Raw genomic sequence first — 115343 nt, forward strand, 5'->3', positions numbered from 1 at the left:
GATTCGTGAATTTCCTCCTGTGTCCATTCTCGGACACGAAACTCACACAAACACTGGACTTCTACACGGGGACCCAACCAAACCCTCAGCTGTAAGGCTGAGAAAAAACCCATCCTCGTCGTATCCTGCGGGACCCATGACGCCGAACTCTCCGATAGCTATGCGGTAGAGCCTTTCCCATACGTGCTCGGGAGTTATGTGGCCACCGGCCACCGCCTCATCCCAGTCGCCGCGGGTATATATGCCAGTCGGGTTGTCATGTGTCTGGCACCAGTAGGGGTTTCCAGGATGTTTGCTCATTGTCCTAGTCTGCCAGTCACCCACAGACCTTCCTCGGTCTGCAAATACCGGACGTGTCAAACCCTAAAAAGCCCGAAGCCACCCAGCTCAGAAACCGAGCAGATCATCAACCTGAGGGGGATTCAGTGCCCCGTCTCCGATGCATAAGCACGAGTGCGGGTGCGTGTCCGGGACCTTCCTTCAACTTCCGGAGCCTACGATCCAAACGTTCAGCTTTTATTTGTTCCTGATGAAGTTCTTCCTGAAGGGTGCTGATTGCCCGGGCCAGTAGTTCGGTGAGCCCCCTCCATTCGTCGGCATCCTGCCTCGTCCTAGCTTGAAGGTCAAGTAGTCGGCCGGTTTCTGCCTTGGCTCGGCTCAAGGCGGACTGAAGCTCAAGCTCCTTTGGAGTAGGTTCACCTGCTTTGTCGCGAAGGTACTCGAAGCGGTTCCGAAGATCAGCAAGACCGGTGTAGAGGTGGTGTCGCCCTACTTGTGCTTCCAGCGCCAGATGACTAACGGAGTTGTCACCAGAAAAAACGTGCTTGGGATGCCGGAGAAGTATCCGTTGAATCGCTGCTAGAACAGCTCTGCGGGTTGCGTCCTTCTCGGATTGGATCTCGACATTGCTAGGTATCCCTGTTCTCGACCCGGCGTCGTCGGCCGGCCCCAAATCATCACTCACTCGGTTTGCCCTGAAGCTCCTCGTGCGCGACTGTGGAAGGCTGCTCCCTCGCGTCTGACAGCAGTATCCGGCTGGCGCCGAATGAAGCAACTATCCGTTCATTTCGATCTGCCTGCGCAAGCATAGATTGCGCCATAGGCAGCGGCGCCAATTTCGCCTCAGCCCGCAGCTTATCCATTTGATGTGTAATGCTGGCGATGTGATCGTCAGTACGTGCAATGTTTGAGCAACTGTCGACACAAGTAAGCAGGTCCGGCCGAGTGTCTTTACCACCCTCTTCGAGCTTTCGGCAGAGAGCTTTTGACTCGTCAAAGATACACAAGGCGATGGCCGCAGGGTTCTCATACACTCGAAGGGTCTTATCTTTTCCAAGCCGGCGATAATCCCCCGGCGTGAGATTTCTCGGCAGTCGGCGGGTCGCCTCCAATGCCCTCCCCGCTGCTGGACCTCCAAGACCCTCTCCTCCGGAGAGCTGAAAATCCAGGTGCCGAATCGTAGCTGCGCGATGGGCCCAGTCTTCTTCCAGTAGTAGATCCGGCATGCCAGATGCTTTCGTTCCTGCATAACCTTCTCCAACAGCAAGACCTAGGTGTTGATACTGTATGGCGGTCGTTACGCTCCCATTGGGTCGATGTCTCAGGAACCAAGCTAGGGTGCGACGGAAGCGGCTTAGCGTTATCGCCCCGTCGGGGTCCGGAGGAATATTGAAACCAACCGGCGATGCGGAATGCGGTGCTAATCGCAAGCTAACGAACTCTTGGAAGGTCTCTAGCCAAGTGTTAGCTGTACGAGCGTGAACAGGGAGTAGCTTGTGCGTTGTGAACAAGAGAGCATCGTCGTCTCTTTCGTCCCCCAGGATGCTCTCCAACACATGAACTGCTTGAGCAGCCACCGGAATGGTTGCCCAAACGGCTGGGCGTCGCTCACGCAAGGACCCGTTGTCCAAGCGAGATTTTCCTTTGAACACGCTCCCGTGGATTAGATAAAGACGTGACCCGCCCGGGCGAGTAATCGGATCTGGAGCACAACCCGCTCTGAGATTTAGAACCTCCTCCGGTCGCATACCCGTCAATGCCGTTATGACGATAAGGCAAGCGGTCCGAAGATGGCCTACCATAGGACCCACCCCATCGGTGGTACCTCGCCGGGCATTAACGCTCACGTCGTAGACGCTGATAAATGGAATCCACTGCCTGCGATGGAATTCGCCAGTGATGGGCACTTCGAGAGCCGATTCTAGGTCGTCAAAAGTCACATTTTGGAGCGACTTCACTCCATCCCTGTACGTGTTAATGAAGGTATGAGCTGCAATCTTGTGGCGATACTCCATGACGTTCCACGAGACTCGCACGTCAGTCGCGTCCGTCTCAGTGGATTTCGCGGGTAGAGGCTGGCCAGCAGCTGCATATCGGAGAAGACATTCTCTGGCATCCCGTTTGGATTTCGAGATGTCTGCAGATAATTTGGTGCGACCTCGATAATGATGGTGTGCGGCGAAGATGTCGGAGCTAAAAGTTGTAACAAAGGCGACTGCCCACTCCAGCATCGGAGCAAATGCTGCCTGGTCTATGGGCAGTGTCTTATTTTCCTCATAGCGCCGTTTCGGCCGCCAATTACTATGACGCCAAACCGGTTCGGGCCACTGGCCGGTTTCAGGGAGCCAGGGGTTAAGATGCCAAACGCGGATGATGTCCGATAAATACGCGGCCCGTTCGCCTGCGCTTACCTGACGTTGCTCCACCCACCCTTTCAAGTCGTCTAGGTGGCGCTGGTCTAGGTCGCTAGGCTGGGTCACCGGAGTCGAGCTGTGCCGCTCGCTCCACTCAATTGTCAGCCAGAGTACTTGCCTCCGAAGCCGGTGAAGAATGTTATAGATAGTTCCGGTGGCTGGCCATCGAACGGCCGGGTTGCCATTGCGCTGCTCCATGAAGGACTCGGGGTTGCCATGATTGATCAGGACATATGCCACGTGGCGTGCGAAATCCTGGAACCCGACTGGCCAGTCAGCGAACCTGAGTGTGTGGGTCCATCGGTCTGCACTGTTTAGAGCGGCCATTGGCCACGAGTCTGCGTTGAACGGCTCGATAGTTGCGTGGGGGTTGTGAACCCGATACTGCGCGATACTAGGCGTCGCATCCGTAGGCAAAATGAGTTCGCCTCGGCGAACAGGCGGCAGGTAGTCGAATTTGGCGGCAGTCAATTTGGTACCTCATGTCTTAGTGCTGCAACGATGTTGGGAACGTGCGTACTGACTTCGGACGCAGCTGCCTCCCGTTCTGTTGGTGTGTGGCGTTCGATCACTGCTACCAAGGCGTAGTAGTGGCGCGCGAATCTGCGCTCCCACGCTTCGCCCATGCTGTCGCGAAGCTCCTCGAGTACATGCTGTGCAGCCAATTGTCTTGGTAGCAATCGTGGAACCGTGGCGGCATTCGGACACTCCAGGCAGTCGAGGAAGGAGTAGAAGCCAGTCGTACACGCCTTCTCAGTGTCAGGGCGGCGGCTCGGATCCGAACAATTGACCAGGAGGGCATCAGACTTCGCATCCGCCTGGCTGTCCGCGAGCACACGGACTGCCAGACCAGCACGGGTATGATCCATCAGCTTTTGGACCCCGAGCGCCGCCTCTTCGCGTTGTTGATTCAGGGACTCTGGATCGTTTCGCACGTAACTCAGATAGGTGTCAGGGCTATGGTTAGTTGGCTCTTTTGTCACTCCCGCGCCCGGCACGCTGATCCGTATCCTTCGAAAGTCGATGCTTACTCCTTGCGGAATCCAAGAAGCCTCCTTTCTGGATTTGTATCGGGGCAGCCCGACTCGCACCCCCACCGGTCCAGCACAATAGACAAGCAACCGTGGTGTGCTTTCACCACGAGATGCTAAGTAGGCCCTAGCAGGCTCTGTGGCCTCGGCGATAAGTCGAATCGTTGTGGCTGCCTTCGAGACGATTTGGCCATCGTTAGAACCTTCAGAATCATCAACCAAGATTTCCGGCCAGAAACGCGCGTATGGTCCGCGTCTAGGTTTGTCCAAATTCAACTGCATAATCCCCGGCTCGTGCTCCACCGGCAAGGGCGCCGTGACGACAGGTGAAAGGTTCAGACCTCTCTCGCATGCTATAAGAACCGCAGCGGCTAATACTTCAGATCCATCCAAAAACAGCCAGCGCCGCACAGCCAAATCCCCTCCGGCAGCGGCTACACTCGCTTTGCTGACACCAAGAGAGAGAAGGCCCTCCACTGACTGTGGCTTTCCTCGCACGAGCACCTCGTAAAGCGCTTTAGCACGAATCGGTTGCGGGCAAGTGGGAAGATCGTGCTGCTGCGCCAACAAGTACGCCCCGTCTATCCGGTTATGAGCAGCCAGCACCGTACGGCGCGCGGCACTACGGATCGCGGCGAACTCCTCTGCGGTGTATCGCCGTATTGGTTCCAATAGAGGCAACTGCCGTCCTCTGCGTCCTTTGGCCCACATCCGGGTCTCGACAGGCACTACCGGTGAGTGCCTGACCATTGACAACAGAACACCGTAGTAGTTCGCGGCGGTATGCGGCCGGTACTTGCTTGCCAAGTAGTCGTCGTACATTCTGAGATGAAAAACTGTTAGCTCCGACAAACTTTCTATCTGCATTCCCTCGCCCTTCTTTAGCCGACCGATGATCACAACCCATCGAAGGAACGCTGACACCACTCGCAGGTTCGATTTCGCAGTGCTGACTCGCCGCACACCACCTGCATTAGTTGACCGATTCCAGATAGCGGTTAGTAATTGCGCCCGAACAAGTGAGGGGCCGACCATACGAGACAGATCGATTCGATATGCGGGATCGTCCTCGAGCCTGAGGACGACAACAAGAGCATTCAGCGGTTCTACCTCTTGGCGTCCGTAGGGCAATGATGCCCTCCGTCCCCGGCTCACGACTCACCGCCGAAGCCAACCAGCGAGCTCGCCGCAGCGAGTGCCGCCCAGACTTCTTCGATACTTGTTCCACGGAAGACCGAAGACCTCCTTAAACTTTTCACAGGCTCGAGGTAGGTACGCACAGTCAGATTGACACTGGCATGGCCCAGTAAATCCCTTACCTCTTCGAAAACGTGCATATAGTTCCCGATCAAGAAAGGATCTACGGGGCCGAAGCCTAATTGCTCGTCAGTGGCACGCACCCCCGCGACAAGTACCATCAAAGCGAAAGTGAACCTGAGTGAATGCGGCGTAACGTGTACCCACGGGGAACGGACGCCCAATTCCTCGCGGGTTACAGAAGCGCGGGAATTGGCGGCGTTGAAAACAGCATTCCAACTAGTGTGAGGCATCGAATCCCCCGCCTCGGTCAGCCACAGCGCCGCAGGCTCCAGTCCTCCTGTCCCCTCAATCAGCAGTCGACGACGTTCTCGGCTTGTCATCATCGAGACGTCCGCGACTCGGCCATCACAAAGTCGAATTTTCTGCCCCTGCCGACCACCAGGCAGGACTTCACTTATCCGTATAGACAGCTGTAATCTCTTGTATCGGTTCTTTCGTTGGGCGCGCCGGATAATTTCGCGTCTTTCCCCCTCAAGATAGGCGTGCACAGAGACCAAGCCCATGCGGTTGAGGACTTCGTAGTGTCTGAATACATGACCTTTGCCAAAAATTGGAGCTTTATCGCCCACGGCCGATGGAACCTCAATCGTTAAGATATTCCCTATCTCCTCCGCTCGCAATCCGGTACAAAGAATGTAGTCGACGAAGGCCACGTTTCTAGCAATATTGCGGCCGCGAAACATATCCTTCTGCAGGCCTGCAGTAACTCTGCCCTCGTTTACCACTGCCCCATAACCTCGAAACCCAACATCGCGCCACATCGCGTATTCGGCAGGAGTTATCCACCGATCTCTTGAAGCACGGGCATTCTTTTCCCGATAGCCGCTGGCCGAGAAGGGATTACGCAATGAATCCTGCGTACCTACCGGGTCGCTGTCCATCCAGCCTTCTCGATGGGCCCAGGCGTAAAAGTGCCTCAGGGCGGCATAACCCTTATTCCAGGTCGACGGCGTGACTCTTTCGGCATTGTTTTCGTCATAGACCCTCCAAGTCTGAAACGCACGGACATCTTCCCTCCTTGCCTCGTCCCAATCGACGTCACGAATTTGGAGGAAATTCATCCATAGCCGTAGTTCCTTGGCATATGTCCTCGCTGTAGACATTCGGTCCCTGGGGAAGCCGTGCCGAAAGTACACATTTAACCGATCGTCTATTTTTGTCGCGGACACCAATACCGGCATTCCCGCCGGAATGCCCAGCGCCCGTTCCCTCTGTGCGATGTCTTGAAACTCTGCGGCCAAGGGGTGAAAAATGGACGCCACATTCGGTAGCGCACCAGTCTCAGTCAAAATCAATCTGGCTGCATCGTCCACTTGTGTCCACCCGTTACCGTCGTCATCCTGCGCCCTGCTATTCACCAAAATTACTCCGAACCTACTGCGGATTCTTGCGTACGAATACCAACGATCATGCGGTCACTGTGAGTGATAATCGACGAAATTGAACGGCGTGTCGAAAATATTTTAGGAATATTACGCACAGCAATCAAAAACAGTTTTTGAAATACCTACACACTGGTAAAAACTGTTTTTGATATAGATGAAGAAACATAGGCTTTCGACGGCGCAAATACGCGACCTTTTGAAGCTCTGGCTGGTTGATACGACTTGACTGTCAATGGGCGATACACCCGGGCCAGATCAGGCGCAACATTATGATCCACGGCGCACCTTTGATTGCACGACACCAAGCGCTTCGTGTGGACCACCAGCATCAGCGCCGCTCGCTAGATAAACAAAAGGCCCAAAACAGTGAAGCTTTACAGAGAACATGAGGGCACATCTCCCCGCTCGGGCGGATCATCGTCTGCGTTGTTCACCGTTCCCACCATCCGGGTGAACGCAAACACCAGGTGCAGGTGAAAAGCTAACAGGATCCGGTACATCATTCGCTTCAGTTTCACTTTTTCCTCTTCCGTCGACGCTGCTGGGTGGGTTACAGGCCAAGACTGATAAGGGCGATGCCTGGGTACACGGCAAAAAGGACCGTCAGGGGAAGCACCCCGAAAACCAGGGGGACCATCATGGCGATCTCCTTCTTTCCCGCTGCTTCCATCAACTCGCGTTTGGATACGTCGCGGACGTCCTGCGCCTGCGCCCGGAGAACATCGGCCAGCGGAGTTCCCCGCTGCACCGCGACAGTAATGCCATCCACGAACCGCACCAGGGGGGTCAACCGGGTGCGGTTGGAGAATTCCTGGAGAGCAGTCATTAGCGGCGACCCCGCTCGGGTTTCCGCGAGGACTCGCTCAAACTCCCGGGAAAGCTCTCCGTTGGATGTTCGACAGATCCGTTCGAGGGCACCTGTCGCGCTCTCGCCGGCGCTAACCGCGAGGGCCATCAACTCGGCCAGGCTCGGGAACTCGGCCAGCATTCTGGTTTCCCGTCTCCGAATCTGAACCGACAGAAAGTAGTCCCGCAACACGTAACACCCCACCGTGCACCCGCCAACGATGGCTACTGCAGGAAGCGGATCGATGCTGCCCGAGAGTGCCAGGAAGACCATCAGGAGCGTGGACGCGCCCAGACCGATAGCCGCCCACAGTATCTGCTCGGCCCGAAAATCGGCCACCTGCCGTTCCTGACCCGCCTGAGATAGGCGTCTCGCGAGCGCTGCGGATCCCGGGTTGAACCGGCCCAGCCAGCGGACGACGTCGTTCAGTACCGGCCGCGCAATGCGCTCGATTGGCCCAAAAGGGCTCAGCGTTGACGGCGGTCCATCCAGGAGCCGGGAACGAACACCCACTGATTTCAGCTGAGGTGCCACCCGGTCGACGAATCGTGGCGGCCGAAAGAAAGGGACCCGCACCAGCAGGAGCCAAAGACCGACGCCGAGAGAGGCGCCGATCAGGGTGGCCAGTGCCTGCTGGTCCATCATCGCAATACCCGCTCATCCTGGGGCAAGGCACCGATCCGGAGCATCACCCGGTAGCAGACCACCGAAACCACGAGACCACCAATCAACACTCCAGCACCCGTGGCGGTGTTGTAAGCCCTTACCGCCTCAGGACGGGTAGCGAGCAACATCAGCACGATCCATGGCGCGGCAACCGCGAGCCGCGCAGCGTTGATGGTCCAGGACTGGCGGGCTTCCAGTTCACTTCGTGTGCGGGCGCTATCCCGAAGAAATTCCGCGAGCGTGCCCAGCAGCCGTCCGAGGTCGGAGCCGCCGACGTCCCGGGTCATTCTCAGCGCCTCAATAATACGATCGGCGACCGGATCAGCGAGCCTGACTTTCAGTCGTCCCAGGGCATCATCGAACCTTGCGCCCGCCCGGTAATCGTCGCTGAACGCGGTGAAGGCATGACGCAGCTCTTGAGGTCCCTTCTCGCCCAGTTGGCTGATGGCTTCCGGCAGGGACAGCCCTGCGCGGATGGCTGATCGTAAATGATCGACGACGTCGGGCCAGAGTTCCCTCAGGGAAGCCGCCCGACGACGTGCGCGCCAACGGACGACGCCCACGGGTAGCAGCGAACCAAACAGACCGAAGCACGCAGCGATCGGAGGTGATCCGGTGAGGACCAGAACCGTCAGGAAGACCACACCTCCGATGCCCAGCGACGTGGCAATCAGGCCTCCCGCTGAGACAGCTTCGATACCAGCGCGCAGCAGCAGGTCGTCAACCCGGCGGGTGCGGCGGGTGGTCTGCTGACTTTTGCGAGGTTCGACCCAGCAGGACCACCAGATCATGAAAAGGCCCGCCCCGAGTCCTGCCCCGATGACCGTAGTCATGCCGTTGGCTCCAGGATGCGGGCGATCTGGAAACCTGCACTGGCGAATTTCTTTTCGGCGGGCATGGCGGACGCCGTGACGGCGAGGTCACCGTCGACCCTTTGAAACACGGTCGAAGTCTCGATAATGCCGTTCTCCACCCGACTACCGAGAGACAGAATTTCGGTGACCCTCCTGCGGCCGTCCCGAAAGCGTTCGCAGTGAACCACGAGATCGATGCATGACGCCACCGTAGGCACTACAAAAGCGCTCGAGATGTTGTTCCCAGCCAGCAAGGGAAGGGTGCAGATCTTGGTCACTGCGTCATGGGCGCTATTGGCATGGACGCTACACATCCCGGGCAGCCCAGAATTAAGGGCGATCAGCATGTCAAGGCTTTCCGCCTCCCGAACCTCGCCCACGACCAACCGGTCGGGGCGCATCCGAAGTGCTTCCTTGACCAGTCTCCGGAGCGGGATCTCCCCCTGCCCTTCCAGATTGGGTGGTCGGCATTGCATCCCCACCACGTCTCGCAGCGGAAGCTTGAGTTCAAAGATCTCCTCGACCGTCACCACCCGCTCCCGGGAACCGATACTCGAACCGAGACAGTTCAACAGGGTTGTCTTACCGGCCTGAGTGGCACCCGACACCAGGATGTTCAACCCGCTCACTACCGCTGCGTCCAGAAAACGGGCAGCTTGCGGCGACAGTGTGCCCAACCCGACCAGATGTTCCAACCGGGTCGCCTTGGCAATGAACTTTCGAATATTGACTGACCAGTGACGGCGCGTCACATCCGGGATCACCACATGGAGCCGAGATCCATCAGGCAGGGCCGCATCCACGAACGGCGAGGATAGGTCGAGCCGTCTGCCCGATGACTTGAGCATACGTTCGACCAGGTCGTGGATTTGCTGCTCGCTCAGAACCAACGAGGTTAGCTCTGATTCACCGGACCGCGCCACGAAAATCTCGGTGGGGGAATTGATCCAGACCTCCTCGACCGTCGGATCATCAAAGAACGGCTGCAAGGCGCCAAAGCCAGCGACGGCGTCGAACACAAACTTTTGCGCCACGTCGCGCTGCCCAAGTTGTGGGAGTGTACCGAGCATGGTGCGCTCGTCGTAATCGTCGACGGCGGCCTGCACCAGCCGGAACACCTCCTCACCCTGCCGTGCCGGGTCCAGTCCACGACGGCGGATGAGCTCACGAACCTCGTCCTCGATAATACGTACGGCGTCCATAGGAGTCCCTTGAATCAGGGCAGCCCGAGCCCTGAGGCCGGATGCCCGAGACCGTGGGTGTAACCGGTGAATGCACTACAGGATAGGGGAAACGGGTGACTTCGCCCACCCCCCAGTCCAGGCGCTGGGGATAACGAACACCGTTGCCGTAACAGCTGTCTCTGTAGTCACATGAGTCACATTGGGCTAGTCTCAAGGGGACGACGCCCCCTCTCGCCTCGGGCTCGCATTACTCGGAGACTTTTCTGTGAACCACTCTCGCGCCTCTACTGTCCTTGCCGCCGCATTCTTGACCGCAGCCTTGGCTGCTGGATCAGTGCCAGCGACCGCCGCGCCGCAGCCCATCCCCTCAGAGCCGACCGTTTCGACGCCGGCTGACGCTGTGCCATCCGAAGTGGCACCTGCTGCGCCTCTCGATGCCACGACAGCACCGACTCCTGCCGACCCGGCGACCGTCGACCCTGAGATCGTTGTTCCAACGTCTGAGACTCCAGCGCCCGCCGAAGCATCGGACCCCGCCGAGGTGGCACCTGAAGAGGTTCCGGCTGAAGAGGTTCCGGCTGAAGAGAAGGCGCCTGAAGAGCTCACTGCTGCCGAATTGGCTGCGGATCCTGAGGCCCTCGCCCAGCTGATCGGACCGCATGGGGCAAGTCTTGGCCAGGGTGTGGAACGCATCATCGAATCCGGCGACCCGCAGGTCCCCACCACCAGGGAACTGCAGAACCGGTCAGCACTCAGTGACGCACCGGCCGCCGTCACCCCGTCAGTGAACACCTGGCGCCCCCAGGGCATCGTCGGCGTGGACGTCAGCTCCCACCAGGGAAATGTCAACTGGTCCGCCGTCTGGAACCAGGGATCCCGCTTCGCCTACACCAAGGCCACCGAAGCACTGAGCTACAAGAACCCCAACTTCAACCAGCAGTACACTGGTTCGGCAAACATCGGAATGGTCCGTGGCGCCTACCACTTCGCCATCCCCAGCATCTCCTCGGGAGCGGCGCAGGCGAACTACTTCATCAACAACGGCGGCAACTGGACCTCGGACGGTAAAACCCTTCCCCCTCTGCTCGACGTCGAATACAACCCGTACCCGTCACTCGGGAACTCCTGCTACAACATGAGCCCCTCCCAGATGGTGAACTGGATCAGGGACTTCTCGAACACGATGCTCAACCGCACCGGTCGCGTGCCCATGATCTACACCACCACCGACTGGTGGAACAGGTGCACCGGAAACTCAACAGCCTTCACCAACCACCCGCTGCATATTGCCGCCTACAACAACTCTGGCGCGGGCACCCTCCCCTCCGGGTGGAACAAGTACAGCCTCTGGCAGTACACCAGCGAAGGCCCGGTGGTCGGCGACTGGAACGTCTGGAACGGTACCGCCGCTGCCCTGACCGCCTTCACCCGCAACTCCGGCCCGCCCGCCGCGCCCAAACCTGCCGGACCGTCGATCAAATCGTTGGCCGATCTAGTCTCTGTCGACTCAGCAGGGCAGCTATGGAACTACCCGTCAACAGCGCGTGGGGGTTTCGGCGCCAAACAGCGCATGGGGCAGGGCTGGTCGGGAGCGAAATCGCTCCATGTAGTCGATTGGAACAACGATGGGGTGCTGGATCTCATCGCCCAGTGGCGCTCAGGTGGACTGGGGGTCTACCTTGGGCGGGCCAAGGGCGGTTTCGACAACCAGCGAGTTCTTGCCTCGTCAGGGTGGGCTGGTATGACTCTGACATCGGGGCAATGGACCAGAGGTGCCCGCCCAGCTGTGGCTGGTATCCGATCCAATGGAACACTTCTGGTCTGGAATCAGAACTCGTCCGGATCGCTCGCCAGCCCTGCGCAGATCGGCGTCGGCTTCCACAACATGTCAATCGTGATGACTGATTTCGACAAGGATGGCAACCAGGACATGATTGCTCGCAACCAGTCCTCGCAACTGGTGCTATTCCGTGGCAAAGGCGGAGGGAACTTCGCGAACGGCGCCCGCCCGGTGATTGGCGCTGGCTGGGGTTCGATGGTTACCCTGACCGCCACCTCAGGGTTTACCGGGTCTGGTAGCCGCGGCGTGCTAGCGAAACGTAACGATGGAACTCTTCAATACTTTCCGATCGCCAATGGGAGCCGGTGGGGATCCGCCACCCAGGTGGGCCACGGCTGGTACCACTTCACGGTCGCAGGCTCACAGCTGAAGTAGAACGTTAACCACCAAAAGCGATGCCGTGCCGGAGTTCCGGCACGGCATCGCTTTTTGTGGTCTGGATCACTACAGCTAGGCAGTGGGTGCGATCGCTCGCACGGCTGCCAGCCATGGCTGTACTGCCCTCTCCGAGGACAGCGCTTCGGCTGCATTGTGGCTGTTCTGCTTGTATTTAGCGACATGCTCTGCTGTCAGGGACTGGATGACCTCGCGGAGGCTCTCCGCCGAGAAGTCATCAGACACCACCCCCAGATCGTGCTCATTGACAATGCGGGCCATTTCCGGGGATGGCCCGATGATGATCCCCAGCCGCGCCTGGACGTACTCGAATAGCTTATTCGGCAAGGCCATCTTGTTATTGAAACTCGTTGGAGCCAGCAGGTGCATGCCCAGGTCGTAGTCGTTGAGAGTGGTGACCAGATCCGCGTACCCGACTGGTTCACGGAACGTGACGTTGGGCATTCCGGCCGCATACTCTTTAAGGGTTTCAATGATGTTGTCACCGTAGGAAACCAGCATCAGTTCCAGGGTGGCGTTGTCCACGCCACGCATGGCGTCGATCATCACATCAATCCGACGGGCCTTACTCGCACCCCCGCTGTGGATGATCCGCAGCGGCGTCGTTGTCTCGGTGGGTGATAGATCGGCGTAGTCAGCAGCGTTGGTGACCACACCAGCGCGCACCCCGTAGGTGTCCGAGTAGGCATCTGCGATTCCCTGAGCCACGGTGGTTGCCGATGATGCTCGCTTGAGCTGGCGGAGCTGCCACTGGATGTACGGGTGATTGATGAAGAACCAGACAGGCCCTGACCCCGGCACGCGCGGCTCCCACTCATGGAGATCCGCGTGGAAACCTTTAGTGGGTCGCAGCATGGACGCCAGCGGCACCGTGTTCAGGTCATTGGCGATAATGACATCAAAGTGGCCCTGTGGAACCAACTCCAGGGCGGCTTTGACGCGTGGCTCATTGCGGTAGAACCGGGCGAACTGCCGAGTCAGGACGTAGGCACCTGCCATCGCCAGTTCAACCGGCCACCAGCCCTTGCTGGAATCCGGAATTTCATAGTGCTCCACGACGTCGTCCGGTGCGGGCCCAAAACCGCAGGTGGAAACGTCGTAGTCGTCGCGTAGAACCTTCAATTGTCTGAGCACCCGGGGGTCGCGTCTGAGGGGCGAAAAACACAGGAGAAGCAAACGGGGTTTCATGGATTCAGCCTAACAGCGAGCACAGTTGACCCCGGCGCGTAGCCAACCGGGAAGGCCCCCGCTCTCACGTATTCTTAGCACTGTATGAAAAACTTACTTCAGATCCTGCGTCCACTACTGGCCACCCTGCCCTCAGGAAGCAGACGATTCCTTCTGGCCTACGGGATCGCCAGCGCTTGTCTGGCGGTCCTCGATCTGGTGGCGCTGGGGACCATTGCCCTCTTGCTCCCGTCACTAGTTGCGGGGTCCGACGTCGTCATTCCCGTTTTCGGCGACGTCACGGGCTACATCCTTCCGATCCTCATCTTCGTCTGCGTCCTCATTGTCCTGAAGGGCGCGCTCAGCGTGCTTCTGCTCAGGATCGCCACGAGGAGGTTCGCCACCCATGAAGTGGCGATCGGGGACCGGCTGTTCGCATCCTATTTGGCCTCGTCCTGGGAAGACCGGCTAAAGAAGAACTCAAGCGAGCTCATCCGGATGGTCGACGTGGGGGTCGGCATTACCGTGTCGGGCGTCCTTATCCCAGCTATGACGCTTTTCGCCGAGATCGGTACCCTTCTGGCAGTGGTCATTATCCTGTTCGTCTCTGAACCGATCATTGCGGTGGTGACTCTCGCCTATCTGGGACTTGTCGCTTTCATTCTCGCTCGTGTCATATCGCCACGCTCGGTGGCCGCAGGCCAGGAGAACCGAAAGTGGTCAAGCAAGACGGTCAAGATTCTGACTGAGGCAATGAACGCGCTGAAGGAACTGACCCTTGCCGGGCGCACTGCGGATGTTCAGGATAGTGCCCGGGAAACCCGGACCCATAGCTCTCGTGCGCGTGCGCAGTCCATCTTCCTTGCTCAGGTGCCCCGCTACGTCCTAGAGGCGGCGCTGGTTGTTGGATTTGCCCTGGTGGGAGGTGTAGGCCTCCTGACCGGCGGTCCCACCGGCGCTATCAGCGCCGTGGGTCTCTTCGCCGTCGCTGGCTTCCGCCTGGTTCCTTCGCTCACCCGTCTGCAGGCGGTTCAGTCACAGGCAAACTCCAGCGCTCCGTTCGCGCATCAGGTCATGCGGGATATCAAGACCGGTGACGAGCTACTTGCTACCAAGGCCACCCAGCGTCCCCAGCATGAGCTGGGCGACGGCCGGACCGATATCATCCTGCGCAACGTGGCCTTCAATTACCCTGACGCTGACCGCCCAGCCGTGGACAACGTGAACATCACTATTCCAGCGGGTTCTCACGTTGCGTTTGTTGGTGCTTCGGGGGCTGGGAAATCCACCTTGATCGACATTCTGCTGGGTCTCCTGGAGCCGACCACTGGACACGTCGAAGTGGCGGGAGAACGCATGGACTTCGTCCTCGACGCGTGGCGAAAGCGGATCGGTTATGTGCCCCAGGAGGTGTCCCTCTTCGATGCAACTGTTGGACAGAATGTCGCGCTCACCTGGGATCCTGCCAAGGTGGACCGCGAGAAGGTCAATGTTGCCTTACGACGCGCGCAACTGTTGGATACGATCCAGGACCGCGAAGGGGGCATTGACGCACTCATCGCGGAACGAGGCCTGGCACTCTCTGGCGGACAACGTCAGCGCCTCGGGATCGCCCGAGCCCTCTACAACCGGCCAAGTGTGCTCGTCATGGATGAGGCGACCAGCGCGCTGGATACCAGCACCGAATCTGCCGTAACAACCGCAATTCGCGAGTTGCATGGCGAGGTTACCGTGATCACTGTGGCTCACCGGCTAGCGACGATTCGCGGCGCTGACATTGTGTTCTTCATGAAAGCCGGCAGGATCGAGGCACAGGGCTCCTTCCAGGAAGTCATCGCCCAGGTTCCTGATTTCGCCAGGCAGGCCGCTCTCGCGGGATTGAACTAATGCAGGCGGACACTGTGGTCAGGGGACGCCCTCACCTGCTTTACGTCGCGTGGGGGTTCCCGCCATCCCGCGGCGCCGGGGTGTACCGCGCCCTTGCCACCGCCAACATGTTCGCCGCCGAAGGCTGGGATGTCACGGTCCTGACAGCGTCCCGGGAGGTATTCGAGTACCAGACCGGCACGGACCCGGAGCTGGAGTCCCGAATAGACCCCCGCATCACTGTCGTGCGGGTGCCTTTCAACTGGGATCGAGGCCAACCTGACCTCGCGAAATGGTCAAGGACGCGGGTCGCCTCCAACCTGCTCTGGACGTACACCCGATCCCAGCGCGACCGGGTGGCATTCCCCGAGGCCGGGTACGGGAGCTGGCGGAGAAGCCTCGTCGCCGCGACTGAACGGGTCCACCGAGAAAAGCCGGTGAACCTGGTGATCGGGACAGCGAACCCGAATGTGGACTTCACCCCGGGATGGCACCTCAACCGGAACCACAAGATCCCCTATGTCATGGATTACCGTGACACGTGGCACCTGGATGTATACCGCGACAAGCGCATCGGATCACCTCGCAGCCGTTCGGCCCGGATGGAACGCCGGTTGTTGGGGAACGCTGCTGAAGCGTGGTTCGTGAACGCACCAATCCGTGACTGGCATGCTGCGAACTATCCGGAGCGCGCAGAGGTCTTCCACGTGGTTGCCAACGGATTCGATCAGGAGTTCGCGCGCCAATTCGTGGATCACCAACCTCAGACGAACGCGGAGGCGACAGGTCTGACTTTCGGGTACCTGGGCACCATGTACGGGCCGATGCCCTTACGTGAGTCTCTTGAAGGGTGGCGTCTCGCGCGCTCCACCTCGGCGTTGATGGCCAAGTCCAGGTTGGTGATCAGGGGGCGACTGGGGCACTACGCGGAGCCGGACCCAGCGCTTCTTGGGCTCTTGGAGGAGTACAGGCACGACGGCGTGAGCTACGAGGGTGCCGTCAGCAAGACACAGGTCGCTGAGGTGTACAGGACCTTCGATGTCCTCCTCCTCATTCTGGGCAGGAGCAAGTACGTGACCAGCGGCAAGGTCTTCGAATACGCGGCCACAGGCCTTCCCATTGTGTCTCTGCATCATCCGGACACTGCCTCGACGGGGATTCTGGAGGGTCATCCAGACTGGTTCCCTGCCGAGGTACTTTCCGGAACCCACATCGCGCGGTTGTTGACCCGGGCTGGGGAAAGCGCTGTGGCGGCCAGCCCCGAAAAGCAGCGTCTCGCCCGAGCATGGGCGGATCACCTGTCACGGGAGAATCAGCTCCTCCCCAGGATTCGTGACCTGCGGGCGCTCGTCGGAGGATTCCAGTGACTACCACCCCGCTGCGTATCGGCGTGCTCGTCGGATCCACAACACCCCCGGATCAGGTAATCCGCTCGACGCTGGGCGCCCAGTCGTTGGAGAGTGCTCTCGAGGAATGGACCGGGCAACCAGTCGAGGTGACCCTGGTTTCCTGGCTAGCCCCCACTACTCTCGGGGGCCAACAACGGCGGGCTGTGGCCGATCTCCGTCCTGGTCGATTGGACCGGTTGCTTCAAAAACTGGGAGCCGGATCGCTATATCAATTCCTCAGTCGCACGCCGCCGGGCCGGCTGTTGAACTCCCTGGGCCCTCTTGACCAGTCACGGGTCTTTTGGCGGGCGATCAGCTCTGACTCCCCCTACGTGGAAGCACTCGAGGCCACCGACCTATTGATTGCAGTGGATCTTCCGGCCGTCCGCACCGCTTGGGCGGTGCTTCGCCGCGGAAAAGTTTCGGGCGCGTTCTATGGCCTCGGAGGTACACGACGGGCTTTCAAAGACCGGTACCAGCACTAGCGGGTCGGGGATGTCAGTCCTTCGAGCCACCGGGGCGCGGTACCTCGTCGAGTGCGACCCTTCGGGCGAGCTTCGTGACAGATGATTCAAGTTGTCTGAATCGTTGATATGTCGTCGCCATAAACACCAGGAAGCTCACGATCAGGGCATAAAGCACCAGGTCGGTCCCGCGGCCGATGCCCAGGAATTGTGCCACTGAGGTGAGGACGGCAGGGAAGAAGATGCTGAGTGCCGCTGAGATGGCGAAAGCCACCAGCAGGATTCGGCGAACGGCAAGGTGACGGGCGTTTGCTCCCCCGCGCATGAGCACGAGGGACCCAAAAATGACCGCGAGTACCAGGACAATCTGAATAAGAATCAGCAAAACATCACCTAAAGAGAAGATCCGCGAGAATATTGACCGAGTTCAGCAGCGACTGGCCTTTGGCCTTCGAGTAGTCGGTGTAGACAATCTGCACAGGATGCTCGACCCACTGGGGCTGCAACTCCGCAATCTGGTGAATGAGCTCCGAGGCGTGAGCCATCCGGTTCTGTTTGAGGTGAATACCCCGCGCGACACTCGGGCTGATCGCTCTGAGTCCGTTGTGGGCATCCGTCAGGTTGAGTCCAGTGGACAGGCGGAACTGCAAAGCAGCCGTGCGCAGCACCAATCTCTTGAGCCAGCCCACCTGGCTACGATCATCAAGGAAACGGGATCCGAGGACAAGCTCGGTTTCCCCTGAGAGGATGCGGTTCGACATGTCAACCGCATCTTCTACCCGGTGCTGGCCATCTGCATCGAACGTGATGATGCAGTCCAGCTCCGGGTCCTGCAGGGCATACTCGAGGCCGGTTTGAAGCGACGCCCCCTGGCCTAGGTTGATCGGGTGCTTCACGACAACCGCGCCAGCTGCAGCAGCTACTGCTGCGGAGCTGTCGGTGCTGCCATCATCGATGCACACAACGTTCGGGAACTGGTGGAGCAGGCCCCTGACAACGTCGCCAACTACGGTGGCTTCGTTATACATCGGTATAACAATCCAGGAGCGGCTCACTGGTTTAGTATCCCATATCGCACACGATCACCGTGCCACATCAGTGTAATGGTCGGCCAACTCGGTGCTACTGCGCTGCAGGCTGCGATGCTCGACAACGAAATCCCTCGCCCGGCGATTCATCGAATCCTTGTCCCCCACCGGCATCGTCAACAGCTCTGATAAGGCCGAGGTCAACTCGTTGACGTGCCCTTCGGATATCAACTGGCCGGTCTCGTCGCTCACCATTTCAGAGATCCCTCCGCTGTCATAGGCGACGACAGGAGTGGCGCAGGCCTGGGCCTCAAGTAGGACGAGCCCGGCCGCTTCCCGGGTACCTGCAACCTGTTGACTCGGCGCCACCAGACAGTGCGCCAGCTGCATTTCACGGCGAACTCCCGCTCGACCCAGGGGGCTAAGAAACGTCACATGGGGCGAGTTGTCGGCGAGGGCGCGGAGTTCGGATTCCAACGGCCCTTGACCGACCAATCGCACCTGGTGTTCTTGGGTTTTGATGAGTTCCAGGGACGCCTTGAGCAGATCGCGCGCGCCCTTCTGCTCGTTCAGCGCCCCGACAAAGAGTAGAACAGGAGCTTCCCGATCTCTGTCGTCGCGCGCCTGCGGGACGAAATAGTCGGTGTCGATTCCCTGGTAGTGCACAACGATCTTTGATGCGTCCATCCCCGCCGAGACCGCCCTGTCCGCGAGGTACCCGCTGACCGCCAGGAGGCGGGAACTTGTCTGGTTGGCGGAGCGCACGTTGAGATGATGCCACCGCTGTTGCGCGGTTGCCGCCGGCTTGCTGAACACCATGACATCAGCGCCATGCAAAGTCGTCAGGAGGGGGGTGCCAGCACCGCGCGATGCACGAACCGCAGGGAGGGACCAGGTAGCGAAGTGCTGGTGAATGACATCCGGGTGATAGTTCCGGATTGCCCTGGTCATCAGGGGCATGAACGCCGGCATGATCAGTTCCCTTGGACGGAATCCCAATTGTGGAAAGGGCACGGCCTGGCGGATCATCTGACGCACTGAAGGATCCCTCACGTCAGCCACCAGGGTGAAGGCCTCGAAGTCGAATCTCTCACTAAGCAGCTCTGCGTGGGCCGTAGCAAAGTAGGTGGGAGGAATCCGCAAGGTGCTCTTGGTGATCGCAATTCTCACGGGGACTCCTCCTACGCTCACGGGTCCGATACCCGCCAATCGATGTCATCGGCGACCACTGTCACATCGCCGAATCGCTGTGAGGCCAGTTAGGCTGGTTCGATGACCACAGCAGTAGGCGGGCATGTCTAAATCCATGCAACCACAGATACTCTGCATTTCCTTCTCCGACATTGATTCGGATTCGCGGGTGCTGCGGCAGCTAAGGCTGCTACGGGAGGCAGGTGAGGTCACAACCGTCGGTTATGGCTCCGCTCCAGCTGGAGTCAAGGAACACCTGGAAATCGATTCCTCCCGCCCCTCGCTGCCACAGACCGTACCGGGGGTTCTCAAACTTGCGCTCCGTTTGCATAAAGCTGTCGAGTTACGCTCACCGGCCGAGCAGGATGCCCTGAAGCTCTTGGCCGGGCGGCAGTTTGATCTGATCGTTGCCAACGAGGCGCGCGCGCTCCCGTTGGCTCATGCAGTCGCGGCAGGAGCACCCGTGTGGGGCGACATGCATGAGTGGGCGCCCGAGGAGCGCACCCAGGTGCTCTCCTGGCGGGTCCTTGTCGCTCCCTATATGACTCATGTCTGCCGCCAGTATCTTCCAACTGTCAGCGCCGTGACGACCGTCAACCACTCGATCGCTGACCTCTATAAGGATCGGTTCGGAGTGCCCGTTGACGTAGTACGCAACTCCCTGCCCTTCACCCAGCTCGAGCCGTCACCCATGGAACCCGGCACCATCCGGTTGGTACACAGCGGCGGCGCTGTCCCCGGACGCAACCTGGAGAGCCTGATCAGCGCCGTCGCTCAACTCGATGACCGGTTCACTCTCGACTTTTACCTCGTGGAAGCGCGCGACGGCGGCAAGTACCTCCGCGCGCTGAAAAGCCTGGCTGGCGGTGACAGCAGGATCCGATTCCATCCTCCGGTGAAGCCCGAAGAACTGGCCCGCACCCTCAATGCCTACGACGTCGGCGTCTACCAGCTGCCCCCAGCCACCACCAACCAGCGTCTCGCTTTGCCCAACAAATTCTTCGACTTTGTCCAGGCACGCCTGGCCCTGGTTTTCGGTCCGTCCATCGAGATTTCCCAGCTGATCCGGGGACACGACCTCGGTTGGGTGACTGATGATTTCGATACCGAATCCCTGGTCAAAACTCTGAGAGAGCTCACTCCCGAGGACGTGCAGCGGTATAAACGCAACGCTCACGCCGCGGCGGCAATGCTTAGCTCTACCGAGGACGAAAAAACTTCCCGAACCATTATTGATCGCCTGCTGACAGCCACTAGCTAGTCCGCCGGTGGACTCGGACTCTCTCAGCCTTCTGAAGTATGGTGGCTACTGTTCCAAAATCGATGACCCAGGAGAATAAATGACGTGGTGGCAAGCTGCTCCCACAATCCTCAGTGCCCTGGCACTGATGTTTATCCCCGGTTACCTTATTGCCCGCTCCTGCGGCAGTAGGGGAATCACCGCAGGGGCACTGGCGTCCCCACTCACCATCAGCGTCATCGCACTGGGAGCAATCGCAGCGGACCTCGCCGGAGTGACGTGGAGTCTCTGGGTGTTGATCGCGCCCGTCCTCCTTCTCAGCGTGGGCGGAATATCCATCCGCCTCCTGTGGCGCCGCACTCATCCGACGACTCATTCCTCCCGCTCTGGAGCGCAGCACTCGGTCCAGCGATCCATCGCATTTGGCTCGGCACTTGCCCTCGCGGCCGTATTGATCGGGTGGCGGTTGATCGAAATCATCGCAGCTCCGGACAATGTCTCGCAGACGTACGACGCCGGATTCCACCTCAACGCACTGCAGTTCATCAGCGACACCGGCTCGGCTTCGTCCCTCACCTTGGGTGGTCTGACAACCAACGGCGCTGACCCTTATTTTTACCCGGCCGCCTGGCACGGCTTCGTCTCGCTGCTCATCCAACTGACGCAGGCGAGCATACCGGTGGCTGTGACAGCCTCGACCCTGGTGATATCGGCAGTGGTCTGGCCGCTGGGCTGCATGTTTCTGTGTACCCGGATCACCGGCAACCGTCCCATCCCGCTGCTGGTGACCGGTGCGCTCTCTGCAGCGTTCGGAGCATTCCCCTATCTGATGCTCGATTTTGGCGTTCTCTACCCGAATCTGCTGTCGATAGCGCTGCTCCCGACCTCGATTGGTCTCGCAGCCATGGTCCTGCGCTTGAGCGCCGACAACCATGAAAAATGGGCCGTGAGCCTGCTGGGGTTCTTCGGCACACTTCCTGGGCTCGCCTTGGCGCACCCGAGCACTTTGATGGCGCTTCTCGCCCTCATGCTGCCGATGGGCGCCGTCGCCCTGGTCCGGCATTGGCGGCACCTCCACCACACCCAGTCGAAGGCGTGGAGGTATCTCCCCTCGGTTGCCTCACTGATCGTTTACGCCGTGGCCGTGTATTTGTTATGGCTGCGACTTCGGCCCGGGGAGGCTGCCTCCGATTGGAAGCCATTCCAGACCCCGGCGCAGGCGTTCGGCGAGGTGCTCGCCTCCGCTCCTCAAGGTCGACCCATCGCCCTCATGCTGACCATCCTCGTCCTGGCTGGGATTCTCCATGTCCTCCAACGGAAGGGTGGCTGGTGGGGACTGTGCCTATTCATCGTGACCGGCTACCTGTTCGTGGTGGCGACAGCCTTCCCCCAGGACGACTACCGGGCGCTGCTGACGGGTGTCTGGTACAACGACAGCTTCCGCCTTGCGGCTCTGCTCCCGGTGACCACGATCGTTATTGCTGTGATCGGTGGGTCTTGGCTTGTCACAGCTTTCGTGGCGCGGATTCAGGCCTCGGCAGCGGGCGCCCACCGATCCGGCTACCGAGCGTCACTGCCAGCGGTTGTTGCGTTAGTGATCGCCATAGCTGTCATCACGGTCGGCTCGCAGGGCAAGCAGATGCGGGAAACAGTCACCACGGCTCAGGAGAGCTACGAGCTCACCGAAGATTCCGATTTCCTGTCCATCGATGAACGAACACTCATCGAGCGGTTGCCGGGCCAGCTACCCGACGACGCGGTCATCGCCGGCAATCCTTGGACGGGCACCGTCTACGCGTACGCACTGGCGGGCATACCAACGCTGACACCTCACGTTGGCTCGACCGGAGGCGACGAGAATTTGAAAATCCTGACCCGTCTTGACCAGGCTGGCTTCGACCCGGAAATCTGCCAGCTGGTCGAAACATTGAACAGCTACTACGTGCTCGATTTTGCGGGGCCGGAATTACACCTGGGCGACCACAACTACCCCGGTGTCGAGGACCTGGCAACCAAACCTGGTTTCCAGCTACTGGATTCTGAGGGCGATGCCACCCTCTACGAAGTAACCGCCTGTTAGGCCCTGGCTCCCCCGGTAGCCGCTAAATCGAGCCACCGCGTAGGTGGGCAACGGCGTCGTGGACTTCACCGTCGAAGACAATCTTCCCGTGTTCAAGGATGACTCCCCGCTCGCAGACCTGGGCAACGAGGTCCAGGTCATGACTGACGACGACCAGTGTCTTCCCTGCGGCAGCCAGTTCCATGATCTTGGCGATGCACTTCCGCTGGAACGGCTCGTCACCGACCGCGAGGATCTCATCAACGAGAAACACTTCAGGGTTGGTGTGGACGGCCACGGAGAAGGCAAGCCGCAAATACATGCCGGAGGAGTAAAACTTCACCTCCGTATCGATGAACTGACCGATTTCCGAGAACTCCACAATCGATTCAAAGAGGTCATCGATCTGTTGCTCCGTCATGCCCAGGATTGCGCCGTTCAGATAGACGTTGTCCCGGCCGCTCAGGTCCGGGTGGAAACCTGCCCCGACCTCGATCAGCCCGGCAACTCTCCCCCTGGTCCGCACGGTGCCGTCATCCGGCAGCATGACGCCCGAGATGTGCTTGAGCAGGGTCGATTTGCCTGAGCCGTTAAGCCCCAACAGAGCCACCGACTCGCCCTGGCGAACCTCTAGCGAAACGTTGTCGAGGGCATGAAACTTCTGGGACAGGTCGCCCTTCCGTCCTTTGACGAGCCAGACGAACGCTTCCTTGATGGAACGGGTGTGACGCAACACGAACTGTTTGGATATGCCATGTACTTCAATTGCAGTTGTCATTGTCACAGCTCCTGGGCGAAGCGGCCCTCGAGCCGCCGGAAGGTCCATTGGCCCAGAATGGTCACGAGAAGGGCCGTCGCCAGTCCAATCGGGAGCCACATGTCGAGCAGGTTCGGTGGCGCAGCGATCAACGGATCGGTGATCTCCGATGTGGTGGGAAGCCAGAAGGCAAAGTGAAACAGTTCAACTGCAATAGTCAACGGATTAGCCTGATAGATCACTAGCAGCACCGACGCCGTTCCCGCCGAGAATGCCGTTGCCAAGCCATCCCGCACCATGGTCCAGGTGTACAGCACCGGGGAAGCCCAGGTCGCGATCATCAGGAGCATATCGACGAAGTTCTCACTGTCCCTGAAATACACATTGGCGGCGCCGAAGAACAATCCCAGACCGGTGGCCAGCAACGCGACAATAGCGAAACCCACCACCGCAGCAAAAAGCTGGAAGAAGCCGGGTGTCCAGCCAGCGAACAGGCAGGCAACCAGCAGCACCAGCAGTTGTGGAAGGAAGTGCACCGCCGACACCCACACCGACGCCACCGGGAACAGTTCTCGGGGAAGATAGATCTTTTTGATCAACCCACCATTGCCCACCACCGAGCGTGAGGCGTTACCCAGCGCCTCATTGAAGAAGTTGATCAGCACAATGCCAGAGAACAGGTAAATGGCATAGTTCTCGGTGTTGCGGTTCATCCCCAGGAAAACCCCAAGCGCAAACCAGAACACCAGGAACTGCACTCCTGGCTTGACGTACGACCAGAGGATCCCCAGTACCGAGCCACGGTATCTGACCTTCAATTCCTTCGCGACCAGAAGCTTCAAAAGGAAGCGGGACCGTAGGACGTCGCGGAGACCAGCACCCAGACCGGGTGTGGTGAGTTCGCTGGTACTCAACCGCTATCCGCTCTTCTCGGAGTTTTCTTCGAAGGTCTTTTTCCAGGACTCGAAGGAGGTGATCTCTTCGGCAGCCGCCTTGTATCTGGCGCTCAACTGGGGCCAGTTCCGAAGGATTTCAGCGTTCAGCCGACCCGCTTCAGTGAGCATGGCACGCAGCTTTTTGGGATCCCTCTGGTACCAAGACGCTCCACTGCCTTCGGCGTTGGAGACAACTGCGCTGTCGTACTGCGACATCCGCCACCACTTGTTGTCCTGGTGCGCCACAAAGGCTTGCGGCCGTTCCCGGCTCGAGTCCTGCACCGGCTTGCTCAGCTGGCGTACGATCGTCTTTGCCGCCCACGGCACCAGCGTGGCATAGGAGGGAGCTTGGAAGCCCTGCCCCTGCCGCGGTGGTTTGTCCATCCGTGCCCCCGGGAAGGCATCAGGGTCAGTCTTGAACTGGGAATCAGGGAAGTCCTTGGACATTGCCCGGATGTCGGTGAGCTTGGTCGGGAGCACCTCATGGAGCTGCTCCGGACCCTTCAGGATGTCCTGGAGAGCCATGATCCTGCCCCGCGCCGTGTAGTACTGCATCGAAATCAGGTGCTTGATGTCCATGTACCCGGATTCACGAACCACACGTCCACCATGCTCGTAAGGGCTGTGGATCAGGGCGGCGATCATTCGGTTACGGGTGTGGAAGTAGGCCTGCCAGCCCACCAGGTCGTCCTTGTCGATCCAGGAGACGTGCCACACCGCCGAGCCTGGCATGGATACGGTCGGGTAGCCCGCGGCTTTGGCGCGCAGCCCGTATTCGGCGTCGTCCCACTTGATGAACACGGGTAGCGACAAGCCAATGTCGCGAATAACTGTTGTGGGGATCAGGCACATCCACCAGCCGTTGTAGTCCACATCGACCCGGCGGTGTAGCCAGGGCGTGTGGCGAAGGTTGGAGCGGACAAAGTCATGGCCCAGCACCTGACCGGCCACTGGCTGGTCCGGCTGGAAGCGCCACGGGTTCACTGTCTCACCAAAGGTGTGGAGAACGGTTCGGTTGTACAGGTCGAACATGTGCCCGCCGACGATGGTCGGAGTTTTGCAGTGATCCGCGAAGGTCAACAGCCTGGCGATGCTCTCTGGCTCGATCACAACGTCGTCGTCGAGCAGCAGAGCGTAGTCGCTGCCGTTCTCCACCGCCTCGTACATGCCGCGGGCAAAACCGCCTGAACCGCCCAGGTTGGCCTGGTTGATGATCCGCAGTTTCCCCTGGAGTGCTGCTTCCACTTCGGCGAAGCCGGGCTGGTCTGCGACCTTTTGGGTGCCCTGATCGACAACCAGGATTTCCTTCAGGGGTGTCAGCGCCTCGGGGTGGTCTGCCAGGATCGAGAGGTTGTTGAGGCAGAAATCAGGTTTGTTCAGGGTGGTGATCTCAAGGGTGATCGACCCCTGGGCCGCGACTGAATGCGGCGCCTGCCACTCGGCTTCGTCCAGGACCAAGCTGCCGGACCCGGCCACGAGGTCGAACCAGTACCAGCCACCGTCCCCGAACGGGGCAAGGGACAGATCGAAGGTCGTCACTGACGAGTCAGTGACCCGCTTGGTTTCCACGTGTTGCAGGGAACCACGCGCGTTGGATTTGTAGACGCTGATTCCGCCGTCGCCCGTGGTGGCAACACTGAGTCGTACCGACTGGATTGTGGTCCAGCGGCGCCAGTAGCTGGCAGGGAACGCGTTGAAGTAGGTGCCGAAGGAGACACGCTCGCCAGACCTCACCAAGGTTGAGCGGCGGGACTTGAAGTCCTCGGCATGAATTTCCTTCGCATCGCCGCTGCGCGCCGACCCGACACCCTGGGGGGAAACGCTGCCGTCCATGGTGTTCAGCTGCACACTGAGTGCACTTCCCGTGTCCATGTAGAGCGGCGCCGTGTCGAGGTCACTCTGATTGGGCAGGACGACGCGCTGGAGAGTCTGCCAGGCTGATCCGCTGCCACTATCGGTAGTCGTCGTGTTTGCGTCGCTCATGCGTCTACCCCTCCGCTTTCGAGCTTGGTGCCGCCGGTGAAGTGCGGCTTGAGTTTGTTGTCGTACATGGACAGCGCTGAGCCGATTGCCATGTGCATGTCAAGGTATTTGTAGGTACCCAGCCGGCCACCGAACAGCACCGATTTCTCACCTTTGGCGAGGTCGCGGTACGCGCTCAGCTTGGCACGGTCATCGCTGGTGTTCACCGGGTAGTACGGCTCGTCGTCTTTCTGCGCAAACCGGGAGAACTCGCGCATAATGACGGTTGCGTCCTTGGTGTAATCCCGTTCGGGGTGGAAATGACGGAACTCGTGGATCCGTGTGTAGGCCACATCCTCATCCGGGTAGTTCATCACTGAGCAGCCCTGGAAATCCTCCACTGGGAGAACCTCTTCTTCCAAGTCAATGGTTCGCCATGACAGGTCGCCTTCGGCGTAGTCGAAGTAACGGTCGACCGGTCCGGTATAGATCACGGGAACCTGGCCCAGAGTCGCTGCCCGGGAGAACTCGTGATTGTCATCGAAGAAGTCGGTGTTGAGCTGTACCTGGATGTTGGGGTGGTCTGCCATCCGTTCGATCCACGCCGTATACCCGTCTACGGGCAGACCCTCGTACTTGTCGTTGAAGTACCGGTTGTCGTACGTGTAGCGGACCGGGAGGCGGGAGATGATCTCCGCGGGTAGGTCCCGGGGATCGGTCTGCCACTGTTTGCCTGTGTAATGTTTGATGAACGCCTCGTAGAGCGGCCGACCAATGAGCTGGATCCCCTTGTCGTTGAGGTTCTGCGGGTCGGTCCCCGCCAGTTCCCCGGCCTGCTCCTGAATGAGCGCCCGCGCCTCGGCAGGCCCGTAGGAGGACCTGAAGAATTGGTTGATCGTGCCCAGGTTGATGGGCATGGGGTAGACCTCGCCCTGATGGCTTGAGTACACCTTGTGCACATAGTTGGTGAACTCGGTGAACCGGCTCACATACTCCCAGACCCGTTCGTTGGAGGTGTGGAACAGGTGCGCCCCGTACCGGTGGACCTCGATGCCGGTTTGCGCTTCCTTCTCGCTGTAGGCATTACCACCAATGTGGTGACGACGGTCAATGACCGCTACCTTCAGGCCGAGCTCGGTGGCCGCCCGTTCAGCAATGGTCAGGCCGAAAAAACCCGACCCTACGACAACGAGGTCAACGTTCACAAACACTCCTGAATTGTTGGGGGCAGCGCTGACTACTCAGCGCTCTGCCTGCACAAGATTACCGGAGAATCGTGTTGCGCCTTGTATTTGGGCCACTGGGCAACCGCTAAAGTGGAACCCATGCGTATCCTTAGCGTCGTTGGCGCACGCCCACAGTTCGTCAAGCTCGCCCCCATCGCCGCAGCAATGAAGGGCCAGGTTGAGCACATCATCGTTCATACTGGCCAGCACTACGACTCCCTGATGTCGGATGTGTTTTTTCAGGACCTAGCCATTCCCGCCCCGGACTACAACCTGGGTGTGGGATCGGGCAAGCATGGCAAGCAGACCGGGGCGATGCTCACCGGACTTGAGGAGATTTTCGAGCAGGAACGCCCTGACATGGTGCTCGTCTACGGAGACACCAACTCAACTCTCGCAGCAGCCCTCGCGGCTGTAAAACTCCACATTCCGGTGGCGCATCTCGAGGCGGGTCTCCGCTCGTTTAACCGCAGGATGCCTGAGGAGCACAACCGGGTACTGACTGACCACGCCTCCGACCTCCTGTTGGCACCCACGGAAACAGCGATGGCCCATCTTGCCACTGAGGGATTGGCGCCGAAGAGCGTGCTCGTTGGCGATGTGATGACCGATGTCCTGTTCAAGACCCGTGATTCACTGGTGTCGCAGAACGAGCCGCTACCGACCGGGATGGTCAGTGGCGGCTACTACGTGAGCACCATTCATCGACCGGACAATACAGACGATCTGGGCCGACTCCAGCAGATCGTCACTTCGCTGTCTGAACTCGACAAGCCGGTACTGCTGCTGGCTCACCCACGCCTGGTGGATCTCGCGGCACGCCATGGCATCGAGCTGGAAACCGGTTCCATCCGCGTGGGCCAGCCGTTGGCTTACCCCGGACTGATTAATGCCGTGATGAACAGTGCTGGCGTCATTACCGACTCGGGCGGCCTGCAAAAGGAAGCCTTCCTGCTGCGGGTGCCGTGCACCACTATCCGCCCAGAGACTGAGTGGGTGGAGACGGTCGAGCTGGGCTGGAACGTCCTGGTGTCCGAGGATCTGAGCGTCCTGGCAGAGACGGTGCAGCGCCCACAGCCATCCCCTACCGCTGCCGCGCCTTACGGCGAGGGCGACGCAGCCCTTGAGGTAGTGCGCGCCCTACTGGTCAGGTAACGGAGCGCAGGACCACTGCCGCTGCGCGTTGACCTGTCAGGCGCAGCGAGGCATGATCCTCGACCCACGCCGAGCGCGCTGCCCGTCCCTCATCGCTCTGACGAAGCATAAGGGTCATTTTCTCGGCGACTGCTTCAGCAGAGAACTCGACTGCGAGCCCGAGTCCATTGTCAGCGACCATGCGTGCGCAGTCACCCCCACCGGCGTAGATCACGGGAGTTCCGCAGGCTGCCGCCGCATAGATCTTGGTAGGTTTGGCGAAGTCATATCCCTGGTCCGGCACGATACTAACCACTGCGGCCGTCGCTCCTCGGATCCATCGCGCTGCTACCGCGGGCTGAACCACTCCACCGAAGGTAACCCTGCTGGGCGCCACGTCGTCCGCTAGCTGGCGCAGTTCGGTCTCTGCAGAGCCCTGACCAAAGAAATGGAGCTGAACTTCCGGAAATTCCTTGGCGACCAGCGCGATCGCCTCAATAAAGATGCCAGCGCCCTGCCACTCCGACATCGTTCCGGTGTAGACGAAGTATGGATAGTCAGCCGGGGCTGACTCACCGTCACGGGTGAATACTATCGTATCTACCCCGTTGTTGACCACTGTCAGACGCTGCGGATCCACATCGAAGGCAGCAATCTGGTCGGCTACTCCGTCGGAGATGGCGATCACGGTGCTGGCTTTCCGCAGGGCGTGCCCCTCCAGGAAGCGCATGCAACCAATCACCCACCGGGGCGCCTGGATGGCGACGAGGGCATCCGTCCAGACATCGGCCGCGTAATAAACATAAGGCCGACGGCGCAGGATCGAGCTAAGCGCTACCATCACTCCTGTGGTGGGAGGCGGCTCCGAGACGACGACGTCGGCCCTCGACAGCAGGAGCCTGAAGAACAGGGGAACGTCGAAGGACATGTATTGCACATAGCCCCTGACATTGCCGCCAGCGTCGCGTAGCACCGGCCACCGTGAGACGTCAGGACGCCGTGCGGTAGCGGGTGTCTCTTTAGGCGGCTGGGTCGTCAGCACCCGGACCGATGCTCCGGCCTCACGCAGACCGCTCACCAGTGCCTCAAGACGAAAGGCTGCGGCGCCTACCTCGGGGGGAAACAGGCGAGTGGCGACCAAAACCCTGAGCTTCACGCAGAGAGGCTTATCATCGACATTGTTGTGGCCGATTCGATGATCGCCTCTGCTACCCGGAGGGTGTTGAGTCCTTCGCGCATGGTGACGATGTTGTTGGAGGTGCCTAGCACGGCATCCCTGAAGGCCTCGTGTTCGGACCTGAGGGGTTCGCGTTTGGTCAGGGCAAGGCGGGTGATGTTGCCTTCGGAGACTCCCCTGAAGTTGGAGACGGCTTCCCACTCGGTGTTGATGGTGCCGTTTTCGAAGAACGTCAGGTCAGCGGTGAGGGTATCAGCGACGAACGCGCCCTTCTCCCCCGTCACCACGGTGAGGCGTTCTTTCATCGGGGAGAGCCAGTTCACCAGGTGAGAGGTGATCACGCCGTTCTCCAGCTGGCACGACGCGGTGACCATATCCTCGTGTGGGCGCCCGGACCGGGTGCTGGTCAGCGCGGAGACTGATGCAAAGGGTGATTGCGCGAGCCAAGCGGTCAGATCAATGTCGTGGGTGCCGAGGTCCTTCACGACGCCGACGTCGGCGATGCGGGACGGGAACGGGCCCTGACGGCGGGTGGCGATCTGGTAGACCTCCCCGAGGTCCCCGTTCTCAATCCTGGCCCGCAGTGACTGCAACGCAGGGTTGAACCGCTCGATGTGACCGACCGCTCCGACCAGGTTGCGCTCTTCAAAGGCGTCCACGAGGCGTTGCCCGCCGTCGATGGTCGAAGCGATGGGCTTCTCGACCATGGTGTGGATTCCTGCGGCCGCCAACGCCAGCCCGACTTCCTCATGGAGCCCGGTCGGGACAGCGCACACAGCCATGTCGATGCCCTGGTCGATGAGCTCCTCGACCGAACCGCAGACCGGCAGAGACCCGGCGACACCGTGCGGGTCGCCGAACGCGTCGGCGACAGCGATGAGTTCGAGGCCTTCAACTTCCCGGATCACCCGGGCGTGATGGCGTCCCATCATGCCGAGCCCGATCAAACCGACTTTCAGAGCGGCCATGCTCAGGCTCCTGCCGTGGTCAACGCGTTGACCGCTTCGACGATACGTTCCAGGTCTTCCTGGTCCAGCGACGGGTGCACCGGCAGGGAGAGCACTTCCTGGGCTGCGATCTCCGTGTTGGGCAGGTCCTCTTCTCGCATGAAGGACGGCAGACGGTGGTTCGGGATCGGGTAATACACTCCCGAACCAATCTGGTAGTCCTCCTTCAACGCTGAAGCAAGCTTGTCCCGGGCAGCAGCGCCACCATCGACCCGCACCGTGTACTGGTGGTAGACATGCTCTGCTCCGGCAGCCACGACAGGGGTGCCGACACCGGTGAGATTCGCATCCAGGAACGCAGCATTGGCTTTGCGCTGGGCCGTCCACCCCATCACCTTGGTCAACTGGACCCGCCCGATCGCAGCATGCAGGTTGGTCATCCGAGCGTTGAAGCCCACCAGCTCGTTCTCATACTGGCGTTCCATCCCCTGGTTGCGGAGCAACCTCAGGTTTCGTTCAACGGTCGCGTCGCCGGTGGAGACCATGCCGCCCTCACCCGAGGTCATGTTCTTCGTCGGATACAGCGAGAACATGGCGAAGTCCCCGAACGTGCCCACCTTCCGGCCGTCCAGGCCCGCACCGTGAGCCTGCGCCGCGTCTTCGAACAAACCAATCGAGTGCTTATCGGCCAGGGCCCGGAACGCAACGATGTTCGCGGGGTGCCCGTACAGGTGCACCGGCATGATGCCCTTGGTACGGTCGGTAATCAACGACTCCACGTGGGCAATGTCCAGGCAGTAATGATCCAGCTCAATATCAGCGAAGACCGGTGTCGCACCAGTCAGTGCCACCGAGTTGGCCGTCGCGGCGAACGTGAAGGACGGCACAATCACCTCATCCCCCGGGCCCACCCCCGCAGCCAACAATCCCAGGTGCAGCCCGGACGTCCCGGAATTCACTGCCACAGCCGCCCGACCATCCAACAGGACGTCGGAGAACTCGGTCTCGAAAGACGCCACCTCGGCGCCCTGCGCGAGCATCCCCGAAAGCAGTACCGCATCCACCGCTGCCCGCTCGTCGTCCCCAACAATCGGCTTCGCTGCCGGAATGAACCCTTTACTCATGCCTCTACCCCTACTGGTTTCAGTATTGAACTCGCTGTTAAATCCGCTGCTGTTGAACCCGCTGCGGGTGTCGTTTCCTCGTACTGTTCCCCGGTGGCCGGGCACACCCAGGTACCCGCCTCGTAGCGCAGCGGGTGGCCGGCCTTACCGACCCAACCGACCCGTTTCGCCGGCACCCCCACCATCAGGGCGTACGCCGGAACATCCTTGGTCACGACGGCGCCCGCCGCCACAGTGGCCCACTCACCGATCGTCACCGGTGCCACACAGACGGCCCGGGCACCAATCGACGCGCCGTCGCCGATGGTGACGCCGACCGGGGTCCAGTCGTGGGCGCTCTTGAGTTCACCATCCGGTGACACAGACCGCGGGTACGTGTCATTGGTCAACACCACCGCCGGGCCGATAAACACCCCACGACCCAACGACGCCGGCTCATAGACCAGCGCGTAGTTCTGGATTTTCGTATTGGCGCCAATCTGAACGCCGGTCCCGATATACGCCCCCCGGCCCACGATGCAGTTCTCGCCCAGGACCGCGTCCTCACGCACCTGAGCCAGATGCCACACCTTGGTCCCCTCACCCAAGGTGGCCTGGGCGGACACGTCAGCGCCGTCAGCTATGTAACTCATCGAGTCCTTCTTCCGTTGTGAAGCGCGTGCCGCAAAAAGATCAGGCCTTGCCGATGACCCGGTAAAGCACGCCGTCCCAGTGCTCAGCGGAACTCACCCGACGCCCATCGATGAACGCCTTCACCCCGGGAAGATCAGCCGGACCCAACGACGCATACGACTTGTGGTTGGCCTGCACCACGGCAGCATCGATCGGCTCACCCAGGTGGTACGCCTCGAAACCCAGACGCTGTAGTTCCTCATCCGTGTACATCGGATCATGCACCAACGCGGTAGCACCACGGGCCTTGAGCGCATCAACGGCAGCGAACACCCCGGAAAAGGCCGTCTCCTTCACCTCACCGCGATACGCGGCGCCAAGCACCACCACCCGTGCACCCTGCAAGTCGCCATACGCACCCTCAAGGAGCCCGATCGTGTAGTCCGGCATACCAGCGTTAGCCTCACGCGCGGCACGGACCACCGTCGCATCAGGGTCATTCCACAGGTACAACCGCGGATACACCGGAATGCAGTGACCGCCCACCGCGATACCCGGCTGATGGATGTGGCTATACGGCTGCGAGTTCGACGCATCGATCACCTGATAAATATCAATCCCGGTCGTCGCCGCGAACCGGGCAAACTGGTTAGCCAACCCAATATTCACATCCCGGTACGTCGTCTCAGCCAACTTCGACAGCTCCGACGCCTCAGCGGAACCCAAATCCCAGACACCATTGCCCCGGACCAGATTGGGGCGGTCATCGAAGTCCAGGACAGCCTCATAAAACTCAACAGCAGTCGCCGCGCCGGCCGGGGACAACCCACCCACCAGCTTCGGGTACTTCCTCAAATCTTCGAACACCCGGCCAGTCAGCACCCGCTCAGGGGAGAACACCAAATGGAAATCCTCACCCTCGACCAGACCTGAACCGGCCTCAAGCATCGGCTTCCACCGCGTCCGGGTCGTACCCACCGGAAGCGTCGTCTCAAATGACACCAACGTGCCAGGCGTCAAATGCTTCGCCAGCTCAGTCGTTGCCGCATCCATCCACCCGAAATCAGGCTTGGCATCCTCATCAACGAACAATGGAACCACCAACACCACAGCATCAGCGCCAGGCACCGCATCCGAGTAATCAGTGGTGGCCCGCAGCTTTCCCGCCGGAACCAGTTCCGTCAGCTTCTCCTGCAAATGGGCTTCACCCGGGAACGGCTCAACTGCCTGGTTCACCAACTCCACCACCTGTGCGTTCACATCCACGCCGACCACCTCGTGGCCCTTGGACGCGAACTGCACGGCGAGCGGAAGCCCGATTTTCCCAAGCGCAATAACAGCAATCTTCACGAAACAATGACCTTCTCTAGTGGCAGGTAACGAACATGTCCAGCCGGACCCAGTAGTCAAGCCTATAGGCACACAGGGAAAAATGCCTGATCTGAGCTTGTCCACTTTCCGCCTCGTCAGGCTGCCCGACCTGCCACCTGCCGATAGCGTCGGTGACAGAAAACGTCGGATCCCCGTCGAAGGTCTGCGCTCATGCTGCTTCACCTCACACTTGTTTGGGCACCCTGTCCTTCGGCGCCGCCACAGGGCGGGAGGGTTGAGCTGGTCGTTGACACCTCGTTGGTCAAGTCGGCCCTGGCGCTCAGAGATGCTTTGTGTGCTGACTACAACACGGGGGCATGCAGCGTCGCGGGTCAGCCTCTCGAGGAACTGATCCTCGGCATGGCGCCCTTGGTAAGTGGTGCAGTGCTGGTGGCAGGTGGTAGCGCCCCTTGCCCGGACCGGCCCCGGGGTGGACCGGCACCGTCACACCTGGTCTTTGTTGTTTGTTCCGGTCCGGATGCTGGCCAGCTGATCGGGCTCACCCGCGGTACCTACTCGGTCGGACGCAAGGGAACTGACATTGTCCTGGACGATCCTGAGGTATCGCGGGTCCACGCGCTGCTGACCGTCGAACTCAATCGTGTCCTGCTGCGGGACGTCTCCTCAGACAACGGGACCTGGGTTGATGATTCGCCGATAGATGAAGTGACCGTCTCGGTCACATCCAGGATCAGACTAGGGGGTAGCCGGTGCCGTCTCTCACTGGCCGATCAGCCCCCGCCGGGCGAACCGGTTCCCCAGCTTGCAGAGCCCCTTGAAGTAGCGCGCCCGCACTCGGTCACCGCAAATCCCGCGATGCTGGCTGCCGCCCTGCTGCCGCTCGCTCTGGGCGTAGGTCTAGCTGTGACCACCGGGATGTGGCTTTTTCTGGGCTTCAGCGTGCTGTCGGCCGGGGTCGGCTTGGCTCCACTGGTGGCCCGCCGCCGTGCACGCCGTATTTTCGCCGCCGCCCTGGCCCAGGCAGCCGAGGTAGACCGCGATCGACGACGGGCCGTGTCCGACGTCGGGTGGTTGGCTCTGCAGGCCATCGCGTCGCCCGAAACCGATCAGGAAGCACACCGTACGACGGACGGAGTCCCGGTCTATGTGCGGTTTGGGGAGGGGCTTCAGCAGGCGAATTTGGTGGTCAAGCCGGCAGGCTCAGTTTACGCCCCGCCATTGTTGACTGATGCTCCGGTCGTCGTTGAGCTAGCCTCCAGCGGAGCATCATGTCCTGTGCCCGAGATCAGTGTTTCCGGCTCCAGACACCACCTGCAGGGACTGGCTCGATCGCTGCTGCTTCAGCTCAGCCATTCGCCCGGAGCCGCGATCTGCGTCGGAACCTACGAGGAACTGCCAGTGGATGCTCGCTTTCTACCTGGCATCGTCCTGGCTGATACGGACACGGCACTGACCGAACTTTCCCGGGCCCGCGCCTCGGTCCCGGTGCTCCTGTTCGGCTCATGTGCACGATGGAATCCGCCGAGGGGACGGTTAGCGGCGGTTTTCAGGTTTGGGATCAGCCCTGGGCAGGAGCTGCCCTCAGGTCCGGACAGGTGTTCAATGCGGATCAAGCTTCGCGACGGTGAGGCGGACCTGCTGGCCGACGGGTATCAGAGCAGTTTCCGCCCTGACCTGGTGAGTAGTCGGTCGTTCGGCCGACTTACCCGCGCGCAGGCCAGCCGGGCGTTCACTGATGTCCGTGCGCCGGTGGCGAGTATTGGCCAGGATTTCCCCATCCCGTTTAGCCGGTCCAGCCTCGCCCGCCTTGCGCCAACCGCACCTGAGCAGGTGATCCACACCTGGGCCAGGCCCTCGCCAGGCCTGGCCGCGCCAATCGCCCCCAGCGCTGCGGGCGCCCTGAGTTTTGACCTGGTCGCGGACGGACCACACGTGCTCATCGCGGGGACTACTGGATCGGGTAAATCAGAGCTCCTCAGAACGCTGGTTCTTTCCATTGCGCTCCACCACAGTCCCAACGACGTGAACTTTCTCTTCATCGACTTCAAGGGTGGTGCTGCGTTACGGATTCTCTCCGACCTGCCGCATTCCGTCGGTCTGCTGACCGATCTGTCGGCGGCCGCGGTGGCGCGAGCGCTGAAGTCCTTGCTGGCGGAGATCAAGCGACGGGAGCAACTCTTCGCCCGCTATCTCGTCGGTGATATCCGCGAGTGGCCGGACGCCGACAGACCAGCGCTTCCCCGCCTGGTTCTGGTCATCGATGAGTTTCGCATGCTCGTGGACGAGGTTCCTGGTGCGATGGCGGATTTGATGCGCGTGGCCACGCTCGGGCGGTCCCTGGGCATTCACCTGGTCATGGCAACCCAACGCCCCCAGGGGGCCCTGTCCCCTGATATCAGGGCCAACGTGACCGCCACCATGGCGCTCCGGGTCGGATCAGCCCTTGAGTCTCACGACCTCATCGGATCCGCAGCGGCATCCGCTATCCCGGTGGATGCACCTGGGCGAGCCTTCCTGAAAAGGGGATCCGGGAACCCGATCGAATTTCAGACTGCCTCAACAGGGGCAGTCGAGATCGAGGGTGTGACCGGTTCTGGAGTTGTCGACCTCGCGAGTCACCTCCGTCAGCCAGAAGCCACCAGCCCAATCACGGTGCCGGGCGACCAGCGGACGGCGACTCCCCTGCCCAAAGCGCCTGACCTGGCGACACGGCTGGTGACTGTGCTGGCTACCGCCGCGGCGATGAACCCGGGCGCTCCGCTGCACTATCCGGTCTTGCCCGAGCTACCTGCGGTATTGCCACCATTTTCAGACCTGGCCAGCCCGCCAGACACTGTCCCCTTGGGGCTCCTTGACTTGCCGGAGCAGCAGTCCCAACGCCAACTCCAGTGGTCCCCTGGTGAGCACTCTCATCTCGCGCTGGTTGGCTGCCGGCCGGGTGGCACTTCCGATGCCCTGGTACACCTCGTCGACCAGCTGGTGCACCGACTACCGGACCATCACCTGTATCTTCTCGACGGCGACGGAAGCCTCAGGTGGGTGGCCACGGCCCCTCAAGTAGGCGCGTATGTCGGCTCGCCGGAGATCAAACGAGCTGCACGCGTCCTCAGACTGGTATCCGAGCAGGTCACTACCCGGCTTTCGCATTCGCTAGGGTCCGGCAACGGTGCTCTGCCCAGCCCTGGGCTAGTTGTGGTCATTTCCGGATGGGGCCGCTGGGCGGGAGCGCTCCGAAACAGTCGCTGGGCTTGGGGCGAAGGACTCTTGCAGGACATTGCCCGGGACGGCCCTGCCGCCGGTACCACCCTGGTGGCTGCCGGCGGACGTGAGCTGACAACTTCCCAGTTTTTTACTCTGATTCACAATCGATTGTATTTCCCGCTCGGCGCAGGCCGAGAGTCAATTCTGACGTGGCCAGCACATGTGCCAACGGAAGATCTCCCGGGCCGCTGTCTGGCTCAGGGGCCGATCGGGTCCACAGCGGGCGCTCTGGGACAGGTGGCCCTCGGACGAGCGACCGAATCCGCCCTCAACCTTGCCACCGGCCCTCGGCCGACGAACCAACCCTTCCGGGTGCTCCCTCTTCCCTCGGTGGTCCATGAATCCGCCGACCTGTTCAAAGCCCCGGTTGGTGGGCCCCTGCGCGTCCCAATCGGCGTCGGCGGCGACGAGCTGGGAGTGGTTTACCTCGAACCGACCAGGGGTTCGGTGTTCCTCGTCCTGGGCAGCGCAGGTTCAGGCCGCACCACCCTCCTGAACCGGATCGCGGCGTCGGTACCCACCGGAACGAAATGTCTGTGTCCGGGTTCGGAGACCGAACCGGACTCTTTCTGGAGGGACCTCGACCTGACCCCGCGCGGAGGTGTCGAGCCACCTGATGCGTTGCTCCTGATTGATGACGCCGATCGACTCGCACCCGAGACGCACCGCCATCTCGCTGCGCTGGCCACGGCGGGTTATCGGCTCATTCTTACGGCCCTGAACAACCCTGCGGTCACCAGAATCCCGTTGGCAGTCCAGGCACGATCAGCAAGGACAGGAATGGTGCTGTCCCCCCGGCAACCATCCGACGGGGACTTTTTCGGGGTACGACTGGACTGTGATGATCACCCCACCCCGGGGCGTGGGTTTCAACTGGGCAACGGTGACCCATGCGAGGTCCAGATTGCCCTCCCCCCTAATTAGAGAACCTTGGGGTTGTCGGCTGTACGCGTCGTGTGGGCGAGAACTGGCTTGGTGAACAGCAGCAGGACGACTGCCGCCGCAGGGAGTAATAGCGCAACGCCCACCATCACGACACCGGCTGACAGCGTGGGCACGGCGATCACGATCATAAAGAGTTGGAACACCAGGGCAGCGGATCTCGTCCAGCGGTACCCGCGGAGGAGGTGGTAACTAACGAACAGCAGCCAGATCGCGAGAACCACCAGGAATACCATCGTAAAGACCGCCCCGCCGAGCGACGTCGGCGTACTGGTAAGGAGGCCGTACAGGTACCATCCGGCGGCGGTGAACAGCCCGAGGGCCTCCAGCAACAAAATTGCGGCGATAAGTATCGCTCCGGCCGGACGGGCAGGGCTGGAGGGTGGTTCGGGTGTTGCCTCTCCAATTGCGCCCGCCATCAGCACGCCGCTCGAGGGAAAGTCGTTCGTTTTAGCTGCGCTTTCTGCATCAACGTATCCATATCATCTAGTCAATCGCCGGGAACGATTTCCGCACCCCAAATCCTGGGTCCAGCCGTCGAGGCTTGTGGTTTCTCAAGCCTAGTCATGATGATCCTGCCGAGCATCCGAGGTCTTGACACGAAGGCAGTCACCCGACATAGTCGAATGAAAGTCACGCATTGATTTTGTGCCAGCTGCTAATGGCTGTGACGTATAACTCACCAGATTGCACAATTTACGGCTTGTTTCCTCTTGTTTGAGTCGATTTAACGTGACAGCCTTGAGGAAGAAGCAACCGGGGGCCGTACTGGCCCCTTTACTATGTGGCCGTTCGTGAATGTTTTCACAAGCACGGATCGCCGAAGGAGAAAGTGATCGTACATGGATTGGCGTAGCCGCGCTGCATGTCTGGATAAGGACCCGGAGCTGTTTTTCCCGGTCGGAAATACTGGGCCTGCCCTTCTTCAGATCGAAGAAGCCAAGAGCGTTTGCCGTCGTTGTCAGGTGGTTGACACCTGCCTTCAGTGGGCCATCGAATCAGGACAGGATGCTGGAGTCTGGGGTGGACTGAGTGAAGATGAGCGCCGCGCTCTCAAACGTCGTGCCGCTCGGGCCCGACGCGCGTCCTAACATCCCCAGCGGTCACGAACGCTGACCGGATATCGACTACAAGACCGGATCGCCATCTCAGGGTGGCGATCCGTTTTTGTTGTCTTGCGCCGCGGGAACGGACTGCTGTCACGAGCGGTTGTCATGCAATCCCAGCTCAATAGACACGGCTGTCCCGCCGCCCTCCCGGGGCGCCCACTCGATGGTGCCATCCAACTCACTGGTAACCAGGGTTCTGACGATTTGAAGGCCAAGGCCCTCCTTGTGGTTCTCATAGGGCAGGCCGATCCCGTCGTCGGCGACGGTCACGTTGAGGATTTCGTCTCCGTCGCTGCCCTTCCGCCGATTGGCGAGGAGCCACACGGTACCGGTTCGTTCCGCGAGCCCATGCTCCACGGCATTGGTGACCAGTTCATTGATCACCAGGGCCAATGGTGTGGCGAAGTCACTGGGTAGTTCACCGAACGACCCTGCGCGTTCGGTCCGCACTACGTGGGCGGGGGACGCTACCTCGGCCGACAGCCGGAACTGCCGTGCAATAAGCTCGTCGAAGTCGACGCTCTGCGACAGCCCCTGCGAAAGGGTCTCGTGGACCAGGGCGATAGTCCCTACCCGGCGCATCGCCTGCTCCAGCCCCTGTTTGGCTTCGTCGCTCACCATGCGCCGCGATTGCATCCGCAGCAATGCGGCAACCGTCTGCAGGTTGTTCTTTACCCGGTGGTGGATTTCCCGGATGGTGGCGTCTTTGGAGACCAGTTCCATCTCCCTGCGGCGCAACTCAGAAACATCCCGACACAACACCAATGCGCCGAACCGGTCTTTCTCATCGCGCAGGGGTATGGCCCGCAGCGACAGGCTCACACCCCGTGATTCAATCTCGGTGCGCCAGGGCATCCTGCCGGTGACCACCAGCGGGAGGGTTTCATCAACCATACGACGGTCGGTGAGGAGCGAGGTGACTATCTCTGCCAGAGACCGACCCTCCAGGGTCTCAACGTCCCCGAGCCTTCTGAAGGCCGAGACGCCATTAGGGCTTGCGTACTGGATCACGCCTTCGACGTCCAGCCGAATCAAACCATCGCCAACCCGCGGAGCCCCGCGCCGGGAACCGGTGGGGGTTGCGAAATCGGGCCACAGCCCGAGCGTGCCCATTCGGAGGAGATCGTGGGCGCACTGGCGGTAAGTCAGTTCAAGCCGCGACGGCATTCGGGAGCTGGAGAGGTCCATATGCGTAGTCACCACCGCGAGGGTCCGGCCGTTCCGTACCATCGGTACCGCTTCGACCCGCATAGCCATTTCGGTGGTCCAGTTCGTGTCCCCGGAGCGTTCCATCTTTTGGCTCATCCACGCTTTGTCGACCAGCGGAAGCAGATCGGCTCGGATCCGTTCCCCCACGAAGTCCGTATGAAATACGGTGTGCGAGGTGGACGGCCGTACATGGGCCAGCGCCACGTAGCCACCGTCGTCCAGGGGAAACCAGAGCGCAAGGTCGGCGAACGCAAGATCAGCAACCATCTGCCAATCCCCCACCAGCAGATGCAACCATTCCGCATCGCCTGGTCCGAAATGCGCATACTCACGGATCGGGTCGGTGAATATTGCCACGAGCTGTCCGGCCTTACCGTCGCACGATCGAGCGGAGCAGCCGGAGCGCAACCGACAACGACGCCATATCGTCACGTTCGAGGCGGTTGATCTCGGCGAACATGTGTCGGGCTCGCTCCAGCATTTCGGCGTTCTGTTGCTCCCAGGCAACAAGCCGATCCCCCGCTTCAACATCCTGCATGGTCGCCGAAGCCTTCATCACGGAGACAGTCATATCGGCAATAGCCGAATACAGATCGTCGCGTAACGCTGCTCTGGCAAGCGCCTGCCAGCGGTCCCTCCGCGGAAGGGTGGTGATCCGTTCCAACAGGTTGTCGACAGCAAACCGGTCGTAGACGGCATAGTAGACCTGGGCGATGCGTTCAACTGGTTCGTCGATTCGCTGGGTGATCAGCGCGATATCGAGCAGACCGAAGGATTCGAACTGTTCGGCCCAGTGCCGGGCAATATCGTCAGGCAAACCCCACTCTTCTGCGCGGGTAAACCACTCGTGGACGCGCGCTTTGTCCCTCCCGCGTACGTAGTCGACAAGGTGGGTGCGTAGCGGGTCCATCAGCGGCTTGAACGTCGCGATGTCGTCGGCGACCGACGTGCCTTGACCAACATTGTTGACGAACCACCGGACGGCCCGGTCCAGTAACCGACGCATGTCAAGGTGGACGGCCGACCACCGTTCGGTGGGAAAGCTCGCCGGAAGTTCGCCCAGCGCGCCCACCAGGGCATCAAGGTCGTAGATTTCACGCAGTGCAACGAACGCCCGGGCGATGACCGGGCCCGACACCGAGGTCTCCTCCATCACCCGGAAAGCGAACGTGATACCCCCCATGTTGATCATGTCGTTGGCGATCACCGTCGAGATGATTTCGCGCCTGAGCGGGTGGGTATCGAGCTGGCTATCGAACCGCTCGGCCAGCTGTTTGGGGAAGTACTCCCTCAAAGTGCTGCCGAACCACGGGTCGTCGGCCAGGTCACTATTAGTGAGGGCCTTCGTCAGTTCAATCTTCACGTAGGCGGCCAGCACCGACAGCTCGGGTGAGGTAAGCCCCTGTCCGCTCTCAACGCGGGTCCGCAGTTCCTGCGTGGTGGGCAGCGCTTCAAGTTCACGGTTCAGGTCCGCGTTCGTCTCCAGCCAATCCATCAGGCGTTCAAAGCTGGGGCTCCACTCCACGACACGCTGCCGATCGTTCAGGAGCAGAACGTTCTGGTCGATGTTGTCTTTCAGGACCAGCCGTCCAACCTCCTCAGTCATCGAGTGCAGGAATTCAGCGCGCTCCGCGGCGGGTAGCGCACCCGTCCGGACCATCCGGTCAACGAAGATCTTGATGTTGACCTCATGGTCCGAACAATCGACTCCGGCCGAGTTATCGATCGCGTCGGTGTTCAGCACCACACCAGTCAGTGCAGCCTCGATGCGCCCCAGCTGGGTCATCCCGAGGTTCCCGCCCTCGCCCACTACCCGGGCTCGCAACTGGTTGCCGTTGACGCGGATCGCGTCATTGGCCTTGTCCCCGACTTCCGCATGGGTTTCGGTGGATGCCTTGATGTAAGTACCAATGCCACCGTTGTACAGGAGGTCCACGGGGGCGCAGAGGATGGCACGGAGGAGCTCTGGCGGGCTCAGCGTGGTGACTGACTCGTCCAGCCCAAGAGCCGCCCGGACCTGGGCCGAGATCGGCACCGTCTTGGATTGTCGTGGGTAGATCCCGCCACCTTCACTGATCAGTGCCGCGTCGTAGTCCTCCCAGCTTGACCGCTGGAGGCCGAACAGCCGGCTCCGCTCGGCGAATGACGCCGCCGCGTCTGGAGTCGGGTCGAGGAAGATGTGGCGGTGGTCAAACGCTGCGACGAGCCGAATATGCTCGGACAGCAGCATGCCGTTGCCAAAGACGTCGCCGCTCATGTCGCCGACGCCTACCACCGTGAAATCTTCGGTCTGGGTGTCGACCCCGAACTCGCTGAAGTGCCGTTTCACCGATTCCCACGCACCGCGGGCCGTGATGCCCATCTGCTTGTGATCGTAGCCGACCGACCCACCCGAGGCGAAGGCGTCCCCCAGCCAGAACCCGTACTCGGCTGATAGCTCGTTGGCGATATCGGAGAACGCGGCTGTGCCCTTGTCAGCTGCTACCACCAGGTAGCTGTCGTCACTGTCGTGCCTCACCACGCGGGGCGGGGGAACGACGGTTTCGCCGTCCTCGCCTGTCACCAGATTGTCGGTGATATCGAGCAAGGCGCGGATGAAGGTGCGGTAGCTTGCCTGCCCTTCAGCAAGCCAGGCAGCGCGATCCACCGCAGGATTGGGGAGCTGCTTGGCGAAAAATCCGCCCTTGGCGCCGGTAGGAACAATCACCGCGTTTTTGACCGTCTGAGCCTTCACCAGACCGAGCACCTCGGTCCGGAAATCCTCGCGGCGGTCGGACCAGCGCAACCCTCCGCGGGCGACCTTGCCGAACCGCAGGTGCACGCCCTCGACCTGAGGTGAGTACACCCAAATCTCAAATTTGGGGCGCGGGTGGGGTGCCCCGTCGATGGCCGAGGTATCGAACTTGAAGCTAACGTGGCGCTTGTCCTGGAAGTAGTTGGTTCTCAGGGTTGCGCCGATCAGGTTTCCGAACGTCCGGAGGACCCGGTCGGCATCGAGCGTGGGAACCTGTTCCAGCCCGGACTCCAGTGTGGTCCGCGCGCTGTCAGTGAGGGACACCCGTTCGGCTTCGCTGAGGTCCGGGTCGAACCGGGCTTCGAAAAGCATCACCAGCGCCCGGCTGACTGCTGCGTTGGCGAGCAGTGTGTCCGCGACAAAACCGTAGGAGTTGGTGTTCCCCATTTGCCGCATGTACTTGGCGTAGCTGCGCAGGATCACCACCTGACGCCAGTGGAGGTTCTCGCGAAGGACCAGGCGGTCGAACAGGTCGGACTCGGAAGATCCAGCCACGGCTGCTGCGAACGATTCTTCAAGCAGCCGTCCGGTGTGAACGGGGTCGATGCCCGCCGGGTACTTCAGGCCCAGGTCGTACAGGAAGAATTCCTTGCCGTCGGAGCGCTCAACCTCGAAGGGGCGTTCATCCAGCACCTCGAGTCCGAGATTATGGAGGAACGGGAGGATCTGGCTCAGGCTTTTGGGCTCCGTCAGGTACAGCTTGAGTCGGGCGTCCTCCTCCAGCCGTTCGCCTGCTCCCTCGGGGACATACACGTGCATGACCGGTGCGGCTGGGGAGTTCTTCTCGCACCGTTCAAAACGTTCGATGTCCTGAAGGGCGTCCTCCACCTCGTAGTCCACCCGGTAGCTGGCCGGAAAAGCTTCAGCCCACAGGCCAGAGACATCTTCGGCGGTACGCCGGTCGAAGCGTCCACGGACCACCTCATCGATACCTTCGGACCAGGACCGGGCGGCGCCCACCAGCCGTTGCTCAAGCGCGGCCGGTTCCACCGGGGCAACCTCAACACCTCGCGGCAACCTAATGCGGAAGAACAGCCGCGCGAGGGCTGATTCGCTGATCCGAGCCTCGTAGTCGATGGACTCGGCTTTGAAGGTCTGTCGCAGTTCCTGCTCGATACGCAGGCGCACCCCGGTGGTGTAGCGGTCTCGTGGCAGGAAGACCAGTGCCGACATGAATCGGCCGTAAATGTCTGGTCGCAGAAAGAGCCGTGTTCGGCGACGCTCCTGGAGCCTCAGGATCCCCATCGCCGTCGTGATCAGGTCCTCGACCTCGATCTGGAAGAGCTCATCGCGCGGGTACGTCTCGAGAATGGACAGGAGGTCCTTGCCCGAATGCGAGTCGGGTGGGAACCCGCACTGCAACAAGACGGCATTGACCTTGTCGCGCACAATCGGCACGCCACGCACCGAGCCGGTGTAGGCGCTGGTCGCGAAGAGCCCGATGAACCGGCGTTCGCCGTTGACGTTCCCCTGAGCATCGAATCGTTTGACGCCAATGTAGTCGAGATACGCGGCACGGTGCACCGTGGAGCGGGAGTTCGCCTTGGTGATGACCAGGGCTCGCTTCTCCCTGGCCTTGGCCTTCCCGGCGCTGGTTAGTTGCTGGATTTGGCGGCCGCCGACCGGGTGCCTCAACAGCCCCAGGCCGTGCCCGTCGGCAATCCGCAGAACGTCCTGGCCGTCGTCGTCGGTCAGAAGGTCATATTCCTTGAACCCGAGGAAGGTGAAGTTTCCGGCATCAAGCCAGGTCAGCAGTTCCCGGGCCTGGTCCAGGTCGGGGATGTCGGCGCCACCTGGAACGGAATCGAGGGACGCGGCGATCTCGCGGACCTTGCTGCGCATGGCGGGCCAGTCTTCGACAGCGGCGCGGACATCGCCGAGAACTTTGGTCAGCCCGGCAATAATCTCCTGACGACGGTTGTCGTCGAGGATCCGGCCTACTTCGACGGCGATCCATGACTCGATGTGGGCTGCGACGTCACCGTCGGCAATCAGGTGTGAGATGTTGGGCAAAGCGGCTGTGTCACCGCTGGACACGCCTGCCGAGGATGGTACCCGCTGCAATTTGTGCAACGCAGCGCTCTCCCGGTCCCGGGTGGCGATGAAGGTGGGGTGCATCACGAGCCGGATGGCGACCTGGTGGCGCACCAGTTCAGCGGCCACCGAGTCAACCAGGAATGGCATGTCATCGGTGACGATCATGATGACGCTGGCGTCGGACTGATCGAAAATGTCTACCGCCGCTTCACCCACCCGGCGGTTCTCAGCGAGACTACGATGCCGCAGGGCGCGCTCCTGGAGCGCTTCCGCCGCGTGTGCCTTGGCGTCCTCTTCAGCGAGATGTTCATAATAGTGACTGATGAACTCTCCGATAGAAGTGTCGGAACTTGGCTGGTCCGTCATGCTGGATCCAGACGACATGAAAACGCCTCCATAAAACGAATATTAAAGGCCGCTCCGTTGCGGCCCGTTACCCATGAGCCTAACGCCGTTGCGGGAAAACTTCACTTCGTTGTGGCCTGCTCCAAATGGCCGGCGCCGCCGTTGTTCAATCGGTACACCGGCAAGCGCTGCAATACCCTGGCGTAAGGGTGATCGGGGGGCGGATTCCAGCAATACTGAACCTCCCAGCAGGGCAGAATCAACGGTGGCGAACTCCGCTGGAAGGAAAGCGTCCACCTGCTGCACCGGACCGAACCGGTCCCAGGCTTCGCGGAGCTGACGCTCCGGTCCGCGGCCAACTGCAGCAGCCCGTACTTTGTTCAGGACCACCCGTGGGACAGTTCCCGGCACAAGAGCTGTCAGGTCCGCGAGCGCACGGACCAGGCGTGGCAGTCCGACGGCGTCTGCCGCGCCCACGGCGAAGACCGTGTCGGCCGTCTCCAGGCAACAGAGCGTGGCCGCATTCCGGCGGGGTGCGACAGTGTCGAAACTCAACTCCTCATCTGCCTCGAGGCAAAAGCCGCAGTCGATCACCGTCACATCGGCAACTTCGCGGGCGAGCTCAAGCACCCGGGTTAGCGCCGCTGGCCGTAGTTCGGTCCAGCGGTCGGCCCGGGTGACGCCCGTCAGGACACCAAGCCGCGAGCCCCGCACTGCTACCACCGTGATGGCCCGGCGTAGCCCCGCCCGGTCGAGTGAGCCCTGATCCGCGAGCCGGCAGGCCTGCGCGATGCCTGCAGATTCGTCGAGGAGGCCCAGGCAAGCAGCAACGCTGGCTCCATAGGTATCCGCATCGATCAGCAGTACCGCCCGTCCCTCAGCGGCGAGCTCGGCCGCGAGATTCACTGCCACCGTGGTGCGGCCAGGGGACCCCGTTGGCCCCCAGACCGCGAAGACCTCTCCGGTCCCGGTCGCCTCCGCGGTGGGGGATCCCTGCGGATCGACGTCGGACTCAAGCGCAGGTGTGGGATCGGCGTAGGACGTCCCACCAGCCTGAGGGATGCCGGGGTTACGGTGTCGCTGACCCGCAGACTCCACAGCTGCTTCAATGATTGATGCGAGGGTGACGGCAGCGACATCGCTTGTTGTGTGGCGAATGCCCAGTGCTTCGAGGCGGCGCCTGCTGTCGTCGTCGTCCGCCAAGGCAACAATGACGACCTCCGCGTTATCGAACCGATCGATCAGTGAAGAGGTTAGCTCCCCGGCATCCGCCGAGAGGATCACTGCGCGGGCAAGCCCCGTCTGGCAGACCGCGATGACCTCCGCTAGGTTAGTGCACCAACGGACTACCGTGACCGGACCCCGCAGATTCTCCAACCCGGTGACGCATTCCCGGGCCGCGCGCCCGCCCGTGACCACCGGGAGGTTCACGGCGAGCCGCCAGGGTTGAGGACAAGGGCAATTCGCGCCTCGTTGAGCAGGGCAGAGAGCAACTCGGGCAGTGTCTCATCGCCGACGAGAACATGAACCAGGGTTGGTCCCGTTCCCCCGCCAAGCGCTGACTCAGACATCGTCAATTCCGAGATCTCAGCAGCTTCCAGTAACTGGGTAGGAGGCTCCCAGGTGCCGCCCTCCCCCTCAAACGACACCCAGACATCAACCCGCGACCCGGTGGCGGTTCCCGCTGGCAGCGGATCGTCGATGGTCAGGCCCACCGGTTTGCGGTCCAGCTCATCGGCGGAGCCCAAGGCGGCCCGCGGCACCAACTCGCCTGCCCGCAGCAAGTGGGTGGCAACAGCATCCTCGGGGATCCCCTCCTCCACCCCAAGATAGGCCGGCTGGAGGTCGTCCAGCCGCACCGCCACAACTGTCAGGTCGGCGGGCAGCACCTCCGTGCCCACCGGGATGTCAGCCCGGGCAGCATAGACGCCGGTGGTCTGATCGGAGCTACCCACCACGGCGGTGACAGCGGCGATGGACGCCAGTACAAGCAGGAGGCCTATCAGGAGCCGGGGGTCCTTCCACGACGGCTTCCTCAACCGGACCGGGGGTTCATCTCGTTCCGGGGTCACTGCCAATAGGCTCACGATGGCCTCCTACAGATTCCGGCCGGCCAACCGTCCAGCCCCGGATAATTTTTGACCTTGTCCAGTAATTCTCGTGGACTAGTGCCGCAAAATAAATGCTTTGGAGCCAAATGCTTCCAAACTGTGGATAATCGGGCCAAACCCCTGGCGGTGATGGCAAGATTGGAAGTCAGCGGTATCGAAGGTGCAAAGGTTCTACGCAACGTGGAACGAAAGGCGGAAGACGTGGCCGAGAAGAGGTTCCTGACCCTCGCTGATGTCGGTGAGGTGTTGAACATTTCGTCGTCTCAGACATACGCCCTGGTCCGGTCCGGGGAGCTACCGGCTATCCAGATCGGTGGCAGAGGTTATCTTAAGTCGGCAGGCGCTTCGGAGGGATTTTTATGTCTCTGACTTGGGGAAATGATTGTTTTAGCGGGCTCCGGATGAGTGAGTATCGTGAGTTTCGAGGGGCTGCGGCTAGCATGTTCGTGATGAGGGAAGTAGCGAGGGCTGATGGCTGAGAAGAGGTTTCTGACCCTGGCTGATGTCGCTGAGGTTTTGAACATTTCCTCGTCCCAAACTTATGCTTTGGTTCGCTCTGGTGAGTTGCCGGCCATTCAGGTGGGTGGACGGGGTCAATGGCGTGTTGAGGCTCATAAACTTGAAGAGTATATTTCCGGTGCTTACGAGCGCACGGCTGCGTCCATTAAAGAATCCGCAGCGCAGGTAGGCGACGGTAACCGCTCCTAATGTGGCGATCCGAGAGGGATCACCGCGGCTTTTCCTGAACTTTCCCTCATAAGCATTTTGTTGATTCGTTGTGCGGCCCTGAGTTGGTCCTGACTCTCTTCCAGCTTGTCGTGCAGGAGGTCGCTGTTCGTTCCAGCTTCCTCCAGGTCAAGGCGGGCACGTTTGAGGGCCCGTTCTAGTATTGAGATGTGTGCTTTCAGCTCGGTGGGAGTCTCCAGTTCAAGCTGCTCGCCAATCCTGGCTTTGAGCGCTTTCTTGAGCTGATCTCGTTCCATGGTCGCTTTGGTGAGTCTGGCATTGAGTAGCGCGAGCTCATTGCGGAGGCTTGCGGGGCTGGGCGCACTGTTCCGGGTCCGGTTTTTCACTGTATCGGGGGCATGGGATTCGGTGCCCCCGGCACGACGAACGGCAACCAAGAGATCGGGCACGTTATAGATCAGCCAGGTACTTACTCCGGCCGCCCGGGCGATGCCTGCAACGGTTACCGGCCGGCCGCTCCGTGTCTGTGTTTCGAGGGTCCTGATCACCGCTGTGCGTCTTCTTTGGCTGTCGGCTCTTTTTGCCGCGATGAGTTTGGATGTCCGTTCATCGGAGGCGCTGGTCTTCGCGCTGTTGTGTTCTGTCATGGTTGTTTCGGCGTCAGCGGAAGCAGTTTCCGTGGAACCGCGGCGATCGGCTCCTCGGTGGGGGCGGTGGAAAGAGCCTGCAGGAGTTCGGTTGCCCGGTCGATTTCACTTTGTTCGGCTGGTGTGAGCCTGGTTTTGGTGTCGGCGAGTAGCCGCCTGATCTTCCGGTAGGAGGTGATTTCCGCTGTGAGGCTTTCGAGTACCCAGGTGTCGGCGATGGGTCGGGCAAGTTCCAGGTCGGTTGTGAGTGCGACGATATGCGCGTCGATCAGCGGAAGGTGGGAAACGTTGGCACGGAAGTATGTGCATCCGCCGCATTTGCTGCGGGCCGGGCAGGCCTGCCCGCCTGCTTTGACGTTGGACGGCTCGGTGCATAGGCCCAGTGGTGTGGCTACGGAACCGCGGACGTAGGCAGGGTAGCTGTGAGGGTCCTGCGTGGCGCCGTGGCGGTCAATGGTGGTTTGATCGACAATGCGGATGGCGTCGGCCTTGCGCTGCCGGTTGATGCGGATGTATCCGGCGGAGGTTTCGAACTTCTTGTGGTTCATCAACTCTTGGATGACATCCGGAGCCGTGTTGTTATCGGAAAGCCTTTGGGCGTACGTGTGCCGCCACGAGTAGAGGTTCAACCGGGCGCGGTCGAGGTTGCGGGCGACGCCGCCAGGGTCTTGCGCGTATTCGGGAAGGTTTTTGATGCGGTCGATCCACCGCCAGTAAACGGTATGGTAGCCACTGATGGTGATGTGTCGGCGGGCTGCTGGGCCAAATCCGGAGAGCGAGGGGAACATCAGCCCTGCCGCCTTTGGTTCTATGTCGGTGATAGTTTCGAGCCGGTTGACCCATGCGGTGATGATGTCCGCGGTGGATTGATGGATCGGCAGTTCCAGGCCGATGTCTGCGGTTTTTGGTGCGTCGTAGCGGATGAACGGGCGGTTATCGTCGTAGCGCTGCAGGGCCCCGCGTTTGAGTCCCAGGATTTCCGATGGCCGCCGGCCCAGGTCACGCAGCAGTTGATAAATGGTCTGGTGCATGTGGTTGTAGAGCTCTGCCGGCCGACCATTGGCGTATGGGTGGTCTTCGGCAACGGTGAGCAGGTGGAGGTTGGAGTCGAGGACCTTGATGACATCATCCGGGATGGATTTGTTGACCGTGCTGGTCGTACGGCCGTTCGGAAGCGTGTCCGTGTATAGGAATCTGAATGCCGGGGCCAGTGGCTGAAGGGCCTTGAGATCTCTGCCTTCATGGAGCAATCGGCGGAACCGGTGGAAGTTTGCATACTTGTACCGGTCTGCCTTGGGTGCGCCGTCATGGGTCTCCAGTGTGGAGTATGCGTTGAATACGGCTTTGGCATCTGTGCGGGTCAAGCGTTCCGGGTTCGTTCCGTGCGGGCGTTGTAGCAGCGCGTCGGAGGCAATACCGCATGAACGGATGAGGTCGCGGATCTTGTCAGCCGGCAACTCGAAGACAGCGGCGGTCTCCTTGGCTGCTTCGCGCAGCCAGAGGATGCGGATGGGGCGGAAATCCAAGACCCCTTTGGAACTGATGGTGTCGCTGCCGGAACAGGTGCGGAGCATCAGGACCGCGGCGTCCCAGATGTCTTCTGACTTCATATCGTGGCCGGTGTATTGGTGCCGCCAGCGGGCGGACCACATGCGGCCGTAATTGGTGAATCCTTGCTGCAGGCGCTGGTTGGTTTCGCTTTCCTTCATCATCCGATGGAGTTGTTCCATCGTCAGGGTACGGTTCTCAAGGGCAACGGTGATGCATCGGCGGATCACCCAGGGGTCAAGGCGGTAACCGTCGTGATCGCGCTGTTGCAACGTCAGGAGGAACTCATGCCGCAGGATCGGAGGCAGGTCCGCGAGGGTGAATTCAGTGGTGGACCACTGATTATTGATTGGACGTCGAGTGGAGGTGAACTGCTCAAAGGTGATGCCTTGGCGTTTGAGACGTTTCCACTGGAAGTGGTGACTCAGGCACATTTTCTTCTCGAAACGCCATTCCTCGGTACGGCAGCCGGGGAGGGCGCATTGCTTCCCCTTGGGGAATGCACCGCGCGCCGAAGCCCGGTATCTTTCCAGCGGATAGTCTCCGCCGGCGCTGGAGCGGCGTTTCTGCCAGGCGTGGTAGTGGTGGTAGCAAAGCCCGTGATGGGTTGAGGGTGCTTTGCAGGACTGACCGTCTGCTGTGATGGTGCACCGCTCGGTGATTTTCTGCAGCCGCCGGGCATGATTGGTTCGCCCCCGTATACTGTCCGTCCCGGTCCTGGCGACTGATTTGCACGTTGAGCAGGCTGCGCCGCTGCTGCGCGCCAGCCCGCCGCAGTGAGGGACCGGACAGGGGTATGCGGCGGTCAGCGGATTAGCGGAGTCTGCTGTGAAATGCCAGAGCCGGCTCTCCCACTCGGAGGGCCGCCAATTGCCGGTGATGCGTTGTTGAAGGAACTGGAGGTAGCTCTCCGCGTCGGTTCCGGGGGATTCATTGAGCAGGATCTGCCGGGAATCAACCACCATTATCCTGCCTCCTGGGCTTTGTCACTGATTCGACGGCTGCTCTCATTTCCTCCGGCGATGCGTGCAGGTATACCTGTGTTGATTCGATGCTTTTGTGGCCCAGGAGTTCTTGTAAGACGTCGAGAGGATGTCCTGCCCTGACCCACCGGGTGGCCGCGGAATGTCTCAGCTGGTGCGGGCGCAGCGGTACCGACGTTTTCTGTTCCCATCGTTTGAACAGGGCGTGGACGCTGGCATAGCGCAGCGGTTCATCGACCGGGCTGTTGCGGGAATAAAGGTTGAGGAAGAGGTAGTCGGACGGGGTCTCACCCAGTAGCGCATATCGCTCATCCTGATAGGCAGCGTACGCGTGTGTGACTGCATCGGTGACCGGAACGCTGCGGCTGGCACGGGATTTCGCCAAGGCACCGTTGCTATTGAGCCGGCGATGGATATGCACGTGCGGCCCCCGCTCAAAACAGCCCGCGAAACTCGACTCCGGGAGGAAATGAATGTCTTCCAAGCGAAGGCCCAACGCCTCCCCAATCCGCAAACCGCAGTGCAGCAGCAAACGGACCAACAGCGCGTCGCGTGGATTCGTAGCGCAACCCATGAGCCGCGATTCTTCGTCGCTGCTGATCGGTTGAGGACGTGTCGTCGTTTCCCTCGCTTTGAGCATTCTGGTCAACCGGGGCGCCGACTCCGACGCATTTCTTCGGCTAACCGGATCGAGGGACCGCAGTCCCGGATGGTCGAAAAACCTCCGGTCGACATCAACATCGCATAAGCCTTCGTGGGCGCAGAATCTCAGAAACTCAAGGACAGCAACGATATAGACGTTCACTGTTTTACCCGATCTGCCGCGCTGCCCTTGTCCGGCGGCCTGAACATGCAACTTGTACCGGACCAGATCCACCAGGGTCAGATGCCGCCAGTCCACCTCTTCTGCCGCGGCCCAGGTCAGAAACCACGCCAATTTCGCCTGGTAAGACTTCTGCGTGTTGATCGATCGCCCTGCCTGGCTGAGCCAAAGAGCGTAAAGCCGGCATTCCTCCGAAACCTGGAAGCCAGCATCTACCACGACATAAACCCGTTCGCCGCCGGAAAGCGGAACTTCAACTGCCCTAAATGTGGTCACACCGCATGACCCTACCCGGCAAGTGAACAGCATCAAATTAACCGGAACTATTCCATCAGCCTAAGACTATCAAGATTCATCTAAATGAGTCAGATGACATCAAATGAAGATTCTTTCATGATCGTCGTTCCTCGGTGTCCGTTGTCAAGCACCGCAAGGCCATCGGATCGGAAGCCAGGCAGGGCCCAGTAATTGCGGCTAGAGGTCCGGAGAGGATGATTCCCAGTTGCGCAAGAATGGCCATGCGATGAGAGCACAGGGAACGAAGACGATTCCGCCTGCCAGAAATGGGATAGCAAGACCGAAAGTGGTCGCCAGCACGCCACCGAGGCCAGCACCGAGGGTAAGGCCTGCGAGTCCGAATAATTTTGCTACTGAATTGACCCTGCCTCGCAGGCTATCCGGGACTAGGCGTTGCCGGATGGAGCTCACACACACGCCATAGACAACGGCATGCATGATGCACGCGGCCAAGCACAATCCTGCCACCCACGGAATGTCCGTCAATGAGATGGCAATCAAGGTGATGGAGCCAAGGATCAGGCTCCCCGCAGCGGTGGCAGCGTATCCGATTCTGCGCCGCAGCGGCGCAGCGATGGCTGATCCCACGAGCCCGCCAAGAGCCGACACTGAAAGGAGAATGCCATAGCCTGCCGGTTCCAGTCCCAGAATGTCCTGGGCGAAGAGAACGAGGATGGAAAACGGCATCATATACGCGATGCTGGCCAGTCCGCTGACGATCGAGAGTGCGCGCAGCAGCCGGTGGCGCACCAGCCAGGCAGCACCTTCCATTACCTCCCGCCGTAGTGATGGCGGTTGGTCGTTTAGCCGCTCCGGGCGGAAGTTCCCAGCGAGAGCGAAGAAGAACAGCGCAGCGGCACCGTAAGCACCTCCTGTGACAGCGACTGGCAACGCTATGACGGCTGCAAACATCAATCCGCCAAGCGGTGGCCCCACGAATTCATCTGCGACAAGTTGAGTGGCAGCGATCTGGCTGTTGGCCTTGTCCAGGTCTTTGTTGCTCACAATCGAGGGCAGGATTGATAGCGCCGAGTTATCCGCGGCCGTTTCCAGGAGCCCAATCAAGGTAAAAACGACATACAAAGCGAGAATTGACGCTGTCCCGGTGGCAACCAGCACCGCCAATAGGACCAACAGGACGGCTCGGCTTAGATTCGCAACCGATAGAATTGTTTTACGATCCAGACGATCAACGAAGGCGCCGATAGGCAGAACCACAAGGAATCTGGCAGCCGAATAAGTCATGGACAAGCCAGCAATCAACAATGGATTTGTTGATAATGTCGTCGCCAGAAGCGGGATGGCCACGAAACTGATGCCGTCGCCGAAGTTGGAAGCGGCATTACCAGCCCATAGCTTCCTATACTCACGCCCCAACGACATGGTGAGAGAGCCTACAGGCAAACTTCAGTGGCTCAAATCTAAGCTCGTTGTCAGCCGGTGAGCGTGTTCAAACGATCGTTTCTCACCCATGTTGAAGACAAGCGAGAATCGGTAGTGAGGCAGGTCGATTCTCAGGAACCTCGCACCTCCCATTGAACTAGAGATAACCGCGGTCAATGGCGGGTAGAGTCGCACATTCTTGAGGAATTCATCGCCCGCGCCTATCAAAAGTCGGCCGCAGCGGTTCGGGAGAGCGCTGTCGGCCCCGCCCGGGAAAATAGCACTCACTAGCTCAATCAGGGGTGGGACAGCACCGCTTCAACGTTACTCAAGGGAATCAGGACCATTCCTGCGACGTTCCCCATGCGACGCTGTTCGCCGAGCGGCACCGTTGCGAGCTCCAGGAAGTCCTTCCCCACGCGGTCAATAGTGCCGTCTAGCCGAACCCCGCCGCTAGCCAGCTGCAGGGTGAGTGGGGTTCGGTCCCTGGCGAAAGCCCGGTAAACAGAGCCGATCCTCAATCTCGTGGCAACCTCGGAGGGCTCGGCGACAGCCCCTCTCCCCATGCCTTCGACGGTGCTCAGCGCGGTGGCTGGAATCATAGTGGCGCCGGATCCGGTCGCCAGCACCAGCCACTCAGATCCGACATAGCGAACGACGCCACTGAACAGGCCTCCGCCGGGGGTCCTGATTCGCAGGGTGACACCCCGCTGTGCCCTGATGCGATCCATCGCGGTAAGTGCAGCAAGTTCCAGACGGGACAGCTCGGCAATCTCACCCTCCACGGCAATCAGGTGCGCCGCAGCAAACTGGGCCTCCAGGTCCTGAAATAAGGCTTCCCACCGCACCGGGCCAGCCTAGGCCGCCAGAAAATCCTGGTCAAGGATAGACATCAACCTGCATTCGGGTGTACAAAATATCTATAAAGCGTCAAACAGCTACAAACCACTACAAACAGGTCAAAGCATTACAAACGAGCCACCGGCTAGGTACCCTAGGTTCAGGAGCAAAAATGACATCTCTCAACGAAAAGTCTGTTGCGACGAGCATCCTGCTACTGGGGGTGGGACTGTATGCGTGCGGCCAGGTGATCCTCTCCAACGCTGGTCCGCTCACTGGGTACCAGCGAATCGAAGGACTTCTCGGTCTGGCAGCTGCCAGTGCTGGGATGCTGGTGGTTGGCTGGTGGGCCGTTGCTCTGGCACTTGCCCTGGTGAGTGAGCTGCTGTTGGGAGCAGGCTATCGAAAAGCCGCACACGTGGCTGGGCTTTTCACCCCTGGTTTCATGAGAAGGATTGCCGCGGCGATGGTGGGTCTGCACCTTCTCGGCGGAGTACCAGCAGCACTGGGCGGAGAACCTCCCGGCCACTACTCCACCGCTCCGATGGCCTCTGCGCAGGGCGATTCAGTACTTTCGTCCGAAGCGGGGCCGGGTCGAGATGAGGCGTCGCCTGTCAGACCACAGTGGAAACCTGTCCCAGCACCTGTCGATGGTCTCCCATTGCTGCGGGGCCAAACTCGAACTCCGGCACCAGCGGGCCAGGCTGCCGGCCAGCCTGCGGACCCGCCGGTGGTCGCTGTTCGTCACGGTGATTCGCTCTGGACTATCGCCTCGGCACACCTCGGACCGTTCGCCACAGCTGTCGAGATTGCCGATGCCTGGCCCCGATGGCATGACGAGAATCGTGAAGTGATCGGCGACAATCCCCATCTACTCATTCCCGGCCAGTTACTCCGGGTCCCTCCGGCCGCGCGGTAACCACGCCAGGAGCATCATGCTAACCGAGACCCAGCTAGTCCGTCCTCCCCAGAGCCCCGCCCCGGCCACCGGCCCACTCGCTGGGTCCGACGCCGATCGACAAGTCTCCGCCCGCGCACCGAACCTTGAGGAGCTCGCTGCAGCAACCCAGGTGCACCGCATCACTCGTTCGGTGGTGCAGGCATCCCTGGAGGTGCTCGGTGGCTCCAGGCCGTTGCAGCAGCTGGCCGATTGGCTGGACCCGCCCAGCTACGAACGGTTGCAGCTTCGCACCAACCTGGTCCGTAGCCTCAACCGCGCGACACCCAAGGGAGGTCATGACCAGCTGCTGCACCGGAATATTTCGGTGCGCTCCGTGCGTATCTGTCGCATCAGTGAAAACGTCTACGAGGCTTCTGCTGTCGTGGTTGAACACCGCAGAGTCCGCGCCGTCGCCCTGAGATTGGAGCGTCGGCGCGGACAGTGGAAGGTAACTGCCCTCGAGATCGGCTAGGTACTACTTCTTTTTACGTTTCGAGGTCGCACGAGCTTCGGCCGTCTTCGCCGCGCCGGAGCGCCGCTCCACCCGCGTTTCGACCTCGCCCTGGGCATTGGGCGCCGAGAAGTTCAGGGTTGCTGGCCTTTCCGGGGCGTCGAGGCCGGCTGCTTTGATGGTCGGCCCCTGCACGAGGCCACGGCCATCGGCCACTCCGGGAAGACCGGTGGGCGCGGGAGCGGCCACCTCGACGTCCAGGTTGAACAGGAACCCGATGCTTTCCTCCCGGATCGCCTCCATCATCGCCTGGAAAAGGATGAACCCTTCGCGCTGGTACTCGACCAGAGGATCGCGCTGGGCCATCGCCCGCAACCCGATGCCTTCCTTGAGATAGTCCATCTCGTACAGGTGTTCCTGCCATTTCCGGCCGATGACCGACAGGACCACCCGGCGTTCCAGTTCGCGCATGGTCTGCTCTCCCAGGGCCTCTTCGCGGGCCTGATAGGCGACCTTGGCATCCGACAGGATTTCCGCGTGAAGAAAATCCCGGGTGATTTTGGACGGGCCGCCAGCTTCATCAAGTACCTCGTCGATGGTGAGGCTGATCGGGTAGAGGGTGCGGAGGTTGGTCCACAGCTGCTCGTAGTCCCAGTCATCGCCGTGCCCCTGGACCGTTGCTTCATCGACCATCGCAGTCACAACGTCTTCCAGGAAGAAGCTGACTTTCTCGTGCAGGTCGCCACCCTCAAGAATCCGACGCCGGTCACCATAGATGGCTTCGCGCTGACGATTCAGGACGTCGTCGTACTTCAGCACGTTCTTGCGTTGCTCGGCGTTCCGTCCCTCCACCTGGCCCTGTGCGCTCTCGATCGCCTTGGAGACCAGTTTCGACTCAAGAGCGACGTCGTCGGGCATGGTCGACGAGTTCATGATTCGTTCAGCTGCGCCGGAGTTGAACAGCCGCATCAGGTCGTCGGTCAGCGACAGGTAGAAGCGCGACCGACCGGGGTCACCCTGACGGCCGGAACGGCCGCGGAGCTGGTTATCGATCCGGCGCGACTCGTGGCGTTCCGTGCCGAGCACATACAGGCCGCCTAGTTCCCTGACCTCATTGTGCTCTGACTCGACCGAGTCCCGCGCGGCAATCAGCGCGTCAGGCCACTGGCTCTCATACTCGTCCGGGTTGTCCGCGGGGCTCAGACCCCGCTTCTCCAGTTCGGCGATCGCGTTGAACTCGGCGTTACCGCCGAGCATGATGTCGGTGCCACGACCAGCCATATTCGTGGCCACCGTGACAGCACCCTTACGCCCCGCCTGGGCAACAATCGAGGCTTCACGCGAGTGGTTCTTGGCGTTCAGCACCTCGTGCCGAATACCGGCTTTGGCGAGCTGCTTCGAAAGATACTCGCTCTTCTCCACGCTGGTGGTACCCACCAGAACCGGCTGGCCGGTCTCATGGCGTTCAACGATGTCCTTGACGACGGCGTCGAACTTGGCGATCTCATTCTTGTAGATCAGGTCCGACAGGTCAGCACGCACCATGGGCCGGTTGGTGGGAATGGGCACCACCCCAAGCTTGTAGGTGGCCATGAACTCGGCGGCCTCAGTCTCCGCTGTACCGGTCATACCTGAGAGTTTTTCGTAGAGCCGGAAGTAGTTCTGCAGGGTGACCGTGGCGAGGGTCTGGTTCTCGGCTTTGATCTCCACACCCTCCTTGGCCTCGATAGCCTGGTGCATGCCCTCGTTATAGCGCCGCCCCGCAAGAATCCGGCCAGTATGCTCGTCAACGATCATGACCTCGCCGTTGAGGACCACATAGTCCTTGTCTTTCTTGAACAGCTCCTTGGCTTTAATGGCGTTGTTCAGAAACCCGATCAGCGGGGTGTTGGCAGATTCGTAGAGGTTCTGGATTCCGAGATAGTCCTCGACCTTTTCGATACCGTCCTCAAGTACCCCGACGGTGCGCTTCTTCTCATCGACCTCATAATCGGTGTCCTTGGTGAGCTTTTTGACCACCTTGGAGAACTCGGTGTACCACCTGTTGACGTCTCCGGAGGCCTGCCCCGAAATGATCAGCGGGGTGCGCGCCTCGTCGATCAGGATTGAGTCGACTTCGTCGACGATGGCGAAGTGGTGGCCGCGCTGCACCAGCTCGGTCGCGCTCCACGCCATGTTGTCGCGCAGATAGTCGAACCCGAACTCGTTGTTCGTGCCGTAGGTGACGTCGGCGTTGTACTGTTCGCGGCGGGTCGCGGGATCCTGCTTGGAAAGGATGCAACCGCTGGTCATCCCGAGGAACCGGAAGACGCGTCCCATCAGCTCGGACTGGTACTCGGCGAGATAGTCGTTGGTGGTGACAATATGAACGCCCTTGCCTGTGAGCGCGTTCAGGAAGGCTGGAGCGACGGCGACCAGCGTCTTACCCTCACCGGTCTTCATCTCGGCGATATTGCCCAGGTGCAGGGCAGCACCACCCATCAGCTGTACGTCGAACTGCCGCAGCTTCAGCGTGCGCGCCGATGCCTCACGGACGGCCGCGAAGGCTTCGGGCAGGAGCGCGTCGAGGGTCTCACCGTCGGCATAACGCTGCTTGAGCTTGTCGGCCTCTCCCCTGAGATCGTCGTCGCTCATCTCGCGAAACTCGTCCTCCAGGACGTTAATGGCGTCAGCATAGTTTCGGAGTTTCTTCAGTGTCTTCTTATCGCCGGTGCGGAGGACTCGTTCAAGAAGTGATGGCACTGGTATTTGCTCCCAATCTAGGTGCGCCGAAATCTGGCGTGTTCAGTCTACGGGAGAGACGACTTATCCTGTCGAACTGGTGCCGCCAGAGGGTGCTATTCGTGGGAAACTGCCAGTTTCAGGGCCTGGGCCAGATCACCGTTGGGCTCGACGACGACGTCATCGAGCCCCAGCCAGGTAGCCATGAGCCGCAACTCCGCCGCCAGCTCGACGACGGTATCTGCGGGCGCTCCAGGTTCGCTATGACTGCCGCGCACCAGCAGCTTTCCCGCAGCCCGGTCGGCCTTGAGATCCACCCGCGCCACCATCGCGTCGCGCAACAGGAACGGCAGCACGTAGTAGCCGTATCGTCGCGCGGCAGCGGGAGTGTAAATTTCAATCCGGTAATGGAATCCGAACAGCTCCGACAACCTGCGGCGCTCGAACACCATCGAATCGAAGGGGCTCAGCAATGCCCTTCCCTCCGCTTTCCGTGGCAGTACCGCGTTCACATGGCGGAAGGCTGGCCTGTTCCAGCCTGTGATGGTGACCGGCCTGAGCACTCCACTGGCAGTCAACGAGTCGATGGCACTCGATGTCGGTTTCAGCGGGAGCCGGAAATAGTCGGCAAAGCACTTCAGGGTCCCGATCCCGAGGGCACGGGCCGATAACTCGGTCAGGTGGAGATATGCCTCGGTTGGGTGGATAACCGTCGACGCCGCACAGGGGTCCGGTAAGACCTGGTCTGTAAGTGCATATCTGCGCTCGAATGACGCATTACGCCCGGCCGAAGAAACCTGCCCCCGTTCGAACATGTCCTCCAGGACCCGTTTCACCGAATTCCAGTTCCACCCCCACTGGTCCTGGCCACGCGTTTCACGATGTCCCAGCCGTCGCTGCAGTTGTGGAGCAGTTAGCGGACGGCTGACGGCCAGGACCTCGCGGATGCGGGAACGCAGCGATTCCCTCAGTTCCTCGGGCACCGAGTGAGCCCCCACCCACCGGCGCTCCTGGAGCGGACGGAGGTAGGGAAAGAGCGCGGGCCTGATGAAGCTGGCCTCGTGCGCCCAGTATTCAACCGCCCGTCGGGGGTGTGTATTGGCTAGCCGATCCAGATGGTCACGGTTGTACTGTCCCAGTCGGGCGAACAGGGGAAGGTAATGACTGCGTATGAGGACATTGACCGAATCGATCTGCAGCAGCTGCAGCCGGGCAAAGGTAAGGCCCACCTGCCTCGCCGTAGCGGGGCCGGTGGGCCTTACCCGTGCCAGTCCCTGTGCCTCAAGCGCGATGCGCCGGGCCTGGGACAGGGAGAGAACTGTGGTCACCCTCCGACCTTACTGGTCCTCTCCCCTACCAGCTCAGGCCGATGCCGAAGCCGCGGCTTCCCGTGCCCGGTAGGCAAGGAGTTCCTCGCGCGGATCCTCAGTTCCCTCGGCGCACCGAGCGTCGAGAGTGATGACGCCGTAGGTCCAGCCCTGCCGACGGTAGGCAACTGACGGTGCGCCGGTTGCTGAGTCGACGAAAAGGTAGAAGTCATGTCCCACCAATTCCATGTTGTCGACTGCATCCTCGAGTGTCATGGGAGTGCCGGAGAAGACTTTCCGTCGGATCAGCACCGGCGAGTCGCCGGCCGGAATGTCATTTTCGATCTCATAGCTGTCGACGACGCTGTCCTGGGCTTCCTGCGGGGCCTGAGTGGACTGCACTTCGAGGTACAGCGGCGCGGTGGTACTGGCGGGTTCAAGATCAGCTGTGGCTTCACGGACAGCGATGGGGGTGTGGCGTCCGTGGTGGACCTTCCGCCGGTCTCTGGCACGGCGTAGTCTCTCCAGCAGTTTGCTGTAGGCAAGGTCGAAGGCTGCAAATTTGTCTGCTGCTGATGCCTCGGCCCGGATCACGGGGCCCTTCGCCAGGACCGTGAGTTCTACGGTGAGCGCGCTATCCGCATTACGGGCGCTGGGCTCCTTGGTGACTTTCGCTTCTAGCCGCTGCACCTTGTCGCCAAGCTGCTCGATCTTATCGATCTTGTCCTCGGCGTACTCCCGAAAACGGTCCGAAACCGACAGATTTCGACCACTGATCAAAAACTCCATGGTGTCCTCCAAAATCCCTTAGGTGACACAACAGCGGCCGGGGAGTCGTGCTTCCAGCCGCTGTCGACGGATATCTATTCGTCCACAAGATACCCATACCTCACGTTAGTTCACCCGCTCCTGATATTCATCCTCCGGTGTTGGTTTTTTTCCGCAAGTTTTATTCGGTACTCTCATTCGGCCCGGGACGGCGGCTCGGTGGCGGCGACCACCACCGCCCCTGTCACCTCAGCTCCAGCCAGCCGGAGAACCCGCGTGACTTCGGCGATCGTCGCCCCGGTGGTCAGCACATCATCAACCACCAGGCACACTGCACCGGGGATCACCCGCCTGCCCCGCCGGAGGGACATGGTGAAGCGGACATTGGCGCGTCGCTGGGCCGATCCCAGGCCTTTTTGATGCTGCGGCCCACCTCGGCCGGCGAGCGCGGACGCCAGCCTGCCGGTGACACCCCGGTGCCCTACCAACCTGGCGGGCAGGCAGTCCGCGGGCAGCTCGCCTCGTCGAACCAGTCCGTCAAGGAGCAGGCCCAGAGGATCGTACCCGCGGCGGCGCAGCGACACCCCTTTTGCAGGCACCGGAACCAGAAGAATCACAGCCGTTTCACCGCCCTGACGCAGCCCTTCCACGGCCGAGTGCAGCGCTCCAGCGAGCGCCGCTTGCAGTGGCCTGCCCACATCGGTGCGGTGATGGTTCTTGTAGGCAAGGACCAGCCGTGCAAGTGCGGACCGGTAATGGCCGCCCGCTGTCACCGGCAGCGGATCGCCAAGACCTGTAGAAGACTCCAGCTCCCCGAGCGCCGGTGGCAGTGCGGGCGCACCTCGCTCGACCCTGACGGGGCGGACTGTCGCCTGACGGATGGCAGAGAGACACTCGGGGCAGAGTGAGATCAAGAGGCGCCCGCAGACAGCGCATTCGGTAGGGAACAGGAGCGACCAGAAGCCCACGATGGCATCCGTGAAGGTCTGCACGTCCGGCCTCATCCGGACGGCATCCAGGTGGCCGGCCACGCCCCTCCACCACGGGGGGAAACGGAATGCGTTCATCCCCTGACTGTGCCACCCGGTGAGTCCCCGGGGTCGCACCCGCAACCGAGTGTGGACAAAGTCAGTCGCCGAGCCTCAGCGGATCGACGCTGGGCGGCGCGGGGCGCGCGATCCCGTTAAGCTCAGCCCGGGAACGCCGGATCCTGGACACCTTCCACCGGCTCATTCGACCAAGTGTCCCCAACCCGGTTCCGAACCCCTTCCGAGGTGCCGGCGAAAATGGCCGTCGGCCCGGTGCCCGCACTGATATGCAGAATCCCCTCGAGGGACGACAGCGCATCAACGCTCCCGTCAAGACCCAGGAATTCAGGGGTCACCTCTTCCTCCGCGGAGGCCTCGGCGACGATGACCGTGTCCTCGTTGACCCACTTCGCGGTGTTGACCGGACCGCTGGCGAAGAGTTCCCGCGGAGTGCCAAGACTCTGCGGAGTGCGGTCGTTACTCCGCACGATCCCGGTCAGGAAAACACGGCTCACCCCCTCCTGCTCGGTCACGACCAAGGCCCTGGACCCGTCCCTCGACACCCTCAGTTCCAGCACTGCCGAATCAGCCAGCCAGGGTGCCGTCACCGACACCGCACTGTCCTCCGATCCGCCCGGGGGCACCGCGGTAACCGTTGACCCCAGGCCTTCAGGCCCAGTGCTGGCCGTCCACACCCAGTTGTTTGGGTCGAAACTAGGAGAAGTCAACCCCCGTCCGGTCGCAGCGATGATGATTTCCTGGTCCGGCCCGGTGGTGTAAAGCCGTGTCCGGTTTCCGTTGAGGAACGCAAAGCCCGCCCCGGAGAGGGTCATTGCCGGATCCTGGGGATCAAGGGCCGCCACCGAGGGGACGGCTTCAATGGGAACCGTCTCCCCCGTCTGGTAGAGGAATAGCTCATTGCCGGAAACGACGATCTGTTTGTTGCCGACCGCCGGATCACCGACTGGGATTAACAGATCTGGGTGGGGGACATTGCTCTCGTCGCCAAGGTACACCGGCTGCCCTTCGACAGTCATCTGCACCGAATTGACCGTGTTCAACCCGGCCAGGTTCTCCCGGAGTTGTTGCTGCATCTGTTGCCGGATCAGGTCACTGGTTTCCTGCAGCACATCGGGGGACAACTCAACCGTCGCCGTCCCCGACACGATGGGGACCGATTCGACGCCGAGGGTAGTGCTCTCGGGGAACGCACTGGTCACCGACCCCTGCAAGTAGGGCGCCGGACCGTCAAGCATCGCCTCCACAATATTCGTGGCAATGGCTGCCCGGTTCACGAACCACCTGACGTCGGGCACCCAGTGTTCAAAGGAACTGCTGTAGAAGTACAGGCTGTAGGTTTCAAGCAACAGCTCAGCCTGACTGGAAGAGATCATGATGCCGTTGGGGATCGAGGTGATACGCCATTGCCCGTCAGCATTCTGCTCGAGCTTCGCGGTGAGGCTTTCAGTGGTGGTAGCAGGAGCCCCCGTGCGGATACCTTCAGCGTTGATGGTCCCCTCGACTTCGAGCTGGATCTGGTAGACACCGTCGGTCGGCGACGCAGAAATCTGGGGGTCGGCACCGTAGATGATGATGCGCTCTTCGGGTCGCCATTGGGCGGCGAACTCGTCGGTGAGGTAGTCCCGTGCGATCTCGTAGTCGCCAGCGGCCCCCGTGCCGGCGTCGACGAAGGAGTTCAGGAGGGATTCCGGATCAGCGTCCTGGCGGGGGCCCGGTGGATTGAAAATCAGCGGGTCGGTGGTATCGGACCCGGTATCTGCAGTGATCACGCCCACTGGACCAGACGTGGGAATTGACGAGCAGCCGCTGACCACCAGCAGGATCGGCAACAAAAGAAGGGCCAGTGACCGGCTCAGTGGACGCCTGTTAGCGGGCATCGTGGGGCTCCTTCGGCAGTGTGGTTAGCTGCGGCAGCGAGTCCGGGGATGTCTCGACTGCCCGACGATCGGGCAGCCCGCCCGTCCTCGGCGGCAGCGGCAAAGGTGAGACCTTGAGAACGGAATCCCTGAGCTTGGGAAGCGTCAGCCGGAAACAGGCGCCTTTACCCGGTGATCCCCAGGCCTGTAGCCAGGCTCCATGGAGGTGGGCATCCTCGGTGGCAATTGACAATCCAAGGCCGCTCCCGCCCGTGGTTCGGGCCCGGGCGGGATCCGCCCGCCAAAACCGGTCGAACACCCGGGACGCTTCAAGCGGAGTCATGCCGATGCCGTAGTCACGAACGGCGACGGCGACGGCGTCGGGATTCGAGGCAATATAGATCGAGACGGGCTTCCCGTCTCCATGCTCCAGCGCGTTCACCACGAGGTTCCTGAGAATCCGGTCAATCCTGCGGGGATCCACTTCGACCAGGCATTCGGTCTCGCGGGAGATGATGCTCAGCTCGGAGCCGCAGGCATCCGCTAACGGCTGTGCGCCGTCAATCACGTGCCGAACCACCTGGAAGATGTCGACAGATTCCGCTTCAAGCACCGCAGCGCCGGCATCGAACCGTGATATTTCCAGCAGATCGGCGAGGAGTGCCTGGAATCGTTCCACCTGGTTGTACAGGATTTCGGCGGATCGGCGATTGACAGGGTCGAAATTGGCGCGGGCGTCGTGGAGTACCTCCGCGGCCATCCGCACCGTGGTCAGCGGGGTACGAAGCTCGTGGGAGACGTCCGAAACGAAGCGTTGCTGCATCTGCGACAGTTGCGCGAGCTGGGTGATCTGATCCTGAAGGCTCTCCGCCATGTGATTGAACGACGCGCCAAGCCGCGCCACCTCGTCCTCGCCCTTCACATCCATCCGTTCCTGCAACTCGCCGGCTGCCAGCTTTTCTGACACCACTGCAGCATGGCTTACTGGCCCCACGAGACTCCGGGTCACAAACCAGGCGATAGCCCCAATGATCACCAACAGGAGGATGCCGGCAATCCAGATCACCCCGTGGATGTAGTCAAGGGTGGCCTGCATCGAGGACAGGTCGTAGATCAGGTACAGCGCATATTCGGTCTGCCCCGGTGGCAGTGTCACCTTGGTGCCGAACGCGAGCCCCGGCACCCTCTCCCCTGAAGTCGACTCGATCGACGTGGCTGACCAGTATTGGTCATCACCGGACCTCACCGCGTTGGCCATTGCAGCCGGGATGGCGCTCGACTCGGTCAGGTTGTCGCTTCCGAATGGGGCGACGTAGATATCGGTGGTCTGATCGGGCACGATGGCGAGGATGAACCGCCGGGGTGCGTCAGCGCCTCCGCCTTCAAGGCTGGGCAGGGTGTCCTGCACTAATCGGAGGGTTGATTCACTATCGGTGGTCGACGCGCTGCTGAAAATTGCCGCCACCTCGCTGAGCCCGTTGCTGGACTCGGCGCGGAACTGTTCGAATCGTTCCTCGTATAACCCGGTGGCAATCTGGTTGGACAGAAAAGCGCCGACTGCAGCAAAGGCCACCGCGGTAAGAAGCAGGGTGGAGACGACAGTGCGGAACTGCAGCGACCGACGCCACTGCCGGGCGGTCCGCGAAAGCGCCGTCCGGACCCAGGACCAGACCTGTGAGGCCGCGTCACCCAGCCTGCTCCGGACGCTAGCTGCAGCGCTGTCCAACTTACCCCTGTCCTGCCTTGTATCCCACGCCCCGGACCGTCAGCACAATTTCCGGCGCTTCCGGGTCACGTTCAATTTTCGACCTCAACCGTTGTACATGCACGTTGACCAGTCGGGTGTCCGCGGCGTGCCGGTAGCCCCACACCTGCTCAAGCAGCAACTCCCGGGTGAAGACCTGCCACGGTTTGCGGGCCAGCGCGACCAACAGATCGAATTCCAGGGGGGTCAGTGAGATCCGGTCCCCGCCGCGGACGACCGAGTGCCCGGCGACGTCGATGGTGACCTCGCCGATGCGGAGAGTCTCGGGAGCCTTCTGGTCCCCGGGGCGCAGCCGCGCCCGCACCCGCGCCACCAGTTCCGCGGGCTTGAACGGCTTCGGCACATAGTCGTCGGCACCGGATTCCAGACCTCTGACGATGTCGGAGGTGTCCGACTTCGCAGTCAGCATGACGATGGGGAGGTCGGATTCGTTGCGGATCTGGCGACAGACTTCGATACCGTCTATCCCAGGGAGCATCAGATCAAGCAATACCAGGTCGGGTTTGGAGCTCCTGAAGATGTCCAGGGCCTGAGAACCGTCAGCGCAGAACACGGGATCAAATCCGTCGTTGCGTAGTACGATGCCGATCATCTCGGCCAGTGCTTCGTCGTCGTCAACGACCAGAATGCGTGCCTTCATATCTCCATAGTCTCCCATTGCCACGGCAATGTCGTACTAGCGCAATCGCTCCGCGCGCCCCAGCGCCGGGCAAGTTCCCGGAAATCCCTCCCGGTAACTATAGTTCTAGGAGACGGGTTCACAAGTGGAATAAACGTTCCGGGGGGCAGGATGAGCAACAATCCGCATGAGGGTGACCCAGCCGACAAGTCGACAGACGATACGGCGGGCCCACCTCTTTCACCACCTCACCCCCAGCCACCGCAGTGGGGCCAGCAACCACAGCCGGGGCAGCAACCGCAGTGGGGCCAGCAGCCACAGCCCGGGCAGAACGCCCAGTGGGGGCAGCAACCACAGTGGGGGCAGAACCCCGAGCCCACGGGATCACCCCAATGGGGGGCGCAGCCCGGCTGGCAGGGCGTTCCGCACGGCCAGTTCGCCGGCTATCAGGCACCGCCCAAACCGGGGATCATTCCGCTGAGGCCGCTGGGCCTGGGCGAGATCCTCGACGGGGCGTTCCAGGCCTGCCGGAAGAACCCGCTCGCAACCTTCGGCACCGCCATCCTGTTCCAGGTGGTGATTTCGGTTCTCACCCTGCTGTTGACGGTCGGCTTGTTCGGCTCGATCGCGCAGCTGGATCCAGTCAACCCGTCGATGGACGAGGTTGCCGGACTGGCGACGTCACTGGTTTCCATCGCTACGGCACTGGTGGTGCTCAGCAGCGTGGGTGTCCTTATTCTGCAAGGGGTGCTGGTCATCCCGATTGCCCGTGCGGTGCTCAATGAGCGCACTTCTTTCGTGCAACTGTGGAAATTGGCCGTCCGGCGGATCCTGCCCCTCCTGGGCCTTGGATTCCTCCTGCTTCTGCTGTTCATTGCCGGGCTGACGGTTCTGGTGGTGATTGCGGTGCTGTTGGCCACGCTCCTCGGTCAGGATTCGGTCTGGCTAATCGTGCTGGGAACCCTCGGCTCCCTGGTCCTGATGATCTGGCTCAGTATCAAACTTGTTCTTGCGCCGGCGGTCCTCATGCTGGAGGGTGCTGGACCGTTCACCTCCCTGCGCCGGTCCTGGACCCTGACTTCCCGTAACTGGTGGCGAACGTTCGGGATCCTGATCCTGACCAGCATCATCGTCTCTATCATCACCTCGGTGATTTCCACTCCCCTGAGCCTGCTTGCCACCCAGTTCGTGTCCTTCAGCGACTCGCCGGCCGAACTCGGCGATGACCTGATGAACTCCCTGCCCATCCTTGTGGTGGGTCAGCTCATCACAGCTGTCTTCGGTGCGATTGGTTACGCCTTCCAGGCCGGCGTGACCGCGCTGCTCTATGTGGACCTTCGCATCCGGCGCGAGGGGTTCGATGTGGTCCTGCTGCGCGAACATGAGGAAGCAAATGCGGGCCGGTTCACCCCGATCCCCGGCCAGTCTGCCAACCCCGGCGGCCAGCAATTCGGTCACCGGCCGGGTGGCCCACCGAGCCCACCCACCACCGGGACCTGAACAGGGTGCCACTTTCGCCAATGCTGGTCCGCTTGACTGAGCCCTCGGTGCCGATCGCTGATCGGATCCCGGTCATGCCCGACGACGAGGAAGCCCGCGGTTGGCTCATGGATGAGCTCGCCCAGGGCCGCTATCAGGAGGCTGAACCCAATTTCCTGGAACGGATCGCCACCTCGATCCTGGAATGGCTGGGATCCATCTTCGCCGACTTACGGCCGCTTGAAGCCGGGCCCGGTACGTTGCTGCTCGCCCTGGGCGCCGCGGTGGTGATCGCCGCAGCGGTGTGGCTGGTTAAACCCCGCCTGAACGCCCGAACCAAACGTTCCCGCACCGGGGTGTTTTCGGGTGATACCGTCCGCACTGCTCACGAGCATCGTGGGCTAGCTGCGGCCGCTGCGGAATCACGGGACTGGGACCTTGCTCTGACCGAGCGGCTGCGGGCGGTGATCCGCTCGGCCGAAGAGCGGGGAATTGTCGATCGCCAGCCGGGACGGACAGCGGGTGAGACGGGAGTGCAGCTCAGGGCCGCCTTCGGGGTCGTCGGCAGCGACACCCTGTGGTTAGCCGACCGCTTCAACGAAGTGCACTACGGCAACCTGCCGGCCAACGAATCCGATTACCAGCGTGCCACGGCGATCGATGAGCTGCTGGCGTCCGCCCGCCCGGATCTGCAGCAGTCGGCGCAGGAACTGGCGGCACCCCGATGATGACTGTCGAAAAGGACCAGGCCACCGTTGCCGAGGTTGTCGGCGACGGTAGCAGCGCTGGCCGTACCGCAGCCACCCGCATCCGTAGGATCGCTCCCTGGCTGGCACTGGGATTTCTCCTGGTGACTGTGGTGCTCGTGGGGTTTTTCGGACGTTCCGGGCAGGACGGCGTCGCGCTCTCCCCCGCCAACCCGGCACCGGCAGGAGCCATGGCGCTCGCCGAGGTGCTGAAAGGACAGGGCGTCGAGGTGGTCCATGCGGAATCGCTCGAGGCTGCCGCGGCGTCGGCGTCGGCTGGCGCCTCGACCCTCCTGCTCCATGATCCGGATTCGTGGCTCACCTCCGAGCAGCTGAGCACCCTCGACGGCGTCGCCGACCGGCTGGTTCTGGTCGAGCCAGACAACATGATCCTGGGCGAACTTGCCCCCTCCATTCGACAGGCCGGTTTGATCCCCACCTCCGAAGACGATCCATTGCCTGCAGCCTGTCAGGTTGGGGACGCCGCCGCGGCCGGGACCATCTCCGCAGGCGGTTTCGCTTACCGGGCCGATCTGATCTGTTTCCCCCCGGCCACCGCGCAGGGCGGTCCCCCCTCGGGCTCCTACGCCGCCACGGCTGGCCAGGAGGTGGTGGTGCTCGGCCACGGGAGCATCATCAGCAACGAAGCCATCGACCAGGACGGCAACGCGGCGCTTGCCCTGCGAACCCTGGGGAGCAGCCCCGTCCTCATCTGGTACCAGCCCACGGCCGCCGATCTGGCGCTGACCGATGCACCGGTCGACCCGCTCAATCTTCTGCCCGACTGGGTGAACCTGGTGATGCTGTGGCTACTCGGGACTGGCCTGTTGGCTGCTTTGTGGCGGGGACGCCGGCTGGGGCCGCTCACCGAGGAACCGCTACCCGTGGTGGTGCGGGCGGCCGAGACGGCCGAAGGACGGGCGCGGCTCTACCAGGATTCGGCATCCATTGATCGCGCCGCCGCCAACCTCCGGGCCGCCACCCTGATTCGTCTCGCGGCACGGCTTCGCTTGCCGGCAACGAGTTCGGCAACCGAGGTGGTCGCCGCTGCAGCGCGCCACTCCCCACGGTTACCGGCCGACCTCGACCAACTCCTGCGAACCGAGACACCAACGTCCGACGCCCAATTGGTGCGCTGGAGCCAAGACCTTGACGCCCTAGAGAAAGAGATCGACGCGAGATGAGTCAACACATCCCGACCCACCAGGACTCGCCCGTGCCACCGGGCGGGCCCGGTCCCGAACGCCAGGCCCTGCTGAACGTGAGGTCCGAGGTTGCCAAAGTGATCGTCGGCCAGGACGCGGCAGTGACCGGTATGCTGATCGCTCTGCTCGCGAAGGGCCACGTGCTGCTGGAGGGTGTCCCCGGCGTCGCCAAGACCCTCCTCGTGCGCACCCTGTCGGCCGCTTTGAGCCTCGATACCAAGCGTGTCCAGTTCACCCCCGATCTGATGCCGGGAGACGTGACGGGATCGCTAATTTACGAGGCACAGACCTCGGAATTCACCTTCCGCGAGGGGCCGGTCTTCACCAACATCCTGTTGGCGGATGAGATCAATCGGACGCCGCCCAAGACCCAGGCCTCCCTGTTGGAGGCCATGGAGGAACGCCAGGTCTCGGTCGATGGCGTTTCGCGGGCGCTCCCCGATCCGTTCATCGTCGCGGCCACCCAGAACCCGGTGGAGTACGAAGGTACCTATCCCCTGCCCGAGGCTCAACTCGACCGCTTCCTGTTGAAGCTCACCCTGTCAGTGCCAGACCGGGACGACGAAATAGAGGTGATCCGCCGCCACAGCGCGGGCTTCGATCCCCGGGACCTCGCTGCTGCGGGGGTGCAACCGGTCGCCTCCGCCCTTGATCTGGCGGAGGCCCGACGAGCGGTGGCAACAGTAGCGATCGCGCCGGAGGTCATCGCGTACATCGTTGATGTGGTCCGCGCAACCCGTACTGCTCCGTCTTTCCAGCTCGGGGTTTCCCCGCGTGGCGCCACCGCATTGCTCAATACCGCCCGTGCCTGGGCCTGGTTGTCAGGCCGTACGTTCGTGACTCCCGACGACGTCAAGGCCCTCACCCTGCCAGCGTTGCGTCACCGGGTGTCGATGCGCCCCGAGGCTGAAATGGACGGCGTCGAAGTGGATGATGTGCTGTTGGGGATCCTCGCTACCGTCCCCGTGCCACGTTAGGCCCCGGGCCGCATGACTATCACCGGACGATTCGTCCTCCTGGCGTTCCTCGGGGTAGTGCCCGTGGCGCTTTACCCGGGCGCGGTGTCCATCCTGATCTGGACCACTGCGTTGGTTCTGGTAGGAGCCCTGGACCTTTCCCTGGCCGCCTCGCCGAGGAAAACGGGACTCAGCCGGGACCTGCCGGACAGTGTACGCCTGACCGAGGCTTGCACCAGCACACTCACCGTCCGCAACTATTCCCGGCGCCAGCTCAGGGCCATTGTCCGCGAGGCGTGGCAGCCGTCGGCAGGAGCAGTTGATGCAGTACAGCATGTCTCGGTTCCACCGGGTGAATCCAGGCAGCTGTTGATCAGGTTGCTCCCTGAACGGCGGGGACATCTGCGGGTGGAACAGGTGACGATTCGCAGCGTCGGCCCGCTGGGGCTGACCGGCCGTCAGGTGAGTATTCCGGCGCCCGGCCTCCTCCGCGTACTACCCCCGTTCCATTCCAAGCGCCATCTTCCGTCAAAGCTTCGCCGGTTGCGTGAGCTTGATGGCCGGGCGGCCGTCCAGATCCGCGGTGCCGGCACCGAGTTCGATTCGCTCAGGGACTATGTCAGGGGCGACGACGTCCGCTCGATCGACTGGCGTGCGACCGCCCGCCGCCGCGACACAGTGGTACGCACCTGGCGCCCGGAACGCGACCGGCGGGTGGTCATCGTGTTGGACACCTCGCGCACTTCAGCCGCGCGGATTGATGATGAGCCCCGGCTGGACACGAGCATGGAGGCTGCGCTGCTGCTCGGGGTTCTCGCGCAACGGGGTGGGGACCGGGTGGATTTCCTTGCCTTCGATCGCCGTCCGCGGGCCAGGGTGAATTCGGCGGCCAAGGGGAATCTGCTCAATTCCCTCGTCAAGGCGATGGCACCGTTGGAACCCGAGCTGATTGAAGCCGACTGGTCACGGGTACCCGGCCAGATTCGGTCCATCTCCTCCCATCGTTCACTGGTGGTCCTGCTGACGTCGCTGGATTCAGGCTCGGTTGAAGAGGGACTGCTGCCGGTGCTGGCCGATCTGACCTCGCAGCATGTGGTGGTGGTCGCGTCAGTTCGGGACCCGCGGCTGGATGAGATGCGCAGCGAACGCCAATCCGTGTCCGACGTGTACCGGGCCGCGTCTGCCGAGCGCGCCCTGCTGGATCGCGCAGCGGTGGCAGCCCAGTTCCGTCAGCTAGGGGCAGAAGTGGTCGATGCTACCCCGCACGAACTGCCGCCACACCTTGCTGACATGTATATCCGGCTCAAAGCTGCTGGTCGGCTCTGATGATTCCGACCGAAGGTAGCGCCGGGATCGACTACACCCGAACGGCCCGTCGTGCCCCGTGGGCGACGTTGCCCGCGGCTGTCAGTGACCGAATCGCGGCCGAGCTGGGATCCCCACCGGAGACCGTCACCCCGGCCGGCGGTGGCTTCACCAACGGTTTCGCTGCTGTCGTCGGCGCCGGGAACCGCAGCCTCTTCGCCAAGGCGGCCCCTGCTACCAATCACCCCATTTTCGCCGCCTATGTCCGCGAGGCTGAGGTTCTCGCCGCGCTGCCGGCCAATCTGCCTTTCCCGTTACTGCACTTTGCGGAACTGATCCCCGCTGCTGGAACCCAGTGGCAACTGCTCTGCTTTGAGGCCATTGACGGCTACATGCCGGGGCAGCCCTGGACCGCCACCGATCTGGGGGCCGTCCACCGGTCATTGCTGACGGTTCAGTCCGGTCTTCAGGAGTTGCCGACCGAGTTCTCCGGTGGTTCGATGGTCGACGACTTCTTTGGCGCTGACTCACAGACCGGTGTCTCCGACTGTTGGCTGGTCAATGATCGGCTCCCCTCCTATCTGTCCCCCCTTAAACCTCGGCAGATGGCGGAGCTTCAGGACCTGACCCTGCTCGGCCGCGACGCGCTGGTGGGCGACGCAGTGCTGCACAATGATCTCCGGGCTGACAACATTCTGATCCGTTCCAACCCGAGGAGCACCACCGAACCCGTTGCGCTTTTTTGTGACTGGAACTTCCTGTCCACCGGCCCGGCGTGGGCGGACTGGGTGGCGCTGCTGGTGTATCCGCGCCACGCCGGGATCGACGTCGGTCCCTGGCTCACCGAGTCACCGCTGAGTGCAGACGCCGACCCCGAACATATTGATGCCTGGCTAGCGGTCCTTGCCGCCTACATGGTGACCAGTGGATCCCAACCGGACCTGGCCACCAGTCCCTTCCTGCGCACCCACCAACGATTTACCGCACGCATCCTGATCGACTGGATCAGCGAACGACGACACTGGGAGTTCTAACATGCTATCCATCTACCAGCGCGCTCTGGGCACTGACTTTGACCGGCTCCAGCCGGAACTCCAGGCATATTTCAGCCTCCACTCCGGCGCGGGAAAGGCCGGCGTGGGCAGCGGCACCTTTGAGGTAGCGGGCTGCCCGGCCTGGTTCGCTCGACCCGTTTTCCGGCTGGCGGCTGCGGAGAACTCGTTCTTCCCCGAATACGGGACCGATGTACCGTTCACGATCGTCAATTACCCGCATACGGATCCATTCGGCAGGTCTTCGCTGACCGCCCGGCGTGTGCTGCACTTTCCTGGGGTCGACCGCGTTTTCGAGGACACCACCTCCGAGGAGGACGGCCAGTTGCTCGACTATGTGGGAGCGCACCGGCTGACGCTCACCGACCTCACCTGTTCCGTCACCGCTGAGGGTCGGATGCGGATGGTCTCCAACCGGACCCGTGTGTTCGCCGGCCCGGTGCGGTTGGCTGTTCCCGAGGTTGTTGGGGCCACTGCCTACATGGAGCAGTGGTGGGATGAGACGACGGGCAGGTTCAGGATCCAGACCCGGGTGGTGCAGCGGCAGCTGGGTACCCTTCTGGTCTACGCGGGGGCCTTTGACTACCACCTGGTCGATTTTGACGGCGTGTTGCCCCCAGGCGCCGAACCGCGGCGCTGGGAAAAGCGCCGCTAGTCGTTAGCCATCTCCTGGTTCAGCGCATCGGCGGTCTGGGTGAGGCGCCGCAGGATGTTTGCGGCGGCGGTGGGCGAAACCCCGGCCAGCCCGGTGTCGGGGGTCAACCGCAGCTGCGCCAACCGGTTCAACGGCAACCCCAGCATCCGCCACGGTGACAGGACTGCTCCCGCCAGGGCGGACACCGTGGGGACGGCCCGCGGGTCAGGGATGATTCCCGCCCACAGTTCGCCTCCCGCTTCGAGCTGACCGGCCAGGGACTCCCACTGCGCCATGGACAACCCCGCGAGGGGAAGCGCCACCGCGGTAATTCTGCTGGTCGCCAGCACATCGAGGGGCGCGCTCTCGGCGGGGAATGACACCGCCACAGTTCCGGCCCCGGATTCTCGCACTGCCTCAGCTACGGTGTCCCACGCGTCGGCGGCTTCCTGGTCCGGTACCGCCCGAAGGGTCCGGTAGCCACTTGCTGTCGGCACACCGCCGGCCAGCACACTGGCGATTTCGGGTTCGTCCAATTGAACCTGTATCAGGGCGCCCGGCGCCACCGATCTGACCCTGCCGATCAGGGCGGCAGCACCTGCTGCCAGGGAATCCCTGATTTCGCGGCGTGCCCCGACGTCGAGCAAGGCGCGTTCCCCGCTGTGCAGATGAAGGTTGGCGGCAAGGGACAGCGGTCCCCGTAGGTGGATCTTCACAGCGGGCCCCGGCTCTGATTCGGCGCCAATCACATCACCGAGCACGTTCAGATCGGTGGACAGTGCCGAGACGGCCCGGCGGTGATCCTTACCGGGCCGGTCAACGAGGCGCCAGCCGTGGGGCTGCACATCAACTGGCATTTCCACCAGGATGGCTGCTGTCCGCCCGACGGCGTCGCTACCGACCCCGCGGTCCGGCAGGGATACCAGGTGGGGAAGGTGCGGGTCGCCGAGCTCTCCCCGGACCACCCGGGTTGCTTCGAGCGGGTCGGTTCCTGGCCATTCACCGAGGGCGGTAGCCGTGACCTGGGAGGAGCTAGGATCCACCGGGGCCCTCCGGCAAGCGGCGGTTCTCGGACAGCGCCTGATGGTGACGGATCACCTCGGAGATGATGAAGTTCAGGAACTTTTCGGCGAAGGCCGGGTCGAGGTTGGCTTCTTCGGCCAGCGCGCGGAGCCTGGTAATCTGGGCCGCTTCCCGATCCGGGTCGCCGGCCGGTAGCTGGTGCTCCGCCTTGAGTATTCCCACCCGCTGAGTGGCCTTGAACCGCTCGGCGAGAAGATAGACAAGCGTCGCATCGATGTTATCGATACTGCTCCGCACGGACAGGAGCTCCGCCATCACCTCGGGTTGTACCTGCCCGGCAAGGGAGCTTGCCCCTGGGTCGTAGCCGCTGCTCGATTCACTCATGCATCAAGTCAAACACCAGTTGCAGACTGCCGACTAATCCTGGGACGACATATTCAACCGGCGGTGCGATGAGGACGGGCTCCTACAGGGCTGGCTGCAGCTCAGGGCGTTCCAACGACCGGGCGGAGTCGAGGGTCGCCTGGCCCAGGACCCGTGTCCCCTGGTACAGGACGACGGTCTGGCCCGGGGCGACGCCTCGCATCGGTTCGTTCAGCCGAACCACGAGTTCCGCCGAACCGTCGCCGTCGTTCTCCATCCAGGCCACCGCGTCAACAGGGTCGCCATGGGCACGCACCTGCGCCATGCACTCAAATTCGCTGCCGGTCACTACCTCGTCGATCGGTAGTCCAGCCCAGGACACCTTGATGCCCCGCAACTGGTCCACGGCCAGCATCCGCTCGGGACCGACCACCACCTTGTTTTCCTTCGGCCTGATCTCCAGCACGAAGCGTGGCTTGCCGTCGTCGGCGGGTGTGCCGAGCTTCAGGCCACGGCGCTGGCCCACTGTGAAAGCGTTGGCGCCGGGGTGGGTACCCACCTGCTCCCCGGCGGTGTCGACAATCGCACCCTCGGTCATCTCAATGCGTTCAGCAAGCCAGCCACGGGTGTCACCGTCGGGAATGAAACAAATGTCGTGGCTGTCGGGCTTGTTCGCCACGGATAGTCCGCGGCGCTCGGCCTCGGCGCGGACCTCGGCCTTGGACGGGGTTTCAGCCAACGGGAACATTGAGTGCTTCAGCTGCTCGTGGGTGAGGACGCCCAGCACATAAGACTGGTCCTTCGCCCAGTCCGCTGCCCGGTGCAACTCGCGGTTCCCGTCGCTGTCCTCAATGACCTTCGCGTAGTGGCCGGTGCAGACGGCGTCGAAGCCCAGCGCCAGCGCCTTTTCCAGCAGGGCCGCGAACTTGATCCGTTCGTTGCAGCGCATGCACGGGTTCGGGGTGCGACCGGCGGCGTACTCGGCGATGAAATCGTCGACAACGTCCTCCTTGAATCGTTCCGAGAAGTCCCACACGTAGTAGGGAATCCCCAGGATGTCGCAGGCCCGCCAGGCATCACGGGAGTCCTCGATGGTGCAACACCCACGACTGCCGGTGCGTAGGGTGCCCGGCATGCGCGAAAGCGCCAGGTGGACGCCGACGACGTCGTGCCCTGCCTCCACTGCCCGTGCTGCGGCGACGGCGGAGTCCACTCCGCCGCTCATTGCTGCGAGTACCTTCATGAGTTGTCCTTCACTATCGAAAACCTGTTCCAGCTGTCTGAATGTTTGAAGCATGGCCAGCCATTCCCGCCTGCCGGGCACGGTGGTAGGCCTCGGGCAACGCAGCTCCAAGAGCTTCAACGTCCGCAGGGCCTGAGGTATGCCCCAGCGAGAATCGCTGGGCCCCCCTGGCCTCCGCCTCGGAGAGGCCCATCGCCAGCAGCACATGGGACGGCCTGGGGACTCCAGCTGTGCAGGCCGAGCCGGTGGAACATTCCACTCCGGCAAGATCGAGCAGGAACAGGAGGGAATCCCCTTCGCAGCCGGGAAACGTGAAGTGGGCGTTGCCGGGAAGCCGCAGGGTCCGGTGGCCCCTGAGGACGGCCTCCGGGATAGCCGACTCCACCTGGCTGATCAGCTGGTCCCTGAGGGCCGAGATCCGGGCGGACTCCTGGTCTAGATTGCCTGAGACAAATGCAGCGGCCGCGGCGAAAGCCGCGATACCAGCGGCGTCAAGGGTTCCCGAGCGGATATCCCGCTCCTGCCCCCCGCCGTGCTGCACCGGGGTGAGCGTTACCGCCCGGCCGACGAAAAGGGCACCCACACCCACCGGGCCACCGATCTTATGCCCGCTGACCGCCATCGTCGCGAGGCCTGACTGGCTGAAGGACACCGGAAGGGATCCGAAGGCCTGCACAGCATCCGAGTGCACGGGGATGCTGTGCACCGCAGCTGCCGCGGTGATCTCCCGAATGGGCTGGATCGTGCCGACCTCGTTGTTGGCCCACATCACGGTGATCATCGCGATGGTGTCCGGGTCGCCGTCGAGCTCGGCCTGCAGCGCTGTCAGGGACACCATTCCCTCGGAGTCGACGGGCAGCCAGGTGACCCGCGCTCCTTCGTGTGTGGCCAGCCATTCGACCGTGTCCTGAACCGCCGGGTGTTCGATGGCTGAGCACAGAATCCTCAGCCGGCGCGGGTCAGCGGCGCGGCGGGCCCAGAACAGGCCCTTGACCGCAAGATTGTCGGCTTCGGTCCCACCGGAGGTGAAGATCACTTCCGAGGGATGCGCTCCCGCCGCAGCGGCGAGGGTCTCGCGGGCGTCTTCGACCACTCGCCGGGCGCGACGGCCCGAGCCGTGCAGCGACGAAGGGTTGCCGCTACGGCTGAGTTCAGTGGTGAGTGCGGCGAGCGCGGGCGCCGAAAGAGGCGTGGTCGCCGCGTGGTCGAGGTACACGGGCATCGACCAATTCTAACGGCTTCGGCCCGACACTTCACTATTCCCCGAACGGAGGACTCTGAGCGCCCGGGGAACGACGTCGATCCGCACCGGCGCCGGTCCTATCGGTTCCCCGTCGGCGAAGATCGTCAGCCCGGCGACCTCGATCCGGACCGAACGGACCTTTTCGATCCGGACCGCCGGGTGAGAGACATGGGTTCCCGCGAAGACCCGGGGCAGCATGGCGATCAGCCGGAGTCGTGAGACTGCGGAGACCACCAACAAGTCGAGGAGCCCATCATCACAGAGCGCGCCGGGGGTGATGTTCATCCCGCCTCCAATGGACCGCCCGTTGGCCACCGAGACCAGCATTGCGGCCGTCGACTCGGCAGACCCGTCGACCTCCAGCCGGTAGTCGATGGGTCTGAAGACTGCCAACTCACGCAGCACGGCCAGGGTGTACCGGCTCTTTCCCTGGGGCCAGGACCAGCTATTGGCTCGGGCATTCACTATCGCATCGAACCCTGCTGAGCAGGCTCCAGCGAACCAGCTCACTGGTGCCTCGTCGTGGTCCCTGCTGATTCGGCCAAGATCCATCCAGCGGGGCGGTGCGAGAAGTGCTTCATGAATGACGAGGGCCGCGGCCTTCGGGGCCCTGAGTGGCAGGCCGAGCGTCCGGGCTATGTCATTGCCGGTGCCGGTCGCCACGATGCCCAGTGGGACCGGGGTACCCGCCAGGACATTGGCTCCCAGATGCACCATCCCGTCACCACCGACCACGACGAGCGCGTCCCACGACCTCTCCGCAACAGCTGAGCTCACCCGGTCAACAAGCGTCGAATAGCTCGATCCGACGTGGACGGTGACCTCGTGCCCGAGGGTAATGAGTGAATCGACTGCCGCGCTCGCCTCCTTCGCGGCTGCCCCTGCACCGGCCGTAGGGTTGACCGCGACCAGCAGGTTCACCTGATCACGGCCCCCAGAGCCTCGGCAATGGTCATCGCCTGCGCCACGTCGATCACTGCGCCGCGAAACTGTACGTTCTCCATTGACAGTTCGCCCAGCTCGCTGCCACGTAGATCAGTGTCCCGCAGCCGCGCTCCCGCCCACTCGACACTGGATAATTGGCAATCCCGCAGGGACGCCTTGGTCAGGTTGGCCCCGGTGAAGTCGGCTTCGGTGAGGGACACGCCGGTAAAGTCGGCGGAGGACAGATCCGCACGCACGAGCGAAACATAGGACCAGTTGCCGCCGGTGACCTTGAGAGGGACAAGCGACGAGTTGGTGAAGGTGCTGCCGGTCAGCCTGCACCCGGCAAAGGTCGCATCGAAGAAGCTGCAGGATTCAAACCGGCAGCCGTCGAAGGCCCCCTCGCTGTGGGACGAGACATTGAACTTGACGTTGCGGAACACACACTTGCTGAAGCTGACCCCGCTGGACTGGACTTCAGTGAAGTCACAATCGACAAATAGGGTTCCCGAAAAATCTCCACGGTCGAGCACCTTGCCGTACCAGTCCTCGCCGCTGATCACCTTGTCCCGATGCGTCATGGTCCGATGCTACCGAAGCCGAACCCTTTTGCCCGGTTCACCGTTGAAGGTACAGCGGGTATTTGGCTGGTAGTCGGGAAACCGTCTACAGTCTTGCCCTGATGAGGCATAGCGTGCCGGCCGCGCCAGCGCCCGGAACTTCAGCACATCGGTTCCATCCGCTTTAGGCCCCCAGCACGCCCGCCGAAGATGAAAGGCCCTCATGGCGACCCCGCCCGACCGGACTTACTACGCCGTCCTGGGATTGTCGCGCAACGCGACCGCCAAACAGGTCAAGGACGCCTACCGTCGGGCCGCCCGATCGACCCATCCTGATGCGGGCGGGAGCGCTGAAGAGTTCCATCACGTGGCTGTCGCCTATGAGACCCTCTCCGATCCGGAGCGTCGTCGCCGGTATGACCACGGGCTGGGTGGCGGACCGGCGGCCCGTGAACCGACTGCTGCCAGTTCGCCCTCACGATCAAGTGTGCCCTCACCTGACCGTGCCGCCGATGATGATGCTTTCCAACGCCCTGCCGTCTACGAGCCACCCTTCTCGCCAGCGCAGCCACCGGTGATTCCGTTGACCCTCGCTGGCAGCCAGATCCATGGCACCGCTCGCCAGCCCGGATTCTTCAAGCGTCTCGGACCTGGTAGCGGTTCACGGTTCGACGGCGAGCGCCGCACCGCCGCCCTGCTGGAACAGCGCTTCCTTCCGGGCTTCCCCGCCGCGCGACTGGTCAACGGCTTGCGGTTCGGCGACGACGCCGGAACCGAAGCGGGTCATGCGGTGTTGGCTGGATATCGTCTGGCGGTCGTCGATTCGATGCTGGCCCCGCCCGGCAACTATCGCTGGGACGGGCGCGCCCTGCGGCACAACGGCAGAACCGCCGGTGACGTGCGCATTACCGAGTCGGTCCGGCGGGTCCAGGATCTCTTTCCCGAGTGCAATGTCCAGGCATGGCTCGTCCTCCACGGGGGTGAAGGCAACCCCTTCGAGCCGATAGTCGACTACCCGCCGACACTGGACAAATCGGCCCTGACCAGCGTTCATGTGGCAAATCCCGGTACGCTCCTGCGCGAGCTCAAGAAATTTTTGGGTGGCGGGCCGCAGCCCTATGTGGTGCAGCTCCCTGTCCTGGGCCGTTTGCTGCAGTACGCCGAGCGCTAGGATTAACAAGTGTTTCGTATCCTCTTCTACACGCCCGAAATCCCCGGCAACACCGGCAACGCCATTCGGCTGGCTGCCGTCACCGGCGCTGAACTGCACCTCGTGGAGCCGCTCGGCTTCAACTTCGACGATGCAAAGCTGCGCCGGGCGGGGCTCGACTACCACGACTTGGCGGTCCTCCAGGTCCATAAGGACCTGGCGAGCGCGTGGGCAGCTCTCACACCCCAGCGGGTCTTCGCGTTCACCTCCGATGGCGAGGAATCCTATGCGGACATCAGCTACCAGCCATCTGACGTGTTGCTCTTTGGGCCAGAGTCGGTAGGTCTGCCTCTGGAGGTCAAGAATGACCCCCGGGTGACGGCCCGGGTCAGGTTACCCATGCTCCCCACCCGGCGTTCGCTCAACCTCGCCAACTCGGCGTCAATTGTTCTCTACGAGGCATGGCGCCAGCACAGCTTCGCCGGCGCCATCGTCTAGTTTTTCCAGCCCTAAGGAGCCACCATGCCACCACGCCATGCCGAGGAAGTGTCCGAGACCGGCGCCGAAGACTTTGAACGTCTGGCACCGCTGCTCTGGAACCCGATGGGAAATGCCGTCGCAGCAGCCGCCGATATCGCCCTCGCTGACCGGGTGCTGGACATTTACTGTGGCAGCGGTGCCAGCACCATCCCGGCGGCTCAGTCCGCGGGGCCGGACGGCGTGGTTGACGCACTCGACCCCTCCCCCGGGCTTCTAGACCTGGCGAAGGCGAAAGCCGAAGCCATGCACCTCGGCACCATCAGGTTCGACACGGCCGATGTGACCGAGAGACCTGCCGACGGCGGCTATGACGTGGTGCTGTCCTGTTACGGTCTGACTCGCTTCGCGGATATGGCGCGTGCCACGACGCATCTGTCGCGGCTGCTGCGTCCTGGCGGACGGGTTGCCCTGAGCACCTGGGACGCTGGCGCCCACACGGAGTTCTGGCGAGTCCTTGAGGACGTCTGCTCGGATGATCCCTCCCGTGATGCGGTGTTGCTTGAGCGGGAGATCGCGAACGTGGCCCGGCTGGCTTCGCCCGAAAAACTGGGAGATTGGCTGTTGGGCAACGGTTTTCACACCGTCGGTGTCGACTCGGTAGCCATCGACGTGCCGCTGGATGCCCAGACAGCGTGGTCGGTGGTTCAGGGGACCGCTTTCCGACATCTTCTCCCGAACGACGAGTCAGCCGTCGAACGGATCCGGGTCGGCTTCCTCGACCGGCTCGGCAGCGGATTCGTCCTCGATGCACAATCCCTGGTGGCTGTTGCGGAGACCGCCGAATAACGGTCGGGTCAGATCGGGACTCCTCCAGCCCATCCCCTCACCGCCCAGCTCCGAAGTACTAGTGGCAGCAAAACTTGATCCTCCCGCGTCGATAAGCCGCGATGCAGGTGGTGAAAGCACTCTCACAGAACATCGAAAGGACGGTGATAGGGATGGGCAGGCAGGTGGGAGGCACTGACCAACTGAGCCGCGCCAGCAGGTCGCATGTTCTGAATCGAAGACGTGGCGCTTTATGCTTGGAGTATATGGAAACGCCACGCGCCAGCAGAACTACCTCGTCCGGTTCACCAGCGGGTGGATTCGCCGTCGACCCCAGTGCCGCTGCAACCCTGACTGATTTGTTGCTGCGAGTCGCAGCCAAAGACCAGCAAGCCTTTGCCGAGTTCTATGCGCAGACGTCCCGACGGGTCTATGGATTGGCCCGCCGTGTCCTCATTGATCCTGAGCTCAGCGAGGACACCACCCAGGAGGTTTACCTGCAGGTGTGGAATATCGCGGACCGGTTCCGACCCGACATGGGGTCACCGATGGCCTGGCTGATGACGCTGACCCATCGCCGGGCTGTGGACAAGGTTCGGTCTGAGCAGAGTTCCACTGACCGCGAAGCACGATACGGCGCCGCGATGCAGGAGATCGATCACGACGACGTCGTCGACACCGTGACCCAGCGCCTCGAGGCGGAAACCGTAGTGAAGTGCCTCGACTCGCTGACTGAGACCCAGCAGGAATCTGTGAAGCTCGCATATTACGGCGGACTGACCTACCGTGAGGTCGCCGAGAAACTTGGCGTTGCCGTGCCAACCATTAAATCGAGAATCCGTGACGGATTGCTTCGACTGAAAACCTGTTTGGGGGTGAATTGAGATGCAGAACAACGACATGTTTGATGGATCGGTCAACGATCTGGAGCATGACCTGACCGCTGGACGCGTGCTTGACTGGGCCGAGATGTATGCCCTGAACGCCCTCAGCGATGGGGAGCGCAGCACGCTTGAAAGCTATATCTCAGACGCCGACCCGATCCAGCGGGAAGCTTTTGACGAGCGTGTCCGGGGTGCCCGCGAGGCCCTTGCCCGGGCCTACGCGATCGACGACGTCGAACCGCCTCCGGCCCTGCTCGACCGCATCATGGCTCAGTTGCCAGCTGGTGCCTCCGAGCAGAACCCTTCTTCCGTGTCCGGCCGGGATCCGGTGCCGGCCGGCACCGTCGATGAGCTGGCGAACCGACGCGAGGCGAAGCAACGCCGGCCCGTGGGGCGCTGGCTGGCCGCAGCCGCAGCCGCGGTGGTGATCACCGTCGGTGGCGTCAGCGTCGCCCAGAACCTCCAGCAAACCTCAGTTGAGCAGGAAGTATTGCAAGCCCAGGATCTCCAGTCCGAAATCTTCACGATTCCGGCGGGAGGTACCGCGGAGTTGCAGCTCTCCCGTGAGGAAGATGCCGCGGTTATCACCCTGAGCGAGGTACCGGCTCCTCCCACGGGGAAGGTCTACCAAATGTGGCGGGTCCCCACGGACGGGACTGACCCGGTCTCCATCAGCACCATGACCGGTGAGGACCTGCAGGAATCGCTGGTCACGACGGTCGAAGGGATTGGTTCGTCGATGGGGTTCGCGATCACCGTCGAGCCCGACGGGGGCTCCGAACGGCCAACCCTTCCGATCGTCGCGGAGATCCCCTTCGAGGCCTGATCGGGCGCGTTGAATGGGTCCTTACGCAGCTGGACCTGGGACCCGACCATCACCGGGATGGCTAGAATCCGGCGATAGTCTGAGCTGAATTCACTGGCACCACATGGAAAGCTTCGGCGCTACGCCCGGCTGGCAGGCCGCCGCGCGCGGCGTTGTCCCGGAGCAGCTGTCGCACGACGGCGTCCATCCGGTCCGAGTCCGGGTGTTGACTGGTGTGGAAGTGAAGGGCGCGCAGCTTGTCGTCCACCGTGTCAGTGACGTCGACGAAGTGGTTCTCCAGGTGTGACGGACCAGCATAGAGCCACAGCCAGGGCACCCGGTGGCTTGCCAGCCCTGCCGCTTCCAGCTCTGGGAAGGCAAACGGATTTTCTGCTGCGGGATACACCGCCCGCGTGACTGCTTCACCGCAGGCGAGATGATCCGGGTGGCTCTTCTGAATCCGGTCCCAGTTTCGCTCCGGGTGCATTGCCAGCACCACATCAGGACGGACCCGGCGGATTACCGCCACTACCTGCTTGATCACCCCGGTGGAGGCTTCGAGGAACCCGTCACGTTCGCCCAGATAGTGGACGTCGCGAACTCCCACCTGCTGGGCCGCAGCAAGTTGTTCTGCCCTGCGGGTCCGGACGATTTCACTCTGCCCCTCAGGGTCGAACCCGCCGGCGTCGCCGTCGGTCATGATGCAGTAATCGACGACGACGCCCGCCCTCGTCCATTGGGCCACCGTTCCGGCTGCACCGAAGTCGATGTCGTCGGGGTGCGCCGCGAAGCACAGCACCCGCGTGATCTGATCGACCGCGGGATCGAAAATTGTTGCCACCTGGGTCAGGACCTGCGCTTCAGGATCTCGGCCGTTGCCTGCGGCAGCACCTTGAAAAGGTCACCGACCACACCGAAATCGGCGATCTCAAACACCGGTGAATCGGCGTCTTTGTTGACCGCGATGATGACCTTGGCGGTTTGCATCCCGGCTTTCTGCTGGATGGCGCCGGAGATGCCAGCCGAGATGTACACCTGCGGCGATACTGTTTTACCGGTCTGTCCCACCTGAGCAGAATGTTCGATCCAGCCGGCATCGGTGGCAGCACGGGATGCTCCAACGGCGCCGCCCAGCGCATCCGCGAGTTCCTCGACGGGCGTGAAGTTGCCGTCGACTCCGCGCCCACCGGCAACGATTACCCGCGCCTCGGTCAGCTCGGGTCGCCCACTTGCCGGCTTCGTTGTTCGACCGGTGATCCGGGCCGCGTTGGCAGGGGTCGGAGAGTCGACCGCGACGACGCTCGGCATTGCGCCGTTACCCACCGGTGCTACCTCGACGGTATTCGCCTTCACCGTGATGAGAGGAGTGCCGGTAGTCACCTTCGCCTCGACCGCGTAGGAGCCGGCCAGCACCGACTTGGTCACGGTGAAATCCTCGCCAATGGCAACCGCGTCAGTGATCACCCCCGAGGACAGTTGAATTCCGGCGCGGGCTGCGATCTCCTTCGCCTCAAAGGTGTTCCCCAGGAGGACGGCCGCGGGAGCGACCGATCGCACTACTTCCGTGAGGAAGGCAACCTTCCCGGCGACGAGCGAATCGTCGACGTCGGACGCGGCAGGCTGGTAGACGGAGCTGACCCCGCGAGCACCCAACTCCTGAAGGACCTGTTCGTTCAGGTCACCGATGAAGGCGACTGTGGCGTCACCGAAGGTGGTCGCAAGCGTGAGTAGTTCCCGGTGGCTCTTGTGCAGGGCCGCACCCGGGTGATCGATCAAAACGAGAACTGCAGCCATGGAGGTGGCTCCTTTGCGTGGTTCGAGCGCGGGTTCGGGCGCCGGGTGAAGGGTTTGGCTACAGCAGTTTTTGAGCTGCGAGGAAATCCACCAACCGGATTCCTGCGTCACCTTCGTCACTGATGATCGTTCCCTGGCCCCGGGGTGGCCTGGGGTCCGCGACCTGAACCACGGTCCATGCGCCGGCGAAGCCCACCTCGGCCGGGTCCACACCGACATCCTGCAACGACAGGGTGCTGAGCGGCTTTTTCTTCGCCGCCATGATGCCCTTGAAATTCGGATACCGCGGCTCATTGATCTGATCGGTTACCGAGACGAGTGCGGGCAGGGTCGCCTCAACGGTCTCCGAGTACACGTCGCCGTCGCGTCGGGCCGTCAGCGTCCAGGAACCATCCGCTGGCTGCAGCTCAAGCGATGAAGCGAACGTCACCTGGGGCAATGCCAACCGTTCGGCAAGCTGCGCTGGTACGAGCGAGGTCTCCCCGTCCGTCGATGCCATGCCGGTGATGACCAGGTCCACCGATCCGAGGTGGTCAACGACGGCGGCAAGCGCTCGGGAGGTCCCTGCTGCGTCCGATCCGGCGAGTGCATCATCGCAGAGGTGCACCCCGGCATGAGCGCCGATCTGAAGTGCCTTCTTGACGGCGCTGACGGCAGCGGGCGGCCCCATGGTGACCGCGGTGATCCGATGGCCGGCCGCTTCTCCGCCATGGGATTCAACGAGTTGCAGCGCCGCCTCGAGCGCGTATTCGTCCAATTCGGACAGGATGCTCTCATTGCGGTCGGTAGTGCGGTCCTCGCCCCTGATGTGGCGGTCGAACTGCGCGTCCGGCACATGCTTGACCAGGACCACTATGTCCAGGCCTGCGTGCGATGCCTCTTCCATTGCTACCTCTTCTGAAGTTGGGGATCTGCCCAGCCCTAGCTAACCATATCGGGATTTGGGCCTGGGTTAGCCCTCTGCCTGGCCCACTGTCACATCAATGGTCTGCACTTCCCCGTTGCGCTGGTATTCAACACTCACGGTGTCCCCCTCGGCCTGCATCCGCACAGCTGCGGTGAGGTCGCGTGGATCGGTGATGGGGCGCCCAGCCACACTGGTGATGACGTCGCCTTCCTGGAACCCTGCTGCTTCAGCGGGCGAGCCTGGCTCGACCCCTGCGACCTCCGCACCTACCGAGAAGGAGGTTTCCCCATTGGTGTTTTCGGAAGCCGATGGTGAGACCGAGACGCCAAGGAAACCATGTGAGGCGCTGCCGTTGGCGATGATCTCCCGGGCAACCCGCTCGGCATAATTAATGGGAATGGAGAACCCAACACCGATGTTTCCGGTGTTTTCCCCGGAACCCGACGAGGCGATCGCCACGTTGACGCCGATCACACTGCCTTGGCCGTCGACCAATGCACCGCCGGAGTTGCCCTGATTGATAGCGGCGTCGGTCTGAATCACGTTCAGGTAGATCGACCCCTGCGACTGGTTCTGTGGCATTTCGGTGCCTTCTGGGGGGAGGAAGTTGAAACCGTCCCCCTCTTCCTCAGGAACGGCGTCGGGGAGCTCCTCCGGTACTGCTGAGGAGGCAACACTGATCGTACGGTTCAGGGTGGAGATAATGCCGTCGGTGACGGTTCCGCTGAGTCCGAGGGGCGCCCCGATAGCAATGGCGGTGTCCCCGACATTCAGCTCATCGGAGTTCGCCAAAGTAGCGGGCTGCAGATCGGGGGCATCCACTTTGATCACCGCAAGATCGGACAGCGGATCGGTGCCGACAATCTCCGCGGGGAACACCCGCCCGTCGCTGGTACGAACCTCCACGGCTGCATCGCCCACCTGACCGCCGAGCGTCACCACATGGGTATTGGTGAGGATGTGCCCTTCGTCGTCGAGCACTATTCCGGACCCTGAACCACCCGAGCCGGCGCCGCTCACAGCGACAGTAACAACGCTGGGGGAAGCCTTTACAGCGGCCCCAGTGACTTCGTTGACACTTTCGGTGTCGTTGACCACCACGGATTGAGATTGGCCGGTGGTCCCGGCGGGGACGGTGCCCTGGTCACCGAGGAGACGGTCCGCCCCGGCGACGACCCCACCGCCGAGCAGGCCAGCGACGAGCACGCCGCTGACGAAGGCCGCTGTCCCAAAGCGCTTTTTGTCCCGCTGCTGGGGAAGGGCTGCCGGGGGCAGAGCAGAGCCGTAGAAGCCTCCGCTGGAGTAGGAGCCGTCGTCGTAAGCTGTTGCCGTGGACTGATCCGCGGAGTACTGGTCGCTGTCAGCCGCCGGGGACTGAGAAACCTGAAACGGTGAGGTGGGTGGCTGCGCCGGGTACTGCTGTGTTGACGGGTGCTGCTCTGGTGACGGGTGCTGCTCTGAGCTGACTGAGGGCCCACCGTCGGACGATGCGCCTGAGCCAGGGACCTCGCTCCCGTCGTCGGGATGAGAGGAATCCTGCCACCGGTGAAACGGTGGTGTCTGAGGGCGTGGCGGTATGTTGCGCTCGAACCCGTTGTTATTGTCGTCAGTCATCGGAAAGCCTTTCGTCTCGATGCATCGAACTATGCCAAACCAGTCTGGATCTTTGGCACACGTTCGCTGGATGAATACTGTGAGCCAACCGGGCGTCCGTTAGTCCACATCCATTCTCCCCGGCGATACTCCGCCAGCAAAGTCCCGGGCCTGGCTCTGAGCCATTTCGCTAGGGGCAGAGGTCAGTAGGTGGACTGCCCTATCGTGGCACCCTAGACTTCAAAAAGGGCGTGTAGCAGCGTCGACGGCATCTACCGCCGACCGCTGGCCTCCACGTTCAGTGAAATTCCGGGGACATTTTTCGAAGGGTATTGAATGCGATCGAGTACCAGGCGCCTTGCGGCACTAGTAGGCGTCACCGCCGGACTGATGCTGCCCCTCACTGCACTCCCCGGAGCGTTTGCGGCGCCCCCGGTGGACTTCGGTGCAGAAGAGATCGTCGATGAGGCAGGGGTACTCGACGGCGGTGGGATAGCCGAGCTTGAAGATGCTATCGCCCAACTGCGGGATGAAGAGGGCTACCGTCTGCGCGTCGTTTACGTGGACTCGTTCACCGATCCGACGGATGCCGACGAGTGGACCGAGGAAACCGCCGCACTCAGCGAACTGGGCGAGTCCGATGTCCTGTTGACCGTGTCCGTCGAGGGACAGGCCCGGTTCGTTGCAAGCAATTCCAGTCCCGTTCGAGCGGACGCACCACAAATTTTCAACTCCTACATTCTGCCTGAACTTGAGGACCGCAACTGGGCGGCAGCCGGTGTTGCTGCGGCCACCGGGGTGTCGGAATCCTTGTCCGAAGGTTCAGATAGCAACGAATCAAGCGGAAGCGGTCTCGGCGCAGTCCTGCTGGTTGGCGCGCTGGTGGCGTTGGCAGGTATCGGCGGTTTCTTCTTCCTGCGTTCCCGCAGCCAGAAGTCGCTGACCCGCGGACCGTCCCAGACCGAAGACTTCGGGCCGGGGCGTGGCCCCGACGGGGAAGTTCTCGACCCCCTGGCAGCCTTCAGCGTGGAAGAACTACGCAAAAGGGCGGGAAGCCTGCTGATCGCAGCCGATGACGCCATCAAGTCCAGTGAGCAGGAAGTCGGCTTTGCCCAGGCTCAATACGGCGATGCTGCAGTGCAACCCTTCATCGATGACATCACTGCGGCGAGGCGGCACATGAGTGAGTCCTTCAAGCTGCAGCAGCAGCTGGACGACCACATTCCAGACACCGAAGAGCAGCAGCGCACCTGGCTGGGAGACATTATCCGGCGCTGCGAATCCGTCAACGGTTCATTGCAGGAGCACAAGGCTGATTTCGACGCTCTGCGCGAGTTGGAGCGTAACGCTCCCTCAGCGCTTGCCGCTGCACAGGCCTCGGCTGAAGCAGTCAGGACCCGTGTTTCGGACGCGGAGCAGCTTCTGCAGCAGTTGCAGCAGAAGTATGCTGATTCCGCCACCTCCCAGGTACGGGACAACGTGGATCAGGCCAACGAACGGTTACAGTTCGTTGGCAGTGCCGCCGATTCAGCACAGCAGCACCTGAGTGCTGGCGATACCGGGTCTGCAGTGATCGCGGTGCGCGCAGCCGAAGAGAGTGTCCACCAGACCACGGTGTTGCTGGACGCCATTTCCAAACGGGCCACCGAACTTGATGCGGCGAAGGTAGAGCTGGACCGTTCCGTCTCTGACACGGCACAGGATCTGGCCCAGGCACAGGCGATGCTCGCCACCGGCCAGCATCAGGATCTCGCCGGCCCGGTGGCGTCCGCCGAAGCCGCTCTCACCACAGTCCGCACCGAATCAGCGGCCGGCCGGGTCGACCCGGTGTCTCTCCTCCAGCGCATTGAGGCGGCTCACGCCCAACTGGATACGGCACTGGGCGGCGTCAAGAACCAGACCGAGCAGACGCAGCGCGCCCGGGAAGCTTTGCAGCACGCAATCATGGCAGCCCAGTCCCGGATCTCCGGCACCTCCGATTACATCCGTGCCCGACGTGGCGGGGTCGGCAGCGAAGCACGCACCCGGCTCGCCGAAGCGGAGCGGAATCTCGACTACGCGGTACAGATCCAATCCGACGATCCGGTTGCGGCACTGTCCCACGCCCAGCAAGCCACTGCCTTGGCTGAACAGGCGGCACAGATCGCCCAGCAGGACGTCGACGGCTTTGGCGGCGGCATGGGAGGCTTCGGCGGCGGCGGCATGTTCGGCGGCGGCAACCAGGGTGGCGGAATGGGCGGCGCCCTCCTGGGCGGCATCCTGCTCGGCGGGATCCTCAATGGCGGCGGCGGAGGCGGCGGACTGTTCGGCGGCGGCGGCGGGGACAGCGGCGGCGGATTCGGTGGCGGCGGCGGCGACATGTTCGGAGGCGGCGGATTCGGCGGCTTCGGCGGTGGCGGTGGCGGCTTCGGCGACTTCGGAGGCGGCGGCGGCGACTTCTAGCCCGCACAACTCATCATCCTCACCCACCAGGGTGAACATTTACCCAGAACAGACGCGAAGCGAAAGGCAACCCCATGGTAAAACAGTCAATTTTCGGACGTATCGCCCAGCTGGCCAAGGCGAACATCAACTCTCTCCTCGACCAGGCCGAAGATCCTCAGAAGATGCTGGACCAGATGGTCCGCGACTACACCAATAGCATCGCCGAGGCGGAAAGCGCCGTGGCTCAGACCATCGGCAATCTGCGGATGTTGCAGGAAGACTATAAGGAAGACCTTGATAACGCCCGTAATTGGGGCAACAAGGCTCTCGCCGCGTCGAAGAAGGCTGACGAATACCGCAACGCTGGTGACACGGTCGACGCCGAGAAGTTCGACAATCTCGCGAAGGTCGCAATCCAGCGTCAGATGACCGCCGAGAATGAAGCCCGTGGTGCCGAGCCCACCATCGGCTCCCAGGAAGAGATTGTTGAGAAGCTGAAGACCGGCCTCAACCAGATGAAGGGCAAGCTCAACGAGCTGACCAGCAAGCGGGACGAGCTGATTGCCCGGTCGCGGACCGCTCAAGCCCAGCAGCAGGTCCACGACGCGGTCAAGAGCATCGACTTCATGGATCCGACCAGCGAGGTTGGACGGTTCGAAGAGAAGATCCGCCGCGAAGAGGCGCGGGTTCTCGGCCAGGCCGAACTGGCGAACTCCAGTCTGGACTCCCAGTTCGAAAGCCTTGAGGATCTCGGCGAGCAGACCGAGGTCGAGGCGCGTCTCGCAGCCTTGAAGTCGGGTGGGTCCGGTGGCCGGACACCGTCGGCCCTCGGACAGGGAAGCGACACCGACGAATATCAGCCCGGGCAGTAACGACCGCTGACCGGAATCTGCCCGTCAGCAGGATAGAAGCCGGCGTCACCGCACTCAGGTGGCGCCGGCTTTCTGCTGCCCGCACCCGGGTAGAGCGGCACTGTGGGATGCGGCAGGTAGATTGGCCTTCATGGCACCCACTATCGTATGGCTCCGTGACGACCTCAGGCTTGGTGACAACCCCGCGCTCAGTGCCGCGGTCGAGGCCAGCACCGACAACATCATCATCTGTTTCATCTTCGACGAGGAAAGCGCCGGTATCCGGCCACTTGGTGGAGCTACCCGTTGGTGGCTTCATCATTCCCTGGACCAGTTGTCCCGCACCATCGCAGACCTTGGCGGCCAGCTGGTGCTGCGCTCAGGGGCAGCCGGTCAGGTCATCCGAGGACTGGTCGCTGAGACCGGGGCGGAACGCGTGCTGTGGAACCGTCGCTACGCCCAACCCGAGAGAACCATCGATGCGGACCTGAAGTCCTGGTGTGGCGATAATGGCGTCGAGGCCACCAGTTACCAGGCCAACCTGCTATTCGAGCCCTGGCAGGTCACAACCGGAGCGGGTGGACCGTACAAGGTGTTCACGCCCTTCTGGAGGGCCTGCAAGAGCCAGCCTGAGCCCCGGGAGCCCTTGCCTGCCCCTGAGCGGTTGGCGGGCCCCACGCTGCCGTCGGACGACCTGGCCTCCTGGAGCCTGCTGCCCACCATGCCCGACTGGTCCGGTGGCCTGCAGAAACAGTGGACACCCGGTGAAGAAGGTGCCTGGGAACGGCTGGACGACTTCCTCGATGGCCCAGTCGAGGGCTACGCCGGGAACCGCGACCTTCCGGCGGTAGAGGGAACCAGCCGCCTCTCGCCACATTTGCGGTTTGGCGAGATCAGTCCGTTCCAGATTTGGCACGCTTCCAAGGCATCAACCAATGCCTCGGCCGCCCGGGATATCCAGGTCTTCGGTTCGGAGGTTGGCTGGCGGGAATTTTGCTGGCAGTTGCTCTTCCACAACCCCGATCTGGCCACCCAGAACTACCGACGGGACTTCGACGGTTTTTCCTGGCAGACGCCCACCCAGAGCGAACTCCGGGCCTGGCAGCAGGGCCACACCGGCTATCCAATGATCGACGCCGGAATGAGGCAACTCTGGGACACCGGGTGGATGCACAACCGGGTACGGATGGCTACTGCCTCCTTCCTCATCAAGAATCTGATGGTGGACTGGCGGGTTGGCGAACAGTGGTTCTGGGACACCCTGGTCGATGCTGACTCCGCGAGCAACCCGGCCAACTGGCAATGGGTCGCTGGATCTGGGGCTGACGCCTCGCCCTACTTCAGAATTTTCAACCCCGTGACGCAAAGCAAAAAGTTCGACAAGGAGGGGGTCTACCTCAAGCGTTTTGTTCCGGAGCTCAGGGACGCTGGCAACATTCACGAACCGTGGAAGGACGCTGAGGCCCCAGCAGGGTACCCCTCCCCCGTGGTGGACCTGGCAGAGACCCGTGAACGGGCGCTCTCCGCCTATCAGGACCTGCGCCGGGACTAGGAATCTAAGCAGCGGGCAGGGACCCCCTTCGAACCGCGACCCTGCCCGCTGCTTTCCGACTTGAGCACAAAAAAAGATCCCGGTCAGTGTGTCTAACACTGACCGGGATCTTTCCTTCGTTGCGGGGACAGGATTTGAACCTGTGACCTCTGGGTTATGAGCCCAGCGAGCTACCGAACTGCTCCACCCCGCGGCGTAGACTCAACGTTACGGCCCCGGGGTGGATAGTGCAAATCGGAGGGATTTGGGAGGCTATTTGCCGCCCTACTCCCCTGCTGGTGCGGTCCCTGTCTGACGTTCCTCGGCGTCGAGCGCCCGGGCCAGAGCGTCGCTCAGTCGATCCTGAGCTTCGCCATAGGCTGCAAAGTCGCCGTCGGCAAGGGCATCCTGGCCGTCCTGGATGGCCGTGTTGGCATCCTCCAGGGCCGCCCGAAGATCCGCTGATGGGTCGTCGGTGCCGCCAGTGACGGGTTCCGTCGGCGCGGGGGCGGGCTCGCCCTCGGCAGGATCGCCCTCCGCCGGAGGCGCAGCAGGGTCTGCCGGGGTCTCACCCACATTCTCGGTGTCACCTGTCACAGCTCCCGAGTCACCGCCGAATACCTGGTCGAGCGCCTCGTCCAGGGTCGGCGCGAAGCCAACTTCCTCGCCGAAGCTCACCAGCACGCGCCGGAGGACCGGGAAGGATGAGTCACCCGAGGACTGAACATAGACCGGTTGGACGTACGCCACGCCGCCGCCGATCGGCAGCGTCAGCAGGTTCCCGCTGATCACCTCAGAGGCACCCTGTCGCAGCAGGTTGAGCTCCTGCGACACTGTGGTGTCCGAGTTGAACAGGTTGGCTGCCTGCCCTGGGCCGACGGCTGAGTCCTGGCCAGAGGAGTCGAGCAGTCTCAGGGTGCCGTAGGTATCGGATTTCACTCCGTCCTCGCCGGTGCCGGCGTCGCCGTCTGCAGCGAGGAAACCGTACAGCACATTTCGCGCTTCCTGGCCCGCCGGGACGAAGGGGATGAAGGGGGTAGTCAACGAGAAGCTGGCCCCCTCCTGTTCAGGCATCTGCAGCGTCAGGTAGTAGGGCGGCTGTGGAACGCTGATGTCGTCGCCCTCAAGGGTTGGATCGTTCGGAACGCTCCAGGCCTCGTTGTTGCTGTAGAACGGCTCGGTCTCGGTCACATGGTACCGGGCCAGCAATTCACGCTGCACCTTGAAAAGATCCTCCGGGTAGCGGACGTGGGACATCAAATCAGCGGACATCTCGCTATAGGGCTGCAGCGAGGAGGGGTAGATGTTCTGCCACGCCTTGAGAATGGGGTCTTCCTCGTCCCAGGCGTACAGTTCCACCGACCCGTCGTAGGCGTCAACCGTCGCCTTGACGGCGTTCCTGATGTAGTTGACCTGCTCCGGTGGGAGCGGTGTGGCAAGGCCCTCGGCGGTCAGCGAGTCCTGGGTCGCCGACTGGAGCTCCTGCTGCGTCGAGTAAGGGTAATCCGAGGTCGTCGTGTACCCGTCGATGATCCATTTGACCCGACCATCGACGATGGCTGGGTAACTGTTGCCATCGAGCGTCAGGTACGGGGCGACCTTCTCGACCCGTTCAACTGGGTCCCGGTCATAGAAGATCTGGGACTCGCTGTTGACCTGGTCCGAAAGCAAAAGGTCAGTTGACTGGAACTTCAGCGCGTAGACCAACCGGTTGAAGATGTTCCCCACGTTGGGTCCGCCGCTGCCCTGGAAGGTGCTGCGGGACTGCTGATCGGATTCTTCGCTCTGGGGGCGGTCGATCTCAATCGGGTTTGCGCCCTCAGGAGCTCCCACCACCGAGTACAGCGGTGACTCTTCGCCGAAGTAGATCCGCGGCTCATAGGTGGACTCGTCACCAAGAGCGCCAGTGGACGGGATACCGGACTGGATGAACGTGGGGCGACCATCCGGTTCGGTGGTCGAACCGGCCGCAGCGACGATGCCGTAACCGTGGGTATACAGCACATGCTGGTTGATCCAGCCGTCCGGCACACCGGCGGTGTTCAACTCACGGACCGCGATTACCGTGTCCTCGATCTCACCGTCAATCTCGTACCGGTCTACGTTGAGTGTCTGGGGGAACTGGTAATACTGGCGGAACTGCTGCAATTGGCTGAAGGCGTCGCTGACCAGGTTCGGGTCGAGCAACCTGATGTTCGCGGTGGTCTCGCCGTCCGCGTTGAGAGCGCCCGCTTCCGGTGTCTCTACCGGGTTATAGGCGGTGGTCTCCACCTCGTCGAGACCATAGGCCGCGCGGGTGAGATCGATGTTGCGTTCAATAAACGGTTCCTCGCGGCTGAACTCGGACGGCACCACCTGGAAACGCTGAATGACCCACGGGTACACGCCACCGGCCAGAATCGCAACAATGACGAGCATTGCGGTACCGATGATCGGCAGCCGCCACCGCCCGATGACAGCTGACACGATGAACAGAACAGCGACGATGATGGCCGCGGCGGCAAGGATCGCCTTGGTGGGGATTACTGCGTTGACGTCCGTGTACAGAGCCCCATCCCAGTTCCCCCCGGTACCGGTCAGGGTGGCATAACGGTCCAGCCAGTAGTTCACGCCCTGAAGGAGCAGGAACAGGGCGGCCAGCACCGCGATGTGAATCCTGGCGGCCTTGGAAGTGAAAAGTCCCTTTTCCTCAAGGCGGATTCCGCCATACAGGTAGTGGGTGAGGATGCCCGCAATGGCGCTGATGATCACCACGCTGATCAGGAAGCCGACCAGGAAGGTCAGGAACGGCATGGTGAACACGTAGAAGGCAATATCCAGACCGAACTGCGGATCCTGCTCGCCAAAGGGTTCCTGGTTGAAGAACAGGAGGACTGGCTGCCACTGAGATGCGGCCGCTGTTCCGGCGAATGCGGCCAGCACCACTGGGATGCCGAGCATCAGCAGGCGGCGGATCGGTTCGAGTTGCGCCTGATACCGGTTCAGGTTGTCCTGAACAGCACTGTCGGGCGCGTAAATTGGGCGTGACCGGTAGGCCACCCGAAGGCTGAAATACACGCTGGCGCCCATGATCAGGAAGGCAGCCGCGAACAGTCCGATTCGTGAAAGGTTCTCGGTGACGAAAACTTCCACGAAGCCGAGCTGGTTGTACCAAAGGACGTCAGCGTAGACCTGAGAGACGTATACGAAGGCGATGACCAGAACGGCCAGCACCACCAACGTCGGGATCAGCGGGCTGCGTCTTTTCGCACTGCTGGAATTGGTTTGGCTCGGCCTGCTGCCGAACGGCCGGTCTGGTCCGGAAGTCACATTTACCTCATCGTTGGATCCGTTGGATCACGGAAACCGCTCTCGAACCGCCAAAATCAGCGGCACGACGCACTGGTCCCATGCATTTCCATTCTGCCTTGAACACGTCCAGGCCACCCAATTTCGTTCCGATCCGGGCGGCTTGACGCCAGATCGAAATGAAACTGTGTCCAAATTTCCACCCGCTGGGGCCAGGGCGACCGTTGATTGGCTGACCTATCCGGCGTCGCAGGTGGGTAGCGCCGACCCATCCTCGCCCGCCCCCAGGACGCGGACGGCCTCCGCCGCGTCGTCGAGTGTCTCCACCCGCACCACCTGCAGTCCGTCCGGCACATGCCCCACCACTTCATTGCAGTTCGCGGCGGGGGCCAGGAACACTTCCGCTCCGGCGTCCCGCGCACCGGCTAGTTTCTGGCGAATTCCACCGATCGGCCCCACCTGACCCGCCGAGTCGATGGTCCCCGTCCCCGCGAAGTGTTTACCGCCGGTGAGTTCGCCCTCGGTAAGCAGGTCAACAATGCCCAGGGCAAACATCGACCCGGCCGAGGGACCGCCGACATTGTCAAGTGCAATGGTGATGTCGAAAGGGAAGGTGAAGTTGGCGACTAGACCTACACCGAGCTGGAAATCGCCCCCCTCGGATTCCTTGGGGGTCACTGTCTCGGTGATCTTCCCGCCGTCGCGCAGCAGCCCAAGATTAACGGGGTCGCCGTTCGCTGCGTTCAGGGACTCCCGCAGGACCCCGATGTTCGTGACGTCAGTGCCGTCCACCGAGGTGATGACGTCGCCCTCTTCCAGGATGCCGGTAGCAGCCGCGTCCTCGATCAGGCCCGCAACCGAGAGTTCTTCGTCGAAGTCGATATCGAGGTGCGCGAGAGCGGCAGCGATAGCCGATTCCTGCGATGAGGTCATGGCGACCGCGTTCTGCTCCTGGATGTCTTCCTGGGTAGCATCCGGCGGGTACCGGAGTTCGCGTGGCACCACCGATTCGGTGGGATTCAGCCAGGCTCTGAACACGTCGAAGATACCAAGCTGGGTGCCCGGCCCTCCCGTCACATACACGGTGGTCAGGTCCAGGTCGCCGGAGGTGGGGTAGGTCTGGCGACCTGCAACTTCGATCAGCGGCTGGGAGTCGATTTCCCCAATCGTGTTGAAGGTTGGCCCTGGCGATTCGACCACATAGGGCGCCGGCAGCAGGACGGCAGCGCCACCGACGAGCAGCGCGAGGAACCCGGACACTGCCATCACGGTGAAGCGGGGATCCCGTTTGGCCATGGCGGGCGGCACTGGCGGGTCGTTGTAGGTGGGCTGAGTCAACAGGAAACCTTCTCTTCGTCGGACACTGCGCATGTCCTGGTGGTCCTTCACGCTGCTCTGCCGCGGCCGAACCGCGCATCATCGAGCTTCTTTAGCGTACTTGCTAGGGGCGAGCCCGGCACCCACTGAATGACCGCCGCCGCTTTGCCCTCAGCGAACGGTCCAGCGCGTTCGGGACAACCCCGGGACCCGGCGGGTAACGTGGAAGAACCGACGATGTTCGACGACTGTGCCTAGAACCCACAACCAGCAGTAGACGAGCAGCCCTTCCCAGCAGCCAATTCCAGGACCGGTGGTAGCAGTGACCTCCAACCCGTCAGATCCGTCCAACGACGACGGCGACACCCCCAAGGATCCCCTCTCCGAGATGCTGGCCCGTCTGATGGGCGGCAATGCGCAGGGCATGGATCCGCAGGCGCTAGCCAAGGCCGCCGGCCTGCCGTCCGATCCGCAGGCCATGGCGATGATGATGCAGCAGGTTCAGGCAATGTTTGCGGCACAAAGCGATGGGCCGGTGAATTGGCAGCTCGCCCACGACCACGCGCGCCGTGTCGCGGCTGCCGATGGGGACCCCTCGGTCACCCCGCAGCAGCGCAGAGACGTCGACGAGGCGCTGAGGCTCGCAGAGATGTGGCTCGACCCTGTCACCGATTTCCCTTCCACCAACACCCTTGGCCGCGCGTGGTCCCACGCGGAATGGGTCGAGGCCACCATGGACACCTGGAAGCGCCTCACGGAACCGGTGGCAGTGAGTATCGCGAAGGCTTTGTCCGACGCCATTTCCGAGCAACTGCCGGAGGAGATGAAGACCATGATGGGCGGTGCCTCCTCGATGCTGCAGAATCTCGGTGGGGCGATGTTCGGGATGCAGCTCGGCCAAGCTGTGGGCGCCCTGTCCAAGGATGTTGTCAGTTCCACCGACATTGGGGTCCCTCTCGCTGAGGGTCAGATGGCCCTCTTGCCGGTGAATGTGGCTGCCTTCGGTGAGGGCCTGGATATCCCCGAGCAGGAAGTCAGGCTTTTCCTCGCCGTACGTGAAGCCGCCCACACCCGGCTGTTCACCCAGGTGCCGTGGCTTTCGGCGCACCTGCTCGGAGCAGTCGAGAGCTACGCCAAGGGCATTCACATCGACATGTCAAAGATTGAGGAAGTGGCACGGGACATCGACCCGTCCAATCCCGAGTCCATGCAGGCTGCCCTTTCTGAGGGCGTCTTCATGCCGGGCCGCACCCCACAGCAAGACGCTGCGCTGGTGCGTCTCGAGACTGCCCTGGCCCTGGTGGAGGGGTGGGTCGATGAACTGACCGCCGCTGCCACCGCGAATCTGCCGTCCTCGGCGGCGCTGCGGGAAATGGTCCGCCGACGACGCGCTACCGGCGGGCCTGCCGAACATGCGTTCGCGTCCCTGGTGGGCCTTGAGTTACGCCCACGACGTCTACGCGACGCTGCCACGCTCTGGGCTCATCTCACCGCCGAACGGGGCGTCGAGGGCCGCGACGCGGTGTGGGAACACCCCGACCTGCTACCGACTGCCGAAGATCTCGACGACCCTCAGGGGTTCAGCCAGCGTCGACAGCTCGCTGAGTCTTCGGATTCCGAGGTGGACGCTGCCCTGCAGCGGCTACTGGACGGCGGCTTCGACGACGCCGAGGAAACTCCGAGCGCTGACGAGTCACCCGGGTCCGAGGACCAGTCGACTGACGGGGAAGATTCCCCGGAGGGCGGCAAACCGAATGCTTGAGCAGGGCGCGGCTCAGCCGACCACCCAGCTCGGCCGGACCGGAGTCGAGGTCAGCCGTCTCTGCCTCGGCACCATGATGTTCGGCGACTGGGGCAACAAGGACCATGAGGACTCGGTCAGGGTCATTCGTCGTGCCATCGACGCAGGAATCAACTTCATCGACAGCGCCGACATTTACGCCTACGGGGAGTCGGAAGAGATCGTGGGCAGGGCGGTCGCCGAGCACGGCAACCGTGAGGACCTGGTGATTGCCACCAAGTTCTTCAACGGTATGAAGCAGCAACCAAACTACCGCGGCGGGTCCCGTCACTGGATTATGCGGGCAGTCGAGGACTCCCTACGGCGGCTTCGCACCGACTACATTGACCTGTATCAAATGCACCGGCCGGATGAGCACACGGACATCGATGAAACACTCGGCGCTCTCGACGACCTCGTGCGCCAGGGCAAGGTGCGGTACATCGGTTCATCGACCTTCCAGCCGTCCCAGGTTGTCGAGGCCCAATGGGCAGCACGCCAGCACCATACGGCCCGCTTCGTCACTGAGCAGCCGCCATACTCCCTGCTGGCGCGGGGAGTCGAAGCCGACCTGTTGCCCACCACCCACCGGCATGCAATGGGCACCCTGGTGTGGAGTCCGCTTGCGGGCGGGTGGCTGTCCGGCCAATACCGGAAAGGCCAGGATCTCCCCGCCACCCGCCGTGGATCGGACAAGGAACCGTTTGATCTGACCAACCCGGTGACGGCCGCGAAGTTCGACGCCGCAGATGCGCTCGGCGCCCTGGCCGACGACCTAGGTGTTCCGTTGGCCCAGCTGGCGTTGGCGTTTGTGCTTCGCCACCCGGCGGTCACCAGTGCGATTATCGGCCCCCGCACGATGACCCAGCTCGAATCGTTGCTCGGCGCCGCATCACTTGAGCTTGACGACGCGACGCTCGACCGGATTGACGAGATTGTGCCCCCGGGGACGAATATTGACCCTCAGGACTCCGGTTTCAGCAACTACTGGCTGAGCACAGAACGGCGTCGCCGTTAGCGGCCGGCCATGCCGTGGTTGGCAGCGAACGACACACCGTCAAGGAACGCTTTAGCTGTTTCCGTTCGCGGGTACGCCTCAAGTAACCGCCAGAACACCCGATTGTGGGAGGGTTCGATGAGGTGCGCCATCTCGTGCAGGATGACGTAGTCAACCACCCAGCCGGGCATTCCCTGCAGCTTGTGCGAGAGACGAATCGTCTTACGGGCCGGTGTGGCCGACGCCCACCGGGAATTCTGGTTCGTCACCCATCCGATACTCACCGGTTGGCCCCGCCCGGCCAGATAGGCTTCCGACAGCGCTCCGGCGCGCTGCAGGAGCTCATCCCCCGGATTGGCCGGGGCTGCACCGCCCTGTGTAGGGGTCAACGGCTGATGTTTGGACAGGAGTTTGGTGACCATGCGTTGCACCCAGTCGGCTTCCTGAGCCGCGGTGAAGTGGGCTGGGATGGAAACGATGACGACGCCGTCGCGCAGGTCAGCGCTGACGGTCCGCCTGCGCTTCGTGGACCGTCTAACCTCGACGGGCGGATCCTTGACAGTCATTGAATGTCCTCACTCACTCTCCGCGAGGATCAACAGCACCGAATCCCCGTACTTCTCGAGTTTGGACGGACCGATCCCAGCCAGCGCCCCCAACTGCTCGATCGTTGTTGGCCGCGCCTCGGCGATAGCGACCAGGGTTGCGTCGGTGAACACAACGAACGCGGGCACGTCATTCTCGCGAGCCTGGTCCAACCGCCAGGCCCGCAATGCCTCAAAGGTGGCTTCCTGGTACGTGGCCGGGCAGTCACCACACCGTCCGATCTTTCGCTCGGAGCCGGACCCGAGCACCTTCCCACACACCCGGCAGGTCGACGGAGCGGACACCTTGCGGCTTTGCTTGACCTTGGGCGTACGGAAGGCCCGATCACCGACAACGCCCGGTCGAAGCCCGTCGAGGAACCGGGTCGGTTTCCGGCTGGCCCGTCCGCCCGGGGTGCGAGCGGTGGACCAGGAGAGCGCCAGGTGTTCCCTCGCCCGAGTGATGCCCACGTACAGTAGTCTGCGCTCCTCGTCGACCGCCTCCGGCGTGTCAGCGAAGGAGATTGGCATCAGACCCTCGCTGAGGCCCACCAGGAACACTGCATCCCATTCCAGGCCTTTCGCCGCGTGGAGCGACGCGAGGGTGACGCCCTGCACCGTCGGTGCGTGCTGGGCTGCGGCCCGTTCCTCGAGCTCCGCCACAAAATCCTGAAGAGTGAATCCGTCAGCGGCCCGGGATGCGCTGAGTTCATCAGCCAGGGCGACCAGCGCGGCGAGCGACTCCCACTTTTCCCGGACCGCTCCCGAGCTCGCCGGTGCCACCGAGGTGTACCCCAGGCTCGCGAGGATGTCCCGCACCAGTTGCGGGACATCGTCTGATCCCGCGGTTCTGGCACCGGCACGCAGCTGCAGCAGCGCATCCCTGACTTCCCGGCGCGCAAAAAAACGTTCACCGCCGCGAAGTTGATAGCCAATACCGGCGCTGGCAAGCGCCTGTTCATAAGCCGCTGACTGGCCGTTCGTGCGGTAGAGGATCGCGATCTCACTCGCCAGCACCCCACCGTCCATCAGCGCCTTGATCCGTCTGGCCGCTTCGGCGGCCTCCGCTTCATCGTCGCTGCACTCGGTGAACGAGGGTTCCGGTCCAGCGTCGCGCTGGGCAATGAGCTCCAGCGGGGTGGACCAACTCGAGGAGCCTGGCTGACGGCCGGTTTCCGCGGTTCGCGCGGCCAACAGGTTGTTGGCTAGCTTGACCACCTGCGGCGTGGACCGGTAATCGCGAACCAACCGCACCACCTGTGCACCCTCATACCGACCGGTGAAATCAAGCAAATGCCGCGAGGTTGCCCCGGTGAACGAGTAGATGGTCTGACTGGCATCACCGACCACGCATAGCTCGCGGCGATCACCGAGCCACAAATCGAGCAACCGCTGCTGCAGCGGGGAAACGTCCTGATACTCGTCGACCACGAAATGCCGGTATTGGGCGCGCACGGTGGCCGCAACCTTCTCATCCTCCTGCAGGATCCCCACCGTAATCAGCAGCACATCCTCGAAGTCGATGACGTTGCGGTCAAGCTTGAGGTCCTCATAGCCAGCGAAGATACGGGCGACTGTGGTGTGGTCCATGCCTGCGGGCTCCACCCGCCCAGCCGCCGCGGCCGTATACCGCTCGGGGGTAAGCATGGACACTTTGGCCCATTCGATCTCCGCAGCAACATCCCTGATCGCCGCTCGATCCGTCGATAACCGGAGTCGCCGCGATGCTTCTGCAATGAGCTGCGCTTTGTGGTCTACCAGAGCAGGCAGGGGCCCGCCCACTGCCTGCGGCCAGAAGTACTGTAACTGCCGCAGGGCGGCGGCGTGGAACGTCCGCGCCTGCACTCCAGAGGCGGACAGGTCGCGGAGCCTGGTCCGCATTTCGGCGGCGGCGCGGGCCGTGAAGGTCACCGCCAACACCTGTTGTGGTTTGTAGACACCGGTGTGGACACCATAGGCAATCCGGTGGGTGATGGCCCGGGTTTTACCCGTTCCCGCACCGGCGAGAACGCAGAGCGGCCCGGTCAGCGTGGAAGCGACGGTCCGCTGTTCGTCATCGAGGCCAGCGAGGATCCTCTCTTCGAGAGTTGTCTCCATACCTAGAGTTTGCCCCCCTCGACTGCCAAGTCCAGGGACCCGCCGTACCAGTGTTCGATCAGGGCCCGCGAGACTGAAGCTCCAGTGGGAATAGTGATTTCACCGCTTCGCACTGCCTGAAGCAGTTCCGCCCGCGTGAACCATCGGACGTCCATGATCTCCACACCATCCGGCACCTGGTTGGTGTTCACGGCAGTGGCGATAAACCCCAGCATTAGGGAGGCAGGGAACGGCCACGGCTGCGAGCCCAGGTACCGGGGTGAGTGCACCTCAATACCTGATTCTTCCCCCACCTCGCGGATAACAGCAGCTTCCAGCGACTCTCCTGGTTCGACGAAACCCGCCAGGGTGGAAAACCGTCCCTCGGGCCAGGCGGCCGCGGATCCCAGGAGGAGCCGATCGGCGTCGTCCACCACTGCGACAATAATGGCCGGGTCGGTCCTCGGGTAGTGGGTTGACCCATCGGCCGGACAGCGCCGCACCCAGCCCCCGTCGACGACCTCCGTCATCGCGCCACACCGGGGGCAATGAATGTGCTTGGCATGCCAGTTCGCAATCGACGCGGCCTGAACGAAGATGCCGGCGTCCCTGCCCGAGAGAGCCAAGGCCGACTCTCGAAGGCCCAGCCAGCTCGCGGTGTCAAACCTTTCGCTGTCCATGGATTCCAGCACTGCGAGCAGAATGTGGGTTCCGGTCGGGATGCCTCCGTGATCGGGGTCGTCGGCAAGAGTTCGCCCCAGGTAGACCACAGTTTCCGGACGGCTCACGGTCGCCGAGTCCACGAACAGGAGGTTCCCGTCAACCACTGGGGATTTGCCCTGGGCGATGAACATCACACGCGTGGCGGGGGCACCCCACAGCTCGTCGAGCAGAGAGGGACTTGAACGCAGTGCCCCTCCGCGGTCCAGCGCCACCCGCGCCAGCGGTAGCGTTCCGAAGGACTGAAGGGTGGGAATCCGGAGGGTTTCACTCATGGTTCTACGGTACGTTCTCGGTCCCCCAAAACACATTTCACCGCCACTTTGGGTGACCGCGATAGCAGCTTCTGACGACTCGCCGACCGGCAAGGGCCCTTTCTGGGAAGGACAGCCCTACCGTTGAGGATGTGAAACGGACACCCATGGAACTCGCGGCGATTGCCAGCGCCGCCGTACCCGGGCTTACCCCTACCGGGGTGGCTGGCATCCCCGATGATGCCGCAGATTTCGAATCGGCACTGCTAGTCGACGACTCCGGGAAACAGTGGCGGGTGCGGTCCCCTAAGCATCCCGACGCGTCGATGAGGCTTGAGACTGAGCTGCAGGCGTTGAAGGCATTCACACCCGCGATCAGGGCGGAACTGCCGTTCCTGGTCCCCCACATTGCAGGGACACTGCGGCAGGGCGAGCTGTGCACCTTCGTGTACGCCCACCTCGAAGGTTCAGTCCGCGAGCTGGACGACCTCGCCGGTGGGGGCAGGGAGCTGGTTACGGAACTCGGGCGGATGCTCGCCGCGATCCACGACCTGCCACCGTTACTGGTCCATAACGCCGACCTGCCCAGCTACGAGGCGAACGAGTTCCGGCAACGGAAGCTGAACGAACTGGACCAGGCCGCCATCACTGGCAGAATTCCTGCACATCTCCTGCGACGGTGGGAACACGCGCTCGAGGATGTCACGCTCTGGCGATTCCACGCGACAGTGGTCCATGGGGACCTTCACGAAGACAATCTTCTGGTCTCGGCCGGTCGGGTCAGCGCGGTAACGGGTTGGACAGACCTGCGCGTGGGCGATCCGGCCGACGACTTTGCCTGGCTGCTGGCAGCCAGCGACCCAGGATTCGCCGAGGCCGTCCACAACGCCTACGTCGCGGCTCGCGGCGAAGCCGCTGACCCGCATCTGATGCGACGCGCTGCTCTCGCGGCAGAGTTCGCCTTGGCTCAGTGGTTGGTGCGGGGCGTGGCGATGGACAATTCCGAGATGATCGCCGAGGCCGAGGACATGATGTCCACCCTTGACCGGGATTTGCAGGCCGAGGAAGCAGCCGCGGCCGCCTACCGGGCACAGGAGTCGCAGCACCAGGCGGACGCCACGGTCGCTGGGACCGACGGTGCCGACATGAACCGTGCCGACATGAACCGTGCCGACATGAACCGTGCCGACCGCAAGGATCCCGACCGCGGGGTCGTGGAACCCGTCCAACCGAGTGATGACAACCCGGTGGCTGGGGAACCCCTTGACGACGACGGCGATGACACACCGGGCCTCGACGACGGCGATCCTGTCACCAGCGCTGGTACCGACTCGCCGGACACTGACCGCGGCGCAGGGACAGAGTCGACCGACACCACCGAGAAACCTCGCCGGTTTTCGGTCTCGCCGGTTCCGGCCGACGACACTGAGACGTCAGCGCTGCCGATCATCAAGTCCAACTGATCCTTCGCAGCAGTCGGCAGTAAGCGCAGGCGACCTAGTCCTCGGGCAGGGACGTGGCCCTGGTAATGATGTCTTCGAGTCCCGCCTCGCTGGCCAGATCATGTGGTCGAATCACCGTATCGGTGGTGGCATAGTAAAAAGCCGCTTGTACAGACTCCAGCGGAACGCTTTTCAACCTCGCCCATGCCAACCGGTAGACGGCGAGCTGCACCGACCGCACCGTCAGTTTCTGCTGCGATGGCGGGATGCCAGTCTTCCAGTCGACCAGTTCCCATGTTCCATCGTCATGACGGAACACCGCGTCGATGCGTCCCCGAACCACCAGTGAACCCACCTTCGTTTCGATGGGGACCTCAAGTTCCACCGGCACGCGATGGGCCCACACCGACTGCCTGAAGGTGGCGATCATACTGTCGAGGTCCAGGGCGTCGTCGACATGGGAATCGGCTCCCGGGGTTTCACCGAGGTCCAGCATGCCGCTGGTCCCGTAGTACTCCTCTATCCAGGTGTGGAAGGCTGTGCCGCGCCGGGCTGCCATTCCAGGGCGCCGCGGCACCGGCCGCCGGAGTTGACGGGCCACCGCAGCAGGATCGTCGGATAACTCCACCAGGAGGGAAGCCGAGATGTGAGCCGGGAGTTCGACTTCTGAACTGCCCGTTGCCCGGGAATGCCGGGCCAGGGCCAGTCGTGTCTCCTCGGACCACCGCCCGCCGGCGCCTGCCGGCCCTGGCCGGGCCTCGGTCTTGGTCATATCGGATGCCCCGGTTGCCGCCGCCAGGACCGCAGCCGCTGCGGTCTCCATGTCCGGACGACGTGCGGCCAGCGGGTCTGCTGGCCACGCGGCACGGGCTTCCACCGTGTTGGCCGGGTTATTGTCTCCTTCCTCCTCCTGGGTCAGCCACTCCAGTACGGTGAACCCCGGCTGGTGGTGCTCGGCCAGGTCCAGCAACTCAGTGAGGTAGATGGACGCTGGGGTGGGCTTGGTCCGGCCGCCACCCCAGGCCGACGAGGTGCAGACCAGGACGTGCTTGGCACGGGTGAACGCGACGTAGGCAAGCCGGCGTTCCTCCCGCTCGGCGTGGTAGCGGGCCTCCGCGGTGAACTCCTTCTCGCTGGCTATCCATGACACCTGATCCTCCTGTTCCCAGTCCCAGTGCGGCAGTTCTCCCGCGTCTCCCCTGAGATTCCAGGGAATAGCCGAGTCACCGCTGCTCCACCGCGAGTCGGATCCGCTGGGAAAGGCGCCCTCGTTGAGCCCGGGGACGACGACGATGTCCCACTCCAGCCCTTTCGCGGCATGCACGGTAAGGAGCTGCACAGCATCCCGGTTGGTCTCGAGTGCGGTGACGGGCAACCCGTCCTCTTCGGCATCTGCTGCCTCAAGCCAGGCCAGGAATGCGGCCAGATCTACGCGTTCCGCCGTCGAGCTGAATCCGGCGACGGCGTCCACGAAAGCGTCAAGGTTGCGCCGTGCTTCATGAATCCCCACCCGCGGTTTGGCTGCCACCTCGATATCGAGCAGGATGCGACGTTCCACCTCGTTGATCAGGGTGGTGAGATCATCCCCGACGAAGTCCCTGAGCACTCGTAATTCGTCACGGAGACGGGTGAGCCGGATTCGTCCTTCGCTGCTCAGCCCGCGTCCACTCTTTGAGACCCAATCAGCCGGAGGAAGATGGTCAACCGCCTCGACCAGACTGCCAAGTTCGACGGTGTCGGGCAGCACCGGCTCGGCGTCCTGCGCGGGGCTGGTTCCGGCGTCGTCGGCTGGTTCCGTGGGGAGCGCAGACCAGAGCCTCCGGTGGGCCAGTTGCCTGGACCAGTCACCCAGGGCCATGATGTCCGCCGCGCCGATCCGCCAGCGGGCGCTCGACAGCAGTCGCAGCAGGGAATCAGATCGATCCGGGTCGCCGAGCACCCGCAGCACTGCGAGTAGCTCGACGATTTCGGGTGTGCGGAGCAAGCCTCCCAGTCCCACAATCTGCACCGGAATCCCCCGCTTCGCCAGTTCCTGCCGGATGGGTTCAAACTGCCGCCGCCCACGGCATAGCACTGCGACGGTCGGTTTAAGCGCCCGTCCCTCGGCGCTGACTTCAAAACCTCGCCGTCGATGGCGCTCCACCTGGTCCGCCAGGGCAACGGCCTCGCCCGTCACTGTTCTGCCGTCCAGCTGCACGGATGCTTCGCACAGGTACCTCCCCAGATACACCTCCCCCACTCCTGCCCGGGGTTTCGGTTCCAGCGGAGGGACGAACAGGGTGGAGCTGCGCAGCCAGCTGGGTTGACGATTGAGTTCTGAGGCCACAGCGTTGGCTGCCGCGAGAATACTGGTGCCGTTGCGCCAGGCGACCGAAAGGTTGGCGACTGGTGAAGGGCGTAACCCGCCGTCGACTGTGAGGGGGAACGTGGTGCGGAACGTGCCCAGTTGACCGGCCGAAGCGCCGCGGAAACCGTAGATCGACTGGTGGGGGTCCCCCACAGCTGTCACCGCCCGGCCGTCGCCGAAGAGCTTTGAGAACAGCACCATCTGAGCAAACGACGTGTCCTGGAATTCATCCAGCAGGACAACCCGGAATTTCTGGCGCTCCAGCTCCACCGCCTCGGGGATGTCACTGACAATCCTCGCTGCGAGAGCGACCAGATCACCGAAATCGAGCTGCCGACGGGTGTGCTTGGCGTCGGAATAGTGTTCGACCAGTTCCGTGACGGTGACCCGGGTTCGCAGCTTGTCCAGCATCTTGGCAACAGCCTGCGCCGGGCGGCGTGTGGTGCCTGCCGCGTACTCGAGCCCGCTGACGGCCGCGATGTGCTCCCTCAGCAGCGCCCTCACTTCGGCTGGTGTCACCAAATGCTCAGCGCATTCCCCGGCCATGGTGAGGACCGCCTTGACCAGAGTGGATTTCGCGGCACTGAAATGCTCCCACTCCCCCTCATACGCTTCCACCACAGAACTGGCCAGCTGCCAGGCCTGTGCAGCACCGAGCAGCACCGAGTCGCGCTCCACCCCGATGCGCAATCCATAGTCCTGGACAATCGAGTTGGCGTACGAGTGATAGGTTGACACGCTCGGGTCCAGCCGGTCCTCGTCGGGGCCTTCAGATCCCGCGGCGACCAACGCTGGGTACAGTGCCGATAACTGCTGCCGGATCCGGGTGGACAACTCTCCGGCTGCCTTCTTGGTGAAAGTCACACCCAGGATCTGCTCCGGCCGGACCAGTCCGTTGGCTACCAACCAGACCACCCGGTCAGCCATGGTTTTGGTCTTACCCGATCCAGCGCCTGCGATGACGAGCAGCGGCTCGAGTGGCGCCTCAATAATGGTGACCTGGTCGGGTGTGGGGTACTGCACCGGCGATGTGGGGTCACGGTGCAGTAGTTCAGCGAGTTCTCTGGCAGAAAACCGCTGGGCCACCCGATTCGCGGGACCTCCGCCAGTTGTGACAGGTGCTGCTGCGCTGCTCATTCGGTCACCTGCCGTCCCTCTTGGCACAGCGGACAGATTTCGGGCAGTCGGCAGCCTGACCCGCCGTGGCCTGATCGCTTCGGATCATGCACCGTATCGAACTGCGCTGACGACATGAGACGTGCTGCTTCCTCGATCATTTCGCGGGCCCAGCCATCGTCGGTTGACAGGGCTGGTTGCTGCTGGACTCCGGCTTCCTTGCGGGTGGTTCCCAGCTGGACCAGGGCAGCCCCGCCCGATCCGGCGACCTGGCCGGCAGAGAGCGCCCCTTCGTTCACGGCGACCTGGTAGGAGGCCAGCTGAGGGTGCCGGTCCAGATCCGCCAACGAGGGTGAAGATTTGCCGGTTTTCAGGTCGACAATGACCAGTCTGCCCTCAGCATCAATTTCCAACCGGTCGACCTGCCCCCGCAATCTCGCGACTCGGGGAGCATCCCCGATGGCCACCTCCAGGTCCACTTCGAAATCGACCTCTGTGCCGACCAGTGACCGACCCGCCTGCCGCATCGCGATCACATAGCCAGCGAGCTTCCGCACCATCTGTTCGGCACGCTGAAAATCGATCCTCCCCTCCCAGTTCTCCTTCATCCCCAGGGAGGGCCACCGACGCTGCAACTCTTCAACATAGTGATTACCGGTGGCATCCGGGAAGTCCTGGGCAATACTGTGCACCAGCGTCCCCAAAGACCGCGCGAAATCCATGGTGGGCTCGCCGCCGACCGCCGACACAAACCAGTTCAACGGTGATTTCAGGACAGCATCGACTTTGGAAGGAGACACCGGGATGGGCTGGTCAGCGGGTACCACCGGCGCGCTGGAGGACAGCCCCTGGAGGCCCCACCACTCACGGGGGTGGGCTCCCGGCACCGTAGGAGAATGGTTGACCATGGCGCCCAGATGGTGGGTCGCTTCCCGGGAGAGTTCGGGGTATGCGGTCGCCTGCTGGGCATACTTCCTCAGTTCAGCGACGAGCGCGCGCAGCGTCAGCGGACGTTGCACCTCGGTCCGGGACCGCTCCAACTGACCGGGAGGCAACGGATCCACCAAGTCCAGGAACGGTGAGGGCTGTGCCTGATCGGATGCCACGGCACAGCAGATCAATTCCTCGGTTGCCCGAGATACGGCGACCGAGAAGCTGCGAAGCTCGTCGAAGCGGATCTCCTGCATGAGGATTAACGGGTCGCGATGCCGGCGAAAATCGGCTCCATGATCCATCAGCGCGGTGAGTTCACCTGACCCAAGCAATTCGCCCCTGAGCCGCAAATTGGGCCAGGTCCCCTCCTGGATTCCTGCCACGATCACCACCGACCATTCCCGACCGGAAGCGCTGGCTGGGGTGAGTAGCGCCACGGATTCCTGGTTCTGGGCGCGCGGCGCCAACGTGTCCATTGGCAGTTCCTGGCTGGTCAGGTACTCAAGGAACCGGGCCGGCGCCGCCCCGGGCACCTGGTCGACGAACCGTTCGGCCGTCTGGAACAGTGCCACTACTGCGTCGAGGTCACGATCCGCACGGGCCGCGGATGCCCCCTCTGCAATCGCTGAGTCGGCCCACGGAGTTGACCACCCTGAGGCCTCCCAGAGCGCCCACAACACCGTCTCGGGGTTGGCGCCATGCGTCTGCAGAGCTGACGTTCCTGCTGAGATCATCCGTGCGATCCTGCGTGCCGCTTTACCGCCCTGCAGCCCTGGGCCAATCAGCGAGGGATTGGTGAGTACCTCAACCAGCAACTCGTCGCTGGTCCTCCCCCGGCCTGCCCCCACTTCCGTCTGGCGAAGGCTCTGACGCAGCCGGCGGAGCTCGAGTGTCCCCGCGCCGCCTATCCGCGAGGACAGCAGGGACACGGCCAACGCCGCATCCAGGGTCACCTGACCCAAAACCACTCCGAAAATGTCCAGTAACGGTTTTACCGCTGGTTCATCACGAATGGCCCGCTCGGCTGCCGGCACGTTGACCGCAATCCCCTGCCCGGTCAGATAACGCTGAAACTCGGCCAGTTGGGCACCGGTCCTCACGATGACTGCAATGTCGCCGAGACTGCGTCCGGCGAAGAGTTGTGCCTCGAGGATCCGTTGGGCCACATACCGCAGCTCGTGGAACGGGGAATCCACCAAATGCGCGGAGACCAGCCCCACCTCGTTGCGTGGAGGCGGACCCTGTGGGACGGGCTCCAGGGTCCTGTACGCGCCCGCGCCGCCCACGACCGAGATGCGGGAGGCAACGTTTTGCCATGCCTCCGCCAACGGACCGGTCAGCCGGTGGGAGGACCTGAGCCCGACGGTCAGCAGCTTGGTGTTCCTCGTGAGGTCCTGCCCCAGCCTGCCGGTCAGCTCAGGCCGGGCGCCCCTGAAACCGTGAACAACGGTGTCCGGGCACGACGCCACGAGGACGTCGCCGTCCCTGCCGAGCAGGGTGAACAAGGCGTGGACAGCCGCGTTCGACTCCTGGTAGTCGTCAACGAGGATGAGCTGCAGCCGGGATCGCTCCTGTGCCAACAGGTCCGCGTCGACCTCCAGCAGGTTCCGGGCCGCGGTCAGCACGCCCGCTGGGTCGAATGCCTCGGGCATCCGCAGATCCAGAACGTCACGGTATTCCTGGTACAGCCGGGCGCCCGCGGTCCAGTCTGGGCGGCTGAAACGACGCCCAAGCTCGGCCAGTTCATCAGGATGCATACCGTACTCGCTGACCCGGTCGAAGAGCTCCCGCACTTCTTGTCTGAATCCTCTGGTGGGAAGGGCGAGGGTCAATCCCTCCGGCCACCCCAGCGGTGTTGCCCCGGGGCGGTTGTGACCGTCCAGGAGTTCCTTGATGATGAGGTCCTGTTCCGCCCCGGAGAGGAGCCGCGGGCTGCGAATGAGCTCGGGGCTCCGTCCTTCAATGCGCGCCCTGCGGATCAGGTCAAAGGCATACGATGCCCAGGTCCGTGCTGGCGCTGCACTGAGACTGCGGTTAAGGCGGGAGGTCAACGCGTCACGCAGCCGGGCTGCGCTCAGGCGGGACGGGGCCAACATCAGGACTGAGGCCGGATCCAGGCCTTCCTGGTCGATCCGCCGGACCGCCGCTTCGACCAACACTGTTGACTTGCCGGTCCCGGGGCCGCCCAGCACCAGCACCGGCCCGCTACCGGCCCCAAGAGCAACGATTTCTGCTTGTTCAGGGCTGAGGTGCGGGGCCGTGGCTGACGGTTTCCCGGCCAGCGCATCACCGGGTGTCACCAATCGCGGTCTAGCGTTCATGGTTACAGCCAATCACGGGGCTCCGACGTTTTAGGGATCGGCTCCGAAACCCTGGCCAGCGCGGCACGGGTAGCGTCGATTGCACCCCGTTCGGTTTCGGTTGGGTTCCATCGTGCCGCGGCCATCTCGATGATGTACCCCGGCTCCGCCTGGGCGTGGGACCGGGTGTCCACGCTGGTGCGCAGAGGGGTCCCTTCAGCCGCATAGCGGGGGAAAGCCTCCGCACTGTGGCCGAGCGGGGGAAGCCCGTTGGCACGGACCACCCGCCACCACGGTGTACCGTCGCCGCACCGGGACATCGCGGCACCGACCTGACGGGGGCCAGCACACTCCAGAAGCTCGGAGATGTCGCCGTAGGAAAGGACTGAACCGCCAGGAATCATTCCTGCTATCTCGTACACTGCCTCGGCGAAATCAGCATTCATAAATTCCAGCCTAACCGGACCCACCTCACCCGAAATGTCGGTGCCGGAGGATAGCGTCAAAGGCATGGATAGCTGGCATCATCACCCACGAGCGGCCTTCGACCTCGAGACCACTGGACGCGACCCGCTGGTTGCCCGGATTGTCACCGCGTCGATCGTACTGGTGGATGCGGAGGGCACAGTGCTTGAGCAACATGAGTGGTTGGCCGATCCCGGTGTTGAGATCCCCCGGGAGGCTGCGGCAATCCATGGGGTCAGCACCGATCGGGCCCGTGCCGAGGGCCAGCCGGTTGGCCAGGTCGTGCACGAAATCGCCGCTGTCCTGAATCGTCTGTTCGCAGCGGGAATTCCTGTCCTGGCTTTCAACGCACGCTATGACTTCACTGTGCTGGCCAGCGAAGGTGCCAGGCATACGGTGCCCGTGCCCCTGCCGTTCCCTGTCCTGGACCCGTACATCATCGACAAGCAGGCCGATCGTTTCCGTCGCGGAAAACGGACCCTGACAGCCATGTCTGAACACTACGGGGTGGTGTTGGAGAACGCCCACACGTCGGCCGCGGATGTACTGGCGACCTTGCAGGTCGCGGCAATCCTCGCCGAACGGTTTCCGCATCTGCAACGTCCAGCAGGTGTTCTTCATGCATCGCAGGTGGTGTGGGCAGCCCGTCAGGCCGCAAGCTTCCAGGAGTACCTCCGCCGTGAGGATCCGGCGGCAGTTGTTGAAGGGCGCTGGCCCGCCATCGCCTCCTAGGGACAACCTCGGAATGCCGCAGCGGACCCGGCTTTCCGAAGATTCTTCGATCTAGCGACGAGGAACGTCCATATGACGCCAGATGAGTGATTCAGGGCACTAAAGTTCAGTCACTTCTTTCATGCGTGTGATGATGGCTTGGGCGTCGACCGATTCGCCCTCCGGCCGTGACGCAACCAATCATCCGGCCGTCGCCAGCAACCATGAGGGCCCATGATCACAGTTTCCGACCTGCGCAAGACCTACCGGCAGGGCACCCGTACCATCACAGCCCTTGATGGGGTGAGCCTGACCGTGCCCCGTGGGTCGATCCACGGCGTCATCGGTCACTCCGGGGCGGGAAAGTCGACCCTCGTACGGTGCCTGACCCTGCTGGACCGTCCCACCTCCGGATCGGTCACCATTGACGGTCGTGAACTGACAGCTGTCAAGGATTCGGAGATCCGCACTGCGCGCCGTCGAATTGGGATGGTCTTCCAGCACGCCAACCTGATGGATTCCCGCACTGCGGCCCAGAATGTGGCACACCCCCTGGAACTGGTGAAGACCCCCACGGCAGATATTTCTTCCACGGTGGCACGTCTGCTGGATTTAGTGGGTTTGACTGGCTTCGCCGATGCCTACCCATCACAGTTGTCCGGTGGCCAGAAGCAGCGGGTGGGTATTGCCCGGGCGCTCGCCTCCGATCCTGACGTACTGCTCTGCGACGAGCCCACCTCGGCACTCGATCCAACCACCACAGACGACATCCTCGATCTGATCCATAACCTCACTGACACGCTGGGCTTGACGGTGCTGATCATCACCCATGAGATGAACGTCGTGAAGCGCATCTGCGATTCGGTGTCGCTGCTGGAGGATGGCCGGGTCGTTGAACATGGCAGGCTGCAGGACGTGGCGGCCAGGCTCGACGGAAAGCTGTCCCGTGCACTGCTGCCGCTACCTGCCCATAGTCCAGGAGGGTTGCCGGCGCTCGAACTGCTCCTTGCGGGGGATATCGCATCGGGCCCGGTCCTGTCCGACCTGGGTCGACGGTTCGATCTGAGTATCAATGTGCTCGCTGGCAGCGTCGAGAATCTCGCCGATAGCCGTTTCGGTCGGCTACGAATTGAAGTGAGCGAACTGGCGCCAGTGGACGAAATGCTGCAGTACCTGCAGTCCCAGGGCGTCGCGGCGAAGGTGGCATGATGGATTTTCTTGATCAACTCTTCACCAACCCCGGCATCACCCGTGCGCTGCCCGAAGAATTCGCAGCAACGATGCAGATGATCGGCATCTCCGGGTTCTTCACCCTTCTGGTGGGGTTGCCGTTGGGCGTGTTTCTTTCCGCCGGCGCACCCGACGGGTTGCGGCCGATGCCGCTGACCAACAAGGTGGTCAGCGGCGTCGTCGTCAATATCACCCGTTCCATTCCGTTCGCCATCCTGATGGTGTCGCTGATCCCGCTTGCCCGGCTTCTGACGGGCACCTCGATTGGACCGGTCGCGGCATCGGTATCACTGAGCATCGGTGCCATCCCGTTCTTCGCCCGACTGGTGGAGACCTCCCTGCGCGACGTCGGCTCGGGCAAGATCGACGCTGCACTCGTGATGGGTTCCACCCGAATGCAGGTGGTAACCAAGGTGCTGCTCCGTGAGGCGCTCCCGGGTCTGATTGCCGCGTTCACGACGACGCTGGTCACCCTGGTCGGCTACTCGGCGATGGCCGGCATCATCGGCGGCGGCGGGCTGGGCCGGCTGGCCTACAACTATGGTCTCCAACGGTTCGACACCACCGTCATGGTGGTGGTAATCGTCATCATCGTCCTTATCGTGCAGGCCATTCAGCTGGCCGGGGACTGGGCCGCGCGCCGGGTGGATCACCGTTCGGCCGCGACAGCAGGACGCGGTAAACGGCTGCGTCGTCAGGCCGCAGTCCAGGTGGTCGGCAGCTGACGCCGTCGCTGTTCCCACCACTGACTTCCTGCACCTACTTTTGCACGTCCCCTTGAAAGGAAACCTATTGCGTAAGCTACTCACCCTTGCTGCTACCGGCGTCACTGCTACCCTCCTGCTGAGCGCCTGTGGCGGTTCCGCCGACACCGAGGTCGTCTCCTCACTGGATCCCGCCAACCCGCAAACCATCACCGTTGGGGCGAGCCCGCAGCCCCATGCCCGGATCCTTGAGTTCGTCGACGAGAATCTCGCCGAGGAAGCCGGACTCGACCTCGAGATCACCGAGTTCGACGATTACACCACCCCGAATATCGCGCTCAGCGACGGTGACCTGGACGCCAACTACTTCCAGCACCTGCCGTACTTCGACAGCCAGGTCGAAGGCCAGGGGTACGACTTTGCGCACGGCGAAGGCGTCCACATCGAGCCGTACGCTGCCTTCTCCGAACAGCACGAGGACGTCTCGGACATCCCCGAGGGCGGACGCATCGCGATCACCAATGACCCCTCCAACCAGGCCCGCGCCCTGACGCTGTTGCAGGATGCCGGGGTTCTTGAGGGCATCACCGAGGACGCCTCAGTGCTGGCGCTCTCCGACGAGCAGAACCCGATGGGTCTGGAGTTCATCGAGAACCAGCCCGAGCTACTGCTCAACGATCTGCAGGACCCCAGCGTTGACCTGGCCATCATCAATGGCAATTACATTCTCGACGCGGGTCTCAGCACCGCTGATGCGCTCGTCGTTGAATCGCTCGATGGCAATC

The 115343-nt window shown here is 62.3% G+C and carries 90 protein-coding genes and 1 tRNA gene (1 of these 91 running past the window's edge); 35 read left to right on the top strand and 56 right to left on the bottom strand.

Annotation, left to right across the window (positions count from 1 at the left end; genetic code table 11):
- Window positions 1-42: 42 nt before the first annotated feature.
- The 7 genes from ABD059_RS14135 to ABD059_RS14165 form a co-directional block, all read right to left on the bottom strand.
- Window positions 43-300, bottom strand: a complete 258-nt coding sequence (locus ABD059_RS14135) for a hypothetical protein (protein WP_343881143.1) — start codon at window positions 298-300, stop codon at window positions 43-45.
- 2860 nt (window positions 301-3160) lie between these two features.
- Window positions 3161-4546 carry a hypothetical protein gene (locus ABD059_RS14140; RefSeq protein WP_343881145.1) on the bottom strand — a complete coding sequence of 462 codons (1386 nt, stop codon included), beginning with the start codon at window positions 4544-4546 and terminating at the stop codon, window positions 3161-3163.
- 329 nt (window positions 4547-4875) lie between these two features.
- Window positions 4876-6357: a tyrosine-type recombinase/integrase gene (locus ABD059_RS14145; protein WP_343881147.1), complete on the bottom strand. Its 1482-nt coding sequence runs from the start codon at window positions 6355-6357 to the stop codon at window positions 4876-4878.
- 446 nt (window positions 6358-6803) lie between these two features.
- On the bottom strand, window positions 6804-6947 hold the full coding sequence (locus ABD059_RS14150; protein ID WP_343881149.1) for a hypothetical protein: 144 nt from the start codon (window positions 6945-6947) through the stop codon (window positions 6804-6806).
- Between the two features lie 32 nt (window positions 6948-6979).
- Window positions 6980-7921 (bottom strand): type II secretion system F family protein, encoded by a 942-nt coding sequence (locus tag ABD059_RS14155; RefSeq protein ID WP_343881151.1) that lies wholly within the window; start codon window positions 7919-7921, stop codon window positions 6980-6982.
- On the bottom strand, window positions 7918-8775 hold the full coding sequence (locus ABD059_RS14160; RefSeq protein WP_343881153.1) for a type II secretion system F family protein: 858 nt from the start codon (window positions 8773-8775) through the stop codon (window positions 7918-7920). The genes ABD059_RS14155 and ABD059_RS14160 overlap by 4 nt, the downstream gene beginning before the upstream one ends.
- The gene (locus tag ABD059_RS14165; protein ID WP_343881155.1) at window positions 8772-9998 is read right to left on the bottom strand and encodes a TadA family conjugal transfer-associated ATPase; all 1227 of its coding nucleotides are present in this window, start codon (window positions 9996-9998) and stop codon (window positions 8772-8774) included. The genes ABD059_RS14160 and ABD059_RS14165 overlap by 4 nt, the downstream gene beginning before the upstream one ends.
- Before the next feature lie 247 nt (window positions 9999-10245).
- On the opposite strand from ABD059_RS14165, the gene ABD059_RS14170 reads away from it, so the two are divergent.
- Window positions 10246-12195 (top strand): GH25 family lysozyme, encoded by a 1950-nt coding sequence (locus tag ABD059_RS14170; protein ID WP_343881157.1) that lies wholly within the window; start codon window positions 10246-10248, stop codon window positions 12193-12195.
- Between the two features lie 75 nt (window positions 12196-12270).
- Here ABD059_RS14170 and ABD059_RS14175 read toward each other — a convergent pair whose 3' ends face one another.
- On the bottom strand, window positions 12271-13404 hold the full coding sequence (locus ABD059_RS14175) for a glycosyltransferase family protein (protein WP_343881159.1): 1134 nt from the start codon (window positions 13402-13404) through the stop codon (window positions 12271-12273).
- Between the two features lie 84 nt (window positions 13405-13488).
- On the opposite strand from ABD059_RS14175, the gene ABD059_RS14180 reads away from it, so the two are divergent.
- The 3 genes from ABD059_RS14180 to ABD059_RS14190 are packed head-to-tail and all read left to right on the top strand — an operon-like array spanning window position 13489 to window position 17122.
- Window positions 13489-15270 carry an ABC transporter ATP-binding protein gene (locus ABD059_RS14180; RefSeq protein ID WP_343881161.1) on the top strand — a complete coding sequence of 594 codons (1782 nt, stop codon included), beginning with the start codon at window positions 13489-13491 and terminating at the stop codon, window positions 15268-15270.
- Window positions 15270-16616 carry a glycosyltransferase gene (locus ABD059_RS14185; RefSeq protein ID WP_343881163.1) on the top strand — a complete coding sequence of 449 codons (1347 nt, stop codon included), beginning with the start codon at window positions 15270-15272 and terminating at the stop codon, window positions 16614-16616. The genes ABD059_RS14180 and ABD059_RS14185 overlap by 1 nt, the downstream gene beginning before the upstream one ends.
- Window positions 16613-17122, top strand: coding sequence for a hypothetical protein (locus tag ABD059_RS14190; RefSeq protein WP_343881165.1), 510 nt, complete (start codon window positions 16613-16615; stop codon window positions 17120-17122). The genes ABD059_RS14185 and ABD059_RS14190 overlap by 4 nt, the downstream gene beginning before the upstream one ends.
- A gap of 13 nt (window positions 17123-17135) precedes the next feature.
- Here ABD059_RS14190 and ABD059_RS14195 read toward each other — a convergent pair whose 3' ends face one another.
- From ABD059_RS14195 to ABD059_RS14205, 3 genes are read right to left on the bottom strand one after another with little or no spacing between them, the layout of a single operon-like run.
- Window positions 17136-17486, bottom strand: a complete 351-nt coding sequence (locus ABD059_RS14195) for a DUF2304 domain-containing protein (RefSeq protein ID WP_343881167.1) — start codon at window positions 17484-17486, stop codon at window positions 17136-17138.
- Between the two features lie 4 nt (window positions 17487-17490).
- Complete coding sequence (locus ABD059_RS14200) at window positions 17491-18129, bottom strand: glycosyltransferase family 2 protein (protein ID WP_343881170.1); 639 nt, start codon at window positions 18127-18129, stop codon at window positions 17491-17493.
- Window positions 18130-18183: 54 nt separating this feature from the next.
- Window positions 18184-19299, bottom strand: coding sequence for a glycosyltransferase (locus ABD059_RS14205; RefSeq protein ID WP_343881172.1), 1116 nt, complete (start codon window positions 19297-19299; stop codon window positions 18184-18186).
- Window positions 19300-19423: 124 nt separating this feature from the next.
- Here ABD059_RS14205 and ABD059_RS14210 point away from each other — a divergent pair, with 124 nt between their 5' ends.
- Window positions 19424-20581, top strand: coding sequence for a glycosyltransferase (locus tag ABD059_RS14210; RefSeq protein WP_343881174.1), 1158 nt, complete (start codon window positions 19424-19426; stop codon window positions 20579-20581).
- A gap of 79 nt (window positions 20582-20660) precedes the next feature.
- Window positions 20661-22640 carry a DUF6541 family protein gene (locus ABD059_RS14215; protein WP_343881176.1) on the top strand — a complete coding sequence of 660 codons (1980 nt, stop codon included), beginning with the start codon at window positions 20661-20663 and terminating at the stop codon, window positions 22638-22640.
- A 22-nt stretch (window positions 22641-22662) separates the two neighbouring features.
- Here the strand turns inward: ABD059_RS14215 and ABD059_RS14220 are convergent, their stop codons facing one another.
- The 4 genes from ABD059_RS14220 to glf are packed head-to-tail and all read right to left on the bottom strand — an operon-like array spanning window position 22663 to window position 27478.
- A complete protein-coding gene (locus ABD059_RS14220) occupies window positions 22663-23397 on the bottom strand; it encodes an ABC transporter ATP-binding protein (protein WP_343881178.1) in 735 nt (244 codons plus the stop codon).
- A 2-nt stretch (window positions 23398-23399) separates the two neighbouring features.
- Window positions 23400-24290 carry an ABC transporter permease gene (locus tag ABD059_RS14225; RefSeq protein ID WP_343881180.1) on the bottom strand — a complete coding sequence of 297 codons (891 nt, stop codon included), beginning with the start codon at window positions 24288-24290 and terminating at the stop codon, window positions 23400-23402.
- Between the two features lie 3 nt (window positions 24291-24293).
- Window positions 24294-26294, bottom strand: coding sequence for a glycosyltransferase (locus ABD059_RS14230; protein WP_343881182.1), 2001 nt, complete (start codon window positions 26292-26294; stop codon window positions 24294-24296).
- Window positions 26291-27478: a UDP-galactopyranose mutase gene (glf, locus tag ABD059_RS14235; protein WP_343881184.1), complete on the bottom strand. Its 1188-nt coding sequence runs from the start codon at window positions 27476-27478 to the stop codon at window positions 26291-26293. The genes ABD059_RS14230 and glf overlap by 4 nt, the downstream gene beginning before the upstream one ends.
- A 120-nt stretch (window positions 27479-27598) precedes the next feature.
- On the opposite strand from glf, the gene wecB reads away from it, so the two are divergent.
- Window positions 27599-28654: a non-hydrolyzing UDP-N-acetylglucosamine 2-epimerase gene (gene wecB / locus ABD059_RS14240; RefSeq protein WP_343881186.1), complete on the top strand. Its 1056-nt coding sequence runs from the start codon at window positions 27599-27601 to the stop codon at window positions 28652-28654.
- On the opposite strand, the gene ABD059_RS14245 is transcribed toward wecB, so the two are convergent.
- The 5 genes from ABD059_RS14245 to ABD059_RS14265 are packed head-to-tail and all read right to left on the bottom strand — an operon-like array spanning window position 28647 to window position 33843.
- Window positions 28647-29789 carry a glycosyltransferase family 4 protein gene (locus tag ABD059_RS14245; protein ID WP_343881188.1) on the bottom strand — a complete coding sequence of 381 codons (1143 nt, stop codon included), beginning with the start codon at window positions 29787-29789 and terminating at the stop codon, window positions 28647-28649. The genes wecB and ABD059_RS14245 overlap by 8 nt on opposite strands.
- On the bottom strand, window positions 29786-30778 hold the full coding sequence (locus tag ABD059_RS14250) for a Gfo/Idh/MocA family oxidoreductase (RefSeq protein WP_343881191.1): 993 nt from the start codon (window positions 30776-30778) through the stop codon (window positions 29786-29788). Before ABD059_RS14250 ends, ABD059_RS14245 begins: the two co-directional genes overlap by 4 nt.
- Window positions 30779-30780: 2 nt before the next feature.
- Window positions 30781-31881, bottom strand: a complete 1101-nt coding sequence (locus tag ABD059_RS14255; RefSeq protein ID WP_343881193.1) for a DegT/DnrJ/EryC1/StrS family aminotransferase — start codon at window positions 31879-31881, stop codon at window positions 30781-30783.
- A complete protein-coding gene (locus ABD059_RS14260) occupies window positions 31878-32513 on the bottom strand; it encodes an acyltransferase (RefSeq protein WP_343881196.1) in 636 nt (211 codons plus the stop codon). The genes ABD059_RS14255 and ABD059_RS14260 overlap by 4 nt, the downstream gene beginning before the upstream one ends.
- 40 nt (window positions 32514-32553) lie before the next feature.
- The gene (locus ABD059_RS14265; RefSeq protein ID WP_343881198.1) at window positions 32554-33843 is read right to left on the bottom strand and encodes a nucleotide sugar dehydrogenase; all 1290 of its coding nucleotides are present in this window, start codon (window positions 33841-33843) and stop codon (window positions 32554-32556) included.
- Window positions 33844-34035: 192 nt separating this feature from the next.
- Here ABD059_RS14265 and ABD059_RS14270 point away from each other — a divergent pair, with 192 nt between their 5' ends.
- Window positions 34036-38010 carry a type VII secretion EssC family protein gene (locus tag ABD059_RS14270; protein WP_343881200.1) on the top strand — a complete coding sequence of 1325 codons (3975 nt, stop codon included), beginning with the start codon at window positions 34036-34038 and terminating at the stop codon, window positions 38008-38010.
- Here the strand turns inward: ABD059_RS14270 and ABD059_RS14275 are convergent.
- On the bottom strand, window positions 38007-38447 hold the full coding sequence (locus tag ABD059_RS14275) for a hypothetical protein (protein WP_343881202.1): 441 nt from the start codon (window positions 38445-38447) through the stop codon (window positions 38007-38009). The two genes, ABD059_RS14270 and ABD059_RS14275, sit on opposite strands and share 4 nt — an antisense overlap.
- Window positions 38448-38870: 423 nt before the next feature.
- Between ABD059_RS14275 and ABD059_RS14280 the strand changes: the two genes are divergently transcribed.
- Complete coding sequence (locus ABD059_RS14280) at window positions 38871-39119, top strand: WhiB family transcriptional regulator (protein WP_019483052.1); 249 nt, start codon at window positions 38871-38873, stop codon at window positions 39117-39119.
- Between the two features lie 108 nt (window positions 39120-39227).
- Here the strand turns inward: ABD059_RS14280 and ABD059_RS14285 are convergent, their stop codons facing one another.
- From ABD059_RS14285 to ABD059_RS14300, 4 genes are read right to left on the bottom strand one after another with little or no spacing between them, the layout of a single operon-like run.
- Window positions 39228-40703, bottom strand: coding sequence for a sensor histidine kinase (locus tag ABD059_RS14285; RefSeq protein WP_343881206.1), 1476 nt, complete (start codon window positions 40701-40703; stop codon window positions 39228-39230).
- A 13-nt stretch (window positions 40704-40716) separates the two neighbouring features.
- Window positions 40717-45561, bottom strand: coding sequence for an NAD-glutamate dehydrogenase (locus ABD059_RS14290; RefSeq protein ID WP_343881208.1), 4845 nt, complete (start codon window positions 45559-45561; stop codon window positions 40717-40719).
- A 24-nt stretch (window positions 45562-45585) separates the two neighbouring features.
- Window positions 45586-46953 carry a CpaE/TadZ family protein gene (locus ABD059_RS14295; protein WP_343881210.1) on the bottom strand — a complete coding sequence of 456 codons (1368 nt, stop codon included), beginning with the start codon at window positions 46951-46953 and terminating at the stop codon, window positions 45586-45588.
- Window positions 46950-47609, bottom strand: coding sequence for an SAF domain-containing protein (locus ABD059_RS14300; protein ID WP_343881212.1), 660 nt, complete (start codon window positions 47607-47609; stop codon window positions 46950-46952). The genes ABD059_RS14295 and ABD059_RS14300 overlap by 4 nt, the downstream gene beginning before the upstream one ends.
- 225 nt (window positions 47610-47834) lie before the next feature.
- On the opposite strand from ABD059_RS14300, the gene ABD059_RS14305 reads away from it, so the two are divergent.
- Window positions 47835-48002 (top strand): helix-turn-helix transcriptional regulator, encoded by a 168-nt coding sequence (locus ABD059_RS14305; protein ID WP_377959680.1) that lies wholly within the window; start codon window positions 47835-47837, stop codon window positions 48000-48002.
- Between the two features lie 102 nt (window positions 48003-48104).
- A complete protein-coding gene (locus tag ABD059_RS14310) occupies window positions 48105-48341 on the top strand; it encodes a helix-turn-helix domain-containing protein (RefSeq protein ID WP_343881214.1) in 237 nt (78 codons plus the stop codon).
- Here the strand turns inward: ABD059_RS14310 and ABD059_RS14315 are convergent.
- The 5 genes from ABD059_RS14315 to ABD059_RS14335 all read right to left on the bottom strand — a co-directional run bounded on the left by ABD059_RS14315 (window position 48338) and on the right by ABD059_RS14335 (window position 54849).
- Window positions 48338-48967: a hypothetical protein gene (locus ABD059_RS14315; RefSeq protein WP_343881216.1), complete on the bottom strand. Its 630-nt coding sequence runs from the start codon at window positions 48965-48967 to the stop codon at window positions 48338-48340. The two genes, ABD059_RS14310 and ABD059_RS14315, sit on opposite strands and share 4 nt — an antisense overlap.
- Entirely contained in the window at window positions 48964-51480 is a 2517-nt protein-coding gene (locus tag ABD059_RS14320; protein WP_343881218.1) for a hypothetical protein, read from the bottom strand. Before ABD059_RS14320 ends, ABD059_RS14315 begins: the two co-directional genes overlap by 4 nt.
- Window positions 51470-52597 (bottom strand): tyrosine-type recombinase/integrase, encoded by a 1128-nt coding sequence (locus ABD059_RS14325; protein ID WP_343881220.1) that lies wholly within the window; start codon window positions 52595-52597, stop codon window positions 51470-51472. Before ABD059_RS14325 ends, ABD059_RS14320 begins: the two co-directional genes overlap by 11 nt.
- A gap of 198 nt (window positions 52598-52795) precedes the next feature.
- The gene (locus ABD059_RS14330) at window positions 52796-54001 is read right to left on the bottom strand and encodes an MFS transporter (protein ID WP_343881222.1); all 1206 of its coding nucleotides are present in this window, start codon (window positions 53999-54001) and stop codon (window positions 52796-52798) included.
- A 296-nt stretch (window positions 54002-54297) separates the two neighbouring features.
- Window positions 54298-54849, bottom strand: a complete 552-nt coding sequence (locus ABD059_RS14335) for a hypothetical protein (protein WP_343881224.1) — start codon at window positions 54847-54849, stop codon at window positions 54298-54300.
- A gap of 164 nt (window positions 54850-55013) precedes the next feature.
- Here ABD059_RS14335 and ABD059_RS14340 point away from each other — a divergent pair, with 164 nt between their 5' ends.
- Both ABD059_RS14340 and ABD059_RS14345 read left to right on the top strand, forming a co-directional pair.
- Window positions 55014-55760, top strand: a complete 747-nt coding sequence (locus tag ABD059_RS14340; protein ID WP_343881226.1) for a LysM peptidoglycan-binding domain-containing protein — start codon at window positions 55014-55016, stop codon at window positions 55758-55760.
- A gap of 16 nt (window positions 55761-55776) precedes the next feature.
- Entirely contained in the window at window positions 55777-56253 is a 477-nt protein-coding gene (locus ABD059_RS14345) for an Rv3235 family protein (protein WP_343881228.1), read from the top strand.
- 3 nt (window positions 56254-56256) lie between these two features.
- Here ABD059_RS14345 and secA read toward each other — a convergent pair whose 3' ends face one another.
- From secA to mtrA, 7 genes are all read right to left on the bottom strand, one after another.
- Window positions 56257-58974 carry a preprotein translocase subunit SecA gene (secA, locus tag ABD059_RS14350; protein WP_343881230.1) on the bottom strand — a complete coding sequence of 906 codons (2718 nt, stop codon included), beginning with the start codon at window positions 58972-58974 and terminating at the stop codon, window positions 56257-56259.
- Between the two features lie 95 nt (window positions 58975-59069).
- On the bottom strand, window positions 59070-60281 hold the full coding sequence (locus ABD059_RS14355) for a winged helix-turn-helix domain-containing protein (RefSeq protein ID WP_343881232.1): 1212 nt from the start codon (window positions 60279-60281) through the stop codon (window positions 59070-59072).
- A gap of 33 nt (window positions 60282-60314) precedes the next feature.
- On the bottom strand, window positions 60315-61049 hold the full coding sequence (gene hpf / locus ABD059_RS14360) for a ribosome hibernation-promoting factor, HPF/YfiA family (RefSeq protein WP_343881234.1): 735 nt from the start codon (window positions 61047-61049) through the stop codon (window positions 60315-60317).
- A 173-nt stretch (window positions 61050-61222) separates the two neighbouring features.
- Complete coding sequence (locus ABD059_RS14365; RefSeq protein WP_343881236.1) at window positions 61223-62095, bottom strand: ComF family protein; 873 nt, start codon at window positions 62093-62095, stop codon at window positions 61223-61225.
- 122 nt (window positions 62096-62217) lie between these two features.
- Window positions 62218-63954: an LpqB family beta-propeller domain-containing protein gene (locus tag ABD059_RS14370; RefSeq protein WP_343881238.1), complete on the bottom strand. Its 1737-nt coding sequence runs from the start codon at window positions 63952-63954 to the stop codon at window positions 62218-62220.
- Window positions 63944-65659: an MtrAB system histidine kinase MtrB gene (gene mtrB / locus ABD059_RS14375; protein WP_343881240.1), complete on the bottom strand. Its 1716-nt coding sequence runs from the start codon at window positions 65657-65659 to the stop codon at window positions 63944-63946. The genes ABD059_RS14370 and mtrB overlap by 11 nt, the downstream gene beginning before the upstream one ends.
- Window position 65660: 1 nt before the next feature.
- On the bottom strand, window positions 65661-66338 hold the full coding sequence (gene mtrA / locus ABD059_RS14380) for an MtrAB system response regulator MtrA (RefSeq protein ID WP_343881242.1): 678 nt from the start codon (window positions 66336-66338) through the stop codon (window positions 65661-65663).
- A 150-nt stretch (window positions 66339-66488) separates the two neighbouring features.
- On the opposite strand from mtrA, the gene ABD059_RS14385 reads away from it, so the two are divergent.
- Genes ABD059_RS14385 through ABD059_RS14415 form a run of 7 tightly spaced genes read left to right on the top strand, consistent with a single transcriptional unit; the run spans window position 66489 to window position 73715 of the window.
- Entirely contained in the window at window positions 66489-67817 is a 1329-nt protein-coding gene (locus ABD059_RS14385) for a DUF7847 domain-containing protein (RefSeq protein ID WP_343881244.1), read from the top strand.
- Window positions 67818-67849: 32 nt separating this feature from the next.
- Complete coding sequence (locus tag ABD059_RS14390) at window positions 67850-68524, top strand: DUF4129 domain-containing protein (RefSeq protein ID WP_343881246.1); 675 nt, start codon at window positions 67850-67852, stop codon at window positions 68522-68524.
- Window positions 68521-69726, top strand: coding sequence for a DUF4350 domain-containing protein (locus tag ABD059_RS14395; RefSeq protein ID WP_343881248.1), 1206 nt, complete (start codon window positions 68521-68523; stop codon window positions 69724-69726). Before ABD059_RS14390 ends, ABD059_RS14395 begins: the two co-directional genes overlap by 4 nt.
- The gene (locus ABD059_RS14400) at window positions 69723-70724 is read left to right on the top strand and encodes an AAA family ATPase (protein ID WP_343881250.1); all 1002 of its coding nucleotides are present in this window, start codon (window positions 69723-69725) and stop codon (window positions 70722-70724) included. The genes ABD059_RS14395 and ABD059_RS14400 overlap by 4 nt, the downstream gene beginning before the upstream one ends.
- A 12-nt stretch (window positions 70725-70736) precedes the next feature.
- Entirely contained in the window at window positions 70737-72029 is a 1293-nt protein-coding gene (locus ABD059_RS14405; RefSeq protein ID WP_343881252.1) for a DUF58 domain-containing protein, read from the top strand.
- Window positions 72029-73042, top strand: coding sequence for a phosphotransferase (locus ABD059_RS14410; RefSeq protein WP_343881254.1), 1014 nt, complete (start codon window positions 72029-72031; stop codon window positions 73040-73042). The genes ABD059_RS14405 and ABD059_RS14410 overlap by 1 nt, the downstream gene beginning before the upstream one ends.
- Window position 73043: 1 nt before the next feature.
- Entirely contained in the window at window positions 73044-73715 is a 672-nt protein-coding gene (locus ABD059_RS14415; RefSeq protein ID WP_343881256.1) for a DUF4166 domain-containing protein, read from the top strand.
- On the opposite strand, the gene ABD059_RS14420 is transcribed toward ABD059_RS14415, so the two are convergent.
- From ABD059_RS14420 to ABD059_RS14445, 6 genes are all read right to left on the bottom strand, one after another.
- On the bottom strand, window positions 73712-74737 hold the full coding sequence (locus ABD059_RS14420) for a uroporphyrinogen decarboxylase/cobalamine-independent methonine synthase family protein (protein WP_343881258.1): 1026 nt from the start codon (window positions 74735-74737) through the stop codon (window positions 73712-73714). The two genes, ABD059_RS14415 and ABD059_RS14420, sit on opposite strands and share 4 nt — an antisense overlap.
- Complete coding sequence (locus ABD059_RS14425) at window positions 74727-75101, bottom strand: chorismate mutase (protein ID WP_343881260.1); 375 nt, start codon at window positions 75099-75101, stop codon at window positions 74727-74729. The genes ABD059_RS14420 and ABD059_RS14425 overlap by 11 nt, the downstream gene beginning before the upstream one ends.
- Before the next feature lie 82 nt (window positions 75102-75183).
- Window positions 75184-76323, bottom strand: a complete 1140-nt coding sequence (gene mnmA / locus ABD059_RS14430; RefSeq protein ID WP_343881262.1) for a tRNA 2-thiouridine(34) synthase MnmA — start codon at window positions 76321-76323, stop codon at window positions 75184-75186.
- 13 nt (window positions 76324-76336) lie between these two features.
- Window positions 76337-77545 (bottom strand): cysteine desulfurase family protein, encoded by a 1209-nt coding sequence (locus ABD059_RS14435; protein ID WP_343881264.1) that lies wholly within the window; start codon window positions 77543-77545, stop codon window positions 76337-76339.
- A gap of 9 nt (window positions 77546-77554) precedes the next feature.
- On the bottom strand, window positions 77555-78487 hold the full coding sequence (locus ABD059_RS14440; RefSeq protein WP_343881266.1) for a diacylglycerol/lipid kinase family protein: 933 nt from the start codon (window positions 78485-78487) through the stop codon (window positions 77555-77557).
- Entirely contained in the window at window positions 78484-79071 is a 588-nt protein-coding gene (locus ABD059_RS14445) for a pentapeptide repeat-containing protein (protein WP_343881268.1), read from the bottom strand. The genes ABD059_RS14440 and ABD059_RS14445 overlap by 4 nt, the downstream gene beginning before the upstream one ends.
- Before the next feature lie 202 nt (window positions 79072-79273).
- Here ABD059_RS14445 and ABD059_RS14450 point away from each other — a divergent pair, with 202 nt between their 5' ends.
- From ABD059_RS14450 to ABD059_RS14470, 5 genes are all read left to right on the top strand, one after another.
- Window positions 79274-80221, top strand: a complete 948-nt coding sequence (locus ABD059_RS14450; RefSeq protein WP_343881270.1) for a J domain-containing protein — start codon at window positions 79274-79276, stop codon at window positions 80219-80221.
- A gap of 9 nt (window positions 80222-80230) precedes the next feature.
- A complete protein-coding gene (locus ABD059_RS14455; RefSeq protein ID WP_343881272.1) occupies window positions 80231-80698 on the top strand; it encodes a tRNA (cytidine(34)-2'-O)-methyltransferase in 468 nt (155 codons plus the stop codon).
- Between the two features lie 24 nt (window positions 80699-80722).
- Complete coding sequence (locus ABD059_RS14460) at window positions 80723-81526, top strand: class I SAM-dependent methyltransferase (RefSeq protein ID WP_343881274.1); 804 nt, start codon at window positions 80723-80725, stop codon at window positions 81524-81526.
- A gap of 245 nt (window positions 81527-81771) precedes the next feature.
- Window positions 81772-82389, top strand: coding sequence for an ECF RNA polymerase sigma factor SigK (gene sigK / locus ABD059_RS14465; protein WP_343881276.1), 618 nt, complete (start codon window positions 81772-81774; stop codon window positions 82387-82389).
- 1 nt (window position 82390) lies between these two features.
- Window positions 82391-83215: an anti-sigma factor gene (locus tag ABD059_RS14470; RefSeq protein ID WP_343881278.1), complete on the top strand. Its 825-nt coding sequence runs from the start codon at window positions 82391-82393 to the stop codon at window positions 83213-83215.
- Window positions 83216-83276: 61 nt separating this feature from the next.
- On the opposite strand, the gene ABD059_RS14475 is transcribed toward ABD059_RS14470, so the two are convergent.
- The 4 genes from ABD059_RS14475 to ABD059_RS14490 form a co-directional block, all read right to left on the bottom strand.
- Window positions 83277-84035 (bottom strand): PIG-L deacetylase family protein, encoded by a 759-nt coding sequence (locus tag ABD059_RS14475; protein WP_343881280.1) that lies wholly within the window; start codon window positions 84033-84035, stop codon window positions 83277-83279.
- A 5-nt stretch (window positions 84036-84040) separates the two neighbouring features.
- Complete coding sequence (locus tag ABD059_RS14480; RefSeq protein ID WP_343881282.1) at window positions 84041-84988, bottom strand: electron transfer flavoprotein subunit alpha/FixB family protein; 948 nt, start codon at window positions 84986-84988, stop codon at window positions 84041-84043.
- A 58-nt stretch (window positions 84989-85046) separates the two neighbouring features.
- Window positions 85047-85874, bottom strand: a complete 828-nt coding sequence (locus ABD059_RS14485) for an electron transfer flavoprotein subunit beta/FixA family protein (RefSeq protein WP_343881284.1) — start codon at window positions 85872-85874, stop codon at window positions 85047-85049.
- Between the two features lie 66 nt (window positions 85875-85940).
- On the bottom strand, window positions 85941-87509 hold the full coding sequence (locus ABD059_RS14490; RefSeq protein WP_343881286.1) for a S1C family serine protease: 1569 nt from the start codon (window positions 87507-87509) through the stop codon (window positions 85941-85943).
- A gap of 315 nt (window positions 87510-87824) precedes the next feature.
- On the opposite strand from ABD059_RS14490, the gene ABD059_RS14495 reads away from it, so the two are divergent.
- From ABD059_RS14495 to ABD059_RS14505, 3 genes are all read left to right on the top strand, one after another.
- Complete coding sequence (locus ABD059_RS14495) at window positions 87825-89930, top strand: TPM domain-containing protein (RefSeq protein WP_343881288.1); 2106 nt, start codon at window positions 87825-87827, stop codon at window positions 89928-89930.
- A 74-nt stretch (window positions 89931-90004) separates the two neighbouring features.
- The gene (locus tag ABD059_RS14500; RefSeq protein WP_343881290.1) at window positions 90005-90784 is read left to right on the top strand and encodes a PspA/IM30 family protein; all 780 of its coding nucleotides are present in this window, start codon (window positions 90005-90007) and stop codon (window positions 90782-90784) included.
- A gap of 130 nt (window positions 90785-90914) precedes the next feature.
- Window positions 90915-92315 carry a cryptochrome/photolyase family protein gene (locus tag ABD059_RS14505; protein ID WP_343881292.1) on the top strand — a complete coding sequence of 467 codons (1401 nt, stop codon included), beginning with the start codon at window positions 90915-90917 and terminating at the stop codon, window positions 92313-92315.
- Window positions 92316-92434: 119 nt separating this feature from the next.
- On the opposite strand, the gene ABD059_RS14510 is transcribed toward ABD059_RS14505, so the two are convergent.
- From ABD059_RS14510 to ABD059_RS14520, 3 genes are all read right to left on the bottom strand, one after another.
- Window positions 92435-92508 (bottom strand) — tRNA-Met (locus tag ABD059_RS14510).
- 71 nt (window positions 92509-92579) lie between these two features.
- Window positions 92580-95603: a UPF0182 family membrane protein gene (locus ABD059_RS14515; protein WP_377959678.1), complete on the bottom strand. Its 3024-nt coding sequence runs from the start codon at window positions 95601-95603 to the stop codon at window positions 92580-92582.
- A 216-nt stretch (window positions 95604-95819) separates the two neighbouring features.
- Window positions 95820-96920 (bottom strand): YlbL family protein, encoded by a 1101-nt coding sequence (locus ABD059_RS14520; protein WP_343881294.1) that lies wholly within the window; start codon window positions 96918-96920, stop codon window positions 95820-95822.
- Window positions 96921-97221: 301 nt separating this feature from the next.
- On the opposite strand from ABD059_RS14520, the gene ABD059_RS14525 reads away from it, so the two are divergent.
- On the top strand, window positions 97222-98661 hold the full coding sequence (locus ABD059_RS14525) for a zinc-dependent metalloprotease (RefSeq protein WP_343881296.1): 1440 nt from the start codon (window positions 97222-97224) through the stop codon (window positions 98659-98661).
- Window positions 98654-99697 (top strand): aldo/keto reductase, encoded by a 1044-nt coding sequence (locus ABD059_RS14530; RefSeq protein WP_343881298.1) that lies wholly within the window; start codon window positions 98654-98656, stop codon window positions 99695-99697. The genes ABD059_RS14525 and ABD059_RS14530 overlap by 8 nt, the downstream gene beginning before the upstream one ends.
- Here ABD059_RS14530 and ABD059_RS14535 read toward each other — a convergent pair.
- Genes ABD059_RS14535 through nudC form a run of 3 tightly spaced genes read right to left on the bottom strand, consistent with a single transcriptional unit; the run spans window position 99694 to window position 103331 of the window.
- On the bottom strand, window positions 99694-100242 hold the full coding sequence (locus tag ABD059_RS14535) for a M48 family metallopeptidase (RefSeq protein WP_343881300.1): 549 nt from the start codon (window positions 100240-100242) through the stop codon (window positions 99694-99696). The genes ABD059_RS14530 and ABD059_RS14535 overlap by 4 nt on opposite strands.
- A 9-nt stretch (window positions 100243-100251) precedes the next feature.
- The gene (locus tag ABD059_RS14540) at window positions 100252-102357 is read right to left on the bottom strand and encodes an ATP-dependent DNA helicase UvrD2 (RefSeq protein WP_343881303.1); all 2106 of its coding nucleotides are present in this window, start codon (window positions 102355-102357) and stop codon (window positions 100252-100254) included.
- Between the two features lie 2 nt (window positions 102358-102359).
- Window positions 102360-103331 carry an NAD(+) diphosphatase gene (gene nudC / locus ABD059_RS14545; RefSeq protein ID WP_343881304.1) on the bottom strand — a complete coding sequence of 324 codons (972 nt, stop codon included), beginning with the start codon at window positions 103329-103331 and terminating at the stop codon, window positions 102360-102362.
- Window positions 103332-103462: 131 nt separating this feature from the next.
- Here nudC and ABD059_RS14550 point away from each other — a divergent pair, with 131 nt between their 5' ends.
- Entirely contained in the window at window positions 103463-104773 is a 1311-nt protein-coding gene (locus ABD059_RS14550; protein ID WP_343881305.1) for a macrolide 2'-phosphotransferase, read from the top strand.
- A gap of 34 nt (window positions 104774-104807) precedes the next feature.
- On the opposite strand, the gene ABD059_RS14555 is transcribed toward ABD059_RS14550, so the two are convergent.
- From ABD059_RS14555 to ABD059_RS14565, 3 genes are read right to left on the bottom strand one after another with little or no spacing between them, the layout of a single operon-like run.
- A complete protein-coding gene (locus ABD059_RS14555) occupies window positions 104808-108236 on the bottom strand; it encodes an ATP-dependent helicase (protein ID WP_343881307.1) in 3429 nt (1142 codons plus the stop codon).
- Complete coding sequence (locus tag ABD059_RS14560; RefSeq protein ID WP_343881309.1) at window positions 108233-111469, bottom strand: ATP-dependent helicase; 3237 nt, start codon at window positions 111467-111469, stop codon at window positions 108233-108235. Before ABD059_RS14560 ends, ABD059_RS14555 begins: the two co-directional genes overlap by 4 nt.
- A 2-nt stretch (window positions 111470-111471) precedes the next feature.
- Entirely contained in the window at window positions 111472-111894 is a 423-nt protein-coding gene (locus ABD059_RS14565) for an MGMT family protein (RefSeq protein ID WP_343881311.1), read from the bottom strand.
- Between the two features lie 64 nt (window positions 111895-111958).
- On the opposite strand from ABD059_RS14565, the gene ABD059_RS14570 reads away from it, so the two are divergent.
- The 4 genes from ABD059_RS14570 to ABD059_RS14585 all read left to right on the top strand — a co-directional run.
- Window positions 111959-112645 (top strand): 3'-5' exonuclease, encoded by a 687-nt coding sequence (locus ABD059_RS14570; RefSeq protein WP_343881313.1) that lies wholly within the window; start codon window positions 111959-111961, stop codon window positions 112643-112645.
- A 213-nt stretch (window positions 112646-112858) separates the two neighbouring features.
- The gene (locus tag ABD059_RS14575) at window positions 112859-113833 is read left to right on the top strand and encodes a methionine ABC transporter ATP-binding protein (RefSeq protein ID WP_343881315.1); all 975 of its coding nucleotides are present in this window, start codon (window positions 112859-112861) and stop codon (window positions 113831-113833) included.
- Window positions 113833-114579, top strand: a complete 747-nt coding sequence (locus ABD059_RS14580; protein ID WP_343881317.1) for a methionine ABC transporter permease — start codon at window positions 113833-113835, stop codon at window positions 114577-114579. Before ABD059_RS14575 ends, ABD059_RS14580 begins: the two co-directional genes overlap by 1 nt.
- A gap of 67 nt (window positions 114580-114646) precedes the next feature.
- A protein-coding gene (locus ABD059_RS14585) for a MetQ/NlpA family ABC transporter substrate-binding protein (RefSeq protein ID WP_343881319.1) crosses the window boundary here: on the top strand, window positions 114647-115343 show its 5' portion. It continues 143 nt past the right edge of the window; 697 of the gene's 840 nt are visible here — the first part of the coding sequence; it begins with the start codon at window positions 114647-114649; its stop codon lies beyond the right edge, outside the window.

The sequence above is a fragment of the Arthrobacter flavus genome (assembly GCF_039526005.1).
Classification (GTDB): domain Bacteria; phylum Actinomycetota; class Actinomycetes; order Actinomycetales; family Micrococcaceae; genus Arthrobacter_D; species Arthrobacter_D flavus.

Excerpts from the sequence above, each read along its gene's own strand:
- ABD059_RS14135 (WP_343881143.1), bottom strand. The coding sequence starts at position 300 with ATGAGCAAACATCCTGGAAACCCCTACTGGTGCCAGACACATGACAAC.
- ABD059_RS14140 (WP_343881145.1), bottom strand. The coding sequence starts at position 4,546 with ATGTACGACGACTACTTGGCAAGCAAGTACCGGCCGCATACCGCCGCG.
- ABD059_RS14155 (WP_343881151.1), bottom strand. The coding sequence starts at position 7,921 with ATGATGGACCAGCAGGCACTGGCCACCCTGATCGGCGCCTCTCTCGGC.
- ABD059_RS14160 (WP_343881153.1), bottom strand. The coding sequence starts at position 8,775 with ATGACTACGGTCATCGGGGCAGGACTCGGGGCGGGCCTTTTCATGATC.
- ABD059_RS14165 (WP_343881155.1), bottom strand. The coding sequence starts at position 9,998 with ATGGACGCCGTACGTATTATCGAGGACGAGGTTCGTGAGCTCATCCGC.
- ABD059_RS14175 (WP_343881159.1), bottom strand. The coding sequence starts at position 13,404 with ATGAAACCCCGTTTGCTTCTCCTGTGTTTTTCGCCCCTCAGACGCGAC.
- ABD059_RS14180 (WP_343881161.1), top strand. The coding sequence starts at position 13,489 with ATGAAAAACTTACTTCAGATCCTGCGTCCACTACTGGCCACCCTGCCC.
- ABD059_RS14185 (WP_343881163.1), top strand. The coding sequence starts at position 15,270 with ATGCAGGCGGACACTGTGGTCAGGGGACGCCCTCACCTGCTTTACGTC.
- ABD059_RS14200 (WP_343881170.1), bottom strand. The coding sequence starts at position 18,129 with ATGTATAACGAAGCCACCGTAGTTGGCGACGTTGTCAGGGGCCTGCTC.
- ABD059_RS14210 (WP_343881174.1), top strand. The coding sequence starts at position 19,424 with ATGTCTAAATCCATGCAACCACAGATACTCTGCATTTCCTTCTCCGAC.
- ABD059_RS14215 (WP_343881176.1), top strand. The coding sequence starts at position 20,661 with ATGACGTGGTGGCAAGCTGCTCCCACAATCCTCAGTGCCCTGGCACTG.
- ABD059_RS14220 (WP_343881178.1), bottom strand. The coding sequence starts at position 23,397 with ATGACAACTGCAATTGAAGTACATGGCATATCCAAACAGTTCGTGTTG.
- ABD059_RS14230 (WP_343881182.1), bottom strand. The coding sequence starts at position 26,294 with ATGAGCGACGCAAACACGACGACTACCGATAGTGGCAGCGGATCAGCC.
- wecB (WP_343881186.1), top strand. The coding sequence starts at position 27,599 with ATGCGTATCCTTAGCGTCGTTGGCGCACGCCCACAGTTCGTCAAGCTC.
- ABD059_RS14250 (WP_343881191.1), bottom strand. The coding sequence starts at position 30,778 with ATGGCCGCTCTGAAAGTCGGTTTGATCGGGCTCGGCATGATGGGACGC.
- ABD059_RS14255 (WP_343881193.1), bottom strand. The coding sequence starts at position 31,881 with ATGAGTAAAGGGTTCATTCCGGCAGCGAAGCCGATTGTTGGGGACGAC.
- ABD059_RS14260 (WP_343881196.1), bottom strand. The coding sequence starts at position 32,513 with ATGAGTTACATAGCTGACGGCGCTGACGTGTCCGCCCAGGCCACCTTG.
- ABD059_RS14270 (WP_343881200.1), top strand. The coding sequence starts at position 34,036 with ATGCTGCTTCACCTCACACTTGTTTGGGCACCCTGTCCTTCGGCGCCG.
- ABD059_RS14275 (WP_343881202.1), bottom strand. The coding sequence starts at position 38,447 with ATGGCGGGCGCAATTGGAGAGGCAACACCCGAACCACCCTCCAGCCCT.
- ABD059_RS14280 (WP_019483052.1), top strand. The coding sequence starts at position 38,871 with ATGGATTGGCGTAGCCGCGCTGCATGTCTGGATAAGGACCCGGAGCTG.
- ABD059_RS14290 (WP_343881208.1), bottom strand. The coding sequence starts at position 45,561 with ATGTCGTCTGGATCCAGCATGACGGACCAGCCAAGTTCCGACACTTCT.
- ABD059_RS14310 (WP_343881214.1), top strand. The coding sequence starts at position 48,105 with ATGGCTGAGAAGAGGTTTCTGACCCTGGCTGATGTCGCTGAGGTTTTG.
- ABD059_RS14315 (WP_343881216.1), bottom strand. The coding sequence starts at position 48,967 with ATGACAGAACACAACAGCGCGAAGACCAGCGCCTCCGATGAACGGACA.
- ABD059_RS14320 (WP_343881218.1), bottom strand. The coding sequence starts at position 51,480 with ATGGTGGTTGATTCCCGGCAGATCCTGCTCAATGAATCCCCCGGAACC.
- ABD059_RS14330 (WP_343881222.1), bottom strand. The coding sequence starts at position 54,001 with ATGTCGTTGGGGCGTGAGTATAGGAAGCTATGGGCTGGTAATGCCGCT.
- ABD059_RS14340 (WP_343881226.1), top strand. The coding sequence starts at position 55,014 with ATGACATCTCTCAACGAAAAGTCTGTTGCGACGAGCATCCTGCTACTG.
- ABD059_RS14345 (WP_343881228.1), top strand. The coding sequence starts at position 55,777 with ATGCTAACCGAGACCCAGCTAGTCCGTCCTCCCCAGAGCCCCGCCCCG.
- hpf (WP_343881234.1), bottom strand. The coding sequence starts at position 61,049 with ATGGAGTTTTTGATCAGTGGTCGAAATCTGTCGGTTTCGGACCGTTTT.
- ABD059_RS14365 (WP_343881236.1), bottom strand. The coding sequence starts at position 62,095 with ATGAACGCATTCCGTTTCCCCCCGTGGTGGAGGGGCGTGGCCGGCCAC.
- ABD059_RS14370 (WP_343881238.1), bottom strand. The coding sequence starts at position 63,954 with ATGCCCGCTAACAGGCGTCCACTGAGCCGGTCACTGGCCCTTCTTTTG.
- mtrA (WP_343881242.1), bottom strand. The coding sequence starts at position 66,338 with ATGAAGGCACGCATTCTGGTCGTTGACGACGACGAAGCACTGGCCGAG.
- ABD059_RS14385 (WP_343881244.1), top strand. The coding sequence starts at position 66,489 with ATGAGCAACAATCCGCATGAGGGTGACCCAGCCGACAAGTCGACAGAC.
- ABD059_RS14395 (WP_343881248.1), top strand. The coding sequence starts at position 68,521 with ATGATGACTGTCGAAAAGGACCAGGCCACCGTTGCCGAGGTTGTCGGC.
- ABD059_RS14400 (WP_343881250.1), top strand. The coding sequence starts at position 69,723 with ATGAGTCAACACATCCCGACCCACCAGGACTCGCCCGTGCCACCGGGC.
- ABD059_RS14405 (WP_343881252.1), top strand. The coding sequence starts at position 70,737 with ATGACTATCACCGGACGATTCGTCCTCCTGGCGTTCCTCGGGGTAGTG.
- ABD059_RS14410 (WP_343881254.1), top strand. The coding sequence starts at position 72,029 with ATGATTCCGACCGAAGGTAGCGCCGGGATCGACTACACCCGAACGGCC.
- ABD059_RS14415 (WP_343881256.1), top strand. The coding sequence starts at position 73,044 with ATGCTATCCATCTACCAGCGCGCTCTGGGCACTGACTTTGACCGGCTC.
- ABD059_RS14425 (WP_343881260.1), bottom strand. The coding sequence starts at position 75,101 with ATGAGTGAATCGAGCAGCGGCTACGACCCAGGGGCAAGCTCCCTTGCC.
- mnmA (WP_343881262.1), bottom strand. The coding sequence starts at position 76,323 with ATGAAGGTACTCGCAGCAATGAGCGGCGGAGTGGACTCCGCCGTCGCC.
- ABD059_RS14435 (WP_343881264.1), bottom strand. The coding sequence starts at position 77,545 with ATGCCCGTGTACCTCGACCACGCGGCGACCACGCCTCTTTCGGCGCCC.
- ABD059_RS14445 (WP_343881268.1), bottom strand. The coding sequence starts at position 79,071 with ATGACGCATCGGGACAAGGTGATCAGCGGCGAGGACTGGTACGGCAAG.
- ABD059_RS14450 (WP_343881270.1), top strand. The coding sequence starts at position 79,274 with ATGGCGACCCCGCCCGACCGGACTTACTACGCCGTCCTGGGATTGTCG.
- ABD059_RS14460 (WP_343881274.1), top strand. The coding sequence starts at position 80,723 with ATGCCACCACGCCATGCCGAGGAAGTGTCCGAGACCGGCGCCGAAGAC.
- sigK (WP_343881276.1), top strand. The coding sequence starts at position 81,772 with ATGGAAACGCCACGCGCCAGCAGAACTACCTCGTCCGGTTCACCAGCG.
- ABD059_RS14470 (WP_343881278.1), top strand. The coding sequence starts at position 82,391 with ATGCAGAACAACGACATGTTTGATGGATCGGTCAACGATCTGGAGCAT.
- ABD059_RS14480 (WP_343881282.1), bottom strand. The coding sequence starts at position 84,988 with ATGGCTGCAGTTCTCGTTTTGATCGATCACCCGGGTGCGGCCCTGCAC.
- ABD059_RS14485 (WP_343881284.1), bottom strand. The coding sequence starts at position 85,874 with ATGGAAGAGGCATCGCACGCAGGCCTGGACATAGTGGTCCTGGTCAAG.
- ABD059_RS14490 (WP_343881286.1), bottom strand. The coding sequence starts at position 87,509 with ATGACTGACGACAATAACAACGGGTTCGAGCGCAACATACCGCCACGC.
- ABD059_RS14495 (WP_343881288.1), top strand. The coding sequence starts at position 87,825 with ATGCGATCGAGTACCAGGCGCCTTGCGGCACTAGTAGGCGTCACCGCC.
- ABD059_RS14500 (WP_343881290.1), top strand. The coding sequence starts at position 90,005 with ATGGTAAAACAGTCAATTTTCGGACGTATCGCCCAGCTGGCCAAGGCG.
- ABD059_RS14505 (WP_343881292.1), top strand. The coding sequence starts at position 90,915 with ATGGCACCCACTATCGTATGGCTCCGTGACGACCTCAGGCTTGGTGAC.
- ABD059_RS14530 (WP_343881298.1), top strand. The coding sequence starts at position 98,654 with ATGCTTGAGCAGGGCGCGGCTCAGCCGACCACCCAGCTCGGCCGGACC.
- ABD059_RS14535 (WP_343881300.1), bottom strand. The coding sequence starts at position 100,242 with ATGACTGTCAAGGATCCGCCCGTCGAGGTTAGACGGTCCACGAAGCGC.
- ABD059_RS14540 (WP_343881303.1), bottom strand. The coding sequence starts at position 102,357 with ATGGAGACAACTCTCGAAGAGAGGATCCTCGCTGGCCTCGATGACGAA.
- nudC (WP_343881304.1), bottom strand. The coding sequence starts at position 103,331 with ATGAGTGAAACCCTCCGGATTCCCACCCTTCAGTCCTTCGGAACGCTA.
- ABD059_RS14555 (WP_343881307.1), bottom strand. The coding sequence starts at position 108,236 with ATGAGCAGCGCAGCAGCACCTGTCACAACTGGCGGAGGTCCCGCGAAT.
- ABD059_RS14560 (WP_343881309.1), bottom strand. The coding sequence starts at position 111,469 with ATGAACGCTAGACCGCGATTGGTGACACCCGGTGATGCGCTGGCCGGG.
- ABD059_RS14565 (WP_343881311.1), bottom strand. The coding sequence starts at position 111,894 with ATGAATGCTGATTTCGCCGAGGCAGTGTACGAGATAGCAGGAATGATT.
- ABD059_RS14570 (WP_343881313.1), top strand. The coding sequence starts at position 111,959 with ATGGATAGCTGGCATCATCACCCACGAGCGGCCTTCGACCTCGAGACC.
- ABD059_RS14575 (WP_343881315.1), top strand. The coding sequence starts at position 112,859 with ATGATCACAGTTTCCGACCTGCGCAAGACCTACCGGCAGGGCACCCGT.
- ABD059_RS14580 (WP_343881317.1), top strand. The coding sequence starts at position 113,833 with ATGGATTTTCTTGATCAACTCTTCACCAACCCCGGCATCACCCGTGCG.